At 60.6% G+C, this 114595-nt stretch carries 95 protein-coding genes and 1 tRNA gene (1 of these 96 cut by a window edge); 42 read left to right on the forward strand and 54 right to left on the reverse strand.

Annotated features, from left to right (window positions below; genetic code table 11):
* Together ACILSE_RS13220 and ACILSE_RS13225 are read left to right on the forward strand one after the other, a co-directional pair.
* Positions 1-1066, forward strand: a 1066-nt coding sequence (locus ACILSE_RS13220; protein ID WP_395717874.1) for a hypothetical protein, incomplete at its 5' end; no start/stop codon positions are given.
* Between the two features lie 144 nt (positions 1067-1210).
* Positions 1211-1831, forward strand: coding sequence for a hypothetical protein (locus tag ACILSE_RS13225; protein ID WP_395717875.1), 621 nt, complete (start codon positions 1211-1213; stop codon positions 1829-1831).
* Between the two features lie 8 nt (positions 1832-1839).
* Here ACILSE_RS13225 and ACILSE_RS13230 read toward each other — a convergent pair whose 3' ends face one another.
* Complete coding sequence (locus ACILSE_RS13230; protein ID WP_395717876.1) at positions 1840-3312, reverse strand: sulfatase; 1473 nt, start codon at positions 3310-3312, stop codon at positions 1840-1842.
* 77 nt (positions 3313-3389) lie between these two features.
* Between ACILSE_RS13230 and ACILSE_RS13235 the strand changes: the two genes are divergently transcribed.
* Positions 3390-4898, forward strand: a complete 1509-nt coding sequence (locus ACILSE_RS13235; RefSeq protein WP_395717877.1) for a Gfo/Idh/MocA family protein — start codon at positions 3390-3392, stop codon at positions 4896-4898.
* A gap of 7 nt (positions 4899-4905) precedes the next feature.
* Here the strand turns inward: ACILSE_RS13235 and ACILSE_RS13240 are convergent, their stop codons facing one another.
* Genes ACILSE_RS13240 through thiD form a run of 3 tightly spaced genes read right to left on the reverse strand, consistent with a single transcriptional unit; the run spans position 4906 to position 7024 of the window.
* Complete coding sequence (locus tag ACILSE_RS13240) at positions 4906-5118, reverse strand: hypothetical protein (RefSeq protein WP_395717878.1); 213 nt, start codon at positions 5116-5118, stop codon at positions 4906-4908.
* The gene (locus ACILSE_RS13245; RefSeq protein WP_395717879.1) at positions 5115-6212 is read right to left on the reverse strand and encodes a S41 family peptidase; all 1098 of its coding nucleotides are present in this window, start codon (positions 6210-6212) and stop codon (positions 5115-5117) included. Before ACILSE_RS13245 ends, ACILSE_RS13240 begins: the two co-directional genes overlap by 4 nt.
* The gene (gene thiD / locus ACILSE_RS13250; protein ID WP_395717880.1) at positions 6209-7024 is read right to left on the reverse strand and encodes a bifunctional hydroxymethylpyrimidine kinase/phosphomethylpyrimidine kinase; all 816 of its coding nucleotides are present in this window, start codon (positions 7022-7024) and stop codon (positions 6209-6211) included. The genes ACILSE_RS13245 and thiD overlap by 4 nt, the downstream gene beginning before the upstream one ends.
* A gap of 64 nt (positions 7025-7088) precedes the next feature.
* Here thiD and ACILSE_RS13255 point away from each other — a divergent pair, with 64 nt between their 5' ends.
* The gene (locus tag ACILSE_RS13255) at positions 7089-7469 is read left to right on the forward strand and encodes a Co(2+)/Mg(2+) efflux protein ApaG (protein ID WP_395717881.1); all 381 of its coding nucleotides are present in this window, start codon (positions 7089-7091) and stop codon (positions 7467-7469) included.
* A 1-nt stretch (position 7470) separates the two neighbouring features.
* Here the strand turns inward: ACILSE_RS13255 and ACILSE_RS13260 are convergent, their stop codons facing one another.
* From ACILSE_RS13260 to ACILSE_RS13285, 6 genes are all read right to left on the reverse strand, one after another.
* The gene (locus ACILSE_RS13260) at positions 7471-8226 is read right to left on the reverse strand and encodes a formylglycine-generating enzyme family protein (RefSeq protein ID WP_395717882.1); all 756 of its coding nucleotides are present in this window, start codon (positions 8224-8226) and stop codon (positions 7471-7473) included.
* A gap of 7 nt (positions 8227-8233) precedes the next feature.
* Positions 8234-10270: a prolyl oligopeptidase family serine peptidase gene (locus ACILSE_RS13265; RefSeq protein ID WP_395717883.1), complete on the reverse strand. Its 2037-nt coding sequence runs from the start codon at positions 10268-10270 to the stop codon at positions 8234-8236.
* A 30-nt stretch (positions 10271-10300) separates the two neighbouring features.
* Positions 10301-10903, reverse strand: a complete 603-nt coding sequence (locus ACILSE_RS13270) for an MFS transporter (RefSeq protein WP_395717884.1) — start codon at positions 10901-10903, stop codon at positions 10301-10303.
* Positions 10904-10931: 28 nt separating this feature from the next.
* Positions 10932-12584: a tRNA guanosine(34) transglycosylase Tgt gene (gene tgt / locus ACILSE_RS13275; protein WP_395717885.1), complete on the reverse strand. Its 1653-nt coding sequence runs from the start codon at positions 12582-12584 to the stop codon at positions 10932-10934.
* Between the two features lie 6 nt (positions 12585-12590).
* Complete coding sequence (locus ACILSE_RS13280) at positions 12591-13799, reverse strand: nucleoside monophosphate kinase (protein ID WP_395717886.1); 1209 nt, start codon at positions 13797-13799, stop codon at positions 12591-12593.
* Between the two features lie 223 nt (positions 13800-14022).
* A complete protein-coding gene (locus ACILSE_RS13285) occupies positions 14023-18219 on the reverse strand; it encodes a PVC-type heme-binding CxxCH protein (protein ID WP_395717887.1) in 4197 nt (1398 codons plus the stop codon).
* A gap of 111 nt (positions 18220-18330) precedes the next feature.
* Here ACILSE_RS13285 and ACILSE_RS13290 point away from each other — a divergent pair, with 111 nt between their 5' ends.
* Positions 18331-19170, forward strand: coding sequence for an AraC family transcriptional regulator (locus ACILSE_RS13290; RefSeq protein ID WP_395717888.1), 840 nt, complete (start codon positions 18331-18333; stop codon positions 19168-19170).
* 83 nt (positions 19171-19253) lie between these two features.
* On the opposite strand, the gene ACILSE_RS13295 is transcribed toward ACILSE_RS13290, so the two are convergent.
* Entirely contained in the window at positions 19254-22007 is a 2754-nt protein-coding gene (locus ACILSE_RS13295) for a phosphoenolpyruvate carboxylase (protein WP_395717889.1), read from the reverse strand.
* Between the two features lie 203 nt (positions 22008-22210).
* On the opposite strand from ACILSE_RS13295, the gene ACILSE_RS13300 reads away from it, so the two are divergent.
* A complete protein-coding gene (locus ACILSE_RS13300; RefSeq protein WP_395717890.1) occupies positions 22211-22786 on the forward strand; it encodes a DUF4256 domain-containing protein in 576 nt (191 codons plus the stop codon).
* Positions 22787-22944: 158 nt separating this feature from the next.
* Here ACILSE_RS13300 and prfA read toward each other — a convergent pair whose 3' ends face one another.
* Positions 22945-24024: a peptide chain release factor 1 gene (gene prfA, locus ACILSE_RS13305; protein WP_395717891.1), complete on the reverse strand. Its 1080-nt coding sequence runs from the start codon at positions 24022-24024 to the stop codon at positions 22945-22947.
* Between the two features lie 171 nt (positions 24025-24195).
* A complete protein-coding gene (gene rpmE / locus ACILSE_RS13310) occupies positions 24196-24441 on the reverse strand; it encodes a 50S ribosomal protein L31 (RefSeq protein WP_395717892.1) in 246 nt (81 codons plus the stop codon).
* Between the two features lie 193 nt (positions 24442-24634).
* On the opposite strand from rpmE, the gene ACILSE_RS13315 reads away from it, so the two are divergent.
* From ACILSE_RS13315 to ACILSE_RS13390, 16 genes are all read left to right on the forward strand, one after another.
* On the forward strand, positions 24635-26452 hold the full coding sequence (locus tag ACILSE_RS13315) for a sulfatase-like hydrolase/transferase (RefSeq protein ID WP_395717893.1): 1818 nt from the start codon (positions 24635-24637) through the stop codon (positions 26450-26452).
* A gap of 72 nt (positions 26453-26524) precedes the next feature.
* Entirely contained in the window at positions 26525-26941 is a 417-nt protein-coding gene (locus ACILSE_RS13320; protein WP_395717894.1) for a hypothetical protein, read from the forward strand.
* Between the two features lie 108 nt (positions 26942-27049).
* On the forward strand, positions 27050-28480 hold the full coding sequence (locus ACILSE_RS13325) for a hypothetical protein (RefSeq protein WP_395717895.1): 1431 nt from the start codon (positions 27050-27052) through the stop codon (positions 28478-28480).
* Positions 28481-28521: 41 nt separating this feature from the next.
* Positions 28522-28998 carry an NfeD family protein gene (locus ACILSE_RS13330; protein WP_395717896.1) on the forward strand — a complete coding sequence of 159 codons (477 nt, stop codon included), beginning with the start codon at positions 28522-28524 and terminating at the stop codon, positions 28996-28998.
* Positions 28999-29030: 32 nt separating this feature from the next.
* Positions 29031-30044 carry a flotillin-like protein FloA gene (gene floA / locus ACILSE_RS13335; RefSeq protein WP_395717897.1) on the forward strand — a complete coding sequence of 338 codons (1014 nt, stop codon included), beginning with the start codon at positions 29031-29033 and terminating at the stop codon, positions 30042-30044.
* 23 nt (positions 30045-30067) lie between these two features.
* Positions 30068-30643 (forward strand): hypothetical protein, encoded by a 576-nt coding sequence (locus tag ACILSE_RS13340; RefSeq protein ID WP_395717898.1) that lies wholly within the window; start codon positions 30068-30070, stop codon positions 30641-30643.
* A 25-nt stretch (positions 30644-30668) separates the two neighbouring features.
* Positions 30669-30751 (forward strand) — tRNA-Leu (locus ACILSE_RS13345).
* A gap of 719 nt (positions 30752-31470) precedes the next feature.
* Positions 31471-33831, forward strand: coding sequence for an EcoAI/FtnUII family type I restriction enzme subunit R (hsdR, locus tag ACILSE_RS13350; RefSeq protein ID WP_395717899.1), 2361 nt, complete (start codon positions 31471-31473; stop codon positions 33829-33831).
* Positions 33831-34889 (forward strand): PD-(D/E)XK nuclease family protein, encoded by a 1059-nt coding sequence (locus ACILSE_RS13355; RefSeq protein WP_395717900.1) that lies wholly within the window; start codon positions 33831-33833, stop codon positions 34887-34889. The genes hsdR and ACILSE_RS13355 overlap by 1 nt, the downstream gene beginning before the upstream one ends.
* Before the next feature lie 6 nt (positions 34890-34895).
* A complete protein-coding gene (locus tag ACILSE_RS13360) occupies positions 34896-35063 on the forward strand; it encodes a hypothetical protein (protein ID WP_395717901.1) in 168 nt (55 codons plus the stop codon).
* A gap of 62 nt (positions 35064-35125) precedes the next feature.
* Complete coding sequence (locus tag ACILSE_RS13365) at positions 35126-36601, forward strand: N-6 DNA methylase (RefSeq protein ID WP_395717902.1); 1476 nt, start codon at positions 35126-35128, stop codon at positions 36599-36601.
* Entirely contained in the window at positions 36598-38214 is a 1617-nt protein-coding gene (locus tag ACILSE_RS13370) for a restriction endonuclease subunit S (RefSeq protein ID WP_395717903.1), read from the forward strand. The genes ACILSE_RS13365 and ACILSE_RS13370 overlap by 4 nt, the downstream gene beginning before the upstream one ends.
* Complete coding sequence (locus ACILSE_RS13375) at positions 38211-39044, forward strand: hypothetical protein (RefSeq protein WP_395717904.1); 834 nt, start codon at positions 38211-38213, stop codon at positions 39042-39044. Before ACILSE_RS13370 ends, ACILSE_RS13375 begins: the two co-directional genes overlap by 4 nt.
* A 4-nt stretch (positions 39045-39048) precedes the next feature.
* Positions 39049-39207, forward strand: coding sequence for a hypothetical protein (locus ACILSE_RS13380; protein WP_395717905.1), 159 nt, complete (start codon positions 39049-39051; stop codon positions 39205-39207).
* 29 nt (positions 39208-39236) lie between these two features.
* Positions 39237-39773 (forward strand): hypothetical protein, encoded by a 537-nt coding sequence (locus ACILSE_RS13385; protein WP_395717906.1) that lies wholly within the window; start codon positions 39237-39239, stop codon positions 39771-39773.
* 91 nt (positions 39774-39864) lie between these two features.
* Positions 39865-40287: a sigma factor-like helix-turn-helix DNA-binding protein gene (locus ACILSE_RS13390; protein ID WP_395717907.1), complete on the forward strand. Its 423-nt coding sequence runs from the start codon at positions 39865-39867 to the stop codon at positions 40285-40287.
* 180 nt (positions 40288-40467) lie between these two features.
* On the opposite strand, the gene ACILSE_RS13395 is transcribed toward ACILSE_RS13390, so the two are convergent.
* The 3 genes from ACILSE_RS13395 to ACILSE_RS13405 all read right to left on the reverse strand — a co-directional run bounded on the left by ACILSE_RS13395 (position 40468) and on the right by ACILSE_RS13405 (position 41791).
* Positions 40468-40806: a hypothetical protein gene (locus ACILSE_RS13395; RefSeq protein WP_395717908.1), complete on the reverse strand. Its 339-nt coding sequence runs from the start codon at positions 40804-40806 to the stop codon at positions 40468-40470.
* Between the two features lie 7 nt (positions 40807-40813).
* On the reverse strand, positions 40814-41047 hold the full coding sequence (locus ACILSE_RS13400; protein WP_395717909.1) for a hypothetical protein: 234 nt from the start codon (positions 41045-41047) through the stop codon (positions 40814-40816).
* 69 nt (positions 41048-41116) lie between these two features.
* Positions 41117-41791, reverse strand: a complete 675-nt coding sequence (locus ACILSE_RS13405; RefSeq protein ID WP_395717910.1) for a VWA domain-containing protein — start codon at positions 41789-41791, stop codon at positions 41117-41119.
* A 75-nt stretch (positions 41792-41866) separates the two neighbouring features.
* On the opposite strand from ACILSE_RS13405, the gene ACILSE_RS13410 reads away from it, so the two are divergent.
* Positions 41867-42931 (forward strand): helix-turn-helix transcriptional regulator, encoded by a 1065-nt coding sequence (locus tag ACILSE_RS13410; RefSeq protein WP_395717911.1) that lies wholly within the window; start codon positions 41867-41869, stop codon positions 42929-42931.
* A 36-nt stretch (positions 42932-42967) separates the two neighbouring features.
* Here ACILSE_RS13410 and ACILSE_RS13415 read toward each other — a convergent pair whose 3' ends face one another.
* From ACILSE_RS13415 to ACILSE_RS13435, 5 genes are all read right to left on the reverse strand, one after another.
* Positions 42968-44182 (reverse strand): M20/M25/M40 family metallo-hydrolase, encoded by a 1215-nt coding sequence (locus ACILSE_RS13415; protein WP_395717912.1) that lies wholly within the window; start codon positions 44180-44182, stop codon positions 42968-42970.
* The gene (locus ACILSE_RS13420) at positions 44179-45246 is read right to left on the reverse strand and encodes an enolase C-terminal domain-like protein (protein WP_395717913.1); all 1068 of its coding nucleotides are present in this window, start codon (positions 45244-45246) and stop codon (positions 44179-44181) included. Before ACILSE_RS13420 ends, ACILSE_RS13415 begins: the two co-directional genes overlap by 4 nt.
* A gap of 152 nt (positions 45247-45398) precedes the next feature.
* Positions 45399-46814: a DNRLRE domain-containing protein gene (locus ACILSE_RS13425; RefSeq protein WP_395717914.1), complete on the reverse strand. Its 1416-nt coding sequence runs from the start codon at positions 46812-46814 to the stop codon at positions 45399-45401.
* Positions 46811-47344, reverse strand: a complete 534-nt coding sequence (locus ACILSE_RS13430) for a sigma-70 family RNA polymerase sigma factor (RefSeq protein ID WP_395717915.1) — start codon at positions 47342-47344, stop codon at positions 46811-46813. Before ACILSE_RS13430 ends, ACILSE_RS13425 begins: the two co-directional genes overlap by 4 nt.
* Before the next feature lie 73 nt (positions 47345-47417).
* Positions 47418-48350 (reverse strand): TlpA family protein disulfide reductase, encoded by a 933-nt coding sequence (locus tag ACILSE_RS13435; RefSeq protein WP_395717916.1) that lies wholly within the window; start codon positions 48348-48350, stop codon positions 47418-47420.
* Positions 48351-48460: 110 nt separating this feature from the next.
* On the opposite strand from ACILSE_RS13435, the gene ACILSE_RS13440 reads away from it, so the two are divergent.
* Positions 48461-49906 (forward strand): DUF1080 domain-containing protein, encoded by a 1446-nt coding sequence (locus ACILSE_RS13440; protein ID WP_395717917.1) that lies wholly within the window; start codon positions 48461-48463, stop codon positions 49904-49906.
* Between the two features lie 84 nt (positions 49907-49990).
* Here ACILSE_RS13440 and ACILSE_RS13445 read toward each other — a convergent pair whose 3' ends face one another.
* From ACILSE_RS13445 to ACILSE_RS13515, 15 genes are all read right to left on the reverse strand, one after another.
* Complete coding sequence (locus ACILSE_RS13445; RefSeq protein WP_395717918.1) at positions 49991-51949, reverse strand: DNA topoisomerase IV subunit B; 1959 nt, start codon at positions 51947-51949, stop codon at positions 49991-49993.
* A 138-nt stretch (positions 51950-52087) separates the two neighbouring features.
* Positions 52088-52975, reverse strand: a complete 888-nt coding sequence (locus ACILSE_RS13450; RefSeq protein WP_395717919.1) for a sugar phosphate isomerase/epimerase family protein — start codon at positions 52973-52975, stop codon at positions 52088-52090.
* Positions 52976-53027: 52 nt separating this feature from the next.
* Positions 53028-54461, reverse strand: a complete 1434-nt coding sequence (locus ACILSE_RS13455; protein ID WP_395717920.1) for a hypothetical protein — start codon at positions 54459-54461, stop codon at positions 53028-53030.
* Between the two features lie 26 nt (positions 54462-54487).
* The gene (locus ACILSE_RS13460; protein ID WP_395717921.1) at positions 54488-56326 is read right to left on the reverse strand and encodes a GreA/GreB family elongation factor; all 1839 of its coding nucleotides are present in this window, start codon (positions 56324-56326) and stop codon (positions 54488-54490) included.
* Between the two features lie 200 nt (positions 56327-56526).
* Positions 56527-59046, reverse strand: a complete 2520-nt coding sequence (locus tag ACILSE_RS13465; protein ID WP_395717922.1) for a secretin N-terminal domain-containing protein — start codon at positions 59044-59046, stop codon at positions 56527-56529.
* Positions 59047-59240: 194 nt separating this feature from the next.
* Positions 59241-59978, reverse strand: a complete 738-nt coding sequence (locus ACILSE_RS13470; protein WP_395717923.1) for a hypothetical protein — start codon at positions 59976-59978, stop codon at positions 59241-59243.
* A gap of 2 nt (positions 59979-59980) precedes the next feature.
* Entirely contained in the window at positions 59981-60544 is a 564-nt protein-coding gene (locus tag ACILSE_RS13475; RefSeq protein ID WP_395717924.1) for a GspMb/PilO family protein, read from the reverse strand.
* A 158-nt stretch (positions 60545-60702) separates the two neighbouring features.
* A complete protein-coding gene (locus ACILSE_RS13480; protein WP_395717925.1) occupies positions 60703-61920 on the reverse strand; it encodes a hypothetical protein in 1218 nt (405 codons plus the stop codon).
* Positions 61921-62044: 124 nt separating this feature from the next.
* Positions 62045-62929, reverse strand: coding sequence for a general secretion pathway protein GspK (locus tag ACILSE_RS13485; RefSeq protein WP_395717926.1), 885 nt, complete (start codon positions 62927-62929; stop codon positions 62045-62047).
* Positions 62930-62991: 62 nt separating this feature from the next.
* Complete coding sequence (locus ACILSE_RS13490; protein ID WP_395717927.1) at positions 62992-63981, reverse strand: type II secretion system protein; 990 nt, start codon at positions 63979-63981, stop codon at positions 62992-62994.
* Positions 63956-64357: a hypothetical protein gene (locus tag ACILSE_RS13495; protein WP_395717928.1), complete on the reverse strand. Its 402-nt coding sequence runs from the start codon at positions 64355-64357 to the stop codon at positions 63956-63958. The genes ACILSE_RS13490 and ACILSE_RS13495 overlap by 26 nt, the downstream gene beginning before the upstream one ends.
* Positions 64354-65067, reverse strand: coding sequence for a Tfp pilus assembly protein FimT/FimU (locus ACILSE_RS13500; RefSeq protein WP_395717929.1), 714 nt, complete (start codon positions 65065-65067; stop codon positions 64354-64356). Before ACILSE_RS13500 ends, ACILSE_RS13495 begins: the two co-directional genes overlap by 4 nt.
* Positions 65068-65094: 27 nt before the next feature.
* Complete coding sequence (gene gspG, locus ACILSE_RS13505) at positions 65095-65541, reverse strand: type II secretion system major pseudopilin GspG (RefSeq protein ID WP_395717930.1); 447 nt, start codon at positions 65539-65541, stop codon at positions 65095-65097.
* Between the two features lie 57 nt (positions 65542-65598).
* On the reverse strand, positions 65599-66825 hold the full coding sequence (locus tag ACILSE_RS13510) for a type II secretion system F family protein (RefSeq protein WP_395717931.1): 1227 nt from the start codon (positions 66823-66825) through the stop codon (positions 65599-65601).
* Between the two features lie 40 nt (positions 66826-66865).
* Positions 66866-68563, reverse strand: coding sequence for a GspE/PulE family protein (locus tag ACILSE_RS13515; RefSeq protein ID WP_395717932.1), 1698 nt, complete (start codon positions 68561-68563; stop codon positions 66866-66868).
* A gap of 114 nt (positions 68564-68677) precedes the next feature.
* On the opposite strand from ACILSE_RS13515, the gene ACILSE_RS13520 reads away from it, so the two are divergent.
* Genes ACILSE_RS13520 through ACILSE_RS13530 form a run of 3 tightly spaced genes read left to right on the forward strand, consistent with a single transcriptional unit; the run spans position 68678 to position 71005 of the window.
* Positions 68678-69301 carry a L,D-transpeptidase gene (locus tag ACILSE_RS13520; protein ID WP_395717933.1) on the forward strand — a complete coding sequence of 208 codons (624 nt, stop codon included), beginning with the start codon at positions 68678-68680 and terminating at the stop codon, positions 69299-69301.
* A 29-nt stretch (positions 69302-69330) separates the two neighbouring features.
* Entirely contained in the window at positions 69331-70575 is a 1245-nt protein-coding gene (locus tag ACILSE_RS13525; RefSeq protein WP_395717934.1) for a 4-hydroxy-3-methylbut-2-enyl diphosphate reductase, read from the forward strand.
* Position 70576: 1 nt separating this feature from the next.
* On the forward strand, positions 70577-71005 hold the full coding sequence (locus ACILSE_RS13530) for an acyl-CoA thioesterase (RefSeq protein WP_395717935.1): 429 nt from the start codon (positions 70577-70579) through the stop codon (positions 71003-71005).
* A gap of 7 nt (positions 71006-71012) precedes the next feature.
* Here the strand turns inward: ACILSE_RS13530 and ACILSE_RS13535 are convergent, their stop codons facing one another.
* The 5 genes from ACILSE_RS13535 to ACILSE_RS13555 all read right to left on the reverse strand — a co-directional run bounded on the left by ACILSE_RS13535 (position 71013) and on the right by ACILSE_RS13555 (position 77824).
* Positions 71013-73592: a DNA topoisomerase III gene (locus tag ACILSE_RS13535; protein WP_395717936.1), complete on the reverse strand. Its 2580-nt coding sequence runs from the start codon at positions 73590-73592 to the stop codon at positions 71013-71015.
* Positions 73593-73702: 110 nt separating this feature from the next.
* A complete protein-coding gene (gene surE / locus ACILSE_RS13540) occupies positions 73703-74392 on the reverse strand; it encodes a 5'/3'-nucleotidase SurE (RefSeq protein WP_395717937.1) in 690 nt (229 codons plus the stop codon).
* Between the two features lie 5 nt (positions 74393-74397).
* The gene (locus tag ACILSE_RS13545; protein WP_395717938.1) at positions 74398-75381 is read right to left on the reverse strand and encodes an MDR family NADPH-dependent oxidoreductase; all 984 of its coding nucleotides are present in this window, start codon (positions 75379-75381) and stop codon (positions 74398-74400) included.
* 176 nt (positions 75382-75557) lie between these two features.
* On the reverse strand, positions 75558-76040 hold the full coding sequence (locus ACILSE_RS13550) for a glycine cleavage system protein H (RefSeq protein WP_395717939.1): 483 nt from the start codon (positions 76038-76040) through the stop codon (positions 75558-75560).
* 32 nt (positions 76041-76072) lie between these two features.
* Positions 76073-77824 (reverse strand): ATP-binding cassette domain-containing protein, encoded by a 1752-nt coding sequence (locus ACILSE_RS13555; protein ID WP_395717940.1) that lies wholly within the window; start codon positions 77822-77824, stop codon positions 76073-76075.
* A 118-nt stretch (positions 77825-77942) separates the two neighbouring features.
* On the opposite strand from ACILSE_RS13555, the gene ACILSE_RS13560 reads away from it, so the two are divergent.
* The 3 genes from ACILSE_RS13560 to ACILSE_RS13570 all read left to right on the forward strand — a co-directional run bounded on the left by ACILSE_RS13560 (position 77943) and on the right by ACILSE_RS13570 (position 82223).
* Positions 77943-79592, forward strand: coding sequence for a UxaA family hydrolase (locus ACILSE_RS13560; protein ID WP_395717941.1), 1650 nt, complete (start codon positions 77943-77945; stop codon positions 79590-79592).
* Between the two features lie 1015 nt (positions 79593-80607).
* Positions 80608-81831: a polysaccharide lyase 6 family protein gene (locus tag ACILSE_RS13565; RefSeq protein ID WP_395717942.1), complete on the forward strand. Its 1224-nt coding sequence runs from the start codon at positions 80608-80610 to the stop codon at positions 81829-81831.
* Positions 81832-81836: 5 nt separating this feature from the next.
* A complete protein-coding gene (locus ACILSE_RS13570) occupies positions 81837-82223 on the forward strand; it encodes a DUF2237 family protein (protein WP_395717943.1) in 387 nt (128 codons plus the stop codon).
* On the opposite strand, the gene ACILSE_RS13575 is transcribed toward ACILSE_RS13570, so the two are convergent.
* The 4 genes from ACILSE_RS13575 to ACILSE_RS13590 form a co-directional block, all read right to left on the reverse strand.
* A complete protein-coding gene (locus tag ACILSE_RS13575; protein ID WP_395717944.1) occupies positions 82220-82846 on the reverse strand; it encodes a DUF4126 domain-containing protein in 627 nt (208 codons plus the stop codon). The two genes, ACILSE_RS13570 and ACILSE_RS13575, sit on opposite strands and share 4 nt — an antisense overlap.
* 80 nt (positions 82847-82926) lie before the next feature.
* Positions 82927-84498 (reverse strand): GIY-YIG nuclease family protein, encoded by a 1572-nt coding sequence (locus ACILSE_RS13580; RefSeq protein WP_395717945.1) that lies wholly within the window; start codon positions 84496-84498, stop codon positions 82927-82929.
* Between the two features lie 8 nt (positions 84499-84506).
* A complete protein-coding gene (locus ACILSE_RS13585) occupies positions 84507-86444 on the reverse strand; it encodes an adenylate/guanylate cyclase domain-containing protein (RefSeq protein WP_395717946.1) in 1938 nt (645 codons plus the stop codon).
* A 55-nt stretch (positions 86445-86499) separates the two neighbouring features.
* Positions 86500-86973, reverse strand: a complete 474-nt coding sequence (locus ACILSE_RS13590; RefSeq protein ID WP_395717947.1) for a hypothetical protein — start codon at positions 86971-86973, stop codon at positions 86500-86502.
* A gap of 129 nt (positions 86974-87102) precedes the next feature.
* On the opposite strand from ACILSE_RS13590, the gene ACILSE_RS13595 reads away from it, so the two are divergent.
* From ACILSE_RS13595 to ACILSE_RS13620, 6 genes are all read left to right on the forward strand, one after another.
* Positions 87103-87717 carry a superoxide dismutase gene (locus ACILSE_RS13595; protein WP_395717948.1) on the forward strand — a complete coding sequence of 205 codons (615 nt, stop codon included), beginning with the start codon at positions 87103-87105 and terminating at the stop codon, positions 87715-87717.
* Between the two features lie 72 nt (positions 87718-87789).
* Positions 87790-88107 (forward strand): hypothetical protein, encoded by a 318-nt coding sequence (locus ACILSE_RS13600; protein WP_395717949.1) that lies wholly within the window; start codon positions 87790-87792, stop codon positions 88105-88107.
* 197 nt (positions 88108-88304) lie between these two features.
* Positions 88305-89210, forward strand: a complete 906-nt coding sequence (locus tag ACILSE_RS13605) for a thiamine-monophosphate kinase (RefSeq protein ID WP_395717950.1) — start codon at positions 88305-88307, stop codon at positions 89208-89210.
* Positions 89207-89626 carry a tRNA (adenosine(37)-N6)-threonylcarbamoyltransferase complex ATPase subunit type 1 TsaE gene (gene tsaE / locus ACILSE_RS13610; RefSeq protein WP_395717951.1) on the forward strand — a complete coding sequence of 140 codons (420 nt, stop codon included), beginning with the start codon at positions 89207-89209 and terminating at the stop codon, positions 89624-89626. Before ACILSE_RS13605 ends, tsaE begins: the two co-directional genes overlap by 4 nt.
* Entirely contained in the window at positions 89623-90267 is a 645-nt protein-coding gene (gene tsaB / locus ACILSE_RS13615; protein ID WP_395717952.1) for a tRNA (adenosine(37)-N6)-threonylcarbamoyltransferase complex dimerization subunit type 1 TsaB, read from the forward strand. The genes tsaE and tsaB overlap by 4 nt, the downstream gene beginning before the upstream one ends.
* Positions 90268-90271: 4 nt before the next feature.
* A complete protein-coding gene (locus ACILSE_RS13620; RefSeq protein WP_395717953.1) occupies positions 90272-91120 on the forward strand; it encodes an SMP-30/gluconolactonase/LRE family protein in 849 nt (282 codons plus the stop codon).
* Here ACILSE_RS13620 and ACILSE_RS13625 read toward each other — a convergent pair whose 3' ends face one another.
* Both ACILSE_RS13625 and ACILSE_RS13630 read right to left on the reverse strand, forming a co-directional pair.
* The gene (locus tag ACILSE_RS13625; RefSeq protein WP_395717954.1) at positions 91121-92173 is read right to left on the reverse strand and encodes a PA0069 family radical SAM protein; all 1053 of its coding nucleotides are present in this window, start codon (positions 92171-92173) and stop codon (positions 91121-91123) included. It lies immediately after the preceding gene.
* Between the two features lie 16 nt (positions 92174-92189).
* Entirely contained in the window at positions 92190-92984 is a 795-nt protein-coding gene (locus ACILSE_RS13630) for a ParA family protein (protein ID WP_395717955.1), read from the reverse strand.
* Between ACILSE_RS13630 and ACILSE_RS13635 the strand changes: the two genes are divergently transcribed.
* Positions 92968-96129 (forward strand): SNF2-related protein, encoded by a 3162-nt coding sequence (locus ACILSE_RS13635; protein WP_395717956.1) that lies wholly within the window; start codon positions 92968-92970, stop codon positions 96127-96129. The two genes, ACILSE_RS13630 and ACILSE_RS13635, sit on opposite strands and share 17 nt — an antisense overlap.
* 99 nt (positions 96130-96228) lie before the next feature.
* Here the strand turns inward: ACILSE_RS13635 and ACILSE_RS13640 are convergent, their stop codons facing one another.
* The 3 genes from ACILSE_RS13640 to ACILSE_RS13650 form a co-directional block, all read right to left on the reverse strand.
* The gene (locus tag ACILSE_RS13640) at positions 96229-98127 is read right to left on the reverse strand and encodes a potassium transporter Kup (RefSeq protein ID WP_395717957.1); all 1899 of its coding nucleotides are present in this window, start codon (positions 98125-98127) and stop codon (positions 96229-96231) included.
* 124 nt (positions 98128-98251) lie between these two features.
* The gene (locus ACILSE_RS13645) at positions 98252-100351 is read right to left on the reverse strand and encodes a LamG-like jellyroll fold domain-containing protein (protein WP_395717958.1); all 2100 of its coding nucleotides are present in this window, start codon (positions 100349-100351) and stop codon (positions 98252-98254) included.
* 40 nt (positions 100352-100391) lie between these two features.
* On the reverse strand, positions 100392-101177 hold the full coding sequence (locus tag ACILSE_RS13650) for a sialate O-acetylesterase (protein WP_395717959.1): 786 nt from the start codon (positions 101175-101177) through the stop codon (positions 100392-100394).
* 546 nt (positions 101178-101723) lie between these two features.
* Here ACILSE_RS13650 and ACILSE_RS13655 point away from each other — a divergent pair.
* Positions 101724-102614 carry a lipocalin family protein gene (locus tag ACILSE_RS13655; protein WP_395717960.1) on the forward strand — a complete coding sequence of 297 codons (891 nt, stop codon included), beginning with the start codon at positions 101724-101726 and terminating at the stop codon, positions 102612-102614.
* Here the strand turns inward: ACILSE_RS13655 and ACILSE_RS13660 are convergent.
* The 4 genes from ACILSE_RS13660 to ACILSE_RS13675 form a co-directional block, all read right to left on the reverse strand.
* Entirely contained in the window at positions 102611-103327 is a 717-nt protein-coding gene (locus ACILSE_RS13660; RefSeq protein ID WP_395717961.1) for a hypothetical protein, read from the reverse strand. The genes ACILSE_RS13655 and ACILSE_RS13660 overlap by 4 nt on opposite strands.
* A 63-nt stretch (positions 103328-103390) precedes the next feature.
* The gene (gene ileS / locus ACILSE_RS13665; RefSeq protein WP_395717962.1) at positions 103391-106228 is read right to left on the reverse strand and encodes an isoleucine--tRNA ligase; all 2838 of its coding nucleotides are present in this window, start codon (positions 106226-106228) and stop codon (positions 103391-103393) included.
* A 137-nt stretch (positions 106229-106365) separates the two neighbouring features.
* Positions 106366-107805 (reverse strand): chromosomal replication initiator protein DnaA, encoded by a 1440-nt coding sequence (gene dnaA / locus ACILSE_RS13670; protein ID WP_395717963.1) that lies wholly within the window; start codon positions 107803-107805, stop codon positions 106366-106368.
* A 338-nt stretch (positions 107806-108143) separates the two neighbouring features.
* Positions 108144-109193, reverse strand: coding sequence for a DUF3500 domain-containing protein (locus tag ACILSE_RS13675; protein WP_395717964.1), 1050 nt, complete (start codon positions 109191-109193; stop codon positions 108144-108146).
* A gap of 191 nt (positions 109194-109384) precedes the next feature.
* Between ACILSE_RS13675 and ACILSE_RS13680 the strand changes: the two genes are divergently transcribed.
* The 4 genes from ACILSE_RS13680 to ACILSE_RS13695 form a co-directional block, all read left to right on the forward strand.
* Positions 109385-111043, forward strand: a complete 1659-nt coding sequence (locus tag ACILSE_RS13680) for a GspE/PulE family protein (RefSeq protein WP_395717965.1) — start codon at positions 109385-109387, stop codon at positions 111041-111043.
* Positions 111044-111090: 47 nt separating this feature from the next.
* Positions 111091-112755: a GspE/PulE family protein gene (locus ACILSE_RS13685; protein ID WP_395717966.1), complete on the forward strand. Its 1665-nt coding sequence runs from the start codon at positions 111091-111093 to the stop codon at positions 112753-112755.
* A 123-nt stretch (positions 112756-112878) separates the two neighbouring features.
* Positions 112879-114159 carry a type II secretion system F family protein gene (locus ACILSE_RS13690; RefSeq protein ID WP_395717967.1) on the forward strand — a complete coding sequence of 427 codons (1281 nt, stop codon included), beginning with the start codon at positions 112879-112881 and terminating at the stop codon, positions 114157-114159.
* 35 nt (positions 114160-114194) lie between these two features.
* Positions 114195-114595 carry the 5' portion of a type II secretion system protein gene (locus ACILSE_RS13695; protein WP_395717968.1) on the forward strand. 280 nt of this gene lie beyond the right edge of the window, so the window shows 401 of its 681 coding nt (coding positions 1-401); its start codon is at positions 114195-114197; its stop codon lies beyond the right edge, outside the window.

A 114595-nucleotide genomic window follows, 5' to 3' on the forward strand; every position in this document is an offset into this window, starting at 1 on the left:
GCCCCACGCCGGCACCGCGACGCCCGACATCCGCCAGGGCCGTGGCGCTGACGATGCAGTGACCGCGACGCCCGACATCCGCCAGGGCCGTGGCGCTGACGATGCAGTGACCGCGACGCCCGACATCCGCCAGGGCCGTGGCACTGACGATGCCGTGACCGCGACGCCCGACATCCGCCAAGGCCGTGGCGCTGACGATGCAGTCGCTGCATCAATGAATGTAAGCCAAGGGCAGCGTGCGGATGAAGTGGCAGTTATTGGTGCCGAGGACCGCGGCATTGTGGACACCGTCATCAACTTCGTGACCAGCGCCCTAGGTTTTGGAGACAGTACCCCAACTGCTTCTTTGGATGATCTACAAGGACAAGGTGCGGATGACGCAGCAGTTAACGCCGACGGCACGCCGCACATCCGCCAGTCACGCGGTGCGGATCCGTTGGTCCCCACTGCCTCCGGTTCAGCAGTGAGCACGGTGGCTGCCTTGTCACCAAATGCTGAGAACACAACACAGCTTCGTACCAGGGACATTCATGTGGTTTTTGGTGCCTCCCAACAGGCATCACAAACGCCAGGTCTCGCTCCAAAGGCAATCTATCGCACCAACGGCGAACGGCACAACTTGGATGTGATTGTCGCTGGTTACGTTTGGCATGAAGGCATCGGCACCGCTGACCTCGAGAATGGAGAAATCATCGGCAACCTCCCAAACAAGCAGCGGCTGCGCTTTGCCGTGTATGCGAACGCTCAACAGGCGCAGGCTGCCGCCAGTCTTTGGGCCGCTCAAGCCCCCGAGGCCACGCGTGCGGACAGCGCGCTGATTGCTGCGGAAACGGGAATCATCACCTGGGATGCCGAAACTGGCCGCCCAGATGATGATGGTTCCGATGGGATGGGCGGCATCAACGGCCTTTTCCTCACCAGCGAACGTATGCCTGAGTTCAACGATGCCTACCTGCGTGGCAAAGTCATCCAGATTTATGGGCCGCTGGTGACAGCACTCGATTATGCCGGCAATCCGATTTCTTGTTCTCGTCAGGTTTATTGGACTAGCTCCCCGCTTCCCTGAGCGACGCCCGTTTAAAAGGACCCGTTTTTCTGGAGGCCTCTGCCTCCCACGAAAGCGTCCTCCCCCAGCTGCAGGAGCCCGCGCCGAGGGCAATCGTGCGCTTGCTCCTGTGGCGCTAAAAACTCATTCGCGCTGTCCCCCACCATGAACCCTTCCTTAATGACTGATATCGCCATCAAATCATACATGGCTCCCGACTCCACTGTTAACGGGAAATGCACAGAGGCTGCAAAGATGCTCGAAGTCTCCTGTAACTTCGCGGGAGCTCGTAGGGCAGGCATTTTCAGCACCAGTGGTGATGGGGCATGTTTTGACGTCGGCTATCGGATGTCTGCTCAGCTTGGACTTGTTCTGATGCCTCAATTGGATTTGCAGGCAGGCTTCCCTTTACTGCAAAACGTTGTTTTGGGTCTTACGACTTATCAGTGTGTGGTGTTGCAGCTGGCCGGGCTCACTATCAATGGCAGGATCCTGGTGGTTTTGTTTGAAGCAGGCAGCCTGGTCACATCGCAGGCTGTGGGCAGACTTGAGGGCGTCATGCATGCCTGGTGGCATCGAGCAGGCTGGACATCCAGCGCTGCAAACCTGCTGCACGTTTGCAGCGCATGCCAGGACATCAAGATGGCGGACGGTGGCTGGGCGGGGTGGGAGACCATACTGCGCCGGAATCTGGGCCTGGAGATGAGCCACACCTTCTGTCCTTCCTGCTTCGATGAACTTTATGGGGGCTTGTCGCCTGTGAAAGAATCAGGAAGGTCCTTTTAATCGCTACTTCATCGAATCTTTGCGTCTGGCAGCTCGCTCTTTACGCCTTCGTCCAGGGGCATTCTGTCGGTCTTGTCGTCAAGGCCGGTGGCTAGCATGAGCCTGGCAAGTTCGGCTTTCAATTCAGGAATCTTCGGCGCGAACTTTGGATCGCTGATGAGGTTTTTTGTCTCGCCGGGATCGTCTTTGAGGTTGTAAAGCTCTGCCATGTGCTTGTCGGGGCTGCCGTCGCCGTGCGGATAGTGGATGTATTTCCATTCGTCGGTGCGGATGGAGCGGACATTTGGCGTGTAGGGGAACTGCTTCTCGTAGTTGTAGTGGTAGAACCAGCTCGTGCGCCACTCAGGATCGCCTTTTTGCACGAGCTTGACCCAGGACTTGCCGTGCGTTTTCGGCAGAGCCGGCGCGCCGCAGAGTTCAAGCAGGCTGGAAGCCATGTCCACGGTGAGCACCTGCTGTTCGATGGTCCTGGGTTCTTGGGTGAGCTGCGGTGAGCGCACGATGAGCGGAATGCGCAGGCTGGGTTCGTGCGCGGTGCGTTTGTCCACCATGCCGTGCTCGCCTTCGAGCAGGCCGTTGTCGCCCATGAAGACGATGATGGTGTTGTCGAGCTGCTTTGTCTCCTCCAGCCAGGCGCGCATGCGCGCCACGCTGTCATCCACGCTCAAGACGGTGCCCCAGTAGCCATGGACCATGTTCTCAAAGTCCTTCACGGCTTCGGGACGGTCATCGGGGAATTTTTTCCGCCACTCAAACAGCGGGCCGTAGATGCCGTGCCAGGTGTGCAGACGCTGTTTGATCCACGCGGGCTTGTCGTCGAGGTGAAACGCGGTGGAAGGGTAGGGGACGCGCACGTCATCGAAGGCATGCTCGTATTTGGGCTCCGGCGTGTAGAAGCTGTGCGGGGCCTTGTGGCCGATGAAGGCACACCACGGTTTGCCGGCGCTCTGCTGTTTGAGCCAGTCCATCGCCAGATCGGTGACGACGGTGGTGTAATAGCCTTTGATGACCTCACGCTTCCTGCCGTTGAGATTCCACTCGGTGTCGAAGTATTTACCCTGGCCCTTGTGCGTCACGAACACGTCGAAGCCGGGGCGCGGCTCGTCGTTGTCCTCGCCCATGTGGTATTTGCCGAAGTAGGCGGTGGCGTAGCCGTTGTCGTGAAGAACGGAAGGGAAGCTCGGCATCGAGGCCGGATACTCGGTGAAGTTGTTCGTCACACCGTGCGTGTGCGCGTACAGGCCGCTCAGAATCGATGCGCGGCTCGGTGAGCAGAGCGACGTGGTGCAGAAGGTGTTCGCGAATCGCACGCCTTCTTTGGCCAGGCGGTCGATGTTTGGCGTTTTGACGTGCTTCGACCCGTAGCAGCCGAGAGCATCCGGGCGGAGATCGTCGCAGAGGATAAAGAGAACGTTCGGCTTCGCCGACAATGACGAAATCAGAATGAGGAATGAGAAAAGCAGGATGGCGTGGCGAAGCATGGTTGTTGAATGGAGGAAAGGGCTTCTCGTTTGTCAAAAAGGAAAGTCTCCATGGCCGCCTGCGTTTGTTCAGCACCATGAACAACCGCCGCTCTTTCCTCAAACAGTCCGCCGCCGCTTCCGCCGGTGTTTTCTACATCGCCAAAACTTCCTGGGCGCAGAAGAGTCCGGGTGACACGATAAATGTGGCCGTCATTGGCTTTGGCGGGCGGGGCAAGGGGCATATCAGCGGCTACAAGGGCCTCAAGAACGAAGGAGTGCGCATCGCGGCACTGTGTGATGTGGACAGCAAAGTTTTGGGCAGGGAGGTCGATGCCTTCGGCAAGGAAAAACAAAAGGTCACCGGCTACACCGATCTGCGGAAGCTGCTGGAGAACAAGGACATCGACGCCGTGAGCATCGCCACGCCGAATCACTGGCATGCGCTGGCCTCCATCTGGGCGATCCAAGCGGGCAAGGATGTGTATGTCGAGAAGCCCGTCTCGCATTGCGTGTGGGAGGGGCGGCAGATCGTCAAAGCGGCGCGCAAGTATTCGAAGATCGTGCAGACCGGCACGCAGTCGCGTTCCAGCCGCAAAGGCATCGCCGAGGCGGTGAAATTTGTGCAGGAAGGCAATCTTGGCAAAATCCTGGTTTCACGCGGTCTCTGCTACAAGCGTCGTGGAAGCATCGGCAAAGCGGAGGGTGAGCAACCGGTGCCGGACACGATTGATTTCGATCTCTGGTGTGGTCCAGGCCCGAAAAAGCCGCTCACACGCAAAAAGCTGCACTATGACTGGCACTGGACCTGGGACTACGGCAACGGCGACCTCGGCAACCAGGGCATTCACCAGATGGACATCGCCCGCTGGTTTCTCGGCGAGATGGAACTCTCCCCCAGCGTGTGGAGCGTCGGCGGCCGACTCGGTTATGAGGACGACGGCGAGACGGCGAACACGCAGATCATCTACCACGGCTACGAGAAGGCTCCGCTCATCTTTGAAGTGCGCGGCCTGACGGAGAGCAAGGAAGGCAAGAACATGGACAAGCTCATGCAGACGAGCCAGGGCGTTAAGTTCAAGCCGAATCCGGGCAAGGACGGCAAGGAAGGCGTGACGGGCGCAGGTGTCGGCGTGATCGTCGAGTGCGAAGGCGGCACCGTGGTCGTGCCGAGTTATTCGGGCGCGGTCGTTTTCGACAAGGATGGCAAGGAAATGAAAAAATTCGAGGGCAGCGAAGACCACTTCAAAAACTTCATCAACGCCTGCCGCAGCCGCCGTGTGGACGATCTGCATGCCGACATTTTGGAAGGCCATCTCTCCAGCGCGCTCTGCCACACCGGCAACATCAGCCACCGTCTGGGTGCGAAAGAAGGTCCTGATGCCATCCTCGAGAAAATCAAAAGCGACAAACTCGGCGTCGAAAGCTTCGAGCGCATGAAGGAGCATCTGGCGAAAAACGAGATCGACCTCGGCAAGGACAAACTCACCCTCGGCGTGAGTTTGAAGATGGACGGCAAAACCGAGCGTTTCATCGACCACGATGCCGCGAACGCGATGCTTAAGGACAAGTATCGCGAGCCGTTTGTGGTGCCGGAGGAGGTCTGAGCGCTGCTCAGGCCTTTCGAATCATCTCGCCACGCGAAAAGTCGGCCACGTCCATCTGCACGATGACTTGCCCGCCTTCGTGCAGCGGCAGTGTCTCGATTTTCTTCGAGGTGAAGGCAAAGATCATCTTCCCGTTTGCCAGCATCGCATGGCAGGTGCGCGGGCTGATCACTTCGCGGATCGTGGCGCTGGTTTGAATTTTGTCCGGGATCTCTATCACTTGGTCACAGGAATGGCTTTTCTTACCGGGAGGTCGTCGGATGGCTTGTTGTTGCGCTTCCAGTCGATCTTTGCGGCTTCCAGCAGCGTACGCGTCGTGATGAGGTCCACGGCCCGCTGCACCACGGTGTCGATAGGTTTTGAGGCGTCCTCCGGCAGCGCTTCTCCGGCGGAACGTCGGATGTAGGCGTCGAGTTCAGGATTTTTTTCCGCCACGAGGGCCGCTTCATTGAACCGGGCTCGCGGATTGTCCGTGATCGTGCTCTTCACATCTTGCTCAAGCGCAGCCTCAAATGCCTGATGCTTGCGCGTGGCGCTGAGGGTGACTTCAAAGTCAGGCTTCAGCCCTTTTTTAAAAACAGAGGTGTCATCGGCCAGCAGCACCTCGGCGCGTGCGAAACGCAGCGACCACTCGGCATCCACCGGAACTGTCTCGTAACGCACCGCTCCACCGCGTGTGGCTGAACCGATCAGGAGCGCTTGTTTGCGCAGGCGCAGCACGGCGGCGATGGTTTCGCCGAGATTGTTTGTCTCTTCATCGACGAGGACGAGCAGCGGCTTCGTCCAAACGGGATCGCGTGAGCTCATCTCGGCCTCCGTCGTGCTCTGGCCCATCTGTTTCATTTTGAAGAGAACCTCGCCCTTCGGCACAAACAGGCTCAGCAGCGACGCCGCGTCGTCAAAATCTCCGGGTGGCGAGGGCGTACGGAGATCGAGGATGAGATGCGCGGCCTTCGCTTCGGCGAATTTGCGCAGATGCTGCTCCATCTCGGCGATTTCCTGATTCGTCATCGCCAGCGGGCGCAGATAGGCGGTTTGCGCGTTCAGCAGGTCGGCGCGCACGCCTTTGAGCGTGTTCGGCACGGATTCCAGCTTCCGGGGGATCAGCTCAGCGCCGAAATCGAGTCGCTGCAGCAGCCCGGCCAGCGCCGCGCGGTTTAGCTCGTCAAAGGTGAGGTCGTTGCTTCGGATATACTCCTTTTGCAGGATGCGGAACGCGGTCTGGATGCCCGCCTGGCTGATGTCCTTCGTCTCCGGGCCGCTGGCGGCGAACACGGAGCTGGTGAAGATCAAAAGGGCGGCGGTATGTCTCATGCGTCTGTTTGCTGGAGATGATTGAGAGCATGAACGACGCCCGCGCCAGCACTTTGCCACGCGAAATGCTGCGCGATGGCGCGGCTGACGAACTTTTTCGCCTCAGCCACCGCCTCGTTCAGCGCCATGCCATGCGCGAGACAGGTGGCAATGGACGCGGAGAAGGTGCAGCCCGTGCCGTGCGTGTGAACGCCCGCCGTCCGTGGCGCGGTGTGCCAGATGATTGCCTGCTCCTGACAAAGCACGTCGGCGGCTTCGCCATGAAGGTGTCCGCCTTTGACAAGCACAGCAGTGCCAAAGCGGGCGCTCAAATCGCGCGCGCAGGCCTCCATGTCCTCGATGCAGGCGACTTCGCGTTCCCACAGCACTCGAGCCTCGTCCATGTTGGGCGTGATCAAAGTGGCGAGCGGCAACAATTCATCGATCAGAGTGCGCACCGCTTCGTCTTCGAGCAGCTTGCCGCCGCTCGTGGCGACCATGACAGGATCGACCACCAGAGGAATGCGGCCGTGGGCGAGTGGCCGCCACGTTTTGACGACTGCCAGCACCTGATCCTTTCCGCCGACCATGCCCGTCTTCGCCGCCGCGATGGGGAAGCCGCTGAACAAGACGCGCATCTGGTCGGCGATGAAATCCGCGTCCAGCAACCGCACCTGCGACACAATGCCGGGCGTTTCAGACACGACGCTGGTCAGCGCATTCAGGCCGTAGCCGCCAAGGGCCGAGATCGCCTTCAAATCCGCCTGCACACCGGCACCGGCGGAGGAATCCGAGCCTGCGATGCTGAGAACGACGGGTGGGGAGGGGGGCATGTGACGCGAGCTTCAGGTTTCAGGTTTCAGGTTTCAAGTTTTCGTTTCGCGGATAATGTGCGCCATGCACTTCGAAACTCTGCCCGGACTGACCGTCACGGTGGACAACATTTCCTACGATCCGACGCGCCCGGCGCCACCCGACCGGCCGCATCCCTTCGTTTATCATCTTTCGATTCATAACGACTCTGAGGAGACGGTGCGCATCTTCGGCCGGAAGTGGATCGTCCGTGACACGGATGGTGACACGATGGTCGTCGAGGGCGATGGCGTTGTCGGCCAGTTCCCCAATCTCTCGCCGGGCGAAACGTTCAGCTACAACTCCTACCACGTCATCAAGACCGAAAGCACCGCCACCGGTTCCTTCTTTGGCACCACGCCGGACGGACGCCGCGTCTGCACTCGCATCCCCCCCTTCGAGATGCAGCCGCCGATGATGGCGTGAATCACTGCTTCTCGCACAAAATGCGGAAGCCCACGCTGTCGAGTCGCGCATTGTAGGGATCAGGCCCGCGAAACGACGCCAGCAGGCGCTTTTCGGCGCCGCAGCGGAAGGCGCCGCCACGCACGATGCGCAGGCTGTTCTTCGGCGGGTCGTACCAGCCATCGACCCACTCCCACACATTGCCTGCGAAGTCGAACAGGCCGTTCGCATCCACGGCATAGCTGCCCACGGGCGCGGTGTCCGCATGTCCGTCGTCGATGGCGAGCCACTTGCCATCGTAGCTGTTGCGATACTTTCGTCCGAAGGCCTCGTCGCAGAAATTGCCGACATCCTTTGCCAGCGGACGTGTTCCCCAGTGGAAGATGCCCACGCTCGGTGTCTGCTGGGTGGGCGGAATGCCCGCCTTCTCCTTCAATCCGGCCATCAGGCTCCATTCCTCATCGGTGGGGATGCGATATTTGCGCCCTTCCTTTTTTCCCAGCCATTCACAGAAGGCCAGCGCGTCCTGCATGCTGACATTCACCGCAGGATGATCCGGCGTCTGTGGAAAATCGGGCTTTTTCCAGTCGGCTCCCGTTTGGGTGGCGAACTGTTGGTAGTCCCTCACCCGCGTCTCAAACCTGCACACAAGCATGCCGATGCTTGCCACGCGAACAAACGGCATCTCCAGGCTATTCGTGAATGCGGTTTCGACTTTCGCCTGCTGGCCGCTGGCGGCCTGAGTGATCAGCAAGAGGGTGAAAAGGAGCGATTTCATCATGAGTTCAATTCGCGGGAGCAGGCTTCCATTCCCAGGTCTCGTTGAAGAATCCCGCGTCTGCGATACCTCCCGGTGCCTGGCTTGTCTTAGGCTTGCTGAGATCGATCACAGCCCAGTCCGGCAGCTTCGCCACCTGGCGGGCGTTGTTGAGATAATCGTATTCGCGGTAGGTGAAGCTGCTGTTGATCACGACATACTTCGCCGGATTGAGCGGGTTCGGGTAGATCAGCACGGGAGCATTCGTCGCCGCGTCGTAGGTTTTGCCATTGGCCACGAGTTTGTCCTTCGACCACTGGATCGGCAGCTTGTCGGCGATCTTGGCGAGGATCGCGTTGCTCTGCGGATCACCCCACAGCACGAGATTGTTCGCTGCGATGTCGGCGTCGGTGATCGCGGCGTCATCTTTGGTGGGTGCGTCGCCCCGAAACTGCCTGCGCCATTCAAACTGTGCGCGTTCGAGTTCCGCTTTGGCCCAGGCATCCACTTTCTCGCTCCAGCCTGCCTTCGTGGGTTTCACAAAGAGAAACTTGTTCATGAACGCGTCGTCGATCGGGCCTTGCAGGCCGTGCTTCTTGAAAAACTTCACCGGCGTGCCTTCCATCGGACTTTGCTCCAGGTCGATGCCGAGGGATTGCGACCATTTGCTGTTCTTGAGCTGGAAATGCACGCGCCAGGAGCGGTCAACCTTTGGCCGGGTGACTTCAAGCGTCTGGCCGTCGATGATCACCGTCGGTTTCACGAGCAGGGATAGCGGGCAATGGCCGCTGGGCATGTCGATGGTGAAGGCGGTGATGTTTTGCAGTTTGATCGTGACCTCGGAAGAGCCCGTGATGCGCGCATGGATGCGCCCGCGCTCCCAATGCTCCTGTAGCGAGTCAGCCACGATCCAGTGCATCCGGTTGTAGCGCAGAAACCAGGTGGAGAGATGCACCTCGCGCGGAGCGCGGTCACGTCCGATGGCGGCGATGCTGGCGAGGCGTTTTTCGATCTCGACCAGCGAATCGGGATGAATCTTGTGCGCGGTCTGCGGCCCGATGATGTGCAGCAGATCGACATGCTCGCCACGCAGGGCGTGCTCCATCGCGTCCGCAGCCTGCTTCTGTTTGTCGAGTTCGCCGCTGTAAGCCACTGTGGGGCAGTTTTCGAGGTTCAGCGCGTTGTCCGTGGCATTGTACCAATGCCAGAGCTTCTTCTGATACCACGGCGCGCCGCTGACATCCTCGTTCTGGAAACCGCCGAGGAATTCCGGTGTCTCGGAAAAGCCCGCGCCCGGATTCGCCGCACACCATTTGTCCGCGTAATTCACCGCAAACTGCCACGCCGCCGCTCCGCCCATGCTGAAGCCGCGCACGATGACGCGGTCCTCGTCGATGGCGTAGAACTTGTTCGCATGGTCGATGGCTTCGATAAGGTCGATTTCGCCCGCGAATTTGTTCGCGCAGCAGTAGCGGCCATATGGATGCAGCACGAGCGCTCCCTTGGGTGAAATCTGGCCGACTTGTTTGCGCCGTTGATCCACGAAAGTCAGCTCGCTCAACGTTTCACCGCGTCCGTGGCACCAGATGTCGAGCCGTGAAGGCGCGTCGACATAGCTTTCAGGAATCACCATGCCGTAGGGCTGCACGGAGCCGTCGATCTTTGAACGGTAACCGCGAACCACGAGGCCTTTCTGCTTTGTCCAAGGTGTCTGGCCGCCTTTGAAGGCCTCGGCACGTTGCAGACCTTCGGCGATCAATTCGTCCGCGCTCTTCAGCTCCGTGAGTTTGTGCACCTCGTTGTAGCGCAGCGCCCAATCGACGGCCTTGTGATAGATTTCTAGATCAGGCAGCAGATCAGCCAGCATCGAGTTCTTCGTCTGCGCTTTGGCGGCTTCATCAATGGCGGCGCGAAGCTTCGCCAGGCCTTCCGTCAAACGTGTGCGGTCCGCGTCAGGAATAGCCACGCCGGGAGGTGGCACCGGACGTACGTTGTCGGCTTGGTTGTCCTTGGGACCATCCGCAAAGACAGACGTGAGGGCGATGAGAGGAAGAAAACGCTTCATGATTGAGTCGAAGAAGAAAGACAAAGGAACTTATTTCTTGCGCTTGGTTTTCGGTTTCTCGGCAGAGATCAACGGCACATTGTGAATCTCGAAGGGTGCGCTGGTGGCGCTGTCGAACTCGGCGGCGGCTTCGAGGCCTGCGCGGGCGATTTCCTCCGCAGTCTTGCCTTTGTCATACGCTGCCTGCATCGCGCCAAGCGCGTAGTCGCGACCGGAGCCAGCGGCCCAGAACTTGTGAAACTGTTGTGCGGAGCGATACGAGTAGATCGCGAAGATGCCGTGCGGGTTCGCCATCAGGCCGTAGAACTGCGTCGTCTCATATTCCTCACCCTTGTCCGGCATCGCGGCCATGAAGTACTCGGCCTTCAGCCAATGGTGCGCGTGGCGAAATGTTTCGAAGATCATCTCGCAGGAGGAAAAATCACGCGGGCGCTCGGGATTGGCAAAGTAGCTGTTCATTACCACCAGACTCGCCGACGTGCCGGTAAGGCCGATGAAGGTGTCGCCGACCTTGGTGATCTTCGTCTTGTTCACGACATGTTGCGCTTTCTGCCGCAGCGAGCCAAGACAACTGAGTGTGTCAGCGCCGATGCAGGTGACGCCGTTTTTCTGGGTGACAACGATGGTGGACATGAGGACCGCATGACTAGCGGTGTCACCGCTAAGGCGCAAGCATGTCGATCACCGGTGCTTCATGCTCGTGAGTTCCCTGGAAGGTGCGCAGCACCAGATCAGGCTTGGGAAGCTCTTCATCCTTCGCGAGGCTCCAGCTCAAACCGGGGCAGAATCGCGATTTCCAAGCTCCGCGATGCAGGATCGTGTCCGCAGCACCATGCCGCAGCCAGGAGAAGATCTTCTTGTGATTCAAAGCCAGCCGCAGCGCATCCAGATCATCCGCCACGCTTACGATGTGCATCGGCCTCACGGCCTGCTTTTGAGCGAGGCCTTCATAGACCAATATGGCCGACAAAGCCGCCGCGCCAGCTCCCAGGCCCTCATCCAAGACAATGATGGGCGTCTCGTCTTTGGCCTTCAGCAGTTTCACCAGCTCTGGAATGTCCTCGCGGATCGTGGTGGGCACCACCGCACCCGTTTCGAGATGACGAATCGAGGAACCGTGAAGCTCGTAGCAGCCGATTTCACTCACCGTGGCGCTTTGACCGCGCTTCGGGGGCTTCACCGGATGATCGAGATCCTCCTCGGCGAGTATGGCCCGCTTCTCGTGGTAAAGCGGCAGGAAGCGATCCTCCAAGATGCTCGTGCGGATCTCACGCATGAGCTGGTGGTAGAAGTGGATGTTGTGCTGGCCGATGAGCGTCCAGCCGAGTGTCTCCTGCGTCTTCGTGAGATGATGCAGATAAGCGCGTGAGTGCGTGGCGCACACCGGGCAGGTGCAAGCGGCATCCAGCGGTGCATCAGCGAATTTATAAACACTGCGACGCAGTTCGACGATGCCACGTGAGGTGAAGGCGGTGCCGCGCTTTGCCACCTGCGTGGGGATGATGCAGTCAAACATGTCCATCCCGCGATGCACGGCCTCCAGCAGATCGATCGGCATGCCAACGCCCATCAAATAACGCGGCCGGTCCTCCGGCAGCAGCGCGGCGGTAAGTTCGCAGACGTCTTCGCGCTGATGTTTTTCCTCGCCCACGGCCAGTCCGCCGATGGCGAATCCATCAAACGGCATCGTCACCAGCCCGGCGGCGCTTTCCTTTCGTAGATGCGGATACAACGCGCCCTGAACGATGGCGAAAAGCGATTGCGGCGAGTCTTCGCGTGCGGCGAGACTGCGTGCGGCCCAGCGTTGCGTGACCTGCAGAGCCTTCCGTGCCGTCTTTTCATCGGCGGTGCTCGGAATGCACTGATCGAGCACCATTATGATGTCGCTGCCAATGCTGCGCTGCGTATGGATGCTCAGCTCTGGGCTTAGCAGGATGCGGCGGTTATCGACATAGCTTTGGAACACCGCGCCCTTCTCCGTCATCGACCGCGAATGCGGCAGCGAGAAGATCTGGTAGCCGCCCGAGTCCGTGAGCACGGAGCCAGGCCATTTCATGAAGCGATGAATGCCGCCCATCTTCTCAAACACCTCCGACCCCGGCCGCAGTAGCAGGTGGTAGGTGTTCGCGAGCAAAATCTGCGATCCCGACGCTGCCAGCGACTCCGGCGTCTGCGCCTTCACCGTCGCCTGCGTGCCCACCGGCATGAACAGCGGCGTTTGAATGACACCATGCAGCGTCCGAAACGTCGCCGCACGCGCCCGCGAGCCGCTGGCACGCGCTTGCAGTTGGAAATCGAGACGGGAGGGAAGCATGACGAATCACCCACGTCGGATCTCCGAGCCTTTGAACTGCACGGCGATGCGGAAGACTTTTTTCTTCCGGCACTCGATCTTGCCGGTTTGCAGGTCGAAGCGGTCGGGGATCTCGATGACGTGGAGGTCGGTCTTGGCGTGGAAGCCGCGTTCGGAGAAGATGTCGATGAGGATGGCGAGGGCCTCGGGATCGTGGAAGAGCTTGTCCTCGGTGTTGATGTCGGCACGGCCGGAGATGGCGTGGCGGACGATGATGGGCATCATCTTCGTCTCGATGAAGGCGACGACGGCTTCCATCAGCTCGGGCTTTTCGACCTTGTAGGCATCCAATCGGCGCACGAGGTCCTGCCGAGCATGGCGAATGATCTCGCTGGCGAGCGGCAGCTTGCGCAGGAGGTCAAACGTGCGCGGATCGAGCTCGAGGGAGCTTTGATACTCGAGCTCCTTCACGATGTTCTGCTGCACGATCTCCAGCGGTGCCTGCGCGTTGATGAAGTGGTAGTGGAAAAGCTCCTTCAGCGAGACGAGCGCGTCGTAGGTTTTCTCTTTGAAGACCTTGTAGCGATTCCGAGCCAGCGCGGGATCGAAGTCGGTGGCACGCTCTTCCCACAGCTCGCCGAGGCCAGAGCTGCGCACTTCCGCATTGTGGGCGAGCACTTCCTGGCCGCGCTTGAGCTGTCGCGCGATGCTTTCGGCCTCATCGACAAAGAGCACCATGATGTGGAAGATGGGCTGCTTGAAGTGCGCGGCGTCCGGTGTGTCGAGGAAGTCGCGGCGCAGGCGCACCATCTTGTCGAAGAGCATCTTGAGGCACTCCACCTGCACCTTCGTGCGCGGGAATCCGTCGAGGATGGCACCGTTTTGCTGCTCGGGCTCCAGCAGCTTGCGCATGAGGATGCCCACGACCTCGCGATCGCCCACCATGCCGCCGCGGGCTTTGATCTCACGAGCCTCCGGTGTGTCGAGCAAGGCGCTGACAACGATGGGCTGCGCATCAATGCCGCGCACTTGGCGGATGAAATCCGTATTCGTGCCTTTGCCAGCCCCTGGCGCACCGCCGAGCAGGATCAGCTCCTTCGGGAAACGCAGGTTCACCCGGCCGTAATCGGCTTCGAGCTGCTTCCACACATGGTTGAAGATGAGCTGAGCATCTTTGATCTCCAAGTCGGCTGGCACAGCGGGCTTGGAGGCGGTTTCGGGGTTGGTGGAAGACATGATTCGTGGAGGCTTATCGGCTCATAGCATCGCAGTCAAATAGGCATCCAATGGGCGCGGCAGCGTTTTGGAACCGAAGCGCAGCGGAGATAGACAGCCGTAGGCTGCCCGTAGGGGGAGCGCAGCGAATCAATGCTCCAGCCCTCTGGAGCTTTTCGTGCGCCTCACGTGTATCGAAAGCGCTGGAGGACCAGCGCACTCCAGGACGCTTTCGCGTGTCTTGCTAACCCTTCAGCGTCATCAGATAGGCGAGCAGATCGGCCACGCTCTGGTCCGGCAGCGCATCCAGCAGGCCTTCGGGCATGAGGGAGCGGCGGATGAATTTGGTGCTGCGGATGTCGGCTTTGGGGACGCGGCGGTCGGGGAGGCCGGCTTGGCGGATGACGACGGCGTCTTTGTCTTCGCTGACGAAGAAGGCGTCGATGAGGTCGCCGTTTTTCATTTCGACGCGGTAGATGCGGTAGCCGGGCTCCATGGCGGCGTTCGGCGTGAGGATGTTGCGCAACACGGCCTCCAAGCCCATCGCGCCGGCCCCGGAGAGGTTGGGGCCGATTTGACCGCCCGCGTTGCCGATCTGATGGCAGGCCATGCAGAGGGCGCTGAGGGCTTTGCCGTTCGCCGCATTGCCTTTGGGGGCCAGGGCGGTGAATTTGGCAAATTTGGTGTCGAGGGCTTTCGCGGCTTCTTCCGTGAGCAGCGGCGGGGTGTCGATGGTTTTGGCGATGCGGGCGCCTTTGCCCATTTTCTTCAGATCGGTCAGATGGGACGGATCAGTCCGATCAAAGCCGCTGCGCACTTCGGCGGCGGTTTTGGCGCGTTTGAGCACCCGAAACTCCATCATGGCTCCCTCGGTGCCTTTTTTGGGGCCGCTCCAGGCGATCTGGCAGTTTTCCCATTTGGCGGGCGCGGGCTTGGTGCCTTCGGCGTCGAGTTCGCCGTTTTGGTAGATGCGGAAGTGGCCTTTTTCATCGCGGGTGACGGCGAGGTGGGTCCAAAGGTCGGGCGTCATGGGTTTGTTGGCCACGCAGACATCGCGCAGTTCGGGGCCGGCATAGACGCGGAACTTGCCGCCGAAGAAGTTCATGTCCACACCGCCCTTCACACCGAGCAGGCTGTCCTCATTGCCGATGCCGGGCGCGAGACGCACCCAGGCCTCGACGGTGAAGGGACCGTCGAGAGTGATCTTCGAATCGACCCTCGCGGTGTCCTGGCCGTCGAGCAGCAAGACCTCGCGGAAGATGCCGCCGAGTTGCTGCTGGAGTTGGGTGATGGCAGGATCGTCGCCGAGCACGGTGGCGAGTCGTTCGACGGTGGGACCGTCGAGGTCGGCCTGTGGGAGCGTTTTGTCGAGCAAGGCGGTGACGATGGTCTTGGCTCCGGCTTTGCTGCTGGAGAGGGCGTTCAAGGCGCTGCGGCGCTGCGCGGGCTGAAGTGAAGGGTAGAGCGCGAGGAGCTTCGCTGCGGCATCCGGCGAGCGTGAGGCGGCGAGGGCTTCGAGCGCGGCATCGCGTGTGAGAGGATCGGGATCGGATTTCGCGAGGGAGGCGAAGAGATCAGCTTCACCGCTGCGGAGGTCGCGGAGGGTGGTGAGGATGTTGGTTTTGTCTTTGGCTTCCTTGACGAGCGACACCAAATCACCTTCGAGCGAAGCGAGCTGGAAGCCGCTGATAAGCTGAAGCGCCAAGGTGATGCGGGCACTCTTGCCCGCAGTTCCGGCGCTTTCATTGCGGGCAGGAGTGCCCGCATCACTTGCCAACAGCATCTGCTTCGCCGTTTCCGTCAGCAACGGCGCGATCTGCTTCGCATCCAGCTTCGTGCGCTGGGCCAACAGCTTCTCGGCGACGGCGGCGCGGGATTTTTCGTTCGTGAGGAGTGCTTGGAGAGCCTCGCCGACACCGGCTTCGGCGGGGAACTGGGCGAGGCGGAGGAGTTCCTCGTCATTCGGAGCGCGGTCGAGCTGCGGGAGCAGTTTCGCGACGCGGGAGGCGCTGGCCTTCGGCTCCAACGCGAGCGAGGCGAGCACGCGGGCCTCCACGGGCAGTTTCGCGGAGGCTTCGGAGTCAAGGAACTTCGCGACGACATCCGGATGACGCTCTAGGAACATGCGGACGAGGAAGCGCTCGAACTCGCGGTCGTAGGCCTCACGCACGGGGATTTGCTTGTTGCCGCGGGAGGATTGGATGGTGGGGCCGTTGGGGAGGCTGGGTTTGGCGAAGGAGAGGAGTGCGGCGATGTTTTGATCGGACAGATTCCGACCGATCTGACTGATCTGACCGAATTGACTGCTGGCGAAATACTCTTGAGCGGCGAAATGGGTCGCGGGGAGCTGCTTGCGGTCAAGAAGCTCCTGCCATGCGAGATGCGTCTTTCCCACAGGCTCTTTGCCAAGAGCCGCGACAAGCTCCTCGGTGCTCAGCTTGGTGAAATCAGCCACCTCGGTCTTCGCGCCCTTCGGCTTCACGCGCCAAATACGTCCCCGCGTCTTATCGCGATCCGGATGCGCTCTTGGCACCTCGTTGTGGGAAATGATCTTGTTGTACCAATCGACGATGTAGATGCAGCCGTCGGGGCCGTTGGTGAGGGCGACGGGGCGGAAGAAGGGATCGTCGCAGGTGATGAGGTCGGGGAGCTGGGCGAGCTTCCAATACGCACCATCGCGGTGCATGGCGATGGTTTGAATCTTCGAGGTGATGGGATTGGCGACGGCCATCACATGGGCGGGCTTGGGTGTTGTAGTCCCGGCTTTAGCCGGTTCTGAATTCCCTGAGCCGGCTGAAGCCGGGACTACAGAACTCTGAGCCACGGCAGATGGCGAAAGCGATCCTGACTCGATGAGCGCCAAGCCGCTCAAGCCGGTGCCGCCCATGCGGAAGTCGGCCTGCGGCGGGAAATCGGGCTGATAGCTCTTTTTGAGCGCCTCCATGCCGCCGGGGTAGTAGGCGTATTCGTGGAAGGGCATGACGGGGTAGCCGTAGTCGTTGGCTTCCTGGATGAAGGTCTCGCCTTCGCCGGTGATGACGAGGCCCCAGATGTTGTTCGGGCCGGTGCTGATGACCTCGAACTCGCTGCCATCGGGCCGCATGCGGGCCATGCTGCACTTGGGCCAATCGACGACGACATCGCTGCCGGGCTTGTGGACTTTGCTGTTGTTGAAGAGGCCCTGCGCCATCCAGATCCAGCCGCCGGGTGCCCGCGTGAACTGATGCGGAAACAAATGCGAGTCCTGCACGCCGAAGCCGGTGAGCACGACATCAAAGGTGTCCGCCTTGCCGTCGCCGTTGGTGTCTTTGTAGAGCTTTAAATCGTGGCCATGCTGGACGTAGCAGGTATCGCCCGCGCCCCAAGGCAGGATGCCGAGCGGAATGGCGAGGCCGTCGGCGAAGACGGTTCCGTTTGTGAGTCCACCCGCGGGAATCTTCGCGTTCAAAGACTCCCGCGGATAGACGAGCACCTTGTCCTTGCCCTTGCCCGCATACACGGCCTCAGCGGCAGCGGGGTTTTCATTTGAATCGACAGGATACTCCAGCGCGGTCTGCGTCCACAGGCGGCCGCGTTGATCGAAATAAACGCTGACGAATTTGCCGAGGCCTTCGCTCTCCTGCACGACGAGCTCGATTTCGTAGCCTTCGGGGAGGTGGAAGAGCTTTTGCTGCTCTTCGGCGGTTTTGGAGGTGCCTTGGACATCGTTGTAGCTGATGTCGCGCTTTGGCTTCGCGGCATCCGCCTGCGGTTTCGGCGGCAGTTTGGCCTTCATGCCTTCGATGCCGCCGATGCTCTGCCAAGTGGGCGCACCCGGCGTGGCGGGCAGTTCTTCGATGGTGACCTCTTTGACCTGCACGAGGCAAACACCGCCGCTGTGCACCTGCGGGGCGATGTGGCCGTCGAGGGCGATGTTCGGGTCGGTCTCGGTGTAGTCCATGCAGTGGACGCCGTTGATCCAGGTCTGGATGCGCGGCCCTTCGGCGCGGATGCGGTATTCGTTCCAGCCGAAGACATCGATGGCCTTGTCGAGCGCGGCCTGCTGCTCGGGCGTGGGTGCCCAGATGACCTTGTTGCGGCGGTGCTCGTCGTAGATTTTGCCGAACCAGCCCGCGCCGCAGTCCACCTGATAACCACTCATGGCGCTGCCCCCACGCACGCTGCGGATCTGGATGCCGCTATTGATGAGACCCGTCTTCGGATCGCCGCTGACTTTGATTTTGAGCTTCAGCTCGAAGTTTTGGTAACTCTTCTTCGTGCTGATGAAGTCGTTCTTTTTGATCTTCTCCGTCGTGGAGCCGCCGGTGATGACACCGTCCTCGACACGCCACATGGCGGGGTCAAAGTCCCAGCCATCGAGCGTTTTGCCGTCGAAGAGACTGACGGGCTCGGCGTGAAGGACAAAAGGGACGAGAAGGACAGAAAGGAGTGCGAGGCGCATGGTCGGGAGAATACGAGATGAAGCACGCAGGCTAGCAGGAACGCATGCACGGTGTCATGCCTGAAATGCACCTGTGCGTGACAGAACGGTGGAGCGGTCTTTAATGCGGGGATGCAAACCACGGGTGATCTGGCTGAAACCACCATCGACGGGCCCAAAACCCGCCGCTGGGTGATCGAGTCGTGCGATTGCGCGGAGATGAGCACGCACCGCATCGCGCGCCTGGGCATGGATGAGGCGCTGCCGCCGTATCGGCGGGTGAGGATGACGCCGGAGGGGAGCTTTGTGATGGCCTGTGTGAGTGGTGAAGGCTCGATCTTGCTCGATGGACGCTGGCAACGCGTCAAACCGGGCATGGTGTGCCTCGCTCCACCACGGGTGCTGAATGCGTTTGAGGCAAAAGGGCGTGAAAAGTGGTGTTTCGCCTGGGTGCGGTATGATGAGCCGAGTTTTGTCACGCCGGTGGTCGGCGCGGCGTCACCGGTCATGCCGGGAGCGCAGGCGGAGGAGATCGGGCGCATCGTGAACGGCCTGCGGAGCGAGTGGGAGGGCGAAAAGGAACCGCGCATGCTGCATCACTGGCTGGAACTGCTCCACGGCACGATCCGCCGCATCGCGCAGCCATGGCGGAGCCGCGAACCGCGTGTGGCGAAGCTGTGGGCCGATGTGGAGCAGGATTTGCGGCGCGATTGGACGCTGGCGGAGCTGGCGCACCGCAGTCATTGCAGCCCGGAGCATCTGCGTCGACTCTGCATGAAGGAACTGGGCCGCAGCCCGATGCAGCACCTCACCTGCCTGCGCATGGAGTTGGCCCGGAGGCTCCTCGAACGTGAAAACGACAAGCTGGAGGTCGTGGCGGCAAGTGTGGGCTACGCGAATGCGGCGATTTTCTCCCGCGTCTTCCGCCGCTGGGTGGGCGTGGCACCTGGGGAGTATCGGGGAAGGCAATGACGAAACCAGAATAGCGAATGACGAATCAATGACGAAGCCCGAAAAGGCGTGCATTCGTCATTCCTCATTCTGGTTTCTTCATTCTATCCCGTTGTCCTCAATCCAGACGCGATGGCATTCACGGAGATCAAAAGATCGGAGATCATCGCCTCGGCAGCCTCGGCTTTGCCGGAGTTTACGAGGGCGCGCCAGTCGCGCAGCAGGGCGATCTGCTGCTGATGGAGGACCTTGAGCGGTTCTTCGCGGATGTTCAGCGTGTAGGCGAGGCGGGGGCGGCGTTCTTCGAAGGTGCCTTGGAACAGCTCGTTGATGATGCTGCGGGTGGCTTCGAACTCGCTGAGGATGGTGTTGAGAAACCGGTCGCGCACGGCGCTGTCCTCCACGAGGTCGGCGTAGGCGCGCATGAGGTCGGTGTTGGCGCTGACGAGCGAGCTTTCGATGTTTGTGAGCACGTAGCGGAGGAAGGGCGAGCCGGGAACGGCCGCGGCGAGGGTGTCGTAGGCCTTGGGATCGTCACTTTTGAGTTTCGTCAAAGCACTGCCCGCCCCGAACCAGCCGGGCAGGTAAAAACGTGACTGGGTCCATGAAAACACCCACGGGATGGCACGCAGGTCATCCAGCGAAGCCTGGCCGGTGCGGCGTGCGGGACGCGAACCGATGCGCGAGTTCTCCAGCGCGTCGATCGGCGTGGCCTGGCGGTAGAACTTCATGAAATCCGGTGTGTGCAGGAAGGCGCGATAGGCATCGCGGCTGTCCGCGGCAAGCTTGTCAAAGAGCGGCTCGAGCGCTGGATGCGCTCGAGATTCAGTGCTGCGATGACGCGCGGTGGCCGCCGTGGCGGAGGCGATGAGCAGCTCGGCGTTGTAAACGGCAGAGCCGATGTGCGCGTATTTCTGCGCGATGGTTTCGCCCTGCTCGGTCATGCGCATGCCGCCGCTGAGGGAGCCATGCGGCAGCGCCTCCATGAACCAATGCGTGGGCCCCGCGCCACGACCAACCGTGCCGCCGCGGCCGTGGAAGAAGATGGGGCGCGCGCCATGCTTGTGGATCATGGCGGAAAGCTCACGCTGCGCGCGATGCAGCGCGCACTGGCTGGCGACGATGCCGCAGTCCTTGTTCGAGTCGGAGTAGCCGACCATCATCTGGAAGACGGGTGTGCCGCCCTTGCTTTGTGCCTTCAGGCTGCGCTGCGTGACAGGATGCGCCAGGAAGGCCTCCACGATGCCGGGGCCTGCCTCAAGATCCCCCATTGTTTCAAACAAGGGCACCACAGGCAACGGGCAGACGAGCCCTTCCGGCGTCCATTCCATCAATCCGGCCTCACGTGCGAGAATGTACACGATGAGCAGGTCTTCCACGCGGCGTGTCATCGAAACGATGAGCGAGCCTAGGCCGGCGTTGCCGAATTGTTTGCGATGCTCGGCCAGAACACGATGACAGGCGAGCACAGTGTCGGCTTCCGGCCCTGCGGAGATGCCGGGGGAGAGGAAGGGGCGCGGCGAGGCGAGTTCGCGGTCGAGCAACTCGCGCTTCTTTTCGACGCTCCAGTCAATGAAAGAACCTTCGTCGAGCAATCCTGCGGCGCGTAGGAGCTGATCGATGGCCTTCTCATGGAATGCGGAGTTCTGGCGGACATCGAGCGCGGCGCTGTGGAAACCAAAGGCGCTGAGATTGCGGCGGAAGGGCACGATCAGCTCTTCGACGACAGCCCTGGCGCCCACCTCGACCAAAGTCGTCGCGAGCGCGTCGATGTCGGCGCGCAATTCCGATGGATTCAGGTAAGCCGCCGGCGAGGCCGGTTTCTCGATGGCGAGCAGCACGCGTGCGCGCATGAGGTAAACAGCGGCGCGCCAGGGTTCCTCCTTGTTGCGATCCAGGATGTAAGCCGTGTCGATGTGCGGCTCGTTGTGGAGCTTTGCCTCGAGCGTTTTGATCAACTGCGTCAGGCGGTGCGGCGTGGTTTGGAACAGGGAGCTGAGCGGCAGGTGCCGAGCGAGAGATTCGAGGGCACGGCGCTGCACGCGCAGCGCGTTGTGGCGCATGGATTGCAGGGCACGGCGTGTGACATCCGCGGTGACGAAGGGGTGCCCGTCACGGTCGCCGCCGATCCATGAGCCAAAGCGCAGGAGCGGGGGCAGCGTGTCGATTTCCGCAGGATCGAACCCGTTCGCCTCCCATGCCTCGCGCAGATGGGTGTGCGCGCGTGCCAGCGCCTCGGGAAACACCTCGCGCAGGTAGTGCAGCGCGTTTTGCAGCTCCGCTTCGATGCTGGGGCGTGTGACCTGGATCTCGCCGGTGCGCCAGAGGTTTTCGAGCTGGGTTTGAAGCTGATGCTGGAGACGCTTCTGCTCGCGCGGCGTGTAGGCCGGGTTCTCATGACGGTTCATGAGGCTGTAAATCTCGCGATGCAGCTCACGCACTGTCTCGCGCTTCGCCTCGGTGGGATGCGCGGTGAGCACAGGCTCGACGCAGACCTCACGCAGCGCGGCAAGGATGTCCTTTGAGTTGAGCCCCAGCGACCGCAGTTGCTTCAGGTTGTCAGGCCAGAGCCCTTTCTCCGCCTCGGGGCCGAGTTTTTTTTCCCGCAGGCGACGGACTTGTGAAGAGGCGCGTTCTTCGACGATGTTGAGCAACTGGAAAGCGATCGAATAGGCCTGTCCGAGCGAGCGGGTGGCCTTTTTGGGTTCTCCGGTGCCGATCCACGGCAGGCAGGCGGCCAGTTCCGGCTCGCCGAGCTGCGTCAGCACGGCTGAGAACGCTTCCATGAGAAAGCGGAGATCGTCTTCGAGGATTTGGAAACCGTGCTGGCGGAGATTTTGCGGGGGAGTTTCGGACATGGCTGGGGTTACGACTGGCAAAGCAGGATTGGTGCCGGGTTGGGCTGCTGAACGGCCCAAGATGGCTTCCATGACATCCTTCGTCAGTTCTTCAAGGCCAGCCTGGTGAAGAGAGGCCGTCCCGGCGGCTTTTCGTACGGGGGGATGATCCGTGCAGAGCTGAAAGGTGCTGACAAATCGACGGCTTTGTGGATGATCCAGGCATGCAAGGCGCACCAGCAGCCAAGATAATACTGGCACCGAAAGTCCGAGAGCAGCTTCTGAATGACTTGGAAGAGCGCTTTGCCGGGCACATGAGCCGGCACAAGGGCGTCGTTTGGGCGAAGGTGCGCGCAAAGCTGGAGGCCAGCCCGGACAAGCTGGCGGCGCTGCGCGAGATGGAGCGCACGGGCGGCGAGCCGGATGTGGTAGGACACGACAAGAAACCGGACGTCTATGTGTTTGTGGATTGCTCCGCCGAGACCCCCGAAGGGCGCGTCAGTGTTTGCTACGACCGGAAAGGCTGGGAGTCACGGAAGGAGCACCGGCCGAAGACGAACGCCATGGACATGGCGGCGGCCATGGGCGTGGAGATGATGACGGAAGACGAGTATATGGAGTTGCAGAAGCTGGGGGAGTTTGACCGGAAGACGTCGAGCTGGCTGAAAACACCCGCGCAGGTGCGGGACCTCGGCGGGGCGCTCTATGGCGAACGCCGCTACGGCCGCGTTTTTGTGGGGCACAACGGCGCGCAGTCGTATTACGCGGTGCGTGGATTTCGCGGTGTGTTGAAGGTTTAGGGTGCAGGAGCGCACGCGTCTCGCGTGCTGCCTTCAGCGTCCCGCTGAAGGACGTTCCAAGACGGCGGTGCGTCGTAGAAACTCGAGTTAGGAGTCGCTGATCCTCGGACGATTTCCCGCGAGGATGCGGGAAATGGCACGCGGGACGCATGCGCTCTTCAATTGAGTCCCGCTTCAGCGAGGCGTTCCTTCAGATCGCTGGCGAGGAGAGCTTGCAGCATGTCGGTGATGCGGCCTTCGACGAATTGATCGAGGTTGTAGAGCGTCATCTCGATGCGGTGGTCGGTGACGCGATTCTGCGGGTAGTTGTAAGTGCGGATTTTTTCTTCGCGTCCGCCGCCACCGATGAGGTTGCGGCGATGCGCGGAGTATTTGGCGGCTTCTTCCTGCTGTTTCTTTTCCAAAAGGCGTGAGCGCAGGATGTTGAGTGCTTTTTCCTTGTTCTTGATCTGGCTGCGGCCGTCCTGGCAGCGGACGATGGTGCCGGTGGGAATGTGGAGCACCTGGACGGCGGAGTCGGTGGTGTTCACGCCCTGGCCGCCGGCGCCGGAGGAGCGGCAGACTTCGATGCGGACTTCGTCTGACTTGATTTCGAGATCGACCTCCTCGGCCTCTGGCAGGACGGCGACGGTGGCGGCGGAGGTGTGGATGCGGCCCTGCGCCTCGGTGGCGGGCACGCGCTGGACGCGGTGGACGCCGCTTTCGTATTTCATGACGCGGTAAACGTCCTCGCCGCTGATCTTGGCGATGACTTCCTTGTAACCGCCGACGTCGGAGGGGCTGGCATCGAGCTGCTCGACCTTCCAGCCCTTCGTTTCCGCGAAGCGGGTGTACATGCGGAGGAGGTCGGCGGCAAAGAGGGAGGCTTCGTCGCCACCGGTGCCGGCGCGGATTTCGAGGATGACGTCGCGGCCTTCGAGCGGATCAGGCGGCAGGATGGACTCCTGGATGGCCTTTTCGAGATCGACGATGCGCTGCTCGAGCACCGGAATCTCCGCGGCGGCCATTTCGGCGAGGTCTTTGTCTTCCTGGGACTTCGCCATGTCGCGGTTTTCGGCGAGTTCCTTCTGCGCCTTCTCATACGCGTCCCAGTCCGTGAGGAGCTTTTGCAGGGCGCGGTGCTCACGCAGCATCTCGCCGGCGCGTTTGGCATCGTCGTAGAAGTTCGGGCGGCCGATGATGTCCTCGAGGTCGGCGAAGCGGGTGCGTTTGCCGGCGATGACGGCGGAGTAGTCCATGACGGTGGGGGTTGGAAGGGGCCGGCAGGCCGTGGGCGGATAAAATGACGAAATCCGAATGGCGAATGACGAAACGGACGGAGGAACTGAAAATGAAGAACGGTAAAAAACAAAACGGTGCCCAGCACGAAGGCGTGGGCACCGTTTTGGCTAAAAGAGGGGGCTGAAAGGCTAGGCGCTGGCGGCTTCGCTCGGTTTCGGAGCGGTGCGGCGGGCGCGGGTGGAGCCGTAGCGCTGGGCGAACTTGTCCACGCGGCCGGCGGTGTCGATGAAGCGCTGCTCGCCGGTGAAATACGGGTGGCAGGCGGCGCAGATGCCGATACGCAGGTTCTGCACGGTGGAGATGGTGTTATAGACGGCGCCGCAGGTGCAGGTGATCGTCGTCTCGTAGGTTTTGGGGTGGCCTTCGGCTTTCATGGTGTTTGAGGTATCACGTTACCGGGCGAGGCGCGGAATGCTGCTTTCGCCGGGGCGTGGGGCGCGGATGGTAGTGGCTTTCAGGCAGGGGTCAAGAGAGGAAATCAATGTCGAAGCCTGACTAAGGAATGACGAATGGGGCAGGTGAAGGTAGTCGATAATTGGAAGGTGGGGCGGTCGTTTTAGCGCGACCATGATTTCCCGACTTTGTCTGCTGCTGGCTGGTTTTTTCGCGTTGAGCGCTCATTCGGCGTCGCCGCCGAATGTGGTGGTGTTTTTGGCGGATGATTCGGGGTGGGGGGATTACTCCATCAACGGGAACACGAACCTCAAAACGCCGAACATCGACTCGCTGGCGAAGGCGGGGGCGAGTTTTGACCGGTTTTTCGTGTGCGCGCTGTGCGCGCCGACACGGGCGGAGTTTCTGACGGGGCGCTATCATTCGCGTGGCGGCGTGCTGGGCGTCTCGACCGGCCAGGAGCGGCTGAACACGGATGTGAAGACGATCGCGGATCATTTTCTCAAAGCGGGGTACTCGACAGGCGCGTTCGGCAAATGGCACAACGGCAGCCAGTGGCCGTATCACCCGAACGCCCGTGGTTTTCAGGAGTATGTGGGCTACACGAGCGGTCACTGGGGCGAGTATTTTGATCCGCCGCTGGAGCGCAACGGGAGAATGTTCCGTGCGAAGGGATTCATCGTGGATGTGCTGGTGGGGAAGGCGGTCGAGTTCATCGAGACCAACCGCGAGAAGCCGTTTTTCTGCTACATCCCGCTGACGACGCCGCATTCGCCCTTCAGCGTGCCGGACGAGCACTGGAACAAATTCAAGGACTCGCCGGTGACGATGCGCGGCGCCGAGGGTGAAGCGGAGGACATCAATGTCACACGCACGGTGCTGGCGATGATGGACAACATCGACATGAACGTGGGCCGCGTTTTGAAGAAGCTCGACGACCTGAAACTGAGCGAGAACACCATCGTGGTCTATTTCAGCGACAACGGGCCCAACAGCGCGCGCTGGAACGGCGGGATGAAAGGCAAGAAGGGCGTGACGGACGAAGGTGGCGTGCGCAGCGTTTGTTTCGTGCGCTGGCCGGGCAAAATCCGCGAAGGCATGACTGTTCCGCACATCAGCGGGGCGATTGATCTGCTGCCGACCCTCACAGCTTTGGCCGGAGTGAAGCACGACGACGCGAAGCCGCTCGACGGGTGGGATTTCTCATCCCTTCTGCGCGGCGGAAAATGGCAGGCAACGGGGCGTGAACTGATGAACTACAACGGCGGCAGGCTGAGCGTGCGGTCACAGACGCATCGTCTCGACGCCTCGGGCGGCTTGTTTGACATGGTCGCCGATCCCAATCAGACCAAGGACATCGCCAAGGAGCAGCCCGAGGTCGCGGCGAAACTGGCCGCCGCAGGCTCGAAATGGCATGAGGATGTGTTTGGGAAACCGTACCAGGCAACTCCCGCCGAAGCCGGCAAAGGGAAGGGGAAGGCGAAGGCCAAGGGCGGAGTCAAACCGATGGACGACCGGCCTTATCCGGTCGGCTACACCGAATTTCCGATCACGATGCTGCCGGCACGCGACGGCGAGCCGCATGGCGGCGTGCGGCGCAGCTCGGGAGCTCCGAACTGCTCCTACTTTGTGAACTGGAAGACGAAAGAGGATTCGATGACCTGGGACATCGACGTTCACACGGCGGGCGAGTATGACGTCAGCATCGACTACGCCTGCCCGGAGGCGGATGCGGGATCGACGGTCGAGTTGAGCTTTGGTGAAGCCAAAACCACCGGCAAGGTCACGCCGGGCTGGTTTCCGCCGCTGATCGACGGGCAAGACCGCGCTTCGCGGAAATCGGAGAGCTTCATGCGCGATTTCCGCCCGCTGAGCCTGGGTACGATCAAACTGGCCACGGGGCGCGGTTTGCTGACGCTGCGGGCGCTGGAAATCCCCGGTCAGACGGTCATGGAGGTCCGGCGGGTGACGCTGACGCTCAAGACGGATTGATTTCTGGCACGGAACGTGATCCCCATACCAAGTGCTGCCTTTTGCAGACACCACCCACCTAACCAACAATCCATGAAGCTTTCTCATCTCATCTGCCTTGCCTGCGCGTCCATGCTGCTGGCCTCCTGCAGCTCGGTCGAACTGGCCGCCACGGACGCGCCGGGCGTCGTGCTCGCTTCCGAGGAAATCCGCGAGTGCGGGCAGGGGCGGATCGTGTTTCCCGCGGGTGAATACAAGGCGGAGGTCGTCTCTCCGACCGGCATTTACTACAAGGCGCCCAAACGCATCCGCACGCTGGGGGTTTTGATCGGCCGTTCGGAAGAAGGCGGGATCTTTGTCTCCAATTCGGCCGGAAACGCCCAGGCGGCCTGGTTTGGCGACCCCAAGGACAATGTGGACGAAAGCCCGGGCACCCTGTTTGGCGCCATCGGCTGGAGCGCGCCGAAGCTCTGGCCTTACAGCCCGCGGATTCCGTTGCAGCCGAAATAATAGCCGCTCTTTCCACCCATTAGGGGTGGGCGTGAGCATTCGTAAAGAGTTTGTCACTCTCACGGTTTTTGTTGCGTCCGTTTTTATAAAAACTATAATTTGAGGCGCATGAACAGCCGTCTCATCACTTGGTCCGTGGCCTCCGCCGTCCTGCTGGCGGGGGGGATGGCCGCCATGAAGGAAGGCTGGCTGAATGGATGGAAAATGCGTTTCAGCGAGTTGATCGCCAGCCCCGGCGCGCAATACAGCGCCGCGCGTTTTCGCGTCGACCTGGTTGATCAGTTCAACTACTCCCGCATGGCGTCGAAAACGCCGATGCTGCGGCTGGATCCGGAGATGGAGGCCTGGCTGGAGAAGGAGTTCCCCAAAATCGACACGAGCAATCTCAACCAGGTGACCGAGCTGGTACAGGAGGGCATGCCGCGCTACTACCGCGTCTCCGTTTGCACGGCGAGCAGTCCGAGCCTGAGGGAGTTACTGCATCGTTTTCACGAATACACCCACCGCGCCCAGCCGGAAATGACCCACATGGCCGTCGCCCTGCGCCCGCGAGCCAGCGGGCTGATGCATGAGGCGCTGCTGGTGCTGGGACAGCGTCTGCGGGACTTCACGCCCGAGGCTCTCTCCAAGTCCTCTGACGAGCCTTTCTTCAGCTCGTGCGTGCATTGCAAGCAGCCGCATTTCATGAAGCTCTCGGCCTCCCAGCGCAGCATGGCGCTGGAATGCCCGAAGTGCCGCCGCAAGTATGCGGTGATCGCCGCGGACAGCTCCGGCCACTTCCGCTATGTGAACGAGTTTCTCACCGGCTATGCCCCGCCGGCGACGTTCGCGAAAAACCAGTCCCGCGTGCAGCAGCTCTTCACAATCTGGTCGGCGGTGCATGCTAACTGCCGCTACGCCAACGATCCCGGCGCGAAACCAGGCTCCAGCTTTGCCCAAAAGGAGCAGATGGACAGCTGGCAGTTCGCCGACGAAACCCAGCGCCTGCAGCGAGGGGACTGCGAGGATTCCTCCATTTACCTGGCAGACTGGCTGATGTCGCGCGGGTTTCAGGTGCGTGTGGCGCTGGGGCGTTACGGCGATCTCGGCGGACATGCCTGGTGCGTCGTGAAAATCGACGACAAGGAGTATTTGATCGAGTCCACCGAAAGCCGGCCTGATCCGAACGATCCGCCGCTCGCCAGCCGTGTGGGCAGCCGCTATGTTCCGGAGGTGCTGTTCGACCGCTTTGCCATTTATGTGCCCAGCAGCCCGAACCGCACATGGAAGGGCGATTACTGGTCCGGGAACACCTGGACGCGCATCGAGCCGCGCACCGAGCTGGGAGGCGATCCCATCCTCGCCCGGGCGCCCGCGTCCACGGCCATGGCGAAATCAGGCGGCAAAAATCTCCTCGAAGCCACGGCGACGGCCGACGTCACGCGTCTGGCGCGCACCGCGTTTGCCAGCCCGGCGTCGCCTGCGCAGTTGAACCTCGGCGACATCCCCCCGGGAGCCAAGGAGTGGAGCCGTTCGCTGATTCCACCGCGCCGTCCGTGATCGTGTGTTGACGCTTTCGCGGTACGCGTTGAGCATGGCCCATGCTCGCCAGCATCGCCATCCTCACGCTGTTTGGCATCTTTCTCATCATGCTCGAAACGTTTCTGCCCGGCTGGGTGGCGGGCATTCTCGGCACGATCTCGATTCTGGCGGCCGTCACCCTTGCTCTGATCTCGGAGGACTTGGTGGGCTGGGGAACCGGATCACGCCTGGCGCTTGTGCTGGGCATTTTGACTTTCTCAGCGGCGGTGCTGCTGACCTGGCTGCACTTCTTCGCGGTGAAGTTTTTTCATCGTGCGCTCACGCTGACCGCCAGCGTGGCGGCGCCTGCGAGCACCGCTCCCGCCAATGGCGCGCAAGGCGTGGCCTTGACAGAGCTGCGACCGCTTGGCCGGGCTGAGATCGGCGGACGTCATTACGATGTACGCTGTCAAAGTGGAATTGCCAGCGCGGGCTCCCGCGTCGAGGTGATCGCCGCCGAGCCCGGCAATCTGCTTGTTCGTTCCATTCCATCCTGATCTCAAACCCCAAACCTCACCCCACCCCCACCATGCCTGACCCTCTCTGGCTCTTCGTTTACGGCGTCATCATCATCATCGGACTCGTCCTCTTCCTGCTGGTCGCGAAGTTTTTCAATCTCTGGCTTCGCGCCCGCATCGCCAACGCCCCGGTCAGCTTCCCCACGCTGCTGGCCATGTGGCTGCGGGGCGTGCCGAACGCGCTCATCGTCGATACGCGCATCACGGCGGCGAAAGCGGGCATTCCCATCAACACGGATGAGCTCGAAGCGCACTTCCTCGCCGGTGGTGATGTCACTCATGTCGTCCTCTCCCTCATCGCCGCGGACAAGGCAGGCATCCCGCTCGACTACAATCGCGCCTGCGCCATCGACCTCGCCTGCAAAGGCACCGGCAAGACGGTGCTCGAAGCCGTGCGCACCAGCATCAACCCGAAGGTCATCGACTGCCCGCATCCCGACATGGGCCGCGGCGGGAAGATCGACGCCGTCGCCAAAGACGGCATCTCCCTGCGCGTGCGTGCCCGCGTGACTGTGCGCACGAACCTCGACCGCTTCGTCGGCGGTGCCACGGAGGAAACCGTCGTCGCCCGCGTCGGTGAGGGTATCGTCACCTGCATCGGTTCTTCCATCTCGTACAAGGACGTGCTCGAAAACCCTGACAGCATCTCCAAGCTCGTCCTTCACAAGGGCGTCGATGCCGGAACCGCCTTTGAAATCCTCTCCATCGACATCGCAGACATCGACGTCGGCGAAAACGTCGGCGCGAAGCTGCAGACCGAGCAGGCCGAAGCCGACAAAAAGATCGCGCAGGCGAACGCCGAAATGCGCCGTGCCGCCGCCGTGGCCCTGGAGCAGGAAATGTCCGCCCGCACCCAGGAAATGCGCGCCCGTGTCGTCGAGGCCGAGGCGCAGGTGCCGCTCGCCATCGCCGAGGCCTTCCGCAACGGCCAGCTCGGCGTCATGGACTTTGCCAAGTACAAGAACGTCCTCGCCGACACCGAGATGCGTTCAAAGATCGCCGGAGACAGTTCCGCCGCCAAATAAGCCCCGCCAACCGGCATCGTCCCATGCTCGCCTTCACCCCCATCCTTCTGAGAGCTGACTTCGATCCGCTGCAGATCGCCATTGTGGTGCTGTTCCTCATCGGCAGCTTCATCAAATGGCTGTGGGAAAACTGGCAGGCGAAACGGAGCGGCATGCCGCCGGAACTGGAGGAAGAACCATTGGCTGAAAACAGGCGGCGGCCGCAGCCTTCCGGTCCGCCGCCGCTGACACCCGCCGCGCCCTCGCCCCTCGACGAATGGCGCAGAGCCTTGAAGGAACTGCAGGAGGCGGCGCGCCCGCCCGCTCCGCCACAACCGGCCCGTCGTTCCGCCGCTCCGCCGCCTCTCCGGCAGCAGAGCCGCGTCGAGGCCCCGGTTTCACGCGCTGTTGCAGCCCCTGCGCAGCCTGTCATCCAGCCGGCGGCTCCGCCTCCGCAGGTGGAGGCGGTTTCGCAGCCTGGAACGGCCGGCACCGCCACCCTGTTGAGCACGCTTCAGAGACTGCGTCGTGATCCGGCGCTCATGCGGCAGGCGATTTTGATGCGGGAGGTTCTCGGGCCGCCAAAAGCCTTGCAAACTTCCGCTGACCTCGCTATCTAACCGCCGCTTCTTCTGCGAGGCACACGCCGGTGTGGTGAAATTGGTAGACGCGCTAGACTCAAAATCTTGTGGGCATCCCCCGTGTCGGTTCGAGTCCGACCACCGGCACTTCCTTGAACTTCAGGGAAGCATTCCGTCCCTCCAGCAGGCAGGGTGACACCTCCCATGGCCGACGGCGCAACCCCCATGGCCGACGGCGCAAACCCCATGGCCGATAGCGCAAACCCCATGGCCGACGGCGCAACCCCCATGGCCGACGGCGCAATCCCCATGGCCGACGGCGCAATCCCCATGGCCGATAGCGCAAACCCCATGGCCGACGGCGCAAACCCCATGGCCGACGGCGCAAACCCCATGGCCGATTGCGCAAACCCCATGGCCGATTGCGCAAACCCCATGGCCGACGGCGCAACCCCCATGGCCGACGGCGCAAACCCATGGCCGATGGCGCAACCCCCATGGCCGATGGCGCAAACCCCATGGCCGACGGCGCAAACCCCATGGCCGACGGCGCAAACTCCATGGCGGAAGCCGCAACCGAATGGTCGGACGGCGCAACCCAATGATCGGATGGCGCTACCGAATGGTCGGATGGCGTGACCGAATGGTCGGAAGCTGTGATCGAATGATCGGATGCCGCAACCGAATGGTCGGATGGCGCGTCCCAAATGGCCGATGCATTCATTGCCAACCACTTGGGACCCAGCTTCCCCGCCTCCTCGTTGGTTTCGCCCGCGTCTCCCCGTCCCGTTGTCTCGCTTTCTCCCTGTCTTGCCTTTCTCGCCGTTCCCTGCTTGGATAGGTGAATTCCTTCCTCCACCTCCCGGATGAACAAAAAAGCCCTCACTGAGACGGACATCCGCACCAAGTTCATCACTCCGGCCATCACGGGACCGGATGGGGCCAAATGGAACGTCATGACCCAGGTGCGTGAGGAGGTCTTTTTCACCAAGGGGCGCGTTATTGTCCGTGGGAAGACGGTCAAACGCGGCGAGGCCAAAAAGGCGGACTACCTGCTCGACTATAAGCCCAAGCTCCCGCTCGCCGTGGTGGAAGCGAAGGACAACAACCACGCCGTCGGTGCAGGCATGCCGCAGGCGCTGGAGTATGCGGAGATTCTCGATCTGCCCTTTGCCTACAGCTCGAATGGCGATGCCTTTCTGGAGCATGACCGCACGGGAACGTCGGGCGTGGTGGAGCGGGAGATTCCGCTCGATCAATTCCCCTCGGCGGAGGAGCTCTGGCAGCGTTACTGCGCCGCGAAGGGAATTAAACCGGAGCAGATCAGCGTCATCGCCCAGGACTACTACGACGACGGCTCTGGAAAAGCTCCGCGCTACTACCAGCTCATTGCGATCAACCGCACCGTGGATGCCATCGCACGCGGGGAGAACCGTCTCCTGCTTGTCATGGCCACCGGCACAGGGAAGACCTACACCGCCTTCCAGATCATCTGGCGACTGTGGAAGTCGGGCGCGAAGAAGCGCATCCTCTTCCTCGTGGATCGGAACATTCTCGCGGATCAGACAAAGACGAATGACTTCAAGCCCTTCGGCACCGCCATGACGAAGGTCACGAACCGCACGGTGGACAAATCCTTCGAGATTTACCTCTGCCTCTACCAGGCCGTGACCGGCACCGAGGAGGAGGACAACATTTATAAGCAGTTCTCCAAGGACTTCTTCGACCTCGTCATCGTGGACGAGTGCCATCGCGGCAGCGCGGCGGACGATGCCCGCTGGCGGCAGGTGCTGGAGTATTTCTCCTCCGCCACACAGATCGGCCTTACCGCCACGCCGAAGGAAACGAAGGAGGTCTCGAACATCGAATACTTCGGCGAGCCCATCTACACCTACTCGCTCAAGCAGGGCATCAGCGATGGCTTCTTGGCTCCCTACAAGGTCGTCCGCATCGGGCTGGACAAGGATCTTGACGGCTGGCGGCCCGAGGACGGGCAGCGGGACAAACACGGCCAGCTCATCGAGGACCGGGAATACAACCTCCGCGACTTCGACCGGAATCTCATCCTCGAAAAGCGCACTGCCGTGGTCGCCGCAAAGGTCACGGAGTTCCTGAAGGCCACCAGCCGCTACTCGAAGACCATCATCTTCTGCGAGAACATCGAGCACGCCGAGCGCATGCGGCAGGCCATGGTGAATGCCAATCCCGACCTCGCTGCGGCGAATCCCAACTACGTCGTCCGCATTACGGGAGACAATCCCGCTGGCAAAGCCCAGCTCGATAACTTCATCGACCCCGAGAAGACCTATCCCGTCATCGCCACCACCTCGCAGCTCATGTCCACCGGCGTGGACGCGCAAACCTGCAAGCTCATCGTGCTCGACAAGCGCATCGGGTCCATGACCGAGTTCAAGCAGATCATCGGCCGCGGCACGCGGATCAATGAGGACTACAACAAGCTCTTCTTCACCATCATGGACTTCCGGCAGGCTACCGCCCTGTTTGCTGATCCGGACTTCGATGGTGATCCCGTCCAGATTTACGAGCCACCGGAAGGTGGCAGCGTTGTCCCACCCGCGGAGGACGAAGAGGGCAATCAGGTGAACGAGGGTGAAGGCGGCACTCCAGGCCCCTTTGAAGGCGGAGATGAGGGCGATCCTCCCACGAGATACTACGTCGATAGCGTCGAGGTCCGCGTCGCTACGGAGCGCGTGCAGTATCTGGATGCCGACGGCAAGCTCATCACCGAGTCTCTCAAAGACTACTCACGCAAAACCGTGCGGAAGGAATTCGCATCTCTGGATGACTTCCTCACCGTCTGGAATGACGCGGAGAAGAAGCAGGCCGTCATTGAGGAGCTGGCCACCAAAGGCGTCTTCCTCGATGAACTGGCCGATCAGGTCGGGAATGACCTGGATGCCTTTGATCTCGTCTGCCACATCGCCTTCGATGCCCCGCCGCTCACGCGGAAGGAGCGGGCGGAGAAGGTGAAGAAGCGGAACGTCTTCGCTAAGTATGGCGATCAAGCCCGCGCCGTGCTCGATGCCCTCCTCCAAAAGTATGCCGACAGCGGCATCACCAGCGTCGAGTCCCTGGAGATCCTCAAAGTCGATCCCTTCACCCAGCACGGCACCCCCGTCGAGATCGTGAAGCTCTTCGGTGGCAAGCCGGGCTACTTGAAGGCCATCCGCGAACTGGAAACGGAACTTTACCGGAAAGCAGCCTGATGCCTGACGACACTCAACTGCAAGCGGACTACGCCTCATTGAACGAGTTGATCGTCAATTGCGCGGACTTTGACCGGTTGGAAGCCTTGCTCGGCGGTTTCAATCTCTTTCAAGTGCTCAAATTTGAGCATGGGGAGATTCGCCATTCAAACGTCCTGGCTTGGATTCTTGATCCCACCGAGAATCACGGCTTGGGAGACTCATTTCTGAAAAAATGGCTCATGCGCACCATTCATGAATCGGTGACAGAGTGTGCCACCCCGCTCAATCCGGCTGACATTGATGGCTGGAGGATTCAAGACGTGGAGGTTCGTCGGGAATGGAAGAATATCGATGTCCTCGTGGTGGTGAACCTAGTCGGCGGCAGTCAGTGGGTGGTTTGCATTGAAAACAAGGTCAACTCCAGCCAGCACTCGCAGCAACTGACGCGTTATCGCACGATCGTGGAGCACGAGTTCTCCACCGCTGGCCGCATGTTTGTATTTCTCAGCAAGAACGAGGAAGAGCCTGAAGATGAGCACTATCTGCCGGCATCCTACACTCAGCTGCATCGCACGTTGCGGGAATGTGTTGAAGGCCGCAGCCACTCCATCGGAGCGGAACCTCGCGTCTTGATCGACAACTACCTGAGACTCCTGGAGGAGAAGTTTATGGACGAATCAGAAATCGCGCGCACCGCGTTGCGCATCTATCAACAGCACCGCAGGGCGCTGGATGTCATCTTTGAACACAAGCCTGACAGCATCCGGGACACCTCCGATGCGGTGCGGGAGAAGCTGGCAGCCATCGCGGACGAACTTGGAATCACTGCGCCGGTGTCCAACAAGTTCTATGTGCGATTCATGCCCAAGGCGTGGGACGTGGCGGGCAACCAACAAGGTAGGGCGTGGGCAGGAATCAACGCCACCGTGCTGTTTGAGATCAATATTTCCTCCACCAAGGCGCGCCTATATGTCATTTCAGGAAAGGCCCCTGACGCATGGATTGATCCTATGTGGGAGCGCTCCAGCAGCGTTCCGTTCAAGCGTTCGAGGCGGGCTGCCAGGCCACGGCATTAGTGCACGTTGCACACCTACGACGATGTGTCGCTCAACCTTGAGGAAGTGGGCGGTGATGATCCTGCGGACGCAGCGGACAAAATCGTTGCCAAAGTTCGCTCCGTATTTCGGGAGGAACGGACGAAGCAGGTTGTCGACGCGATTACACCGGAACTGCCCAAACTGCTTTTGTAGCTTGTCCAGTTCTTCAAATCTCCTCTTCTCCGAGTCTCCCCCCCTCTCCCAGTCTTCCGATAATGGCCAACGTCTCCAACCTCGTCAAAACCATCCAGGACATCATGCGCAAGGATGTCGGAACTTATGCTGATGTTCAGCGCTTGGAGCAGCTTGGATGGATGCTGTTCGTGAAGATCTTTGATGACCGGGAAAAGGAACGTGAACTGCTCGAAGATAACTACAAATCGCCTTTGCCAGAGGCCCTGCGCTGGCGGTCCTGGGCGGCGGATGATGAAGGCGTCACAGGAGATGGGCTGCTCGATTTTGTTAACAATAAACTGATCCCTGATCTCAAGAAACTTCCAGGCACTGGAGCCGGAGTTGCAGGATTGATCCGGATGGTGTTTCTAAGCACCACCAACTTCATGACAAAAGGCACGTTGATGCGTCAGGTCATCAACAAGATTAACGCCATTGACTTCAATGCCTCCGATGATCGCCACCTGTTCGGCGACATCTACGAAAAGCTCCTCAAGGACCTCCAGTCTGCGGGCAATGCTGGTGAATTCTACACACCGCGGGCCGTCACCCAGTTCATCGTCGATCAGGTCAATCCACAGCTTGGTGAAAGCGTGCTCGACCCGGCCTGCGGCACGGGCGGTTTCCTCACTTGCGTGATTGATCATCTCCGCAGACAGGCCAGGACTGATGCAGACGAACGATTGCTCCAGCAAAGCTTCACGGGAATTGAAAAGAAAAGATTGCCCCACGTCCTCTGCATGACCAACCTCATGCTCCACGGCATCGACGTCCCCTCCAACGTCCGCCACGACAACACCCTCGCCCGCCCGCTGCGGGATTGGGGTCCGAAGGAGCGTGTGGACTGCATCGTCACCAATCCGCCCTTCGGCGGCATGGAGGAGGACGGCATCGAGGCGAACTACCCCGCCGAGTTCCGCACCCGCGAGACCGCCGACCTCTTCCTCGTGCTCCTCATGAAGCTCCTCAAGCCCGGCGGACGCGCCGGACTCGTGCTGCCGGATGGCACTCTCTTTGGCGAAGGCGTCAAGACTCGCATCAAGGAAGCCCTCCTCACCGAGTGCAACCTCCACACCATCGTCCGCCTGCCGAATGGCGTCTTCAATCCCTACACCGGCATCCGCACGAACCTCCTCTTCTTCACCAAGGGAGCGCCCACGAAAGAAGTCTGGTATTACGAGCACCCCTATCCACCCGGCGCCAAGAGCTACAACAAGGGCAAACCCATCCGCATCGAAGAATTCGATCCCATCAAAGCCTGGTGGGGCGATGAGGCCGACGGCTTCAAATTCCGCATCGAAAACGAACGCGCCTGGCGTGTCTCCATCGACCAGATCAAAGCCAACGGCTTCAACCTCGACCTCAAGAACCCGTACAGCACCGAAGAAGGCCCCGGCGACGTGGACCACCTCCTGCCCGAATACGAAAAGCTCCTCGCCCAGATCGCCGCCACCCGCGCCGCGCTGAAACAGGAACTCCACCACGCCCTCACCGCCACCGCCGGGACTGCTGAATGAAGCTGGAAACCTTTTTCGACAAGTTCGACCTGTTCGCCGACGCACCTGATGCGGTGGAGAAAATGCGTGAGCTGGTGCTGGACTTGGCAGTTCAGGGAAAAGTCGCTGACCAAGACCCGAACGACCAACCTGCTGCGGAACTGCTCAACCGACTGATTCAATTCAAACTCGACAATCCGCTCACTGGACGCAGCGGTCGCAGCAAAGAAGGCCCGGTGGAAGTCGAAGCGAGCAGAGATGGCCTTCCCCAAAATTGGGTAAACACGACCATTGGCGAGGTGCTCTACGTGATTCGAGGCGCATCGCCTCGACCGAAGGGCGACCCGCAGTATTTCTCAGAGGCGCGGACGCCTTACCACTGGGTCAAAATCTCCGACATTCGAAAGCATGGCCAAAACGGGCTGCTGATGGACACCGACGAGTTCCTGACAGAAGCGGGGATGCGCAAATCGGTCCTGCTTCCAAAAGGGACGCTGGTTCTGACGAATAGCGCGACCATCGGCGTTCCAATCGTGCTCGGAATTGAAGGCTGCTGCATTCATGACGGATACCTCGCCTTCCCAAACTTCCCGCATGACCTCCTGAGCCAGAAGTTTCTCCTCTACCTCTTTCACACGCTGAAGAAACATGCAGAGCGCAACGCACGCGGGCTGGCTCAACTCAACCTGAACACTGATTTGGTGCGCTCATTCCCGTTCGGCCTCCCACCCCTCGCCGAGCAGAAGCGGATCGTGGCGAAGGTGGATGAGTTGATGGCGTTGTGTGATCGGCTGGAGGCGCAGCAGCAGGAACGGGAGGAGCAGGCCAGCCAGCTCGCCCGCGCGTCGCTGGCCCGCTTTGCCGACGCACCCTCCCCGGCCAACGTCGACTACCTCTTCCATTCATCCTACAGCATTTCTCCTTCAGACTTAAGAAAGTCCATCCTCACCCTCGCCGTCCAAGGCAAACTCGTCCCCCAAGACCCAAACGACGAACCGGCCGATGTTTTGCTAACGCGAATTCGACGAAAGAAGGGCGGTGTTGAGGATGACGACACCGGCACCGATGAGAAGCCAAGCCTGACAGGCGGATTTTCCCCACCGTTTGAGATTCCGAGCACCTGGGCCTGGGTGCGCTCGACCGAGCCGACTCAGAGCATTTCTGATCTCGGTAAGAAGATCAAAACGAAGGACGTGGCGGAAAAGGGACGGTTTCCTGTGGTTGATCAAGGCAAGCAATTTATTCGCGGTTATTGCGATGACGAGGAAAAAGTGATCCACCACGACACTCCCATCGTTTTGTTTGGAGACCACACGCGCGAGACGAAGCTGATCGATTTTGACTTCGTCGTCGGCGCCGACGGAGTCAAACTCCTGAAGCCCATTGAAATCAATCCGAGCTACTATCTCTTGGCTTTGCGCTGGTTGCCTTTGGATGATCGCGGCTATGGAAGGCATTTTAAGCTTCTCCGCGCAGCATCCATACCGATCCCACCCCTCGCCGAACAACGCCGGATCGTGGCCAAAGTGGAGCAACTGATGGCCTTGGTGGACGCGTTGGAAACGCAGCTCGCCGCCTCCCGCGCCACCGCCGCGAACCTCCTCTCCGCCCTCGTGGCCGAACTCACCGCATGAATCCCCTGCCATCACCACCCCGTGAATCACTCGAAGCTTATTTGTCTTTGAGTCTTCAACGACCAGGCCGTAGCCGCCTGTTCGCGGACGGTTTCGAGAATTACGGGACGACACTGGGAACGATAGGCAACTGCACAACTCCGCTTATGTTCGAGGACTCTTCCATTGAGGAAGAGTTTTATGGGATCGCCGGCACATGCTTTCTTGCACAATATCGCGACCGTCTCTTTGCAATCACGGCAAAGCACTGCCTCGCTCAAGAGAATGGCAATGACGTTCGTCTTGCACTGAATCAAGAAACCAGGTCCTTTCTTCCGTTGAAGAATCTTCACCGTGCAGTGAGCAATCCGCCCAATCAAGATTTCGCTGACATCGCCGTGTTTGAGGCGGCTCCCGAATTGCTGGAGGCGGAAGCTCGGAAATCGCTCCGTGCCCTCACGCTTGACCATTTCCATGTCACTTCGATGAAAATCAAGGCCAATGCCAAACTAGTCGTTCCCGGCTTCCCAAAGTTTCTCAATGCGGTGGACTACGACCGTTTTGTGATTCACACGCAGCGCTATTTGTCGGGTGGTAGCTATCGGGGGCAAACGGATAGGTCCGGCATTCACAATATGGAGTTCGATGAGCTTGAACAAATCGACTGGCCAGACGGCATGAGCGGTTCTCCGGTCTTTTTTGTTGAGCGCCACCCTGAGGCTCATTTCTTCGGGCTCTTGGGGTTGCTTATCAAAGCGGAACGATACGGAAAGAAAGCCGAGTTCATCGGCGCAGATGTTCTCTTTCGCCTTCTGGACAAAATATTGGCCACCAATCCAAAGCAGCACTAGCCGAATGCAAAGCCCACCCCTCGCCGAACAACGCCGGATCGTGGCCAAAGTGGAGCAACTGATGGCCTTGGTGGACGCGTTGGAAACGCAGCTCGCCGCCTCCCGCGCCACCGCCGCGAACCTCCTCTCCGCCCTCGTCGCCGAACTCACTCGTCCAAACTAAACTACCACCACCCACCTAAATCCTCCGCCATGCAACCTTCATCCGAATCCATCCCCCAGCACGAACCGCAAGTCCGCCTCATTGATGCGTCTGCGCCCACCACGGGCGGCGGTTCGATGGAGCTTACTCCCGAAGATGTCCTCGGCCTCATGGGTTTGCGCTATGCAAAATGTCAGATTGCGCCTGCCTCTCCCGGCCATCAATGGAGGATGCGCCTTGTGCTCGAGCGGCCGGGACACACTTCCCGTGACCTGATGGAATATGCCATGGGATCAAAACCTGATCCGTTTTTCCTGGCCTGCAAATGGCCGACGACCGGAACCACCAAGGTGGATTTCTACCACGCTTACAACTGGCAGGTTACCTTTCGCGAGGAACTCGACCATATTCCTACCACACACTTTGGCTTGCGGGGATCATACCCCGGCGTTCCCCTGAAGGCGGGAAGGTGGGTCGTATTGCTGTGGACGAACATCACCGGAAAATCGGGTTGGGACCCCGATGATCTGGACTTCGGGCAACGAATTATCATGGATTTGAGTGAACGGCCCATCCCGACCGAATGATTCCCGCGCCACCGCCGCGAACCTCCTCTCCGCCCTCGTGGCCGAACTGACCGGCCGTGCGACCTGCTGAATCCCTGCATGTAATATCGCGATGAACCTTCTTCCGCATCAGGACCCACTGAACACGCAGCAAAAGGAGGCGATGCGCCTACGAGAGGAGGAACGGCTCACTTACCGGGAGATCGCGGCGAGGATGGGGGTGACGCACCACCGGATCAGGCAAGTGCTGGCCGCTGTGAAGGTGCTGCGGCAGGATTGTGACGCCCACGGCAAGGAGGCGCTGTGCCTGGTGCCGAAGCGTGCGCGTGATTTCCTGGAGCGGACCCATCTAGCGAGCCCTGCGGCGCTGCGCACGGCCATCGAATCCAAACGACTGGTGTGGGACGAGTCACGGAAGCAGCTGATCTGGGACGGAAAGTCCCCGAGAAACCTTGGCTGGAAGACCTGGCAGGTGATGTGCGAGTGGGCTCGTCTGCCGAGGCCGGAATCTTCCATGAATACGATAGCAGGGTAGCTTTTGCCCAAACGTTATCGCCGCAAACCTCCTCTCCGCCCGAGTCGCCGCACTCACGCGGAAATCATGAACGAAGCCATCTCCAGTCAAACCATGACTCTTGGTTCAAGGCGCTCATCGCTGAGTCTCCCGAAGGAGTGACGGTGTATTTCCTGAGATGAGTCCCGGTTTCATTCGGGTTCATGCCGTGGGCTGCGCCTGCTGCCACTGGACCATGCGGTGGTGGAGGTCGTGGTAGGCGGCGGTTTTGCGCTTCTGCGCCGGGTGGCGGGCGATGGCGGATTTAAAATTGTCGTAGGTGATGCTGGCGGCCATCAGGGCGAAAAAGCGGGTGAGATCGCCGGAATCGCAGATGATGCGCCAGGGGTAGTCGGAGCCTTCAAAGGACGGCACGGGTTCGGGCAGGCCGATGGCCTCGGTGAGGGCATCGAGATCACCGAGACAGCGGGCACGGATGTGGAAGGTGTCCGGGGATTTGCGGACGATGCTGTAAAAACCAAGCTGGGTGCAGAGCCACATGAGGAGTTTAGCGAAGAGAGGGGGTGAAGGGTGAACGGGAAGTGGCGGGGAGGCCGGCGTGGCGTCGGCTCACGGCGACGGTGGCGGCTGCGGCGATGAGGCACAGCAGGCTGGTGAGGTGGCAGTGCTGGAGGGCGAGGTGCACGGCTCCAGCGAGGTAGAGGAGCGTGAGCAGGATCGTGGGCAGCAGATGGGGCATGCGGCGGCGGAGACGCTGGAGCAGGGGGCGGCGGTGGTTCATGGGAGGCGGCGGCACGTGGACAGGTTCTTGGTTCCTAGTTCTTGGTTTCGGGCGCATCAGGGGCGGCGGTCAGGCTTTGCCCTGCTCCTCCTCCTTGACGATTTGATCCATGGACTTGGCTTCGTCCGCCAGGGCCTGGGCATCCATCTTGCCGGCGCTTTTCATGCGCAGGGCCCTGACCTTCCGTGCCATGGCGCTGCCGGTAGATTTCACGCCACTGAAGCTGAAGCTGACGTTGGCGCTGAGATGCTGATCCAAGTGCATGGCCGCCGCGGTGGCAATGGCGTCCTGATTCGCGGCGAGGAAGAGGAACTCCCAGCCTTTTTGATCCCGGTAGAGGCGGATGAGGTCGCTGATGTGCTTCGCGGTGTATTCCTGCGATGCGTTTTCTTCGCCATCGGTGAAAATGGCGAGGATGACTTTGCCGGACTGTTCCGCCGCGGGCAGGGCGCTGATGCGGCGGTCGGTTTCCTTGATGGTGCGGCCGATGGCGTCGAGCAGGGCGGTGCTGCCGCGCGGTGTGTAGGTGGCGGCCGTGAGTTGGGGAACGTCCTGAATGGGTTTCGCGGCAACGGGGACTTCGTAGGCGTCATCAAACTGCACGAGCGTGAGACGGGCATCGCCAGGAACGTCGAGCTGCGCTTTGATGAAGTCGTTGAAGGCGGCGACGGCGGCCTCCTGCATGGGCTGCATGGAACCGGAGCGGTCGAGGATGTAGGCGATTTCGGTGAGGTGCGGATTCATAAGGCCGCGAGTCTCTCACAGGGGGTGGGACATTCGCGGGGTGACAGCCGTGGAATTCCGTCATTTATTCCGGCTATGCCTTCCGCCCCCCTTCGACGAAGCGCCAGCGCCCGCTCCCAAGTCCTGGCCGAATCTCCGCCACGTTCCGGCGTGAGCCGTCCGGCGATGTGGCGGGTGATTGAGATCCACAAGATCATCCGTGCCGGGCGATTCCCGAACTGCACCACGCTGGCGGCGGAGATCGAGGTGACGCCAAAGACGATCCAGCGGGACATCAGCTTCATGCGTGACCAGCTTTGCCTGCCACTGGAGTATCACGCGATCAAGCACGGCTACTTTTACACGCAGGAGGTGCATGAGTTCCCCATGCTGCAACTCTCGCGGAACGATCTCGTGGCGCTGTTCCTGGCGCGGCATGCGCTGGAGCCGCTGCGCGGCACGCGGCTGGAGCGGATGCTGACGGAGAGCTTCAGCAAGATCGCCGAGGCGTGCCCCGGAGAGGTGTCCATCGCCTGGCATGAGCTGGACGAGGCCTTCAGCGTGAAGGCGGCCGGTGTGCTGGCGGCTGACGTGACGCTGTTTGGTGATCTGCTTGATGCGGTGCGTGGCTGCCGGGAGGTGAGCTTTGACTACCGGAAGCTGACGGCGGATCAGCCGGAGCGACGCACGGTGCGGCCGCATCATGTCGGCCAGATCGAGCACGGCTGGTATTTGATCGCCTTTGACCCGGTCCGGGGTGCGATGCGGACCTTTGCGCTGCAGCGGATGTCGAACCTGCGGATGGAGCGGGCGAAGTTCACGCGGCAGGCCGGCTTCAATGCTCGCGACCACCTGGGCGGCGGCTTTGGTGTGTGGAGCTATGCCGGTGACGAGCGGAAGAAGCACGAGGTGCATGTCCGCTTCGAGGGCTATGCGGCCCGCGTGGTGGCGGAGCGGCAGTGGCATCCCACGCAGGCGATCCGCAAGCTGAAGGCGGACGGCAGCGTGATCGAATTCCAAGCCGACCTCTCCGGCCTGGAGGAGATCACCCGCTGGGTGCTGAGCTGGGGCCGCAAGGCGAAGGTCCTGGGGCCGGCGGAGCTGGTGCGGCGTGTGGCGGAGGAGGTCGAGGGCATGCGGCAAAGGCACGCCGCTCAATGAGAGGGAGATTCACGAGCGGCGGTGAGACAGGCGGCTTCAAGCCTCCGGTGAAAGCACTTTGAGCAGCGCCAGTGCGTTCATCACGGCTTTCGGAGCGAAGCTGCCCGGTTCGACGTATTCGGGCAGTTTGGTGCCGTCGGCGCTGCGTTCGGAGCAATGCGCATTGCCGCCGCAGGGGCCGAGGCCGTCGAGCGTGGGCGCAAGCTGCCAGAGGTGGTTCGCATCGCTCAAGCCGCCGCGGGGAACGGAGACGGCGTTGAGCTTCATGGCAGCGGCGGCCTCGTGCCAGAGATGAAAGAGGGCCTGCGATTCCACGCTCCCGGGCCAGGCGGCCGTGTGCCCCGTGCGGGTGGCGGCGAGTTTGGCGCCGTTGGGCGCGGTGCCGCTGAGATTGGTGAAGAAATCATCGGCGTGCTGCAACTCGGCGGGCGCGGTGGCGCGGCATTCCCACTCGGCGCAGGCCTCGTGCGGCACGCGGTTCACAACCGTGCCGCCATGAATCATGCCGATGTTCACGGTGCGCTCTTCGGCGGCGCTGGTGAGCGCGGCGATGTCCGGCAGGACGCGGACGAGCGCGTCGATGGCATTGATGCCTTCGTGATGCTTGCTGCCCGCATGCGCGGCTTTGCCCTCGGCGGTGAGCTTCCAGGTGCTGCGGCCTTTGCGGGAAGTGACGATGTGCCAGCCCCGTTCGTCCACCGGGCCGCCTTCAAAGACAAGCACGGCGCGCGCTTTGCCATGGCAGCGCGCATGAGTCACGCGGCCAAAGTCGTCGCTGGTCACTTCCTCGGCCGCGTTGGCGGCGACGAGGAAGTGGGCCTGGGAAAAGGCTTCCGGCGCGCAGTCGCGCAGGATGTGGAGCAGGAGCCAGATCAAGGCGGTGCCGCCTTTGTTATCGACGGTGCCCGGGCCGTAGATGCGGCCTTCATCGGGGCGTTCGTCCCATTGGAAATGGTTGCGCTGTTCCTCCTCGGGCGGAAAGACCGTGTCCGAGTGTGTGAAGAGCACGATGGGATCACCGCCCGCTCCTGGGTGGGTGAGAAACAGATGAGGCCCGGTGCCGGGATCGGAGCAGGGGACGAGTTGGGCGTCGAATCCGAGCGGCTTGAAGGCTTCGGCGGTGAGCCTGGCCACGGCCTCGACTCCGGCGGCATTCGCGGTGAAGCTGTTGATGGCGACAAGCCTGCGCAGGAACTCGAGCGCGGCTGGCAGATGCTTTTCAGCGGAGGATTGGAACAAGGAAGGGTTCATCGCGGGATGGCTCCGATGCCGGGACGGTCTGGCATGAGGAGCCTGCCGTGCGCGTCATACTCAATGCCGGTGAAATCATCATTGGTGATGTGTAAATGGCCGTCGAGATCAATCCAGTCAACCCAGGGCGCGAGGTGGGCGGCGGCGGTGATGCCGAGGCTGGTTTCGATCATGCAGCCGAGGAGAATTTGCAGGTTATGCGTTCGTGCGGTCTCGATCATGGTGATCGCGGCGTCGAAGCTGCTGCATTTGAGCAGTTTGACGTTCACGCCGTCGATGTAAGGCGCCAGAGCGGGCACGTCTGAGGCGGTTTGGACGCTTTCGTCAGCAAAGATGGGAGGTGGATTGCCGGGAAGACGCGAGCGGAGGTCCTCCCAGGCTTCAATGCCGTGGCGGTGATGAATGGGCTGTTCGATGAGCGCGGGTTCGTAGTGTGCGAGCTTTTCGATCATGAGCGGCGCTTCAACGAGGTCCCAGCCACCGTTCACATCGAGAATCAATCGGGCGTCGGGCGCGGCGTGGCGGGCGACAGAGACGGTGGCAAGATCGAGGCCGAGATCACCGGAGCCCAGTTTGAGCTTCAGGACGCTGAACTGCGTGGAGAGTTGACGGATCTTGTCTTCAAAGACGTCGAGATCGGCTGGAATGCCGATCGAATGGCAGCCGGGCGGTGTGGTCCCAAGCATGGAGGGGCCCAGCTTGGCAAGAGCGTGCTGCCTCAGGCTTTCGCCGGTGCTGCAGCCTAGCAGTTCGTGGTACATCAGGTTGAGCGCGAGAATCGCGGGACGCGACAGGCTGCAGGCCATGCGCGGCATCAGTGCCTGGACAAGGTCATGACGAAGAAAATTGACCGCAAGAGCCGTGGTGCCGGAAAGGTCCGCCGGCAGGATTACATCATTCAGCAGCGCCAGTGTCTGCTGCGGGTCCTCGCCGTGGTAGGGAACGAACGGAGCCTCGCTGGTGTGGCCTTCATGCGTGATGCGCAGCACCTGCCGCGTGGATGAAGTGCCGTGCGCGATGCGAAACGGATCGCGGAGATGGAGGGTCTTGAGGGAGGCTTGCACGCTGCGAAGTCAACGTTCAAGGATTCGGAAGGTCAAGCGGTGTGGATGGGTTTTGTCTTGTTTCGCTCCTCCCAATCAGCGTTTGCCAGGCGGTTTCTCTTCAAAGAGGAAACAGGAGGCTTCTCCACGGCTGATGTGTGGTTTTGAGCGCCTTACTTCAGCTTCACCCGGAGCATGGGCGCTGAGCGCGTTCCGTTTTCTTTTGTGGCAAAGGCGTGAACGAGACCGCTGTCGGCGGTTTCATCGGTTTCCCGGCAGAGGATGAGGGTGGCGACCTGATTCGTGTCGGTGGCGAGGAAATCCGCGAGGGCTTTGCCGCCCAGAGCGCGCGTGCCGCGGTTGATGCCCTGGGCGATTTCGAACCTGCCGAGCAGTCTCACCTTGGCGGCCACGGGCTGGTTGTACTCCGTCTGGTTTGCATCATGCGCGGGAGCATCAAGCCAGGAGAGGTCGTTTTCAGACCATGCGTCCTCTTTTTCATCGATCACTCCATAGAGGGCGAAGGTGCTGTCCGGCACAAAGCTGGCGAAGCCGAGTTCGCTGGGCTCGACTGTGAGCACGAGCTCGGCGTCCTCGATCTGACGGCCGCTGAACTGGCTCAGGTCAAAGGCGAAGTAGGCCTTGCGGTTCAGCTCGGGCTTTCGGGTGGTCCATTTCACGCGCATGAAGGGATGTTTGCCGAATTCCGGCGTCGGCTTCATGCTGGCCTGGATGTAGCTGTCTCTGCCGCGGCCAAACGCGGTGGTGATGGCCTGCCATCCGTTGCCGCTGTCGATCACTGTGGCAGGCTGCCAGCGGCTGGGCTCGGGCGTGTCGCTGACAGCGGGCTGGAGCTGGCTCTTTGACCAGCCACGATCCAGTCCCTGTCCTTTTTCGAGCTTCTTTGATCCCGGCATGCCTTTGTCCTCGACCTCGACGAGGCCTTCGAGCACGCGGACCATGTACTTTCCGTCGTCATCGGCGCTGAGGCCGAATTTTGTGCCCCAGTCGATCACCTTGGCGTCCTTCGTGTCGATGCTGAAACCCTTCGCCTCCGGGGGAACCTCGGCCACAAGCGTGCCGCGTCGCAGCTTGCAGTTCATCGCATCGAGCACTTCCACGGTGGCGGGCGCTTCGAGGACGAGCTCCGCGCCGCTGTCGAAGCGCAGCACGGCCAGGCCTTCGATCAAGTCGAGCATGCCGGGCCGTAAACGAGCGCCTTCGACCGTTGGCAGGCTGCTGCCGGCCCATTGGCACTGCTGGGAACGGATCAGGGTGGCCACGGTGCCGTCGCGGCTGCTTTGCAGCCACATGAGGCCAAACGTGATGCACGCCGCCACGGCTGCTGTGATGACATGACGCCACCACACCGGCTTCGCGGCCGGTCTGGTCTCCGCGGCGGCCTGCGAGTGCCAGGAGTCATCAAAAGCAAGCTCCGCGCGCTGGTGGAGCGCCTTCGCGAAAAAGGCACGCGCCCCGGCATTGTCGCGCAGTTCGGCCTCGAGCGCGGAAATTTCCCCGGCGTTCAGTTTTTGGTCCGCGTAACGCTCGGAAAGCTCCAGCAGTCGAAATTGATCGGCAGGTTTCATGCCCGGGCTCCTTCGAGTTTGAGTTCTTTTTCGACGCACGACATGAGATTCATGCGGATGCGGCTCAGCGCGCGATACACGGCTCCGGCGGTGCTGCGGATGCGCTCCGCCACACCGTCGATCTCCATGTCCTCGTAATAACGCAGCGTCACGAGCTGGCGGTGCGCGGCGGGCAGCTTTGCCACGCAGGAGCGCAGCGCGTCCCGACGGCGCTCGCTGCTGTCGCTGAGTTTCGAGACCTCGTCGTGCAGCAGTTCCAGGACTTCATCGCTCAGCGGCGTGGCTTCGCGCTTTTTCTGGCGCCGATGCGTCAGCACCTGGTGAAACGCTGTCTTTCGCGCCCAAGCGAGAAAGTTGGTGCCCGCCTCGAACTGGTCAAAGCAGCGCCACAGGATCATCTTTGTCTGCTGCAGGATGTCATCCGCGTCATGCGGATCCTGCACCATGCTGTAAACATAGACTCCCAGCGCACGATCATGGTGCGTGAGGAGCTCGAGGAATTCCTGGGTGCGGTCAGGGGTGGCGGGCATGAGGAGTCTTTTCAGTCAAAAGGCGTTTCTTATGACACTTTGGACAGAAAATCACGACTGCCGTGCATGCGACTCAATCCGCGCCGGCGTCGATGGCGGGATCGATTTTTTTCAACGCGGTCCAGAGCGCAGGGTCTTCCGGGTGGCCATTAAAGAGGACTTTCCCCTCTGGTGAGAGCAAGATCATGCGCGGGATGGAATCGATCTCGAACGTTTTCGTGTAGGGACGGTCGGCCGGTTCGACGAGCCAGGGCAGGGTGGCGTTCTGTTCCTTGCGGATGCGTTCGGCAATGGACTCGGCGTTTTCGTCGTCCTTGTTCATCGCTGCGACAACGACGCCGTGCGCGGCGAGTTTTTCGGCCTTCTTTTTGAGCGCGGGCATCAGATTCATGCACGGGCCGCACCACGAGGCCCAGAAGTCGAGCAGCAGGGCTTTTTTGCCGCCGAGCTGGTCGTTCAGTGTGGTGGCCTCGCCCATCGAGGTTGTGAGCGGGATTTTGAGATCGACGACGAGCGCCCCCATCTTCGATTCGCGGCGGTATTTCTCGATGGTTTGCAGAAAGACCGGCGCTTGCTTGGGATTGAGCCAGATGGCTTCGAGGATGTTCTGTTTGAACGCGGCCTCATCATGGGCATCACCCGCCTTGAGGGCCTTGATGTAGGAGACGAAGGAGGTGACGGCCTCAGCGTTTGGCAGCACGGCGGCGTTCGACGGATCGAAGCTGGCGGCGAGGATTTCGACCTCCGGCAGGATTTTCACGAGGAACTTCGTGTCCTGATTGCGCAGGCCCCAGACGAGCTTTGCCTCGATGACCTGCTGGCGCGGCACTCCGGCCTTGTTTGCTTCTTTGGCGAGGGCGAGCAGCTCATCCGCGCTCGTCTCCTGGGCGAAGAGGCGTTGCAAAACGGCCTTGGCTCCGGCGGCAGCTTCCTCCGCGGGAGTCGCCTGGGCATGCAGGGAAATTGGGCCGAGACCGAGGAGCAGAGCGCATAAGAGGGCTTTCATGGTGTCAAAACGTCTCGTTTTCATGGCGGGTGTCGAGTGGAAAGTCCGCTTCATCGCGATGGATGAAAGATGCAGCGCGTGTGGGGCGACTCCTTTGCCCTCACTCAACCATGAAACACATTCTCACCCTGACTTCGATGTTGGCCGCCGTTGCGCTGGCCGGCGCTGCGGAAAACATGCCACCGGAAGGCTTCACGGCGCTCTTCAACGGCAAGGATCTCTCCGGCTGGTATGGCTGGGGAACGCAAGATCCGAACGACCTGTGGAAGATGAGTCCGGAGGAACAGGCCGCCTACAAGAAGAAGTCCGTCGATGGCGGACTGACGGATGCGAAGGGCAACGACAAGGGCGATCACATCAACGCGCACTGGAAGGTGGAGAACGGCGAGCTCGTCAATGACGGCAAAGGACTGTACCTGACCACCGACAAGGACTACGGCGACTTCGAGCTGTGGGTGGACTACAAGATGCTTCCGCTGGGCGACAGCGGCATCTACCTGCGCGGCATCCCGCAGGTGCAGATCTGGGATTTCACCGAAAAGGACGAGAAAGCGGTTTCCCTGGGCAAGCCTTTTGGTTCCGGCGGCCTATGGAACAACAAAAATCCCGAGGGCAAGAACCCGCTCAAGCTGATGGACAAGCCGATCGGCGAGTGGAACCGCTTTCACATCAAAATGATCGGCGAACGCGTGACGGTGACCCTCAATGGTGAGGTGGTCGTGAAAAACGCGGTGCTGGAAAACTTCTTTGCCAACCGCAAGGCGGGTTATCTGGCCTACGGCAAAAAGGATGACAAGGCCAAGGACAAGCCTGCGGAGAAACTTCCGAACGGCTGGATGCCTGATCCCGCCTTTGCCAAAGGCCCGATCCAGCTCCAGACGCATGGCAGCGAGATCCGCTGGAAGAACGTGTTCATCCGTGAAATCCCCGCCGAGGAGGCGAACAAGGAGCTGCAAGGGCAATGGGCGGAGGATGGATTCAAGGAACACATCAACGGCAAGGACCTGAGCAACTGGCAGGGAGCGCTGGAGAGCTACGAGGTGAAGGATGGCGCGATCACCTGCAAGCCCGGAAAAGGCGGTGATCTGCTCACCAAGGAGGAGTTCGAGAACGGCATCATCCGCGTCGAGTTCAAGCTGCCGCCGGCAGGCAACAACGGAATCGCGCTGCGCACTCCGCTGGGCGGTCACTCAGCATCGGATGGGTTGGAACTCCAGGTCATCGACAGCGACGGCTACAACGCCAAACAGGCCGCCGCAGGCAAGAAGGGGCTCGAACCCTATCAGTATCATGGCTCGCTCTATCACTGCGTGGGTGCGAAGCACGGTTTCCTGCGTCCGGCGGGCGAGTGGAACTTCCAGGAGATCGAAGTCGATGGTCAGAAGATCAAAGTGACGCTCAACGGCACCAAGATTCTCGATGTGGACATCAGCACATTCGACCGCAGCCAGATCGCTCACCCGCCGAAGGGCCTCGACCACACCAAAGGCTTCATCGGCTTCGCCGGACACAGCGATCCTGTGATGTTCCGCAGCTTCAAGGTGAAGCAGAAGTGAACTTCAAGATTTGAAGGTTTCTGAGAAACACCCGGCTGGTCCTTGGATCTGCCGGGTGTTTGTTTTGAAGCTGGATGCCAGTGGTTACGCCGCCTCGGCGAGCTCGGCGGGCGCTTCAGTTTCTTGGAATTCGAGCTCCTTCTCGATGCGGAGGTTTTCCACGATGTGGGACTGGCGCTCAGGGGTGTTTTTGCCCATGTAGAAAGAGAGCATTTCCTTCACGCTCTTGTGCTTGTGCTCGCTGGCAATCGGATTTCCCTCGGCGTCGAGGCCAGCGTCGGCCACGTCGCGGATGGTGATGGGCTCGAGACGCATGTTCGGGCCGATGAAGTGCTTGAACTCATCTGGGCTGATCTCACCGAGGCCTTTGAAGCGGGTGATTTCGGCGTTCTTGCCGCAAATGTGGATGGCGCGCTGGCGTTCCTCGTCGCTGTAGCAGTAGAAGGTCTGCTTCTTGTTGCGCACGCGGAAGAGCGGCGTCTGCAGGATGTAGAGATGGCCTTTGCGCACCAGTTCGGGGAAGAACTGGAGGAAGTAGGTGATCATCAGCAGCCGGATGTGCATGCCGTCCACGTCGGCATCGGTGGCGAGGACGACGCGGTTGTAGCGCAGCTCTTCGAGGTCTTCCTCGATCTGCAGGGCGTTGGCGAGCAGGTAGAACTCCTCGTTCTCATACACGACCTTGCGGGTGAGCCCGTAGCAATTGAGCGGCTTTCCTCGAAGCGAGAAAACGGCCTGCGTTTCTACATCGCGGCTCTTGGTGATGCTGCCGGAGGCGCTGTCACCCTCAGTGATGAAGAGCGTGCTTTCGTCGCGGCGTTTGTCCTTCGTGTCGAAGTGGATTCGGCAGTCGCGGAGCTTCTTGTTGCAGACTTTGGCCTTGCGGGCGTTTTCTCGGGCGGCCTTCTGGATGCCGCTGATCTCTTTGCGTTCCTTTTCGTTGGCGCTGATTTTTTCCTGGAGGGCTTTCGCCACGTCGGCGTGCTTGTGGAGGAAGTTGTCGAGCTGGGAGACGACGGTGTTGAGGATGTGGGTGCGCAGGTTGCGGCCGTTTGGCTCCATGTGCGTGCTGCCGAGCTTTGTCTTCGTTTGCGACTCGAAGACTGGCTCCTGCACCTTCACACTGACGGCGGCGATGATGCTGCCGCGCACGTCGGCAGGGTCATACTGCTTTTTGAAGAACTCACGGCACTCTTGCACGATGGCCTCGCGGAAAGAGGCGATGTGGGTGCCGCCTTGCGTGGTGTTTTGCCCGTTCACGAAGCTGTAGTACTCCTCGCCGTAGCCGGTGCCGTGCGTGAAGGCGATTTCGACATCTTTCCCCTCGATGTGGATGATCGGGTACTGCGGTTCCTCGGTGAGCTTGGAGCGGATGAGGTCCATCAAGCCGTCCTTGGACTTGAACTTCTCCTCACCGGCCGGCGTGCGCAAAATGAGAGTGAGGCCCGGGTTGAGCCAGGCGTAGAAGCGCAGCATCTCACGGACGAAATCGACACGGAAGTGAGTGTCGTCGGCGAACATCTCGGCATCGGCGCGGAAGGCGATGCGTGTGCCGTTCGGCTCGTCGCAGGACTTGGGCTTGCCCATGTCATAAACCACGAGGCCCTGGCTGAACTCGATGGAGCGTGTCTGCTTCTCGCGCACGGCCTGGATTTCGAAGAACTCGGAGAGGGCGTTGACGGCCTTGATACCGACGCCGTTGAGGCCGACCGACCGCTTGAATGCCTCGCTGTCGTATTTGGCGCCCGTGTTGATTTGAGCGGCGCATTCCAAAAGCTTGCCAAGCGGGATGCCGCGACCGTAATCGCGAACGGTGACGGTCTGGTCCTCGGCTATGTCGATTTCGATCGTGTTGCCGAAGCCCATCACATGCTCATCGATGCAGTTGTCGATGACCTCCTTGAGCAGCACGTAAATGCCGTCCTCCGGCAGCGAACCGTCGCCAAGCTTGCCAATGTACATGCCCGGGCGGAGGCGGATGTGCTCGCGCCAGTCGAGGGATTTGATCGAGTCTTCGGTGTAGTTGTGGGCGGGGGTGGCCATGAAATGACGAAATCAGAATGAGGAATGATAAAACTGAGATGGCAGGAAAGGGCGGGGGAGTCAAGCGGCGCTCGGGCGCAAGGCCAATGTCTTGCTCCTTGACGGATGAGATGCAAACGCCCGGCCCATGGCCTGGGGTCAGTCTTTGACGGTCTTGCGCGCCTCGGTGACGAGGTTCATGAACAACTCGCGCTGTTCAGCCAACGCAGCGACGGGATCGCCATCGGGCATTTTGCCTGCTTCGAGGCAGACATGACCTTCGTAATCAATCTCAACGAGGAGTTTCGCAAGCTTGTCGAGCGGGTAAGCACTCAGATTGACGCCACGAATGTGGACGCTGTGCCCTAGGCGGTCTTTGACGAGGGCGAAGTTGGCCTCCAATCCGGCGCCGTTGAGGTCGGTGTCGTTGGAGTTCCAGCAAACACGAACGTTGTCACGATCGGCGGCGTCCATGATGGTTTTGATGTTCGGCAGCTCGGAGGTGTCCTTGCCGTGGACTTCGAGGCGGATTTCCTGGCCGAAACCAAGGGCGTAGTCTCCGAGTTCGGCGAGCGCCTTGCCGATTTGCACGAGCGTTTTCTCCGCAGGCACATCTTTCGGCAGCGCATTGGGCTTCACCTTCACTCCGGTGCCGCCGATGTCGTGGCTGAGTTTGATGAACGTCTTGGCGCCCAAGATGTTTTTCTTCACATCTTCCGCATTCGGTGAATGGAATTCGAAATTGGTGCCCATGCCGATCACATCGACAGGGGAGTCTTCAAAGCGCCGACGCACCTCCATGCGCTGCCCGGGTGTTAGCGATGGGTCGACTTTGTGCGCATGCTCGACACGCAATTCGACGCCGAGAACTTTGGCCGATTCGCAGTTCTTGATGAGCGTGGGCAGATCCCAATCCTTGCCCCACTGGTATGTCACGAGGCCAAACTGGATGTTTTCCCCCTTGTAAGAGAGCCGGGATTCGGCGGCGAGGGCTGAAGCGGCACCGGCTCCAAGCACGGTGTGAATGAAATGGCGGCGTGAGTTCATGGTGGATAGTACATTAACGCCATAAACATGGGGGCATTGCACCGCCATTCGGCTACTGCGACTTTTGGGCTGCCTTGGCCGCGGCGATGTCCTTGCGACGGAATCCCTGGACGCGGCCATTTCCCTTGTAGAGATAGACTTTTTTGACGTCCTCCAGACGCATGATCACCCAGGGTGAGAGAATGTTCCGGCCATTTTTTGTGTAGACGATGTTATCCGCGAGATAAACGCAGGAGTGGAAGGCGTCCCCGGTGTCGTTGTCGAGGAAGAAGAGCACGTCGCCAAACTGATAGGGGGGCTCCACAGGGATGAATTGCTCCAGGACCTGGCTGGTGGCGAGTCGTGCGTCGAGCAGGTATTCGTGCGGCTCGAATTTGAAGAAGTTCAGCGAGGTCCAATGACAGTCCGGCATGATGCCATGCTTGGCCATGTCGAGACCGGGATAGGTGTAAAGAAGCTTGCGGGCCAGCGCTGGCAGAATGTGTGAGATGCCGACGTCATCCACGCCATCAAGTTCGATGACCGATTGGATCAGGGGTTCCAGATCCTTGCGTCGAATCCCGACTCCAAAACTCCAGTATTTGATGATCTCCTCGGCATTGGAGGTCTTGTCGAGCTTGAGTCGGATCATGAGGTTTCGCGTCCGCGTGCACGCTTTGAAAATGCCGCGTGCTTCCGAATCTGACTGCGCATAGTTCAGTAAAAGCGGGATGTCGCTGAAGGCGGTGGTTTCTCCGCGCATGTAGCTGAGCTTTTTGATTTTGCCGATGAGTTCAGGCCTCAACTTGCTCCCTTTGTACCACTCCTCCACAGTAGTGCCGATGATCAGAACCGGATCCGCGTGGTACTCGTTCTCGGGATATTTGGCCAGTTCCGCGTAAATTATCGCACGCGACTCAGGCGATATGTTTTCCAGCTCCTCGGGAGGAGGGAGGACGTGCAGAAACTGGCCATTTGCCTCAACAACCAGGCGTTTATCTTCCATCAAGAGATCAACCAGGGATTGAGGCAGCCCTGCTTTTGAGAAGAACTCAGGAAGGTTTGATTTGAAACTGAGCGGGAAAGTCCAGCGCGGAGTCGGACTGGGCAGCGGGAACTCCTCGATAAGGCTTTGAGGAGCCTCCAGATAAACGTAAGCGCACAAAAGCTTTCCCCACGGGCCTGGATTGGCTTCGAAGACCTTGGCGGAAGAGGTGGGCACCTGCGGTGCTGTCGCAGGTGTGTCAGTCGTTTTGACGCTCCCACCCAGGAAGACACCAAGGTTTTCAGCGCTAGTTATCTGTGCCGAAGCCACGGAGGACAGCAGTAGAACGACCGCCAATGCTGCCTGCAATAATGATGGCAACGCTTGGGGGCGTTTACGTGGCATGGGCTGGTTGATAGAACAAATAAAAGTCCACATTGGGCGGTTTACATTCTGCATTCCACTGACTTGTCCGCCAGAGCATGTGCTTTGAGCAGTAGCATCTCGAGGACTTTTCATCATCGCGTACAGAAATGAAGCGTTTGCTTCTATTGCTTGAAAGCGCGGATTGCCATGATCTTTGCCCGACGGCTGCCATGATGGCTGTCTGTTGGCAGATCGGTTTCCTCGCCAACCGCTTTGCCGATGAGCGCCTTTGCTGACTCGGAGAGGTAACTGATGATGTTTTTCTCCAAATCGCCGTCCCAGGCGCCTAGAATGGTGAAAGTTTCCTTTTCACCCGAGGGGATGTCCTCCACATCGACGATGGTGCCGATGCCCACCTTGTCCGTGGGCACGTTGGCAAAGTCGGTGCCGCGCGCGTTACGCAGTTCGCGCTCGTACTTGCCCTGGAGGCGTAGAAGGACGGCCTGCTGGTCACGGGCGGCCTTGTAGCCGCCGTTTTCACGCAAGTCTCCTTCCGCTCGGGCGATCTGGATCTCGCGCTTGTTCTCCGGGATCTTGATATTCACGAGGTCCTCCAGTTCCTTCTTCTTTCTTTCCAGACTTTCCCAGGAAACGATGAGGGCATCTTCTTTCTGCACGGCGTTCTCAGCCATCATGGCTTCCATTTCCGGGCGGGCTTTGATGATGCGTGCCATCAGGGAACGGCGGGTCAGCTCGTCGAAAGATGCGCTGCCGAGGATGCGCTTGGCCAGCAGCCGGATGTCCTCCTCCTCGGCCTCGGCGACCATTTCCCCGAGCAGCGTGCGGTCGTCGGAGAGCAGGTCCTGAAGGCGTCCGGTGCGTTTGGGGCCGCCTTCCATGTGGTCGTTTTCGATGACGCCAAGAATGGCGTGTCCTAGGTCGATGTCGAAGACGGATTCAGCGAGGCCTTTGCGTTCGCGGGCCATCCAGATGAGCAAATCGGCTGAAAGCAGACGGTTGCGGAGCGCTTTTTTGAGCGAGTCAGCAAGCACGTCGAGTTCGTCGTTCGCATCCAGCACGATGGCGATTTCCTCAACGGCACGACCGCCGGTTTTGGTGAGGTGATGGAGGATTTCGGTCACCCAGCCGCGGTTGGGGAAGGCTTCGGGGAAGGCACGGTAAACACGGCCCAGCAAGCCGGCTGGCAGGCTCTTCACGGCGTCTGCCAGCACATGTTTCGTTTCGCACACAAGGTCGGAGACTTTCATGGAGCCCATCGGCACGCTGATGGCATGGGCTTCAGCCAGTTCGTCGCGCGCCAGCAGCAGTTGCAGGCATTCCTTGAGGTGCAGTTTCAATCCTTTGCGCGCCGTGTCGGATATGTCCTGGAAGACGGGAATGAGCTCGTTTTTGGCATCGCTGAAAAGGTCGATGTCCTTAACGATGCTGGCCAGCGCGGAGAGCTTGCCCTTCAAATCGCGCGCGGCGAGGAAGGACTTCACCATCTGTGCCCCGGCGCTCTCGCCCTGGTCGCGCAGCACGAGGTTATCCGTGCGTTTGGCGGGAACGACGATATGTCGGTGAGTTTTCAGAGCGCGCTTGGCGGCCTCCCACCACTTTTTGTAATCCGCCTCGGCCACGATGCGCGGTTTGATCAGTTTTTCGAGATCGTCGAGGTGCAGCGAGTTGCCGCTGCTCTTCAAGGCAAGTTCGACCAGTGCTGGAGCATTGTCCCTCGCCATCGTTTTGAGTGCTTCGAGGTCAGAGTGGCGGCGGGCAAGAAAATGGTCCGCCGGGATGATTTCCAGCGAGCCGATGGCAAAGGCCAGCTTCAGGGGGTGACCCGGTTTGCCCTCGAAATCGATCAAAATGCGGTCTCCCAGCAGATCCCACGAGGCGATCTTGCCAACCCCCCAGCTTTTGTGAACGACAAAAAGACCGGGTTCGAGTTTGGAAAGTTTTTCACCGTCTGCCGCGGTCATTTTGCCGACGGCCACTATGTTTTGTACCTCAGGATTCATGGGGATGGTCAGACTAGCCGTGCTGCGAGTTGTGGCAAAGGAAACCTCATCCCGGCCCGGTAAAGCATCCGGTTCTTCGGGTTCTGACGCGCTCTTGCCGGCCAAAATGATCATGATCTATCGAGACATGCGACATGGAGGGGCAAAAGTCTTGATCCGAAGCGCTTGCTTTCACTTATTTGCGCGAGTGCCGACGGATCTCACGGCTGGCCGGGCTTTTTGTCGCGCGAGAACATCCTTTGGAAGAAGTTTTTCTTCTTCACGGGCTCGGAGACGGGGGCGGCTTTCGGAGGCTCGACTTTTTGCGGGAAACGCTCGGCGGCCTGCCCGCCAACCTTCGTTCGCAGGTCCTCGGAATAGGAAGTCTGGCGGACGCTCATGTCGTCGGTGACGACCTGAGGCTGGATGAAGACGATGAGTTCCTTGCGAACTTTGTTCGTGGTGTCGGTGCGGAAGAGTTTGCCGAGGCCGGGGATTTTTCCAAGGATGGGCAGCCCTTGCTTGTCGATGGTGTTTTCCTCGGAGATGAGGCCGCCGAGAACGATGGTGTTGCGGTCAGGGATGGTGACGGAGGTGACGAGCTGCTCGGTACCGATGATGGGCACCTCGTTGGGCTGTACGAGCTGGGTGCCGACGACGGTGTCGTTGACCTGGGCGATGGTGAGTGTGACTTCGCCATCCGCGTTGATGAGGGGGACGACCTCGAGTTTCAGGACAACGTCACGGTATTCGATGGTGGTGGTGGTGTTTCCCTGGGCGGCGTTGTTGTTGGCAAATACGGTCTGCTGGGAGGGGACGGGTATCTGGCGGCCGGAGGTGATGACGGCTTTTTTGTTGTTGAGGGCAAAGACGGAGGGGCGGGAGAGTACTTTGAAGTTGTTGTTGGTCTGGAGGGCGGTGACGAAAACTTCGAGGCTGTCGCCGATGGCTCCGAAGAGGTTGAGACCGGTGGTGGGGCCGAACGGAGCTGTGATGGCGTTGTTGCGGAGGTCGTTGATGGCGCGGCCGACGCCGTTGGCGCCGCCAAGGGTGTCGGTGCGGTTGGTGAAGCCACTGGCGGTAAAATTGGTGCCGTCACCAGCACGACTGAGGCCGGAGACATAGTCGATGCCGGACATCATGCCGTCAGTAAGGGTGAGCTGGCCGATGACAGTGGCGAGATAGACCTGCGCGGGCTTGCGGTCGAGTTTGTCGAGGAGGGAGTTGGCCTTGTCGATGTCTTCCTTCCGGCCCATGACGAGGATCGAGTTCGACATGGGATCGGCGACGATGCGCGTTTTGCCGACCAGGACGGAGACGGGGGCGTTGTTTTCGGTGGGACCGGCGATGACATCCGCGCGGGACCCGACGCCTGTGGACGCGCTGGTGGTGGCGGTGTCGGACGCGGCAGTGGTGGCGGTGCTGCCGACGGTGCCGCCGCGGGTTCCCGTGGTGGTGCGGCCTCCGAGGAGCTGGGAGCTGTTCGTGGCGAGCGCCTGCTGGCGCTGTTGCTGAAGGGTGCCGCCACCTGGAAGTTGCGTGGTGCCGGTGTTGACCTCCTGCAGCAGATCGGTGATGGCGCTGAGCACGTCGAGGGCGGCAGCGTATTTGAGCTTGCGCTCGTAGGGTTCAGCAACTTCGAGCGGCTTGTCGAATTCCGCGATGAGACTGGCTATGTAAGTGTAGTCGCCGGGGGATGAGACGACGAGGATTTGATTGAGACGTGTGTCAGCGACGACCTGGGCGCTGGGCTGGGGGGCCTGGGCGTTGGGATTGACCTGAACACCATTGATGAAGATGGGCTGGGTCGGGGGGCGCTGCTGGTTGTTGTTATTGTTGTTATCGCGATTGTCCCGGCCGTCGCTGGCAGCACTGCCGCGGATGGTATTGACGCCCTTGGTCTCTTTTTCCTGGGCCTGCGCGGTAAGCGTGGCCTGGATGATCTGCGCGATGGTGGCGGCGTCGGCGTATTTCACGGGAATGAATTTCGTGACGAGCGATGAGCCGCTGTCGCCGATGTCGATGGTTTCGCGGATGCTGACGAGCTGTTTCACCACGGTGGCGCTTTCTGTGATGAGCAGGCCGGGCGGTGAGCTGACGGCGGTAATGCGGCCGTAGGCGCCGAGGCCGACATGGCCGGAGAACATGGTGGCGGCATCCTCAGGCGTGAGAAAGTCCAGCTTCATGAAGTAGGAGATGATGCTCTCATTGTCCGGGATATCCTTCGGACTCGTGTAGAACTTCACGCCATGGGAGAACTGCACGGCGTTGGCGCTTTGATTGCGCGCCGGGAGGATTTTGGCGCTCTTTCCGCCGGGTTCGGTGACGATGGCGTAGCCATTCGTGAGGAGGGAGGCCTCAATAAGCTTGATGGCCTCGTCCTTTGGCACGGGTTTCGGTGTCACAAGACTGATCTGCGCGCCTTCGAAGATATTGGTGTCCTTGATGAGCGTGAGACCGGTGAGTTTTTCGTAGATGGCGAGGATGTCGGCCACCGGGTTGGTGGCGAACTGCATCATGACCTGGTCGCCCGTAATCGTGAAGGTCTCCCCTTCGCCCGGAGTGGCTCCAAGAGCGCCACCCTCGCCGCCACGTCGTCCAAATCCACCGCGAAAGCCGCCTCCTGGGCCAAAACCGGCACCCGGAGCACCGGGGCCGAAAGCACCAGGCGCAGGCGGTGCTCCCGGAACTGCTGCTGCAGGTGCGGCTGGAGCAGCGCCATCATTGGCCGCTGGCGTCACGGCGGGGGCTGAAGGCTGGGCGGCTGGAGCCGGGGTGCTTGCGGGAGCAACAGGGGCGGCCGGAACCAGGGCGGGAGCATTCTGACCGCGAACGATACTGGCAAGTGTCAGTAAGGAGAGTGTTGAAGCGAGGAGACGACGATGCATGAAAAATGAGGGGGAGAACTGGATGCCTTGAGAAAGAACTGGCGCTCTTAACGTCCGCCTTTGTCCTCTTTCTCGATTTTCTCGAAGATGCTGCGGATGGCGTTGCGCCGGTCTTCTTCTGGAGCGTTGCGGAATTTTTCATCCGTGAACTTCTCACGCATGGCATCGCGAAACTTGTCTTTGGCCTTGTCGGAGAGAGATTCGTACTTTTTGCGGTCCTCCTCGCTTGGGCCTCGGCTGCTGCGGTTGTAACGCTCTCCGCCCCCCGGCGGCGGGCCGCCAGGAGGGCCGTCACGCTTCTCTCCTTTTTCGCGCCGCATGTCATCTTTGCTCAGCGATGTGTGACGGATGCTGAAGGTCTCCCCGCCAATCGAGATCTGTGCCTGCGCAAAGTCGATTTTTTCCGAAGGTTTGGCTCCCACAAGCTTCCAGCCTTTCAGATTCGGTTCGTCTGAGACGACGATGGACTGTTTGGCGTTCTTGTCGAAGATGGTGACGACTGGTTTGCCATCGACGTAGGCCATGCCTGTGAGCACGAGGGAATCGGAGATGCTGACGATGCGGGTGAAGGGCGAGTTTTCGACCACGGCGGCCAAGGTGTTCGGATCGAAGGGCTGCGGAAGGTCAGGATCTGCGTTGGGCGCAGGTGTCACAGGGACGGTTGGCTGAATGCTCAATTCGTCTCCGGGCAGAGGCACCAGATCGGCGGTTGTGAGCGGCACGTCCTGCGCGCACGGCAGGGAAACCGTCAGGATGAGCAGCAGGAGCGTGAGTGAGGTTTTCATGGTCAGAGGCCGTTATCTGGCTTGAACCAGCGTGCGAGGATGAGGTTGCAGAGCACCTGAGGTGTCTTCTCCTTGGCCCTGGAGTCGATTTCGAGTTCGAGGTGCTTGATGGCCTGGAATTTTTCCGGGGATTGCAGGGTGGCGAGCCAGCCGAGCAGCGTGGTCTGGTCTCCACGCAGGCGGACTTCGACGGCGACTTCGCGATACACCGCGGCGTTGGCTTTGGCGTCGGCGGAGTCGGGCAGGAGCTGCTGTTTCTGCACCTGGAGCTGGTAGTCGAGGGCCACGTTCTGAATTTCCTCCAGCAACTGGGCCTGCGCGGTGCCGAGGCTCTCGGTGACTGGCATGTTCTGCCGCAGCCAGTCCGCGCGCTTTTCCCAAAACTCGCGGTCGGCGAGGTAACCCTCGTTTTCACGCTTCTCGCCTTCGAGGGCGGTGATCTTCGCCAGCACGACCGTGCGGCGGTCGAGGAACTGCTTCAGGATGATGAACGTGGCCATGAGCACCAGCGCGCCGATGCAGGCGGCGAGGAGCTTTTTTTCACGTGGGGTGAGGGCGAGGGCCATAGGGCAAGGAAAATGATGAAATCAGAATGATGAAGGAGGAATGACGGAGATGGCTGTGTAAGATGGCTGGAAGACGACGCGTGGGCGGGCGGGCTTCGTGCTTGGGATTTTATTCATGATTCGTCATTCTGGTTTCCTCATTTCTGAGGTCGTGCAGCTCACTGTAGCTTGCCCTGGGCGCGGAAGGTGGCGGTGGTGCCCTTGACCTCGGGACGCGGGTTCGTCCACTCGTAGCGGCTGAGGATGCGGTTCTTCTTGAAGTCCTCGATGAACTGAAAGGCGAGCTGGGCGTCACGCGCCTCTCCCTTGATGTCGATCTCGGTGCCCTTCACCTCGAACTCGCGGATGACGATGCCGCTGCCGGGCATGATGCGGTTGATCTCCGCGAGCAGGAAGAGCGGGTAGCGCTTGCTCTCGATGGCGGGTGCGAGAGCCTTCCATTGCTCGCTGATCTTTCGCACGGCGGCGGCGGGCTCGCTGGTGGCCTCCACTTGCTCCTCCAGCCGCGCCACACGGGTTTCCTGAAAATGCAGGTAGGCGAAGGCCAGGAAAGCGAGTGAGAGGTACAGCATGCCGCCGAGCACGAGGGCGCGGGTGAGCTTGCTGCGGCGAATTTTCGCCGTTTGCGCGGTGCGGATGTCCGCAGGCAGCAGCTTGCTCCAGTGACTCGTGTCCAGCGCGGTGTTTGGCGGCAGGTCGGCGACAATGCGCACGGGCAGGTCCAGCGTGGCACCGAGACGCGTCGGCAGAGAGCGGTCAAAATTCGCCCCGACAAGCGCGACTCCGGTGACGCACTCCGAGCCGAGCTCTGACTCGACAGCCAGACGCGCGAGCGTGATCTCAAGGGCCAGCGCCTCCTCTGAGGCGGACGCCTGAGCGAAAATATGGCTGTGGTAGAGTTTTCCTTGGTGGCTGGCTGCAAGCACCAGATCGCCCTGCTCCTCGATGATGACAATGTGGCCGACAGGGAGCTGCACGAGGCGCAGAGCGGCGGTGTAGTCGCTCACCTGCTCGGCGGCGAGTGATTCCGGAAACGGATCGGCCAGCACGTCAACGCTGACGATGGTCTGGCCTCCCGCATGCCCGAGCGAGTGCCAGCGATAGTTTTTACCGGCGGAGTCCTGTTCCAGCTTGAAACCACGCCTCTCGAGCTGGGTGACGATGATCTGCTCCAGCAGATCGTTTTCAGTCTGCGGCAGGATCAGGCCGATGGTGCGGCATGCGGCGGCGGGCAGGCCGATTATGAGCGGTTTGGCCAGATGCGCGGCCTCGGAGGGGCTCTCCACGGCCTCGGTGCTGGTTCCTGCCCGCGGCTTCCACACTCGCCATGTGGCGTCAGGGGAGGGGAGGAGCAGGGTGGCGGCGGAAAGTGACATTCAGGTTATTTAGGGGGGGATTTGGAACGTGCGGCGGCGTGTGAAGTTGCGTGGGGAAACGACGAATGTGGAATGAACTCTCACGAGTCTGCGGTCGAAACGATTTTTGCCGTTTCGCGGCGGCTCATTCTTCCATCCGCCCCAAGTAGGTCACCGCACCGGTGTCACTATTCCTTCTTGTGACAACGATGATCTTGGCACGCTTGTCCCCAACCCAGCCGATGCTGGTGATGCGTCGCAGGGTGGTGTCGTCGTCATTCACGATGCCGCTGATGGAGGCGAGGCGGTCGCCGCTGAGGCCGAGGAGCTGGTAAGCCTCCTCATCTCGGATCCGGCGGTCATCCTCGGTGCCGGGGATGCCGTCGGCTCCGTCGCGTTCGGTGATGAATCGTGTCACATCACCCTCGGAAGCGCCGGTGACGGCCAGCAGGACATCTTTAAACACGGTACGCAGGTCGATCTGCCCTTCGCCGTAAACGCTGAAGTATTCACGCCACTCAGGTTTTTTGCGGTCCACCGCGTCCATGCCGCGAACGAGCAGCATTTCGTCCACGCGAGAGAAGCCCTGGTTGCGCGGAGCGTCATAGATGCCGAGCTGCTTGTAATACTCCGCCTCCGCCCCGTTGGCGCGCTGGTTGTTGTCGTTGTCCACCCAGTCGGCCAGCGAATCGGCGGCGATGCCGGCCTCGTCGGCGTTGAGCTGCCAGTAGATGAAAAGATTGTAGATCGCCTCCCGCAGGCGCTCGTCGGTGGCGTAGTTGATGGGGATGCGCGCGCCTTCGTAATTGATGACGACGTCAAAGCCGCTGTCCGGGCCGACCTTCTGCTTCAAAACGAGATCTCCGCGGCGTGTGTTCGGGTGCAGGCCCACGGCCAGTCCGCTTTCCGCCAGATGCAGCGCACGAAACTGATACGCGGCCATTTTCGACTCCTCGGCGCTGTAGGTGATGTACTCGACGACGCCCATGACCGTCACGGACATGAGCAAAATGGCCCAAATCATGAGCATGAGTGCCGAACCATGCTCACGGCGTGAGCGTGGCTGCCTGATTGCTGCGGAGGTGGGGATGTTCATGGCGCGCCACCTCCTCCGGGAGCACCACCACCTGCCGGAGGTGTGCCTCCGCCACCGGGCGGAACACCACGACCTGGGAATCCGCCACCGCCAGGAGGACCGAGTCCTCCGCCGGGACCACCACGCCCGCCACCAGGAGGGCCAAAACCTCCTCCTGGCCCCCCTCGTCCGCCTCCACCTCCACCAAATCCGCCCCCCGGACCACCTCCGCCACCCGTTGGTGTGCCTGTCACGGGCGCTGGCTGGGCGGGGCCGGAGCCGGATGAACCGCTTGTCGTGGGCGGTGTCCGGCCTGCGGTGATGGTGAGCACTGGCACGGTATAAACCATGCGGATCGGCAGCGTGCGGTCCTTGAGGACGAGCTGAGCCTCGATCAGGTCCGGCCACTGCGACTTGCTCCATTCCTCATACCACGTCTCCTCCTTCTCGACGTAAAAGCGCCACTTCAGGGAAACGACATCCGGCAGCAGCGGCATCCAGTAGCGGCCTTCCTCGTCAGGCGCATACAAGCCCGTGGTGGCCTCCCGGATGCCGGTCTCGCGGTCGTCCGTCTGTGGGATGATGTCCGCGCGCGACAGGCTGAGGTAATGCAGCGGCATGTCATTCGCATCCACCAGGCCGTCAGGATGCGGGCGGATGCGCAGCGTGGTGTCCTTCAGCGTGATGGGATTCATGCCAAAGGGAAAACAATCCGGCGAGCCAGCGATGGTAAGCTCTTGTATGACCGGTTCGGTATTCTGCACCAGCTTCAGGGTGAGCGTGGCCGTGCTCGGCAGCGTGGTGAAGGCCTTTCGGCTCAGCTCAATGAAGCGATTCACCGAATCACTCTCCCGCTGGATGTGCTCGATCTCTGCCGCGCCGCGCACCGAGCCGCGGATGATGGCGAACAGCGTGACTGTGATCATCGCGAGGATCGTGATGCCGATCACGACCTCGATCAGGGTGAAGGCGTCGCGCCGCTTACTTCTGGGCGGGTTTGTAAACATAGACGCTCAGGGTGTCCTCCTGGGGCACACCATCGAAGGACGACGTGGCCTTGATGGTCAGGTTGTGAATGTCGCTCAAAGTGCCGCCGTTGGTCGTTCTCAGCGCCACCGGCTCGGTGCTGCTCACATAGGTGATGCCATACGTTGTGTCCGTGCTGCTGGTGCTCATCTCGGTGAGCGGCTTGTTGCGGATCTCCTCCAAAAAGTTGCGCATGCCGATGCGGATGATGTGGTCGCGACGAAGCAGGTTCGCTGTGGAGAGTGCTTGGTCGAGGGATTTCGCCAACCCGAGCACCGCGATGGCGAAAATCGTCAGCGCGAGCACCAGCTCGAACAAGATGTAACCTGCGCGGCGCTTCTGGCGGATGGTTTTCATCGCAGTTCGACGCTCTCCTTCACGATGTCGGCGGTCAGCGCGCCGAACTCGACATCAAACGTGGCGCTCTCGCGTTCGATGTGGATCTTCAGCGGCGTGCAGATGCCGCTGGGCTGGAAGACCCATAGCCTGACCAGATCACCTTCGAGAAAGGTCGGCTCCGTGTCATACCAGTATTGGATGGAGTACTTCATGTCCTGCGGCATTTCGTACTTCTCGTTCCAATGCTCATCATACTTCGGCGCGGGCGGTGCCAGCGGCAGTTCCGTCGTCTTGGTCAGGCCTCCGCCATTGTCGAGGTCGGTTTTGTCCACGGTGTCGGTTTCCGGCGGCGGATTTTCCGCCGTGGCGACGAATTCCTCCAGTTCCGCGAGCTGGAGGTAGGGATTGAAGTAACGCGACGCGGTGAACCCGCCGCCATGAAACGCCACCTGATAAGGACGCTTCTCCGTCATCGCCCGCATGCGCGCCTCGCGTGCCAGTTGCACCAGTTTCGCCACCGGCTCACGCGCCAGCCGCTCGTCGCGGAAACCTTTGAGCATCGGCACCGTCGCCGCGGCCAGCACCGCCACGATGGTCAGCGCGATGATGATTTCGACGAGGGTGAAGGCCCGCTGCGCGGAATGATGAATGACGAATGATGAATGACGAATGGCGGCCGCTTCAGAGGCGGCTGGAAGACCATTCGAGCTTCGGCATTGGGGCTTCATTCGCCATTCCTCATTCTGGTTTCGTCATTACTTGGCCGCCGTCTTCTTCCAGTTCCCCATGTCGTCCTCGGTGCCGTCCTGGCCATCAGCTCCGACGGACCACACGTCGTAGGGTTTCTTCGATTTCTGGGCAGGGAAGCGATACTTGTATTCCTGCCCCCAGGGATCCTTCGGCATCTCTTCCATGAATGCGCGATAATTTTCAGGAATGGGCTCGATGGTGGGCTTTTCGACCAGCGCTTTCAATCCCTGTTCCGTCGTGGGCATGCGCAGTGCCCGTGACTCATAGGACTGGAGGGCGAGGCCGATGGCCTGCAGGTCACTGTCCACGCGGGTGTCCTTGGCGGAGTCGATCTGGCCTTTGAGCAGGTAAATCGAGCCGGAGGCCAGGATCGCGATGATGGTCAGCGTGATGACAATTTCGATCAGGGTGAAGCCAGGGCGGAATTTGGAGTGCGGTGTGCGGATTTTCATGGTGAGGCAGGTTTAACAGGGTTTGGGAGGGATTAACAAGATTTTTGGCCGCGGGTTTCAGCGCCCACGAATGCCAGTGACGCTCTGTGCGATGGCGGCGACGATGGAGTAAGCCACGGTGCCGACCATGACCGCCATGACGACGAGGATGATCGGAGTGATCATGGCTGTCATACGCTTGATGCGCTGGTCGAGCTCCTTGTCGTAACGGATGGCGCATTTTTCCATCGATCTGCCGAGTTGGCCGGTCTGCTCGCCCACGGCGATCATGTCCGCCAGCAGCAGCGGGAAGCTGCCGACCTTCCGCAGCGCGTTGGACAGCGGCGCGCCCTCGGAGACCAGCATGGTGACCTTCGCCAGCAGGTCCTGGATGAAAACATTGGCCGAAATCTTCGATACGAGGCGGATGCTGTTCAGCAGCGGCACGCCGTTGGTGATCAAATTGCCCAGCGAGTGCGCGAACTGCGCGTAGAAGCGCATGCTCATGATCGCGCCGAAGAGCGGCAGCTTCAGCCGCGTCTCGTCCCACCACATGCGGCCCGCCGGGCTGGAAATGTAACCGCGGAAGGTCAGCACGATGGCGGTGATGATGATGGCGATCACCCACCACCACGCGGCCATGAAATTGTTGAAGCTGATGAGCAACTGCGTCGCCGCCGGGAGTTGCTGGCCGTTTTTGGACATCAGGTCGGTGATCTGCGGCACCATGAAGGTCATGAACACCACCATGAGCACCACGCAGGCGCCGATGAGAAAGGCGGGATAAATCATCGCCGAGGTCACCTTCGACTGAAGCTCGGCCATGACGGTCAGATTCGAGGCGAGACGACGCAGAATGCTGGGCAGCGAGCCGCTGACCTCACCTGCGGCGGCCAGGTTGCAATACAGCTCGTCAAAACTCGGCGACGCTTTCTTCAGCGCCTTTGCCACCGTGGAGCCTTCACGCAGTTCATTGCGCATCGTGGAGGCAACACGCCGCAGCGACTCGGCCTCCTGACGCTCCTGCATCACGCGGAACGCCTGATCGATCTGCAGGCCGCCATCGAGCAAATCGGCAAGTTCTTCTGTGAAGAGGATCAACTGCGCCCGCTTTAGCTTCACCGGCCCCTCATCCGCGGCCGCCTTGGCCTTCGCGGATTCCGACTTTTCCTCCTGTGTGACCTTTACCGGCGTCAGCGCTTGCGCCTCGATCTTCCGAAACGCCTCGGCACGTGAGCCGACAGTGATCGAGCCTGAAACCGTCTGTCCGGTGGCGGTGAGGGCGGTGTAGGTAAATGCGGGCATGTGGTCGGCTCTCTAAAAGCGAACAAAGATCAATTCAAGACTACTCCGTTGCCGCTGTCACGGTCATGACTTCTTCGATCGTGGTGACGCCTTCCGAAGCTTTGCGGAAGCCATACTGGCGCATCGGCACCATGCCGTCTTTGAGCGCCTGGGCCTTCAACTCCATCGAGTTGGCCCGGTTGTTGATCTTGTCCTGCAGCGCCTCGGTCATGAGGCAGATTTCCATGATTGCGAGACGGCCGGTGAAGCCGGTGTTGCGGCAGGAGCGGCAGCCGACGGGCTTGAAGAGCTTGTGTTTCCATTCCAGCGGGAAGCCGATGGTGCGCAGGTGGCTTTCTTCGTGATGCGCGGGCTGCTTGCAGTTGCCGCACAGCGTGCGCACGAGGCGCTGGGCCTGGAAGGCGCGCACGGACGATGAGATCATGAAAGGCTCGATGCCCATGTCGAGCAGACGCGAGATGCCGCCGACAGCATCGTTCGTGTGAAGGGTGGAAAACACCAAGTGACCGGTCAAAGCGCCGCGGATGGCGATCTCGACGGTCTCCTGGTCACGCATTTCCCCCACCATGATGACGTTCGGGTCGCCGCGCAGGATGCTGCGCAGACCGGCGGCAAATGTCAGGTCGATCTCCGGCTTCACCGCGATCTGCACGATGCCATCGAGCTTGTTTTCGACCGGATCCTCGATCGTGACGATGCGGCGTTCCTTCGTGTTCAGCTCCTTGAGGAAGGTGTAAAGCGTGGATGACTTGCCGGAGCCGGTGGGGCCGGTGACGAGGATGATGCCGTTCGGTGCGGCGAGCAGCTTGCGGATGATGCCTTCGGTCTTGTCGTCGAGTCCGAGGGCCATGAGGTCGAATTTTTTGCGTGTGAGCAGGCGCAGCGCCACGGATTCGCCGTTCACGCTAGGAATCGTCGCCACACGCACGTCGATGGGTTCGCCGTCGAGCTCGAGGTTGATGCGGCCGTCCTGCGGCAGTCGGCGCTCGGCGATGTCGAGGTGCGCCATGATCTTGAGGCGCGAGATGAGCGAGTTCTGCAGCAGGCGCATGTTCGGCGGCACAGGCACTTCAAGGAGCTTTCCATCCACGCGGTAGCGGATGCGCAGGTCACGCTCCAGTGGCTCCACATGGATGTCCGTGGCGCGTTCTTTGAGCGCCTCGCGGAAGACCTGGTTCACGAAATTCATCACCGTGGCCTCCTCGTCGGCCTCGTCGAGCACGGTGGTCTCCTGCTTGAGGTCATCGGTGTCATCGCCAGCCTCGCGGCCTTCGAGCAGCTCCTCGAAGTTCTCCGCGCCGACGCCATAGCCCTGATGCAGCGCTTCGAGGATGCGATGCCGCGTTGCGATCTGCCAGTGGACGCGTTTGCGCAACTCCTGGCCGACGGCCTGCCGTGCGCTGAGATCGAAAGGGTTGTAGGTGAGGATGGTTACCTCGCCATTTGCGACCTGCGCCGGGCAGATGCGGTGCCGCAGCGCCAGTTTGGCCGGAAAACGTGAATGCAGCCCCTCGGCGGCGTCTGCGATCCCGTTTTCGGAATACGGCATGCCGAGTCCGGTGGCGAGCTGGGCAAAGAAGCGGTCCTCATCGACCATGTTCGCGTCCACCAGCGCCTCGATGAGCGGCTGGTGCTTGTCGGCGGCCAGTTCGAGCGCGTGGCGCAGTCGGGTGGGCTCCGAGCATCCGGCGCTGGCTGCGGTGCGGACGAGAACATCGATCAAGGTGGGGGAAGGCATGTGCGGCGATAGAACGCGGGCATGAGGGCAAAGTTTCTTCTTCCGCACAAGAGCTTCGGAGAAGAATAAAAATGGGTGGAGCAGGTGGAATCGTGTGCTAAACCGCAGGCCTGCATGAAAACAATCCTCCCCATCCTCTCCCGTTCTTTGAAAGCCTTCGCTTTCATCGGTCTCGCCCTCACGCTGAGTCAGTGCGCCGCGGTCAAGAAGGGCAACTACTCGGTTCATTTCGACCCGCCCGCCAAGCCGGTGAAGAATCCCTCGGCCGTGAAGGTCAAACTGAGCACCGGCGCCCAGCGTGTTTATGTGATGGAGGGGAATGAGGTGCTGCTCGCCACGCCGTGTTCCGTGGGCACCGCCAGCAGCCCCACGCCACTCGGCACTTACACGATTTACAGCAAGGTAGCCAACCGCCGCCGTGTCAGCTCTCCCGGAGCCGGCTATCCGATGACGTTCTGGATGGAGTTCAAGTCCGCCTACGGCATGCACTGGGGCTGGGTGAAGCCCTATCCCTGCACTCACGGCTGTGTGCGTCTGCCGATCAAATCCGCGCAGAAAATCTTCAGCATGGTCAGGACCGGCACGCCGCTGATCATCGCCACCTCGCACCCGGAAGACGCCACGATCGGCAAAACGCTTCCTGTGCTGGATGACAGCAAGCTCGCTGATCCGCCTGACTCTTATATGATGAGCAACAAGGTCTTTGAGGACGCCGCCAAGGGCAAGATGTACTACTGATCCGGCCGCCTCCGACCTTCTTCATCGCAATGTCAGCCCCAGCATCCGCTCCAGTCGCCCGTCGTGTGAATGTCCGCACGCCGGAGGTCATGGAGCGCGTGCAGGCGGAGGTCGAGACGCATTATCGCAGTGTTATTGTCGAACAAATCCGTGCCCGAGGCAGCGTGCTGACCGTGGGCACCACCACGGTCCGTCTCGCCCGTGATTTCGGTTTTTGCTACGGTGTCGAGCGCGCCATCGATCTGGCTTATGCTGCAAGGAAGGTTTTCTCGGATCGTCGTGTGTTTCTCCTTGGCGAGATCATTCACAACCAGGAGGTGAACCGCCAGCTCACCGAGATGGGTGTGGTCAGCATTCCCAATCACGAGCATGAGACCGTGGTGGCCACGCTGACGAACGAGGATGTGGTCATCGTGCCCGCGTTCGGTGCCGAAACACGGCTGATGAAGCTCATCAGCGAACGCGGCTGCCTTGTGGTGGACACAACCTGCGGCGATGTGATGAGCGTGTGGAAGCGTGTGCGCCAGTATGCAAAGACTGGCTTCACCTCGATCATCCACGGTAAGGCTTCGCATGAGGAAACCCGCGCCACCTCCTCGCGTGCGATGGGGGACGACGGCATGGGCAACTACTTGGTCGTTCTCACCTTGGCCGATGTGGATTACGTTTGCGACTACATCCGTCACGGCGGGGACAGGGAGGCGTTTCTGAGGCGCTTCCCGCCGGGGGCGCATTCCGATGGCTTTGATCCCGACCTTCACCTCACCCGCATCGGCGTGGCGAATCAGACCACGATGCTCAAATCGGAAACCGAGGAGGTGCAGCGACGTCTGCGGCAGGCCGTATTGGACCGCCACGGTCCGGAGGCGGGCGTGGCCAATTTCCAGGTCTTCGACACCATCTGCGGAGCCACACAGGAGCGGCAGGACTCGCTTTTCGGCCTTTTGCGGCAGCCGCTCGACGTTTTGCTCGTCGTCGGAGGCTACAACAGCTCCAACACCACCCACCTTGTGGAAATCGGAGAGCAGCAGCTTCCCACCTTCTTCATCCGCACCGCCGACTGTCTCAAGTCGCTGGAGCAGATCGTGCATTTCGACCTGCATCTGAAGGCGGAGAAGGAAAGCTACTCCACCAAGCTCGCCAGCGACGGTCCGGTCACCGTCGGCATCACCGCCGGGGCTTCCTGCCCGAACAATCTCATCGAGGACACCGTGCTCCGTGTCTTCAAGCTGCGCGGCGTGGATGAATCCGCCGTGCGCGCTGCCTTGAGCTGACATGCACCACACGCCGGCCATCGAAACCCGCGAGGAAGTCATGTTTTTTGACACTGACTGCGGTGGCGTCGTGCATAACATCGCCTACCTGCGCATGATCGAGACGAACCGCACCCGTCTTGCTGCGAAGCTCGGCATGAAGCTGCGCGAGATGTCACAGACGCAGCTTTTCCCGGTCGTTGTGCGCACGGAGATCGACTACAAGCGGCCTGCGAAGCTCGGTGACGAGCTCGTCATCCGCGGCCGCCTCGAAAGTGTTGAGCGCGTGCGTTTCTGGTGCGCGTTCGAGATGCGCCGGGCGGAGGATGATATGCTGCTCATCACCTGCCGCCAGTCACTCGCGCTCGTTCAGATGCCTGAGGGCAAGCCCGTGCGCCTTCCCGAGGATTGGAAGGAAAAATACTCCCACCTGATCAAGCCGAAGGAATGAGCCGCTCTCAGCCGCGGTTCCGCACGCCCGCCGGTTTTTTCGGCGCTTTCGGCTTCGGCTCGCGCGGCGGGAATTCCCATCCCATGATGCGCTTCTCGCCCGGTGTGCAGACGAGGAAGGTGCTGAACGGGCGGCCGCGTTTCGAGATCATGCCGGTGATGAGCGAGGTTTTGCCCCCCTCGAAGAACTCGCGGGCGTTCTCGGGCGTGATCTCCTTTTTGCAGAGCACCTTCGGCAGGCGCGCGTTGCATTTACCGGCCTCGGTTAGCGCGGTTTTGCAGACATAGCCGTCCGGCGTGTCATAGATCTGGCTTTCGCGCTTCTTGAGGGCGCAGACGGGGCATTTCGTGATGACGGGGCACTCGTCCCAGTTGATCGCGTCCGGATCGTTGCCTTCAAAGACAAAGGACAGCTTCATGTCGTCCTTGATCTGCAGTCCGGCGCTGAACTCCTTGCCCTTCTTGCTGCGAAAGCCGTCGAGCAGCCCGATGAAGCGTTTCTCGATGAGCGTGCGGATCTCGTCGTCGCTCAGCGGGCGGCTGGCGACCGTCTTGTAGACGCGCACCTTGCACTTCGGATTTTTGCAGCCGTAGAACTCCTCCGTCTGCTTGTAGCCTTCCTTGCTGCCGCAGACGCCGCAGACGGCGGGGAATTCGGGGTAAACCTTCTCCTTCGCTTCCTTCGAGTACGCCTTGGTCTTCTCCACGACCTGCTTCGTCACCCGGCGGATGTCCTTCATGAAGCTCTCGCGGTCGAGCTCGCGGTGCTCCATCTGGCGCAGCTTGTACTCCCACTGGCCGGTCATTTCCGGCGAGCTGAGCGCGTCGATGCCGATGGCGCTGATCTGGTCGATGAGAGCGAGGCCTTTCTGCGTCACATGCATGTCACGCTGCACGCGCTCGATGTAGCGGTCCATGATGAGGCCTTCGATGATGGCCGCGCGCGTCGCCGGCGTGCCGAGACCGCGTTCGCTCATCGCCTCGGCGAGTTCCTCGTCCTCCACGAGCTTTCCTGCGCCTTCCATCGTCGAGAGCAGGGTGGCTTCCGTGTAGCGGGGCGGCGGCTTCGTCTGAAGCTCGTTCACCTCCACATCCAGCGTGCTGGCGGTGTCGCCATCTTTGGCATCGACAAGCAGCTTCGCGGCGTCCTCGCCGCTCTCGGCGGTCTCCTCGGCGGCTTTCTTGCCATAGACGGCCAGCCAGCCCGGCATCTTGAGCACCTTGCCATCGCTTTTGAAGGCGTCCTTGCCGACACGCGTGATGCGGGTGGTCACCTCAAACTCCGCAGCGGGGAAAAACACCGCGACAAAGCGGCGCGCCACCATGTCGAACACCTTCTGCTCGGCCTCCGGCAGCTCCTTCGGCGGAATCTGCCCGGTGGGGATGATGGCAAAGTGGTCGCTCACCTTAGAGTTGTCGAAGATGCGTTTGTTCGGGCGAACCCACTGGTTGTCGAGCACCGTGGCCGCGTGCGTGCCGAGGTCATGCGGCAGCGCGTCATGCTTGCGGCTGTCATGGCTGGCGAAGGTCTTGAGCGTGTCCTTCACCGTGCCGATGTAATCCTCCGGCAGGTGGCGTGAGTCGGTTCGCGGATAGGTCAGCACCTTGAACTTTTCATACAAGGCCTGAGCGATCTGCAACGTGCGGCGGGCGGAGAAGCCAAACCGGTTGCTCGCTTCGCGCTGGAGGCTCGTCAGGTCGTAGAGCAGGGGGGCGGCCTGGCGCGCAGGCTTGGTCGTTTGCTCGATCTTGCCCGGCTTGCCGATGCAGCGCTCGGCGATGGCCTGCGCGGTCTTTTCATCCCAGATGCGCTCCGCCTTCTTGTGCTCGTCGTTCTCGTCCTTCTTGAACTCCTCGTCGATCCAGCGGCCCTGGTAACGGCCAGCGGCCACCTCAAAGAGCGCGATGGCCTCCCAGTAGGTGCGGGGTTCGAAGGCGGCGATTTCCCGCTCGCGCTTAGCCAAGATAGAAAGCGTCGGCGTCTGCACGCGGCCCACCGGCGTCAGGCGGAAGCCGCCGTGGCGGGAGTTCAGCGCTGTTAGTGCCCGCGTGCCGTTGATGCCGACGATCCAGTCGGACTCGCTGCGGCATTTCGCCGCGTCAGCGAGGGGCTGCATCTCCTCGTCGCTGCGCAGCTTCTTGAAAGCGTCCAAGATCGCGCCCTGCGTCATGGATTGCATCCAAAGGCGCTGGATTGGCTTCTTCGTCCCGGTGGCATCCACGATGTAGCGGAAGATCAACTCACCCTCGCGGCCGGCGTCGCATGCGTTGATCAGCAGGTCGATGTCCTTGCGCTTGATCAGCCGGGTCAGGACCTTGTAGCGATCTTCGCTACTCTCGATGGGGTTCAGTTCGAACTTCTCCGGCAGGATCGGCAGGCTGGTGAAGCCCCAGCCGATCTTCTTCCCGTTCACCATCGGCATGCCCAGCTCGAGCAGATGGCCGACGGCGGAGGAAATGACATGCGTCTCGTTCTCATACCAGTCCTTCTCCTTCGTGAAAGGCTTCATGCCGGGGGCTTTGGCGAGTGCACGGGCGAGATCGGCGGCGACGCTGGGCTTCTCGGCAATGATGAGGGCTTTGGGCATGTGGTGTTGGGCGGGCTGGCGGGAAAAAGGGGGCGCTACTTAGGGCCGTGATCCGACCGGATGTCAAGGCGGTGGCACTTGGGCGCCCCAAAGCGTCCCATCGTTCCCCTTTATACGTGCAGCAGGGAGACGGCGATGTTGCCGCTGAAGCAGGCGTCCACGTCCGAGCCGGGATCGCGCGGACGATCGGCGTAGGAGGCGGTGTAGGCGAAGCCGTGCTCGTTCCTGATGTAGGAGACGTTCAAAGGGGAGCGGGCGGGAGGGCAGGGGACGCGGGGCGGGAGCGTCTGCACGTCCGGCGGCAGATGCGGGAGGTTGACGTTCCAGAAGGTGCGGTGCGCCTGCTCCTGGGGGTGCGTTTCGCCGAGGATCTCGGCGATCCATGACGCGGTGCGCCGCCAATCGACCGCCAGGCCGCGAATCATGTAGTGGGAGAAAGCAAAGGAGCGCAGGCCGTGATACGCGGCCTCCCGAGCGGCGGCGACGGTGCCGGAGATGACGATGTCCTGGCCGAGATTGCCGCCGGCGTTCACGCCGGAGAGCACGAAGGCGGGTTTCACATCCAGCGCGAACAAGGCGATGCGGACGCAGTCGGCGGGCGTGCCATGCACGGCGTGCCGGTGCTCGGCATGCTGCTCGACCTTGAGCGGCTGATGGGTGGTGACGCGGTGGCCGCACATGCTCTGCTCGACGGCAGGCGCGACAACGACGGGCTGCCAGCCGAGTTGTGTCACAGCTTCCTCCAGGGCGCGCAGGCCGGGGGCGGTGATGCCGTCATCGTTGGTGAGGAGGACGCGCATCGGCTTCAGGCGAGATCGAGGATGACTTTTCCGTGACGGGAGCCTTGCTGGGCTCGCAGGATGGCTTGTTTGAAATCGGCCAGCGGGACGATCTGGTCGATGGCGGTGACGAGTTCGCCTTTTTCAATGAGCGCGGTGAGAGGGTCGAGCACCTCGCGAAGCTCGGGTGTGCTGGCCTTTTCGAACCATTTCGTGATCCACAGGCCGTGAAGTTGGAGGTTTTTGAAGATGAGGAACTTGTTGGGCACCTTGAGGCTGCGGCGGCTCATCGCGCCGTAAGTGACCATGACGCCCTCGGAACTGAGCGCATCCATGAGGTGGATGGCGCTGTCACCACCGACGGCGTTCGCCGCGAGGCGAACCGGCTCGTTTCCGAGGATCTTTTTTGCCTCGGCGACGCCTTCGTCGTTGTCGAGGACGACCGCGTCGGCACCGAGCGCCTTCAATTCATCAATGAGCTCGGGCCGGCGGACGAAGTTCAACGTGCGCAGGCCGAAGTGGTGCGCGATTTGGATCACGGCGCGGCCGACACCGGAGTTCGCGGCGTTTTGCACCACCCAGGCGCCTTCGTCGAGGCTCACGTAATGCTTGAGCAGCGCCCAGGCGGTGACGGGATTGATGCGCAGCATGCTGGCCTGCACGGGATCGATCTGCGGAGGCAGCTTGGCGAAATGATGCTCCGGCGCGGTCAGATGCTGCGTCCAGCAGCCGGTGCCGAGCAGCGGCGCGACGACATCGCCTTTCTCCAAGGAGGTGACCGCGCTGCCGACCTCCTCGACTTCGCCACAGCCCTCGTGGCCGGGAATGCACGGCGGATGCGCGGCGCGGCCGTAGGTGCCCTCGATGAAATTCAGGTCCGCCGGATTCACCGGCGCGTAGCGCATGCGCACGCGCACCTCATGCCCTTCCGGTGGCGTGAGCGTGCGTTCGCGAAGCTGAAGAACCTCGGCGGGATTGCCGGTTTGGTCGAATTGGAGGAAGGAGGACATGGGAAGATGAGGAAATGCCGGATCACCGAGGCTGCAACTCCGGTCATGCTGAATGTGTCTCATACGCCCTGGCGGTTGAGTCTGCGCGATCAAATTCGTCGCTTGCCGGTGGCCTGCGGGGCCAAAGGCGCTGCCTGGCGAAGGAAAACGCTCCTGCTAGGCGCTTTCGGCCTTCCTCATTCGTCATTCGTCATTTCTTCCTCGCCATGCCCTTCCTCCGCCATGCGCTGGATGGTGCCGCTGAGGAGCTCGATGTAGCCGTTCACATCGAGGGATTCGGCCTCGGGCTCGCCGCGCACGGCGTAGAGCCAGCCCTGCTCATAGGGATCGCTGCGCACGATGCAGGCGTCCACTTTGAGGCCCGGATTGCCTCCGGCGAAGGCACCGTTCATCACGCAATACACGTCGGACGCGGCCTTGAAGCCCTCCACCCAGCCGATGTTGTCGCCGGGGCGCACGAGGTCTCCCTCCTTCATCTTCCAGTCGCAGTCCACGAGCTCCCCGAGCATGCGTGTGGCGAATTTGGTGAAGCCGACACGCCACAGGCCGGGCTCGTCCTCCACCGGAGCCATCCAGTAATGCGAGCGGGAGTAACGAAACGTGTCAGGGAAGCGTGCGGAGAAACGGGCGTGCTTGAAGCGGACGAAATTCAGCGGCATGAGCGGTCAAATCGATAAATCCTCCTTAATCCTCACGCACGGCGGCGGAGGCCCACGAACGCCAGCACCAGGCCGACGAGGAAATGCACGCCGAGCATGATCATCGCGAGATTGGGAGTTGCGAACCACGTTTTCACAAACTGGTCGATGGGATGGAAGAACGGCGTCTTTTGCAGCGAGTCGATAATCCCCGACCAGCCGTAGTGCGCGGTGATGAAGGGGTGGACGACGTGACCGAGTGTCTGCGGGAATCCCAGCAGCGCCCCGCAAAGCAGCACGTTCGCGCACAGCAGCGTCAGCGAGACGCTGTGAGCGCGCTCCGGCGATCCCGAGTTCGCGGAGATGCCGAGGCAGAGGGAGGCGAAAGCCACACCTGAAAGAGCAGGCAGCAGAAGCTTCGCCAGACCTGTGCCCGGCAGGCCGCCGGAGATGATGTCGAGGAACATTTCCATCCAGAAGCCCTGCACCAGGATGATGGGCAGCATGAACAGCAGCGATCCCAGCAGCCAGGCTCCGGCTGACACACCGCCGATGCGCTCGCGCTCGTAAACCGCGCGGCGCGTGGCGATCTCGCGCGCGCCGAGCCGCAGCCCCATGAACATGACCAGCAGCACTTGCAGCAGGGTGATCATTGAGACGGTATGGCTCGCCGGCCACAGCACCTCGGCGCCCGCAGCACCTCCGGCCGCCTCCTTGAGCAGCTTTTTGTTCGGCAGCATGAGCAGCGCCACGATGACAGGCGCGCCAACGAGGAGCGCGGCATGCGCGATCCACTCCCGCGGAGTGCGACGCAGGAGCGACCAGCGGCGTTTCAGCAGATGCTGGGCCTGGCTGAAGGCGCCGGGCAGGGGAATGATCGGCCGCACCTCGGGTTCGGCGGGCTTTTTCTCCTCCTCCACCTCGTTTTGCTTCATCACGATGGTGCGGTCCTCGTCGCCGGGGTCCTCCTCGGCAGCGGAGAGTTTTTCCGCGCCACCGCCGAGCTTGAAGGCGGCATAATAAGAGTCGCGGTGCTTCATCCACGAGTCCCCCCAGCGCTGCGCGGGGCGTTTCGCGAGACGCGCATAGACCTCGTCGTAGGTCGGCACGGTGAAGTAATGCGGAATGGCCCGTGCCGGACCGTGGAAGGCCACATAGCCTTCATGCAGCACGACGACGGTGTCATACGCGGCTAGGTTGGCCAAAGCGTCTGTTGCATGGATAACGATGCGGTCCGGCCGGTCGCTGGCGACGAGCTTCAGCAGCGCCTCAAACTCGCGCTCGCTGCGCACATCCAGCCCCACGGTGAAATCATCGCAGAGAACAATCACGGGATCGGCCACCAGGGCCATCCCCAGCTTCAACCGCCGCCGCTGCGGCAGTGCCAGCATCGAGGTGCGCTCCGTGGCGATGTTTTCCAATCCTACCGTCACCAGCACATGCGAAACGCGGGAGAGCAGTTCGTCCTTCGTGCGGCCGGCACCGCGCAGCAGGGCAGCGCTGATCAGGTTTTCCCGCACGGTGAGATGTTCGATCAGGCTATCATCGCCGGAGGGCACCCAGCCGAGCTGAGTGGGATAAAGCGGCTGTTTGATCAGATCGCGGCTGCGCAGGGTGATGCTGCCAGCCTCCGGGTCCGTCAGGCCGGCAAGGATGCGGAGCAGCGTGGTCTTGCCGCTGCCGGAGGGCCCGATCACCGCCAGGACATGGCCACCCGGGGCCATGAAGCTGACCTGCTCCAGCACGCGGAGAGGTTCCTTGGTCTTGCCGGGGACAACGTGGGAGAGATTGTTGATTTCGAGCATGATCGTCGATCTAAGCCGCTCCCATGCCGGGAGCCAAGGTTAAAATTGCAGTTCGCGGTTCTCTGTTCTCTGTTCTCTGTTCTGAAAGCTGCAAACAGCGCACCGAGAACTGAAAATCATGTCCGCCATCCTCCAAGTTCATCCTTCCGACGACGCTTTCGTCGCCCTCCGCGATCTCGACGCAGGCGCGTCCTTCTCCGTGAATGGTCACACCGGCACGCTGCTCGAAAAGATCCCCGCGAAGCAGAAATTCGCCGCGCATGACTTCGCCGTGGGCGATCTCGTCACCATGTATGGCGTCATCGTCGGCAAAGCCACGCAGCCTATCGCCAAAGGCGCGCTCATTCATACCCACAACGTCGTCCACGCTACCTCAGCCTTCAGCGGCAAGCAGCGCGACTACACCTGGACACCGCCCGATGTCTCGAAGTGGCAGAACCGCACCTTCAACGGCTTCAAGCGCTCCCACGGCCCTGCGGGCACCGCGAATTACTGGATCGTCATCCCGCTCGTCTTCTGCGAGAACCGCAACCTCGCCTTCATGCGCGAGGCGCTCACCCGCAGCCTCGGCTACGGCAAAACCTCGCCGTATGAGCAGTTTGCGCATCGCCTCGTGCAGATGCAGCGAGAAGGCGCGTCCAAGGCGCAAATCGAAGCCGCCATGCTCGAGGCGGAAACCTCCGCCACCACCGCTCGTGTCTTCAAGAACATCGACGGCGTGAAATTTCTCGAACACGGCCTCGGCTGCGGCGGCACGCGGCAGGATGCGCAGGCGCTTTGCCGCTTGCTGGCAGGCTACATCAACAGTTCCAATGTCGCCGGAGCCACCGTCCTCAGCCTGGGTTGCCAACATGCGCAAGTGAGCCTCTTGGAGCAGGAACTCGCCGCGTTTTATCCGCAGATGAACAAGCCGCTGCTCATCTACGAGCAGCAGAAGAGCAAATCCGAGCGCGACATGATGGCGAATGCCATCCGCGACACCTTTCTCGGCCTCGCTGGTGCGAATGAGCAGACGCGCGAGCCTTGTTCCCTCAGCAATCTCATCATGGCCGTCGAATGCGGCGGCAGCGACGGCTTCTCCGGCATCTCCGCCAATCCCGCCATCGGTCACACTGCCGATCTCCTCGCCGCGCTCGGCGGTGCGCCGGTGTTGAGCGAGTTCCCCGAACTCTGCGGCGTCGAGCAGAGCCTGTGCGACCGCTGCGTCAGCGCCGACCTCGCTGACAAATTCGTCCACCTCATGCGTGCTTACGAGGGTGCCGCTCAGGCCTGCGGTTCCGGCTTCGATGCCAATCCCAGCCCCGGCAACATCCGCGACGGTCTCATCACCGACGGTATCAAGTCCGCCGGTGCGGCCAAAAAAGGCGGCACCAGCCCCATCGTCGATGTCCTCGACTACGCCGAGCCCATCCGCCAGCACGGCGGCCTCACGCTCTACTGCACCCCCGGCAACGACGTCGAAAGCACCACCGCGCTCGCCGGCGGCGGTTGCAACATGATGCTCTTCACCACCGGCCTAGGCACCCCCACCGGAAATCCCGTCTGCCCCACGCTCAAAATCTCCACAAACACCGCTTTGGCCCAACGCATGCCCGACATCATCGACTTCGATACCGGCCCCATCATCACCGGCGAAAAGACCGTCGAGCAAATGGGCGAGGAAATGCTCGAACTCGTCATCGCCACCGCCAGCGGCGACTACACGCCGAAGGCCGTCGCGCTAGGCCAAGATGACTTCCTGCCGTGGAAGCGGGGCGTGTCGCTGTAAGCATCAACGCTTCACTTTCACATCTTTTCAGGCACAAGTGAAAGTTGTAGCCGTCAAGGCGGGAATATTGCGACCAGCCCCCATTTACGATGGCTTGCCTGTTGAGTAAGAATTCTCCAGCCCTCCGTCATTTCTGTGTATCTCGGATGTAGACTGCCAAATTCTGTTCTTACGCCGTCTATCATGTCGTGGAAATACGAAGCACGCCCAGGCAAAGGAGGAGGAATTGAACGCAATGCAAGCGCTTCGTGCACCAGGCGACTGAATGAATAGTGATAGAAGAGTTCTCCCATTTTCTTGCAGCGTTCTGGTGAGAAAGCGAGGGACAATCCGCCAGCATTCAGACGCTACCTTAATCTGTTGGGAAGCTCAAAAACATCCTCAAAGTGTCCAAAGTTCTCAGTGATGGAACCAATGAACGGGAGGTACAGTTCGTCATAAATTTCCCGATCCTCCTCCATAAGGTAGCTTCGGATTTCAGAATAGGTTTCACAGAGTGCACACCAAAGGCCGTACCCGCCGGCATCAGAATGAAATCTTGTTATATCAGACAGCCCAACTGCAAACTCCGATTCATAAAGGCATTTTAGAAAGTCCGACGCTTTTTGAGCACGTTCATGATGCGTTAGTTTTTCCCAATCCGCGTCGAGAATACCTGAGATCGAGGATGTCTCGAAATGACTTTCGAAACGAATCCAGTCCACAATATGAAGGTTTGCTGCAATAGACATATCATTTTGAACATCTAACTAGTTCATGGCAGAATCCACACCGGCGTGCCAACGAGAACTTTCCTCTTAGAATTTGATCACCACGGCGTCCTACAGGCGGGATAGCCAAGCAGATAGCAGCGTTGCATGACGATTCTGTGATAGATGCGAATGAAGTAAACATCTTCGCATCCTTCTGCGCCAGTTTGGTATATGCAACCGTCCAGTTCACCAACCGGGATTCTTGGATGGGAGTGTGCTGAAAACCGCCTTGCCGTCAAGCTGACTGCCACCTCCTATGTGGAATGCGTTTATTTTTCCTGAGTCTCACCTTCTCCCTTCCCATTGCGGCCAAAGACATCTACGTTGCTGATGCCGCCGTATTTGCTGAGGCCGCCAAATCCGTCGCGGCTGGTGACACGATCATTCTACAAGACGGCACTTGGGCCGATGCGCGGCTGAAGATTCATGCGGAAGGCACGGCGGAGAAGCCGGTGAAGATCAAGGCGCAGACGCCGGGCAGGGTGGTGTTCACGGGCGACTCGCGGCTGTCGGTGGGTGGGGCGCACGTTGTGGTGGATGGCCTGTGGTTTCAGAACCCAACGGGTGAGCAGGTCATCGAGCTGCGCCTCGACTCCAAGCAACTCGCCAGCGACTGCCGCATCACGAACTGCGCGGTGACCAATGACACGCAGCTCACTTCGGAGGAGTCCTCCCAATTTGTCTCGATCTACGGTGCCCGGAACCGCGTGGACCACTGCTACATCGCCGGCAAGACGACGCAGGGCACCACGCTGGTCGTCTGGCTCTCGAACGAGGCGAAGGACCAGGGCAAACACCAGATCGACCACAACCACTTTGGGCCACGGCAGAAGCTGGGCAAGAACGGCGGCGAGACGATCCGCCTCGGCGACAGCAAGACCTCCATGCAAACTGCCGCCTGTATCGTGGAGCACAACCTCTTCGAGAAATGCGACGGGGAGGCCGAGTGCATCTCCAACAAGTCCTGCGGCAATCTTTACCGCTTCAACACCTTCAAGGGCGTGTCTGGCACGCTGACGCTGCGCCACGGCAACGCCTGTCGCGTGGAGAACAATGTCTTCTTCGGCAACCAAGCCAAAGGCAGCGGCGGAGTGCGTATCATCGGCGAGGATCACGTCGTCACCGGCAACCTCTTTGACAGCCTGACCGGCGATGACGAGCGCAGCGCGATGTGTTTCATGCTCGGCATCCCCAATTCCGTGCCGAATGGCTACTTTCAGGTCAAACGTGCCAAGGTGACGAACAACACCTTCGTGAACTGCGCGCATAACATCCTCATCGGCATGCAGGGCGAGAAAAAAGCCACTTTGCCGCCGCTGGAGACCGAGATCAGTGGTAATCACATTCAAACCAACCTTGGCGAGGCATTTGAGATCAAGAGCGCAGCCGATGGCGTGACGATGAAGGATAATGAAGCCAGCAGGGAATTGGCGGTGGATTTCAAACTACCCGCAGCCGAACCTGTCGGCCCTTCTTGGAGAAAGTAATCATCATGCGCACCAACGTCCTCGGAACTCCGCTTACTTGCTGCTGTCGCAAACCCATGACTGGGTTCTATCGCGATGGCTATTGCCGCACCGGTCCCGGTGATGTCGGCCTGCACACCGTCTGTGTCGAAGCCACCGCCGAATTCCTGCGCTTCTCCGCCGCACGTGGCAATGATCTGAGCACACCCGCGCCCGAATGGGATTTCCCCGGCCTGGAACCCGGCGACCGCTGGTGTCTTTGCGTCACCCGCTGGAAGGAAGCTCTCGACGCCGGATGTGCTCCGCCCGTCTGTCTCTCCGCCAGCCACGAATCTGCACTCGAATGGGTCGATCTCGACGACCTGAAGGCTCACGCCCTCGATGATGCGGGCGGCGTGATGGACGACGATTAAGCGTGCGCCTCCTGACGGAACAAGGCGCGCCCTTTGTCACGGATGATCTCAAACGAGCGGCGCACGACGCGCCAGATGCGCGGCAGCACGAGCCAGAGCACGAACAGGGCCGCAGTGAAAATGCAGAGAGCGATGACGGGCTTCAGCACCATGACCACGGTGCCCGCCGCCACGATGATGTCCTCGGTGATGCTCAGAGCGATGTTCGAGGCGGGCTCCGGCGAGTGATTGGCTAGGAGGCGGGTTCCGGCCTTCGCGCTGTGCGTGGTCAAGGCCGCGCCACTCGCTAGCAGGGCACCGAGCACCTCCATGTGCGCGGGCATTTCGCCCAGGGCCTGCATGGCCAGGATCGTGCCGCCGACCGGACGGATGATGGTATGCACGCTGTCCCACAGAGAATCCACCCAAGGCACCTTGTCGGCGATGAACTCGATGGCATACAGCACGCCGGCGGCAGCGAGCACCCAATCATGTCCAAGCACTTCGATCGTTTGATATTTCTCGGCGAGGTGCAGCACATCAAAGCGCACAAGCATGCCGGTGAGAAACACCGTGAGGTAGAGATTCAAGCCCGCGAGCGACGCCAGTCCAAGCCCCAGGCCGAGCTGTTCGAGGATTTGCATGCCGGGCCTATACCATGAGTCGTTCCATCGGTCGATGAACAAGTTTCAAAGCATTTTGGAACCTGCGGGCGCACGGGCGCTCACTTCCGGTGCTCCAAGAACTCCCGCACCTCCCGTGCCACGGCCTTGCCGATGCCCGCCACGGCGGCGATCTCCTCCTCGGTGGCTTTGCGGAGTCGGGTGACGGAGCCGAAGGCTTTCAAAAGCGCGGCTTTGCGGGCCTGGCTGACGCCGGGGCAGTCGTCGAGGATGCTTTCCTCCACGCGGCGACGCAGCAGCAGTTGATGGTAGCCGTTTGCCCAGCGGTGGGCTTCGTCGCGGATGCGTTGGAGCAGCTTCAAGGCACCGCGTTCGTGCGGAATGATGACCGGTTGGCTTTCTCCGGGCCGATAGACTTCCTCGTGCTCCTTCGCGAGGCCGATGATGGGAAGGTCGTGCAGGCCGAGCTTCTGCAATTCAGCCACCGCCATGCCGAGCTGGCCTTTGCCGCCATCCACGATGACCAAATCCGGCAGCGTGACGAATTTCGGATTCGCGGAGAGGCGTTTCAACGCGTCGGCGGGGGCTTCCTGCGAAAACTCGGCGTCATCCCCGGCGGTGGCCCTGCCTTCGAGCAAGATGCGCGAGAAACGACGGCGGATGACCTCGGCCATGCTGACAAAGTCGTTCTGGCCGCTGACGGCGCGGATGCGGTAGCGGCGGTAGTTCGCGTTGTCAGGCACGCCATTCTTGAAGCGCACCATGCTAGCCACACAATGCGCGGTGCCGATGTTGGCGATGTCGAAGCACTCCATGACGAGCGGCGGCTGCTCCAGGTGCAAAAGCTCCTGCAACTCGTTCACATCGGCCATCGGGTCGATGGTGCTGACGACCTTCGCACGCGCGCCGCGCTCGAAGGTGCGCGTGGGCACGAGCGTTTTGCGCATGTCCTCGACCATGTCACGAAGCTCGGCTGCTTTCTCGAAGTCGAGCCGTGCGGCGGCCTTTTTCATCTCATCCTCCAGCGCGGCTACGAGGTCTTTGTTTTTGCCATCAAGGAACTCGCAGGCCTGCTCGACGCGCTGCTTGTATTCCTCCGGCGAAACACGGCCGATGCAGGGCGCGGAGCAGTTTTTGATGATGTCGTTGGAGCAGTGCTTGTAATCCTGCTCGTCCGGCTTCAGCGGACGGCATGCGCGCAGGCCGAAGCGTTTGTTCAGCCAGTTCAGTGTTGTTTTCAGCGCGCCACCGTGGGGGAAGGGGCCGAAGTAACGCGCCCCGTCGTCCTTCTTGAGCCGCGTGAGCGACAAGCGGGGAAACGCGTCGCCAAAGTGGACGCGGACGAGGAAGAAGCGCTTGTCGTCGCGGAAGCTGATGTTGTAGCGCGGGCGGAAGTCCTTGATGAGCTGGCCTTCGAGCAGCAGCGCCTCGGTTTCATTGCGAACCTGATGCAGGTCGAAGTCCCAGATGCTCGCGATTAGCGCCCGCGTCTTGAGATCAGCCAGCTTTGAGCGGGCAGGCGTGAAGTAGTTGGAGAGCCGTTTGCGCAGGTCGCGCGCCTTGCCGACGTAGATCACGCGGTTCAGGCGGTCGCGCATGACATAGACGCCCGGTGTGTGCGGGACATCGCGGAGCTTGGCGACGAGGTCAGGTTTCTGGCGCGGGACGGACATGCGGGGAATTACGCGGCCACCACCCGCCACGGATGAACCGCCTCGGAGATGCCCTTGAGCTGCATGGGTGGCATCGCTTCCGCCTGAATCAACTCCCGGGCCTCCGCGTACGTCTCCTCGTCCATCACGATCTCGCCCGCCTGGGCAATGCTGCACAGCCGAGAGGCCAGGTTCACGCGATGTCCGAGCACCGTGTAGCTCAACCGCTGGTCCGAGCCCATGCAGCCGGCCACGACATGACCGGTGGCAAGACCGATGCCCACCTCCAGCGAGTGCTTTGAGGTCTGGTTCAGCGTTCTGCGCACTTGCAGCATGCTCAGCGCGCACTGCACGGCACTCAGCGCATCTGCGCCAGTGCTCACAGGAGCGCCAAATAGCACCATGATCAAATCGCCGACAAATTTATCGACGATGCCACCGTGCTTGTAGGCCACGTCGGTGAGCGCGGTCATGTGTTCGTTGAGCAGATCGATCACCTCGGCGGGCGGCATGTTCTCGGTGATGGCCGTGAAGCCGCGGATGTCGCAGAACAGCATCGTGACGTGCCGCGTCTCCCCCCCCAGCGCGCCGCTCTGCGAAATCAACTGCTCCGCCACGGTGCGGTCGGCCACGGCGTTGAGCACGCTGCGGTATTTTTCCTGCAGGGCGAGGCCGGCGGCCATTTCATTGAAGGAAGCGGCCAGCTTGCCGAGCTCGTCGTTTTTGCGCACGGGAACGCGCACATCGAAGTTGCCCTGCTCGATTTGTTGCGTGCCGCTGACGATGTCGCTGATCGGACCTGAGAGCCCGTGTGAAATCCACAGCACCACGAGCAGCGCGATGACCAACGCAACCAAGCCGAGGCCGCCTACATTCCGCCGCAGTTCGCCCAGTTCGCGGTCCATCGCCTCAAGCGAGTAAAGATTCACCTGCGCGGCGAGAGGGAAGGGGGAGCCAGGATTGAGCACGCGATAGTGGATCTGGTGCCGGACGCCGTCGATGGGCACGGTGACCTCACGCTGGCCTTTGCCATGCTGCTTCAACGATTCGGCCACTTTTTGCGCGATGTAGTCGCGTTGATCCTTCGGGATGGTGGAGCTGACCAGCGCGTCCTCCACCCAAACACCGCTCATGATCTCGCCGAACTCGGACTTCTTTGTTTGTTCGTAAAGCAGTCGCTCGGCCAGAACCTGTAAGGGCAGGCCGAATAAAAAAGCGCCCAGGAACTTTCCGCTGTCAGGATCGTGCAGTGGCGTCATGAACACCTCGCGCACCTGTTCCGTGCGTCCTTTGTCGTCTCCCTCGACACGGAGGTAACCGACCTCCTGCTCCTTGAGGACGTCCTCCAGTTTCCGGCCGCCGAGCCACTGCATTTTCGCGCCGCGCATACGCAATTCTCCCTGCTCGCCGGCTTCGGCCATGGGACGGGCGTTTGGGCCGCCCTGGGCGTTCTTTTTTGGCGCGGCGAGATAATTCCCATCCGCGTCGATGATCGCGATGAACGGTGCCTGGCCGGGAGGCAGACGGGAGGACTGCCGCGCTGCAAAGGGGCGCTCCTTGTCGTCCTCTCGTATGCGTTGGCCAAATGTGAACTGCGGACGCGTGCCGCCTCCGTCGGCATTCGGGCGGTTCATGCCCGGCAACTCGGTCTGGAGACGCTCAGTGGCCAGCGCCTCAAGCTGCGGGCGTAGAATCTGGCCTGCGGCAGGGAAATCCTTCATCGAAATGGCCTGCACGACCTCCGGTTGCCTCGCGATCTCCGCGAGTCGTGAGGAGAGAGCCTCGGTGCGCTTCTTTTTCGCTGTGGAATATGTGCTGATCTGCGACTCGAACTGCTCCTCGAACAAACGACGGTAAGCCGCCGTGAACTTCCACTCCGCCAGCAGCAGCGTGGCGATGGTGATGCCCGCGACGACGGGAAAGACTGTCAGGATCAGTCGGGCGCGAAAGCTGGAGAACCACTTCATGAATCGATGGGCGTGCGATGCGCGGAATGAACACCGCGCCGGGCAGGATGGTTGCTTAGCGCACGCGTTTCATCGTGAAAGTGCCGCGGTCAAGGCCGCTCTCGTAGCAGGCGTTGAATTCATCGCCCTTGATCGTGCCTTCGTAGTGATAGAGGCCGCCCACCCAGTTCGGCATCTTATGATCACCTTTGAAGGTGTGGGTGCTGTTGTTTTTCTTCACGACCAGATGGGTGGTTTTGAAGGCCGCGCTCAGGATGCCGCGCCAGGTGCAATGGTAGAAGAACTGGTGGGGAACCGCCTGCGGCTGTTGTTTCGAAGCGCAGCACAGCGGCGCAGGCTCGGAGATGACCGCGCGCAGCTTTCCGGTGTGCCCGCTGGCAGTGCTGAGCCAGGTTCCTTCCCATTTGCCGCTGACGCCGGCATTCGACGCCGGTTTTTTCCATGCCGAGCGAAACGAGAGCCCGCAGGACGGCACAACGGTCAAAACGAGGCCAAGGAGGGCAAAACGAAAAAGGCGGCGGGATTTCATGGTGGACTCTGGCATCGAACGCGTCCAGACGCGCCTGTTTTTCGTTCGTCATTCGTCATTTCCGCCCTTGCTCCATTCCGTCTCCGCTCTACCTAAAAACAGCTTTAACCCACTAACCACCCCAAAGCCATGGCCCACACCCTCCCCCCGCTCCCTTACGACAAGACCGCGCTCGAGCCGCACATCGACGCCACGACGATGGAGATCCATCACGGACGCCATCACAACGCGTATGTGACGAACCTCAACAACGCCATCGCCGGCAAGGCCGATCTTGAGGCGCTGTCCATCGAGGATCTGTGCAAAAACATCTCCAAGGTGCCCGCTGACATCCAGGGCGCGGTGCGCAATAACGGCGGTGGTCACTTCAATCACACGCTCTTCTGGAACATCATGGGCCCGAACGCTGGCGGTGCTCCCTCCGGCGCGCTTGGTGACGCGATCAACGCCGCCTTCGGCAGCTTCGATGCCTTCAAGGAAGCCTTCGCCAAGGCCGGTGTGACCCGCTTCGGCTCCGGCTGGGCCTGGCTCGTCGTTAAAGACGGCAAACTGGCCATCACCTCCACGCCGAACCAGGACAACCCGCTCATGGACGGCTCCGGCATACCGATCCTCGGCTGCGACGTCTGGGAGCACGCCTACTACCTCAAGTATCAGAACAAGCGCCCTGACTACATCGCCGCCTGGTGGAACACCGTGAACTGGTCCGCCGTCGCCGCGAACTACGCCAAGGCCCTCGGCTGATCCGCACTTTGTTTCTCACTGTCCAAAGCGCGGAACGGTCACCCCGTCCCGCGCTTTGTCGCTTTTAACCTCGTGGCACTCGTCCTCCATAAACTCCGCAGCGGCCTGATCTACTCGCAGGCCTTCGCTGACTATCTGGAATCGAGGCACAACATCGAGCACTTCGGCCATCCGGGCGACGTCCTGCACCTCGACTATGTGCGTTGCAGCCAGGGCGATCTCGCCGGGCAGGAATGGTGGCAGCTTCTGTGGATCAGCGGCATGAACGCACCCACCGAGCACAGGCATCAGATCGGCGATGTGGAGGTTTTTATCCCGAAACAGGCGATGCGAGGGCTGAAGAACCGCCTTTTGCATTTTGATGGTCAGAATGTGGTCGTCAAAAAATGACGAAACCAGAGCCGAACGAAGTGAGACAGACGACTGAAAGGAGCCCGAAGGGGAGCGTAGCGAATCAATTCCGAATGACGAATGAAGCCCGAAAGGTCGAATTCCGAGCCCCAATGATCGAATCTGCGCCGCGGGCTCCATCATTCCGGCTTCGACATTGATTCGTCATTCGCCATTCTGGTTTCGTCATTCACTTCATGCCCACTTTAGCCGACATCGGAGAAGACAAGCTCATCCGCCGCCTCATGCGCGGTGTGAAGCTGGATCGCGATGTCATTGCCGGTGCCGGTGACGACTGCGCCGTGGTCCGCAGCACGAAAAACGAGCACACGCTGCTGAAAACCGACGCGCTGGTGCAGGATGTGCATTTCACGCTCGAAACGCCGCCCAAGCTCATCGGCCGGAAGGCCATCGCACGCGTTGTCAGCGACTTCGCCGCCATGGGCGGCACGCCGCGGCACGCCATGATCACTTTGGTGGCTCCGCCGAGCATGGAGGTCGAATTCCTCACCGAGGTGTATCGCGGCATGCGGGCCATCGCGAAGGAGTATGGCATCAACATTGTCGGCGGGGAGACTTCGCGCGGTCTGGTGCTCATGCTGTCAGTTTCCATGAGCGGCACCGTGCCGTCGAAGCGCTGGATGTCGCGCAGCGAAGGCAAGGCGGGCGATGTGCTCCTGGTCACCGGCCGCCTCGGCGGTTCGATCAAAGGCAAGCATCTCAAATTCATACCGCGTCTCGAAGAAGGTCGCTGGCTCTCAGAAAACGCGCATCCGCACGCCATGATGGACATCAGCGACGGGCTCGCGAAAGACCTGCCGCGCCTGGCTTTGGCCAGCGGCACGCACTTCCAGGTCAATGTGGCCTCTCTGCCGTGCAATCCCGGCTGCACCTTCGATCAGGCCTGGGGCGATGGCGAGGACTACGAGTTGCTCCTCGCGGTAAATCCGCGCACGCTGCGTTCGTTGAAGGCTAAATGGAGTGAAGCTTTCCCAAATCTGCCGCTCACCGTCATCGGCAAGCTCGTTCCGCCCGGCGAAGGTCGGCCGCCGGATTTCGAAAGCACGGGCTGGGATCACTTCGCGCTCAGTGCTGACGCATGATCACCCTTCGCACCGCTGAAGACGCCCAATCCTGGGGCATGAAACTCGCGCCGACACTGGCGGCGGGCGATGTGATCGCACTGTGCGGCAATCTGGGGGCTGGCAAGACGCAGATCACGCGCGGCATCGTGGCGGGCATGGGATCGAAGGCCGATGTGACGAGTCCGACGTTCACGCTCGTTCACGAATACCTCGATGGTCGGCTTCCAGTCTTCCATTTTGACTTCTACCGCATGGAAAGCGCCGCCGAGGTTCTCGGCATCGGCTGGGATGAGTTTTTCGCCGAGCCCGGCGTCATCATCGTCGAGTGGGCGGATATGTTTCCCGAACTTTTGCCGCCGAACACGCGCTGGTTTCACATCGAAGTCTTGCCGGATGGCTCTCGACGTGTCACGGAAGGGCCGCTCGCAAAATGACTGGATCACTCCTCGCTCTTGATCTCTCCACCGCCCAAGGCAGCATCGCCGTCGTGCGAGGCGATGAAGTGTTGTATGAGTCGGTTTTTCAATCTGAGCGCTCGCACAACGCGCAGGTCTTCGCGCCTTTGCGAGAGGCGCTGGCTGCGGCAGGCGATGAACTGGCTGGAATCGTGATCGGCACCGGCCCGGGCTCTTACACGGGCGTTCGGATCGCGATCGCCGCTGCGCAAGGTGTCGCGCTGTCACGCGATGTATGGTGTGTCGGCTGCTCGTCGCTCACAGCGCCAGACATCGACGCGACGGCCGATTATTCGGTGGTAGGTGATGCCCGGCGGCAGAGCTTTTACCTGGCCCAGGTCAAAAATGGCCGCCTGGCCCCGGACATCGAGACGGTTTCGCCTGAAGTGGCCCGTGAACGCGTATCTGGCGGTATTTGGCTCACGTTTGATGCCAAAGCCCCCCTCGGCATGCAGGATGTCCGCGTGGCCAGGCCATGTGCGAAACGTCTGGCGATGAATGTTCGCCGATTGAGCGCCGACGAACTGTCCGCGCTTGCCGCGCAGCCGCTGATTCCGCATTATCTGGCCGAGGCCTTCATCACCCAGGCCAAACGTCCGTTTTCCACCACTCCACGCTGACCGCATGACTCCCGAACCCATCTCCAATCATGTTTCCGTCTGGGGCGAAGGCCCGATCTGGCACGACGGACGTTTGCTTTATGTCGATATCGAGGCGCACAAGATCATCGCGTTCAACCCGGCCACGGGAGAGGAAAAGGTCTGGGATGTCGGGCAGCGTGTTGGCACCGTGGTTCCGCGTGCAAAGGGCGGACTCGTCTGGGCGGGTGATGACGGCTTCTTCTTCCTTGATGAAGCGACCGGTGAAAGCACGCCGATCGGCGATCCTGAGCCAAACATGCCCGACAACCGCTTCAATGATGGCAAATGCGATCCTACGGGCCGTCTGTGGGCGGGAACGATCTGCTTGAAAAAACGTGCCGAGGCCGCGCTCTACTGCCTGCACACGGATCTGCGGATCGAAAAGAAGTTCGCGCCGGTGACGAACTCGAACGGCATCATCTGGAGCCGTGACACGCGCACGATGTATTACATCGACACACCGAGCAAAAAGGTGCGCGCCTTCGACTTCGACAATGCCGCAGGCGCGATCGGCAACGAGCGCGTGGTGTGGGACACAAGCGCTGACCCATCATCGCCCGATGGCATGACGATCGACAGTGAGGACCTGCTGTGGATTGCCTTCTGCCACGGTGCCAAGGTGGTGTGCTTCGATCCAAAGACACAAAAGGTCGAGGCGCAGATCGACTTTCCCTGCATTGAAACGACCGCCTGCGCCTTCGGTGGGCCGGAGTTGCGCGATCTCTACATCACCACCGGTTTGAAGCCAGGTCTGGAGGAGCCGCTGGCCGGGCGCTTGTTCGTCTGCCGCCCTGGTGCTCAGGGCGTGCCTGCGTTTGAGTTCGGGGGCTGATCATTCAAACAATTCCATCTGTCCGCCGGGATCGCGAGGACGGCGGAAGGCGTCCGCCCTGACCTGCGGGCGGCGGTGGAGCATGCCGGCGCGCTGGATGGAGACGCGGAAGAGCGAGGCGATTTGCTCGGACCAGACGCCGACGCCTTTGAGGCGTTTACCGAATTCGCCATGCGAGAGAGTTTTGCCCTGCGTTTCCTCGATGCGGCTGAGGATTTTGTCGCGCATCCCGGGAAAATGAAGGTCCAGCCATTCGCGGAAAACATCCTTCACCGCGAAGGGCAGCCTGACCACGGTGTAACCGGCAAATTGCGCTCCGGCGGCACGGGCGGCGTCGATCAGGGCGGGAATCTCCGAGTCGTTGAGTCCGGGGATGATCGGCGCGGTGGAGACGCCGACGGGCACGCCGGCCTCGTTCAGGACGCGGATGGCCTCCAGTCGCATTTTGGGCGATGATGCGCGGGGTTCGAGCTTGCGTGCGAGTTCGGGATCGAGCGTGGTGACAGAAATGTAAACAGCGGTGGCGTGATGCCGTGCGAGTTCGGCGAGCAGATCGACATCGCGGGTGATGAGATGGTTTTTGGTGATTAAAACGACCGGATGGCGTGCCTCAGCGAGCACTTCCAGGCAGCCACGGGTGACGCGGAGTTTTTTCTCGATCGGCTGATAGGGATCAGTGACGCCGCTAAGTGAGAGGTTGGCCGGCTTGTAGGACGGTTTGAGCAATTCGGCCCGGAGGAGGGCAGGGGCGTCCTCTTTGACCATGATGCGCGACTCGAAGTCCACGCCGGAGGAAAAGCCGAGGTATTCGTGGGTCGGCCGTGCGTAGCAGTAGGCACAGCCGTGCTCGCAGCCCCGGTAGGGGTTCAAACTGGCCTCGAACGGAAGGTCGGGGCTGTTGTGGCGGGTGATGACGGTGGAGGAGTGGTCGCGGAAAAACTTCGTCGCGACCTTCTCAGGCGATTCGCCGGGATTGTAGTCCACATGCAACTCCGCGAAACGCTGGCCTGGATTAAATCCAGCGCCGCGTCCACGAATGCCCGGGCTTTGCATGGGCCTGCTCCGCTTCTCAAGCTGCCGCGGTGGGCACAGCGGCTCCGCTGCGGCGGGCGAGGAATTCATCCGCCAAGGCCCGGTAGGACACCGCTCCACGGCCGGAAGGCTCGTATTCGATGATGCTTTTGCCAAAGCTGGGTGCCTCGCCGAGTCGGACGGTGCGCGGGATGATGGTCTGATAGACCGTCTCCGCGAAGTAGTTGCGCACGTCGTTGACGACCTGATTGGCGAGGTTGGCCCGGCTGTCGTACATGGTCATCACGATGCCTTCGAGCAGGAGATTCGGGTTGGCCCCGCAATCCCGGATCTGCTGGGTGATGCTGACGATCTTGGACAGACCTTCGAGACCGAAATACTCGCACTGGATCGGGACGATGAGTTCGTCGGCGGCGGCCAAGGCGCCGGTCATGAGGACGCCGAGGGACGGGGCGGTGTCCAGGATGGCGTAATCGAAGTGGCCGGAGGTCCGCAGCGGCTCCAGCACCTCGCGCAAGCGTGCCAGGTGGTTGCCGGCCTGGGCCAGCTCGATTTCACAACCCGCGAGCTCCTGGTGAGAACGAATGATGGAAAGGTTCGGGAGCCGGGTGCTGCGGATGGCCAGGCGTGGGTCGGTGCCATTCACCAGCGCCGAATAAAGGCTGCCGCCCTCTTCCTGGGCCAGACCAAGCCCGCTTGTGGCATTGGCCTGCGGGTCGAGGTCAATCAGCAACACGCGGACACCACGCTGGGTGAGGCACGCGGCGAGATTGACAGCGGTGGTGGTCTTTCCGACCCCGCCTTTTTGATTGGAGATGGCAACGATCCGCATAGGCACTTGGCGCTGGACTTTGGCGAGAAACGATGGGACACGCCAGAAAGAAATGGAGATCACAGAGAAATGGCTCGGTGAAATCGGCGGCTGGCAGGTCATGAAGGCCGCCCGTGGGCTCGCGGATGCCGGAATGGCATCGGTGACGAGTGCCGAGGCCGGTTTGGTTCGCGGTGTGGCCGGAGCGGGCAAGATGAAGTTCACCACCGGCCTGCGCATTCGCAGCAGCAGCGATGTCGAGAACCTCTGCACGTGCCCGCATGCCCGCCGGAGCGGGCAGATTTGCGAGCATGCGCTGGCAGTGGCTTTGATGCAGGTGAGGTCGAAGGCACTGCCGATTCGGACGGAGCCGAGACTGGGATCTGTCGTTCCGGCTTCAGTCGGAGGCTCAACAGACCCGGCTAAAGCGCGGACTCCAAACCCCACACTCGGGACTGCATCGGTGCCAGGACGGTTTTCGATCTTTCTGCCTGAAACGGTGCTCCAAGGCCAGGCACGGGAGCCATTGGGTGTCTTTGTGAAATTTGAGGCGGGTGGTGAAGCCGAGACTTCAGCTTTCGCAGCCTGGCTGGTCGGACAAGGCATCAAGCAGCCGCAGAGTCTCCCATTGTCGCTGCGGGGGGAGTCTCTGAGCGCGTTTTTGCACACGCTGGCCGAGCATCCCCGGGTTTTTGCCGGGAAGCCGAACGGTAAGGAACGTCCGCTTCAAGTCGCGGCCGAACCGGTGAGGCTGCCGTTGCTCATTGAATCGGCTCCTGGCCAAACGGTAAAGTTAGAACTGACTGGCAGGAGCCAGCTCCCGGTCTGGGGATCGTGGTGGATATGCCAGGAGACGGGGGCCTTGTTCCGGCACCCGTCTGAGCGACCTGAGCTCTTTACCTTGGCAGGCGAATTGGGGCGCAAAAGCGTTACAAAACCATTACGATGGCTGGCGGAGCACGGAGAGCGATTGGGCGAATGTTTTCAGGTCGAATTGCGTGGTGCTGATCTAGAGCATTTCCATGTTTCTCCGGTGCCTTGTGAGTTTGAAGTGCATCTTGAAGGTTCACTACAAAGCCTGGAGGCCAAGGTTTGGGCTCGATACGGATCGCAATGTTGGCAAGTGCCAAGTGGTGGTCAAAGCGATTCCATATTTCCCATTCAAGACCAGGTCTCTAGTTTTGTATTTTACGTTATGAACAGAGAGGGTGAGTCACGCGTTCTGCGTTTCTTGGAGCAGGCGGGTTTTAAATTTGTAACGATTGAGACGTTGCGTTTGGAAGGAGGTGATAATGTCCTCCGGTTCTATGCTTCGGATCTCAATCAACTGCGAAAAGTGGCGACCATCCTTGAGGGGGAACGATGGCGTTCAGTGACTCGCGGTGTCCAGCGAATCGCCCCGCAAACCCGCTTCATGCCAGCCGAAGGGCCGACCGGTGGAAACGACTGGCTGAGCATGGAATTCGCTTATGAATCGGCGGATGGTTTCCGGCTGCCACGTGCCGAGGTACTGCGGCTCGTCCGTTCCGGACAGCGTTCAGTGCAGGCCAATGGGAAGCGTTACATTTTGGATACGTCCGCCGTGGATGAACTCGAGGAATCGTTGCGGGACGTGCCGCTGCAACTGACGCCTGAGGGCGCCCGGGTGCATGGGGCACATGCCGCTTATTTTGGTGGTGACGACGAAAGCCACGAGGCGGTCTCGGAGGCTCAGATTCGCGACCAAATCGGTGATCTAGCCGCTCTGCTCCGGCCCTACCAGATGGACGGGGTCTGTTGGATGACCTCCCAGGTCTTGCGAGGGCGGGGCGGTGTCCTGGCCGATGAAATGGGCTTGGGCAAAACCGTTCAGAGCATCGCTCTGGCATTGTTCTTGAAGCAGCGGAAGGCGGAGAGCGGTCCGGTGCTGGTGGTCTGTCCCAAATCCCTGCTCGGGAACTGGCAGGCTGAATTTGAGCGGTTCGCTCCTCTCCTCAAAGTGCTTTTGGTGCAGGGAAGCGGGCGGGAAAAGGCCTTGGCGCAGATTGCCGCCCACGACGTGATATTAACCTCCTATCAATTGATTGTTAGAGATATTCAACATTATCAAAGTGTTCAGTTCGGCCTCATCCTGCTCGATGAAGCCAGTTTCATTCGCAACCCGGACACGGATGCCGCCAAAACACTGCGCAGCCTGAAAGCGGTCGGCCGGATGGCCCTCACGGGAACACCTTTGGAGAACGGAGTGCGGGATTTGTGGTCGATTTTCCAATTCGCCCTGCCTGGCTATCTTGGGAACCAGAAATCTTTCCAAGAGCGGTTCGAAAGTCCAATTCAGTCCGGCCTAGACCTGCCCGCAGGTCGGGCGGCGGCGCTGAGGTTGCAGAAACTGACTCACCCCTACTTCCTGCGCCGCACGAAACGGCAGGTTTTGAAAGACCTGCCCGAGAAAATTGAGCAGGTGCTTTGGTGCGCTCCCAGTGCCGCGCAGGCGGAGTTTTACCGCAAGATCTTAGAAGAGGGCCGTGAAGAGATCAAAGCCGCCCGCCGCCGCTCCGGCCAGAACGGGGCCAAGATGACCATGTTCACCGTTCTTTTGAGACTGCGGCAGGTCTGTTGCGATCTGAGACTGACTGGCATCCGTTCAGAAGCGCTGGCGGGACTGGAGCCGGACGATTTGTCGGGTAAGTGGGCTGCCTTGATGGATCAGGTGGAAACCGCGCTTGAATCGGGGGGAAAGGTGCTGGTCTTCAGTCAATTCGTTCAATTCCTGCGCCTGATGCGGGAACGTTTTCAGGAACAAAAACACGAACTGGCCTATCTTGACGGCAGCAGCCAGGACCGTGCGGCGCAGGTGGAACGCTTCCAGAAAGACCCGAAGTGCCGCATCTTCCTCATCAGCCTGAAGGCCGGCGGATACGGACTCAATCTGACCGCTGCGGACAGCGTCATTCTCGCCGACCCGTGGTGGAATCCGGCGGTGGAAGCCCAGGCCATTGACCGCGCCCACCGCATCGGACAGCAGAAGGTCGTCAACGCTTACAGGTTGGTCACGCGTGGCACGGTCGAGGAGCGCATTTTGAAGCTCCAGGCCCAGAAGCGCGGCCTGGTCGAGGCCACCTTGAACGATCAGGCACCGCTGATGGAAGGTCTGAGTGAGGCCGAACTCGAATCGCTGATCGAGTAATTGATGCCTCCGAATCAGCTTTGGGCTTTTCCGGGATGAATTGGGAAAAGGGCATGGCGCGATGAGCGTGCCGTGGCTGGGGATGATGGAAGCGGGGATTCAAACCTCGAGCTGAATGCCAAGCTCGATGACCTGCCGCGGCGGAAGGTCGAAGTAGCCGGTGGCGGGGCGGGAGATGCGGGAGAGGAGGACGAAGAGCTTTTTGCGCCATTCGGCCATCTTGCCGGGGCCATTGGTGAGGAGCACCTCGCGGCTTTGGTAGAAGGTGATGGCGTTGCGCTTGACCTTGCCCTTGGTTTCGAGCGCGTCGCAGAGGTCTTCAAACACATTCGGTGACTCGGAGAAGCCATAGCGCAGGACGACACGGAAAAAGTCGTCGTGGAACTCCTCGATCTCGAAGCGCTCGGCATCGGCGACGTGGGGTTTTTCCTCGAAGCGCACGGTGAGTAGCACCACCTGCTTGTGCAGGGCTTTGTTGTGCTTCAAATGATGCAGCAGGGCGAGCGGCAGTCCTTCGGCGGAGGCGGACATGAAGACCGCCGTGCCGGGAACACGGATGATGCGGTCTTTTTTGATCTCATCGACGAGGAAGCTCACTGGCAGGCGTCCGCGCAGCATGGCTTGATAGAGGATGCCGCGGCCATCCATCCAGGTCTTCATGATGATCCACATGCAAAGCCCGACCACGAGGGGGAACCATGCGCCGGCAAAGAATTTCAGCAGGCTGCCGGAGACATAGCCGAGCTCAAAGACTAGAAAGATGCAGACGGGCAGCGCGGCCTTCCACACCGGCCACTTCCACACATGGCTGGCCACGAGAAAGAATAGGATGCTGGTGAAGGTCATGTCCAGCGCCACGGACAGGCCGTAGGCGGCGGCGAGGTTGGTGGATGACTTGAAATTGAACACCAAGGCCAGGCAGGCGAACATGAGCAGGAAATTCACCTGCGGCATGTAGATCTGGCCGCGCACGTCGGGATTGGTGTGGATGATCTTCAGGCGCGGCAGGTAGCCAAGCTGCACCGCCTGCTGGGTGAGCGAGTAAACACCGGTGATCATGGCCTGCGATGCGATGATCGTGGCCGCCGTCGCCAGCAGGATGACCGGGATCAGCGCCGGCTTCGGCACGAGGCTGAAAAAGTGGTGATAGTCCGGCTTGAGAGAGGCATTCACGTCGGAAAGCACGAGCGCGCCCTGGCCGAGGTAGTTCAGCATCAGCGCGGGCAGGACGATGACGAACCAGCTCCGGACCAGCGGAGGCCGGCCGAAATGGCCGATGTCCGCATACATAGCCTCGCAGCCGGTCACGGCCAGCAGGACGAGGCCCATGAGCACGAAGCTTTCATGACCGTGATGCAGCAGAAAGTTCACGCCATGATGCGGCAGCAAGGCGGAGAAGACGCCCGGATACGCGCTGATGTTGATGACGCCGAGAATGGCCAGCGTGATGAACCACAGCACCATGATCGGTCCGAAGGCCACGCCGATGCGAGCCGTGCCGTTCTTCTGCACGAGAAACAGGCCGAAGATGATCGCGGCGGAGATCGGGACGACGTAGTTCGCCAGTCCGGTGCCGAGCTGGGCGTCCAGCAGCGCCAGACCTTCCACCGCTGAGAGCACCGAGATGGCCGGGGTGATCATCCCATCGCCATAGAGAAGGCAGGCGCCGAAAATGCCGCCCAGCACGACGCCAGCGGTTGTTTGCGGCGTGAATTTCTTCGCGGAGCGGAACAAGGTCAGCAGTGCAAACATCCCGCCCTCGCCCTGATTCGTCGCACGCGTGATGAAGCCCAGGTATTTGAAGCAAACCATCACGATGAGCGACCAGAACATCAGTGAAAGCGGTCCCAGCACGTCCAACGGCACGCCTGCATGCGGCTTGGCGTGATTGAGGCTTTCCCGCAGCGCGTAGAGCGGACTGGTGCCGATGTCCCCGAAAACCACACCCAAGGCCACGAGGGCCAGGGTCCAACTGTTTGAGTTCTTGTGTTCTGACATGAAGAGTCTTCGGGAGTTTCCCAAAGCCCTGTTTATTTGAGGGACTGACGCTGTTAGCCAGCGGGGAGGGGGATGCAAGGGACAGTTCGGCGCAACGGCCTGTGTGAATGAACAGCCTTTCAGCTCATTTCATCCCTAGTTGGGCGATCTCCGCCTCACTCAGGCTGCGCTCAAACAAAGCGACCTCATCCAGCCGCCCCTCCCAGTTCGAGTCGTTGTCACTGCGGCCGCCGAAGAAATATTCCCCTGACGGCTGGAAGGGATCGACAACACTCTCGGCCTGGAGTTCGAGGGAGCCGTTGAGGTAAACACGCACCTTGCTCCCGTCGCGGACGAGGACCACATGCTGCCACTGCCAGCGCGGAATCTCGGTTTTGCCCGCGACGATGCCTTGGGTGTTCGTGCCTGAGAAGAAGATCAATTTCCCGGTGTTCCCGCTCTTTCCGCCGATGCCGAGGTGATCGCCCTGACGGCTGAGGCCGTGGTCATGACCGTGGGAGAACAACCAGCCGCTCGTGTCACGGCCGTCATTGGGCATGCCGTTCCAGAACCAGAGTGAAATCGAGTAATGATCGGGGTAGCCGACGGAGCGCGACCGGATGCGCGCGCCGACGAGATGGGGAGCGCGGTTGACATTTCCGTTGGCGCAAAAGGCTTCCGATTTCGGCCCCTCAAGGTAGTAAGCCACATCGCGCTCATAAACGGCATCGCGCCCATGCCCGGTCGCATCCGCGGCCACAGGTCCGGTGAATTCGTTCAAGCGCCAGTAAGCGGCCGGTTTCAGCGCCAGCACAGCCTTCGCCGCTTCGCCGTCACTGAGTTTCCATTGCTGACGTGGCTTGTCGGCGACCTTTTCGAGCATCTCGATGGCTGCGGCGGTGATCTTCGGTTCCGCGTTCACCTCCAGGCCGGCGGAACGTGCCGTCCAGGTGTTGTAGCCGCCCCAGGCGTGCATTTCCGGCGGCGGGATGTAGCCGTCGCCGCCGTTGGCAAGTTCGATGACCATGTTGTGGGGCAGGGGACTGGCGGCTTTGATCTTCAGGCCGGTGATCGCATAGGTTTCGTTTGGCGTGGTGGCGATGCCGATGTCGCCGAGGCGCAGCGCCTGCACCACGATCTCCGTCTGCTGCCGCTCGTGCAGAATGATCTGCTCGCGCGCATACACCTCTGTCGGTGTTTTGGGCAGACGATCTCCCATCTCGGCGACGATGCGTTGCGCCCATTCGAGGCGCTGCTTGTCCGGCACGCGGTATTTCAAAGTCATGCGTTTCTCCGCCATCGCGATCACCGGCTCGTCGCTGTATTTGATGCCCGCATAGGCCTTCATGGCGATGTCCAGCAGTCCGTTCGTGTATTCGTCGATCGTCGGCTTCGGGCGGTCCTTCTCAGGAACCGTGTAATCCACACGATAAATGTCCCCGCTGCATCCATGCGACATGATGCCGACCATCTGGCCTTCCGGGTCGATGCGCTGCTTCAATCCTTCCGAGAACAGCCCGAAGTAGTCGGCACTGATGTCCTTGTCGCCGAAGTAGTGCATCGAGAAGTTCGCCAGCACCGCTAGTGGTTTGCCCTCCTTCGTTTGAATCGAGATCAGCGAGAGGTCCGGGTCTTCCGGCCCGGATTCGCCCACCGCTTCATCCCAGTTGCGACCGGCATGCATGTTCGCCCGAACGGACAGGTTGCCAAAGGGATCTTCCACCAGCTTGTCTGGTCGCCGAATCCACTGCCGCAGCGCGGTGAACTCCGCCGCGTTCGCTTTGGCAAAGCCGAGCCGTGCGGGCTTCATCGCCGCCTGCGCCGCCGCGATGGCCTCCACGAGCTTTTCCTTCAAGAACGGCACGTAATTCGGATCCGCGTCCGTTCCGAGGCATCCCATCGACGCCGGAGCCGAGTGCGCATGCGTGGCCGAGATCAGCATGTGATCCGTCGCGATGCCGGTCTTCGCCGCGGCAATCTTCTTTGCCTCGTCGAGCACCTCGCGGCTCATCATGCAACTGTCCGCCACCACGATGGCGACCTGCTCTTTCCCGTCCGTCGCCACGATGGCCCGTGCGTTCACCCGCGTGTTGATCTTGTCCACATAGCGGCTCAGCATCCCGCCGTTCACCAGCACCGGGAGTTTCGGCGGTGTGATGTCGATGACCGCCGCACCGGCTTTGAACTCCGCGTGCAGCGATGGAATGACGAGCAAAAAGGCGAGCGGGAGAAGCCGGTGAATCATGGTTCGTTTCATACGAGCCAAACTCGACCGCTTTTCCGCCTCACCTCGCCATCTTCCAATAAGCCTCGGCGTAGCGTTTGCCGAGTTCGCGGAACGAAGGCGAGTCGAAGTGAATCTTGTCGCCTTTGTGCTTGAGACCTTCGGCGCTGACAAAAGCGGTGTTCGGCACCTTCTTCACCAAGTCCTGATGCGCCTTGTCCACGATGATCATTTCAGGCTTCCACGGCACATCGTCGAATTTTCCCATCTGCCCGGCGATGAACGGGACCTGGGGCGCATCGACCAGTTCCCGCAGGCGTTTCACCAGATCGTGCAGCTTCGCCTCATAAGCCGTCGCCAGATTCGGCAGGCTGTCCGACTCGCCTTGATGCCACAGGATGCCTTTCAACGTGCCTGCGGGCAGGGCCGTCTTCGCACGCTTCACCATGTCGTCCCACGGATGGCTTTTCGTCGCCGGATAAAACACGCCGGGCTTCCAAGTGTCGATGGGCGATCCGCCGACCGCGCATGGAATCAGGCCGATCGTCACGCCTGGATTCGCATCCGCGATGATCTGGCCAAAAGTCTTGCCGAGCCCCACACCAGCCGAGGGTTTGTCGAAATGCATCGGATCCACCGCCGGCACCCACCGGGCCTCTTTGCTCAGCATGAGCACACGTGCATGCGGCGTCTTGTCCTGCGCCTCTACCACGCCGCGTCCCGCCATGTTCGATTGTCCGACGAGCAGGAAGAGCCAGAACTTGTCCTTCGCGGGCGGCGAAACCTCCTGCGCGGAGGTGAGGGTGGTCAGGAGAAGGGCGCTGAGGAGAAACAGAGGGCGAATCATGGCGGGAGATTGAAAAACGTGTGCTCGCCGCGGTTGTTGCCAGCAGGGCTGCGAATCCTTCAGCGCATGGCGCTTGCAATGGCTGGGCAATGGTTGCGCGCGCTTCATCGCCGCCCCTTCGAGTTGGAACCATCCTCCCAAAACTCGATCCAAGGGCAGACACGTTTGCTCCACCTTTGGGGTCACACCGGGGTCGGATTTGGCAAATCCGGTGCGGGCATGACGTCGCACCGGGCTGAAAACCTCGATCGACAGACCCATGGCTCGGATTGGAGGGGCCTACGGAACACGCGGAAGGCTCGGAAAGGCTCTCTGACGGCCCTCACTCGATCCGTGAGGCGATTCACAGGCGTGAGACTTCAGGCTTCCGTTTGTTCCGCGTGTTCCGTAGGCGGTCATCTGCGGCCATCGGGCGTCCGGGAACGCCGTGCGGGAAGAAGAGGCGCGAGCGATGGTGACTGGAGAGACGGGGATGAAGGCTCCTGAGTGCCCATGGCAAGGTGGGTGAGTTGTCAGCCAGCTGCCAGATGGCCTAGTTTCCCGTGGGTGGGCCTTGTCGCCTGCCTTCGCGGGTCATGGGTTTCGGAAGGGCTTGAGACCCGATTCGATGGCGGAAGCGGCTGTGCCAGCCAGTGCTCAATTTTCCTCGTTGAAAAGGGTTGTGGATTGCGAAGACTCCCCGAAACAAGAAATCTTAAAATGAATTTATTACGCACTATTACTGCACTGATTGCTTCACTTATCGTTACAGGTTGCGGAGGTGGTAGCGATGATATGGTGGGCACTTGGAGCCGTACAAGCATTATCAGAAATCAAGACAACCAAGCTGAGGCGGGCAAGTACGACGCCACACTCTCGATTTTCGGTGATGGCACTTTTGTGTCATCCGGCCGTGTATTTATAAACGGCCAATCGCCCGACCAAGGAGACATGACCCACGGGACTTGGGAGTTTAACGACGGGACATTGATTTTGGATTTTGCTAACGATGAGCCAACCACCAAACTGATTTACAATCCGAGTTCAAAGACTCTGATGAATAATCCTCACAGTAGTGATTTGGGTTCGTTTAGCCTTCAATCCGAACTCCATGAAAAAAATCTCGCTGCAATATCTGCTCTCACTGGAGAATGGGAGGGGGATGACAATGGACACAAATTGACCTTCGTGTTTGACGATCATAATCAGCTTAATCTGATTGAGGGAAATAAGCTGCTGGCGTTTTCATTCCACGCACATTTTTGCACACCTTTCGGTATGCTTGAAACAATCGGAAAGGATGAGCTCAAAAATCCAGGGAGGGATTTTTATCTCGCCGAATTCATAGCTCCTGACAGATTGAGGATCGGAAGACGGAATAGAGACCGCACGATCAAATACATATCATGGGATTATGTCGACAAGGCTCTGATTCTTAAAAAAGTGGTCAAGAATTAGGCGGGGAAACCTGATTGACTGTTTGCTTGCGGCACAATCTTGTTCGCAAGGCGTTCGTAGAGCTTAAAGAATGCTTCCACATACTCATCTTTGTGTGCAGCCGCGCCAAAATGACGAACAGCCTTCTGGCTGAGAAGCTCGCCCAGACGATAGCCCTGAGATAATTTCCCTGATGTTGGCATCAGGTATGAGATCGCGACTTCTTTGAAGTCTGCCTTGCATTTCTCTGAGTTGTGGGCAGCTCGGTTTCGTAGTTTTGCCGCTTCCAGCAATCGTGCCATGTTGGCGTGCAGACACTGATATGTGCCCGCGTTCACAAAGAAGAAACTCGCTTGTGACAAGGTCCACTTAGGATCTGCAAACTTCAGGTAATGCGAGCTACTGTCGTAATCAGGCTTCTGAGATATGATTTGATAGCTATGGCCGATGTTCTTGGCTTTTCCAGCAGACAAAACGACTGGCGCACCTGATGACGCTTGTGCTCCAGCCAAGTAGCGAACAAAAGTTTCTTCAAGAAATGACTCCCATTCTGACACAACCCCGAGGAATGCCAGTTCAACCACTCGATACACTTGTTTAATATGTAGCGATCGCTGTTGTTTGCTGGTGTCGATCGCTGCAAGCGGGCGCACAGCTTCCACCAGTTTTCGTGCACTCTGGATATCTTTTTTGAAGTTAGTAAGTATTTGGCTAAGTGTTATGGCCTTGGGCATGTCCTGGGAGGATCGAGTTTACCATTGAAAGCGGAGGTTATCTCCAGTCTAGGTTGTAGATAATCACCCCACCGCCTCCACGCAGCGGCCGCACAGCGTCGGGTGGGCGGCGTGGGTGCCGACGTCGGGGAGGAGGCGCCAGCAGCGTTCGCATTTGGGGTTGGTGCAGACTTCGACGGTCGCGGCGAGGGCGGGGCCGCGGGTGAGGTGGAGGTCGCTGAGAATGAAGAATTCCTGCAGCGCGGGCACATCGGCGAAGATGGTGTGGCCGAAGCCGACCTCGGGGAGGGTGAGCTTGACGGTGGCTTCGAGGTTGGAGCCGATTTGCTTGGCCTGACGCGCGGCCTCGATGGCCTGCTGGATGACGGCGCGGGCTTTGAGGAGGTCTTCGACGGCGGGGAGGGTGGAGGAGTCGGAGGAAGAGTCGGAGTCGGAGTCGGACACGCTAAAGCGTGAACAACGTACGTCGGGGAAGGCCTGTAGGTGGACGCTGTCGGTGTGGCCGAGGAATTCCCAGGTCTCGTCGGCGGTGTAGGCGAGGATCGGGGCGAGGAGCTTGACCAAGGTCTCGGTGACTTCGCGGATGGCGGCCTGGGTGGCGCGGCGGCGGGGGCTGTTGGCGGCGTCGCAGTAGAGGCGGTCCTTGGTGATGTCGATGTAGAGCGCGGAGAGATCGCCGGAGACGAACTGGGTGATGGTGCTGACGACCTTGCGGAAGTCGTAGGCGGCGTAACCGGCAAGGCACTCGGTGGTGACGGCGTGCAGACGCTCGAGGATCCAGCGGTCGATGAGGGTGTAGTCCGCAGATTTCACAGATTTCTCAGATTGGTTTTTTGAATCTGAATCTGCGGAATCTGCGCCATCTGTGGATTTGGGGGCATCGTGCAGGTTGCCCAGCAGGACGCGGAAGGTGTTGCGGATGCGGCGGTAGGATTCGCCGGTTTGTTGGAAGAGTTCTTCGCTGAAGGGGACGTCGTTTTGGTAATCGACGCTGGCGGCCCAGAGGCGGACCATGTCGCCGCCGTATTTGTTGTAGTAGTGGTCGGCGGTCATGGGCTTGGCGGCTTTGTCGCTGCCCTGGTCGCTCTTGCTGATCTTTTTGCCGCTGGTATCGACGACGAAGCCATTGGTGATGACGGTCTTATACGGCGCGGTGCCGCGCACGGCGACGCTGACCATGAGGCTGCTCTGGAACCAGCCGCGATGCTGATCGGTGCCCTCGATATAGACATCGGCGGGGCAGGACAGCTCGGGATGACGATCCAAAACGGCGACGGAGGAGCTGCCGGAGTCGATCCACACATCGAGCGTGTCTTTGCAGCGCTTGCTGCCTTCGGGGAGGCCCACGAGGTCGCTCCAGAAGGCGTCGTCTTTTTCAAACCAGAGGTTCGTGCCGTGCTTCTCGACGGCATCGGCGACCTTGTGCGCGATGGCGGGGTCCATGATGGCTTCGCCCTTGGCATCGTAGAAAACGGGAAGCGGCACGCCCCAGGTGCGCTGGCGGCTGATGCACCAGTCCGGGCGGCTCTCGACGGTGCCGTAAATGCGATTCCGGCCCCAGGCGGGCAGCCAGTTCACGGTGTCGATGGCCTTCAAGGCCTCGGCGCGGAAGTCGCTGATGCGGATGAAGAACTGCTCGACAGCGCGGAAGATGATGGGCGTCTTGGAGCGCCAGCAGTGCGGGTATTGATGCACATACTTCTCATTGCCGAGCAGGGCACCTTTGCCCTCGAGGATGGCGATGATGCCTTCGTTGCTCTTGAACACATGCTGGCCGACGAATTCGGGCAGTCCGCACTCGGCGGTGAAGCATCCGGCGTCATCGACGGGGCTGAGCACCTCGAGGCCGTTTTGCTTGCCCGCGACGTAGTCATCCGCGCCGTGGCCGGGGGCCATGTGGACGGCGCCGGTGCCAGTGTCGTCGGTGACGAAGAGCGCATTGATGATCTTTGACGTGCGCGGGAGGAAGGGATGCTGCGCTTCGGCACCATTGAGCAGGCTGCCTTTGAACTTCTCCGGCGCATGTACGGGATCGAGCACGTAGCCGGTTTCGTTCTGAAAGGCCTCGAGGCGCGAGGTGGCGATGATGAGCTTGAGGCTGTGGCCCTTGGCCGCGTTCGTGAACGTGCCGCTCACATAATCAAAGTTCGGGTGCAGGGCGATGCCGAGGTTCGCGGGCAGCGTCCATGGCGTGGTGGTCCAGATGACGAGGTTGGCACCTTCAAGGCCGGGCGGTGGATTTTTCAGTGCAAAGGCCACGTAGATCGCCGGAGAGGTCTTCTCCTTGTATTCGACTTCCGCCTCCGCGAGCGCGGTCTGAGCCCCGAAGCTCCACAAAACGGGGCGCTTGCTGCGATAGACGAGGCCTTTCTCGACGAACTTCGCGAATGTGCGCATGATGTCGGCCTCGTAAGCAGGCGCGAGGGTGAGATACGGATTCTCCCAGTCGCCGAAGACGCCGAGGCGCTTGAAGGACTGGCGCTGGATGTCGATGAACTTGCGGGCGTAGGCCTCCGAACGCGTGCGGATCTCCGCTGGAGCGAGGTCTTTGGCCTCTTTGACCACTTTGAACTCGATGGGCAGCCCGTGGCAGTCCCAGCCGGGGATGTAGGGCGCGTGAAAGCCCGCCATGGTCTTTGATTTGATGATGAGGTCCTTCAGCACCTTGTTCAGCGCGGTGCCCATGTGCACATCGCCATTCGCGAAGGGCGGGCCGTCATGCAGGATGAACTTCGGCTTGCCCGCCATCTGCTTCATGATGCGCTGGTAGAGGCCACCAGCCTCCCACTTCGCAAGACGCTGCGGCTCGCGGGCCACGAGATCGGCTTTCATTGGAAAGTCGGTCTTCGGGGTGCGGACGGTGTCTTTGTAGTTCTTCTTGGGGGCAGTGTCGGCGCTCATGGATGGGAAAAGGAGCGCGGAGGGTAGCCAGCACCCGACACGGGGCAAGGAGAGAGGGAAACATCCAAGCATGACATTCCCAGGCATCCCTGCCCATAGCCTTCACCGAGAAACTGCCCTGACCCGAGGTCTGGAAATCAACCCTCGCGGATTTTTCCGGCAAGGTTATCGAGCGTGCGTTTGAAGTCGTTCGAACCGTTGACGAGGTTGGTGATGACCTTGCAGGCGTGAATGACGGTGCCGTGGTCGCGGCCGCCGAACTCGTCGCCGATCTGGACCAGCGGCAGCTTGGTGAGCGTGCGCGTGAGGAACATGGCGACCTGACGGGCCTCGGCGATGTTTTTGGGGCGACGCGGACCGGTGAGATCGCTCACGCGGAGGTCGTAGTGCGTGGCGACGATGCGCTGCACACGGTCCACGGTGACGGCCTTCGACTGGTCCTCGTCGATCACGTCGTGCAGGAGGGTGGCGAGCGCTGACTCGGTCGTCACCGCGCCTTCGAGCGAGACATGGGCGGCGACGCGCATGAGCGCGCCTTCGAGCTTGCGAACGTTGGCGCGGATGCGCTGGGCCATGAATTCCAGGATCCAGGCGTCGAGGGAGACGTTGAAGTCGTTTTGCTTGCGCCGCAGGATGGCGATGCGGGTTTCAAAGTCCGGAACCTGGATTTGAGTGGCAAGCCCCCACTCGAAGCGTGAGACGAGGCGGCTTTCGAGATTCTTGATCTCGCTCGGCGGACGGTCGCTGGCGAGGACGATCTGCTTCGCGTTGTTGAAGAGCTCGTTGAAGGTGTGGAAGAACTCCTCCTGCGTGCTGTCCTTCCCCTCGAAGAAATGCACGTCGTCGATCAGCAGGACATCGACCTTGCGGTATTTCTGGCGGAACTGGGTAAAGGTCTGCTTCTTGATGGCATCCACGAACTCGTTTGTGAACTGCTCGGAGGTGACGTAGCGCACGTTCGCGCGCGGTTTGCGTGCCAGCACCTCCTGGCCGATGGCCTGCATGAGGTGTGTCTTGCCCAAACCGGTGGCACCGTAAAAGAACAGAGGATTGTAGATGCGGCCCGGCTTTTCCGCCACCGCACGGGCGACAGCGACGGAATAGCTGCTGTTCGTTCCGGCCACGTAGCTGTCGAAGTTGAACTTGGCGTTCAATCCGGCGTCACTGAAGTAACGAATGGGCTCCTGGCTGCCGGCATTCACGCGCGCGGCCTTGATTTCAGGCACGGGGGCAAAAGATGGCGGAGTGGGAGCGGGTTCGGAAGCGACGTGATACTCGATGACAGCGGGGGCACCCGTGACCTCGGCCACGGCGTCGGCGACAGCGCCGCTGTGATTGCTCTCGATCCAGAGCTGATGAATCGGATTCGGCACGGTGATGACAAACCTGCCATCATCCGCAAGGCGCGCGGAGGTTCCGCTGAAACAGCGTTGAAAATTGTCCGCGCCAAGACGCTTCACCAAAACTTCGCACACGCGGTCCCAGATCGTGGGCGCGAGCGTGAGAAGTCCGTCATGCGCATGCTGAGTTGATCCATTGAGAGAGCTGTGATTCGTGTGTTCATCGTTACGCGCCATGATGAGTTTCTCCGGGAAAATGAAGTCGAAAAAGGGTTGGGAAGCTGTGTCAAAAAGAGCATCCGACGTGTTGTTGAGGCAGCGTTGATTCTCTTTTTAAAATGACGGTGCTTTGTATGTCGAAATCGTCACGAGTCACAAGCTCTTCTTCGATATATTTTTTGAATTTTTCACGCAATGCGTAAAAAAATTTGAAATGAGTTTGCGCGCCTCAGTGGAAGATGCTCACAAGCAAGCGTGAACAAGCTGTGAACAGATTGCGAAGAGCTGTGCGCAATGTTTTTCAGGCATGCCAATTGCTCATGCCGTTCTGGCAGATCAATGCTGTTGCAAGCTGATCAGTGCGCCTGCTTCAAATGCTCGCCGAGCAGGTCACGACCAAAATCACCGTCGAAACTGCGCCAGACGCTGTGGACGTGGTTGGCGTCATTCTGGGTGTTGTCATACTCGATGAGAAAGGTTTTGCCCTGCACTCTATAATAGTGTGGTTCGCCGCGCTCCTTGCCGCCCGCCCAGGCAAAATGCACAGGGCCGCTCTTTTGAATTTCCGCGCGCGCCTCGTCGGCGATTTCAGGACGAAGCCGGGTGAGGTATTCATCAATCAAGCGCGCCAGCATGGCCTTCTGCTTGTCATTGAGCTCGGAATCCGCGAGTCCGGCGGGCGAGAGGGGGCTGACCTTGCGTTCGGCGGCGGTGATCATCTCCTTCGGTGCTTCCGCGGCGACGAGCGCGGTCTTGAACTGCTCCGGCGTGAGGGATTTGACCAGTTCACGGCCCAGTTCTTCCTCAACCGCGAGCACGCGCAAGCCGGTGAGCGGTCCTTGGCGGATCTCGCCGGGATTGGTGCCCATGAAAGCTGGCGTGGCCCGCAGAAGCTGGCCGTCCTTGATCGTGAAATTCAACGCGAGGTGGTGTCCTTCCACGCGCCAGCCCCAGGCGCCCTTGTCCGCCGGCTCGCCAAAGATGGAGAAGTAATACTTTTCCGGGTCGCGCTTTTCACGCGTGGCGGCGCGCTTGGATTCGTCCGCCCCTTCGATCTGATACAGCACCTCTTCGAGACTCATGATGGTGACAGCCTTGGCGGAACCACGGAAGCTCAGCCCCGTGTTCAGCAAGGCATGGGCGAGCAGTCGTTGCTGAGGCGTCATCTCCTTCATGGGCAGGCCCTTCCGCTCACGCGGGATGAAATGCCAGTTTTCACGCTCCTCCGCGCTGAATTCAAAGCTGGCCTTCGCCTTCTGCGCGGGATCAAGCGCGGCGAGGAAGACTTTGGCGATGGCCGACATCTGCGTGCCCGCATCATGGGCCGCTGCGTGGCGAGGTAAGGAAATGGCGCAAATGATGCTGATGCAGGCGAGAAGGGCGGAAAGGCGTGGGGAGGAGTTCATGAAGGTCAATTCGATGCGATTGGGCGGCGGGACAAGTCGAACGCGGCACATGGATGAAGTTTGTCATCGAGCATCATCATTTTTCATCCGGCTAACGCCGGGACATTGACACTTTCCTGCGTGCAGTTGTAGTCTGGATATTATCGAAAAAAATATCTCGCCAATTTCACCCGCCTAGCAGACACGCTTTCATGTACTCGAATGAAACATACCTCCTTGAACAGCTCCAGGAATCCGGGCTGCTGACCGAACGCGATATAGCGCAGGCCAAAAACGGGGCCAAACCCGGCGAAAGCGTTGTGGAGGCATTGATCAAGACCGGCGTTGTGTCCGACGAGCAGGTCGCGCAGACCGTGGCGGTGAATTCCGGCATGGAATATGTGGATTTGCACGGATTCGAGCCGCATCACGGGCTCAAGACGCTGGTGAGCCTGGAGGTGGCTCTGAAGTACAAAATCGCACCACTGGGGACGAATGGAACGGCGCTGCAGATCGTTGTCTCCGATCCTTTTGATTTCGAAACCCTCGACGCGCTGCCGCATGTGCTGCAACCTGAGATCGAGTTTTACTGCTCCACTCCCTCCCTCATCAAGACGCTCCAGGCGAACATTTACGGCAACGAGGCGGTCATGGGAACGCCCAAGCCCAAAAACACCGACGGCAGCACCTCGGACGATGACGCGCCAATCATCAAGCTGGTGACAAACATGCTGATGGAAGCCTTTAAGAACAAGGTTTCGGACATTCATGTGGAGCCGCTGGAGAAGGACATACGCATCCGCTACCGCATGGATGGCGTCCTTGTCGATGTGGAACACCATCCGAAGCGCCTGCACGCTGCCATCATCGGCCGCATCAAGATCATGACCGGCTCGATGCAGCTCGACGAAAAGCGTGTGCCGCAGGACGGTCGCATCCAGATGTCCTACAATGAGAAGGAGATCGACATGCGCGTGTCGATCATCCCTACGAATCACGGTGAGAGCGTTGTCATGCGCGTGCTGGACAAGAGCAGCCTGCGCCTCGGCCTTTCCGATCTTGGCTTTCTCACGGACGACCAGGCTGCCTTTGAGCGTCTCATCACGCTCCCCGACGGCATCATTCTGGTCACAGGGCCGACTGGCTCAGGCAAAACGACCACGCTCTATGCCTGCCTTAATTTTATCAATCGTCCCGACCGGAAGATCATCACTGTCGAGGATCCGGTCGAATACGAGCTCGCAGGCATCAACCAGGTCATGGTGAAAGAGGACGTGGGCATGACATTCGCGGCGGCTTTGCGCGCCATGCTCCGCCAGGCGCCAAACATCATCATGCTGGGGGAAATCCGCGACCTGGAGACCGCCTCCATCGCGATTCAGGCATCGCTGACAGGACACCTTGTCTTTTCCACGCTTCATACCAACGACGCCCCGAGCGCCGTGGCGCGTCTGGCTGACATCGGTGTGAAGCCTTTCCTGATCGCCTCCGCCGTACGCGCGATTGAGGCCCAGCGCCTGGTGCGCAAACTTTGCGCGGACTGCAAAACGCCAACCTCTCTCAGCGACCGCGAACTGCGGGCGCTCGGTCTCGAAGTCGCGCAACTGAGCGAGGCCACGCTCTTCGGCCCCGGCGGCTGCGGCAAGTGCCGCCAGAACGGCTACCGCGGACGCATGTCCCTCGTGGAAATTTTCACCATCGATGACGAGGTGCGTAACATGATCAATCAGCAGCTCACGACTCCCCAGCTTCGCAAGCGGGCCCGCGAGCTTGGCATGCGCACCATGCGCGAAGACGGCATCCGCAAGGTGCTCTCCGGCTCGACCACGGCGGAAGAAGTCATCGAGGCGACGATGGCGGACGCCGATTAACTTTCACCTGCCGTTCTCTAAAGAATTTCAATCCTTCCAAGACGACTATGACACCCCAGAACGTGGTAGAGATGCTCGAAAACCGCGGCGTGATCGACAAAGGTCTCGCCTATGACATTGAGCAGGACGCCGTGGCCAACGGCAAGGACATCGTGCAGGTGCTCCTGGATTATAGCATTTACACCAACGAAGACGAGTTCTGGGCGCAAGTGGCTGACGAACTCGGCGCGGACCACTTCGACCTCGATAACTTCGAGCCGCCGCCATCGGTCGTGGGCTTGATTCCACCGGGAATGGCCCGTCTCTATGGCGCGTTTCCCATCACGCTGGATGGACAAGGCCTGCACGTGGCCTTCACCGATCCGCTCAATCCGCAACTCGTCGAGGATCTCCGCTTTGGTCTCGAAAAAACCATTGTTCCGGTCGTCGCGCGACGCAGCCAGGTGCAGGCTTTGATAGAAAAGCACTATGGCAGCGGCGCTCCCAGCATTGAGGAGATTTTCGGCAACCTGGGCAAAAGCAGCAAGGAAGGAGTCTCTGCGGAGGCGGAGGCGAATTCGGCTCCCATTGTGAAGTTTGTCGATCTCGTGCTCCAGCAGGCTGTCAAAGAGCGCGCAAGTGACATTCATTTCGAGCCCTTCGAGCGTGAATTCAAAATCCGGTATCGCGTGGACGGCGCCCTCTATGAAATGGCCCCGCCACCCGTGCATCTGGCCAACTCCGTTCTCTCCCGCGTCAAAGTCATGGCGAACATGAACATCGCCGAACGACGCATCCCGCAGGATGGGCGCATCATGACCACCGTGGCCGGAAAACCGGTGGACATGCGTGTCAACTCCCTGCCGACGCAGCACGGGGAGTCAGTCGTTCTCCGTGTGCTCGACCGTTCGTCGGTCAACCTTGACCTTGAGGTGCTGGGCATGCAGCCCTTTCTCTACGACTACATCGTCGAAACCATCCACAAGCCCAACGGCATCTTTATTGTCACAGGTCCGACGGGTGCGGGCAAGACCACCACGCTTTACGCCTGCCTCCGCAAGATCAACACGGTGGACGCCAAGCTCCTAACCGCAGAAGACCCGGTCGAATACGAACTCGACGGCGTCATGCAGGTGCCGGTGAACGATGCCGTCGGCCTTACCTTTGCCAAAGCCTTGCGCGCCTTCCTGCGTCAAGATCCTGATCGTATTATGGTGGGGGAGATGCGTGACCTCGAGACGGCGCAGATCGCCATTCAGGCCTCGCTCACAGGCCACTTGGTGCTCAGCACTCTGCACACGAACGACTCCGCCGGTGCCGTGACCCGTCTGGTGGACATGGGGGTCGAGCCCTTCCTGGTTTCAGCCACGCTGGAAGGCGTGCTCGCACAGCGTCTTCTGCGCACGATTTGCAAAAGCTGCCGGGCTCCTTACGAGCCAAGCCTGCACATCCTCAATCAGCTTAATCTCACGCCGGAGGACATCGGCGGAAAACATTTCTACACTGGCGCCGGTTGCTCCACCTGCGGCAGCAGCGGCTACAAAGGCCGCAAAGGGATTTACGAATTGCTCGACGTCACCGATCCCATCCGCGAACTCATCACCGGCCGCGCCCCCTCGCTTGTTCTGCGCCAGAAGGCCATCGAACTCGGCATGGTCACGCTGCGCGAGGACGGCCTGCGCAGCATTTATGATGGTGAGACCACCATCGAAGAAGTGCTCAAATACACCTGATCCCAAAAAGCACCGCAGCATACCTCTGTCCGGGTGCTTGCGATCATGATTATTTGATGGACAGAACGCCAGCCTTCCCGGTATTCTCAATTTCATCGAACCAAAGCCTCCCCGAAAAGCCTTATGCCCAAGTTTCATTACATCGCCCTGGATCAGAACGGACAGGAAACCGCCGGAGATCTCGATGCATCCTCCGAGGCCGATGCCATCAATCAACTGCGCCAGTCCGGCCTCTATCCGACCAGTGTTGCCGCCGAGGGCGCAGGACAGGCCGCTGCGATCAAAAAGCGGGCCAAATCGACGACCAAAGGCAAGGCCAAGGTCATCAAAGTTGGTGCCAACGCTAAGGTGAAGAGCAAGACACTGATGATCTTCACCCGTCAGCTTGCAACGCTGATCGACTCCGGCCTGCCCTTGTTGCGCGGCCTCACCGTTCTTGGCCGCCAGGAGCCGAATATCGTGATGAAGGGCACCATCAACACGCTGGCCGACAACGTGCAGACCGGCAGCACCTTCTCCGAAAGCCTTCAGCAGTATCCGCGCATCTTCAACAAGCTCTACATCAACATGGTGAAGGCGGGCGAGCTCGGCGGTGTGCTCGAACTCGTGCTCAACCGTCTCGCGGAATACCAGGAAAAGGCCCAGAAGCTCAAAAACAAGATCGTCGCGGCGATGGTTTACCCGATCATCGTCATGTGCATCGCGGCCGCGATCATGGTCTTCCTCATGATGGTCATCGTGCCCCGCTTTGAAACCATTTTCGAGGACATGCTTGGCAGCAAGGACAAGCTCCCTGAACTCACCAAATGGGTCATTGGCTTCAGCCGAAACATGTTTGAATACAAGTGGTATCTGCTCGGCGGCCTTGTCGGCAGCATTACCGCCTGGCGTGCTCTCGCCGCCACCAAAGGCGGGAGGCGCTGGATTGACCGCACCAAGCTCAAGCTGCCGCTTTTCGGTGATGTGCAGCGCAAGACTGCCATTTCACGCTTCACACGCACTCTCGGCACGTTGGTGACCTCCGGCGTTCCCATCCTCCAAGCGCTGAACATCACACGTGACACAGCGGGCAACACGATTGTCTCCGACGCCATCAGCAAGGTGCATGACGCCGTGAAGGAAGGTGAGTCCATGGTCGCCCCGCTCGAATCCAGTGGGGTGTTCCCCCCCATGGTGATCTCCATGGTGGACGTGGGCGAGGAAACCGGCCAGTTGCCCGAGATGCTCCTCAAAATCGCCGACGTTTACGAGGACGAGGTGGACAATTCTGTGTCCGCGCTCACATCCATGCTCGAACCGCTCATGATCGTGGTCCTAGCGCTTGTCGTCGGTGTCATCGTCATGGCTCTCTTCCTCCCGCTCATCGACGTGATCAAAAACCTCAGCGGCGGCGGTGGGGGCTAGTCGCTATTTGACACAGCAATCCAAGTTCAAAAAACATGAGACTCATTCAATCTGGTAAACGTGTCATCAGGGGCTTTACCCTTGTTGAGATGTTGATTGTGCTATCCATCATCGCATTGCTGGCAGGGCTTACGATGGGGGGGTATACCTACGCCATGCGTTCTTCAAAGAGACGTCTCACGACGGGCACTTTCGAGGCGGTCAAATCCGCGCTGGAGAACTACCGCACTGAGTTCGGTGAATATCCGGAGCCGGCCACCGAGGGAACCAAGGTGGAATTTCTCCCCAACAAAGCCTATGACATCAGCGGAGCTGCGTGCCTCTACCAGGCGCTTTCCGGTGACGGCTTTGATCAGATCAAGGGGGTGACGGCGGGGGACAGCCAGACATCAGGAACATCAGACGGCAAAACCGAGGGTGAGGAAATCAAAAACAT

The sequence above is a fragment of the Prosthecobacter sp. genome, from assembly GCF_044236155.1.
Classification (GTDB): Bacteria; Verrucomicrobiota; Verrucomicrobiia; order Verrucomicrobiales; family Verrucomicrobiaceae; genus Prosthecobacter.

What these genes read in the sequence shown, in the direction of transcription:
- ACILSE_RS13225 (WP_395717875.1), top strand. Translation starts at nt 1,211, where the DNA reads ATGAACCCTTCCTTAATGACTGATATCGCCATCAAATCATACATGGCT.
- ACILSE_RS13230 (WP_395717876.1), bottom strand. Translation starts at nt 3,312, where the DNA reads ATGCTTCGCCACGCCATCCTGCTTTTCTCATTCCTCATTCTGATTTCG.
- ACILSE_RS13235 (WP_395717877.1), top strand. Translation starts at nt 3,390, where the DNA reads ATGAACAACCGCCGCTCTTTCCTCAAACAGTCCGCCGCCGCTTCCGCC.
- ACILSE_RS13245 (WP_395717879.1), bottom strand. Translation starts at nt 6,212, where the DNA reads ATGAGACATACCGCCGCCCTTTTGATCTTCACCAGCTCCGTGTTCGCC.
- thiD (WP_395717880.1), bottom strand. Translation starts at nt 7,024, where the DNA reads ATGCCCCCCTCCCCACCCGTCGTTCTCAGCATCGCAGGCTCGGATTCC.
- ACILSE_RS13255 (WP_395717881.1), top strand. Translation starts at nt 7,089, where the DNA reads ATGCACTTCGAAACTCTGCCCGGACTGACCGTCACGGTGGACAACATT.
- ACILSE_RS13260 (WP_395717882.1), bottom strand. Translation starts at nt 8,226, where the DNA reads ATGAAATCGCTCCTTTTCACCCTCTTGCTGATCACTCAGGCCGCCAGC.
- ACILSE_RS13265 (WP_395717883.1), bottom strand. Translation starts at nt 10,270, where the DNA reads ATGAAGCGTTTTCTTCCTCTCATCGCCCTCACGTCTGTCTTTGCGGAT.
- ACILSE_RS13270 (WP_395717884.1), bottom strand. Translation starts at nt 10,903, where the DNA reads ATGTCCACCATCGTTGTCACCCAGAAAAACGGCGTCACCTGCATCGGC.
- tgt (WP_395717885.1), bottom strand. Translation starts at nt 12,584, where the DNA reads ATGCTTCCCTCCCGTCTCGATTTCCAACTGCAAGCGCGTGCCAGCGGC.
- ACILSE_RS13280 (WP_395717886.1), bottom strand. Translation starts at nt 13,799, where the DNA reads ATGTCTTCCACCAACCCCGAAACCGCCTCCAAGCCCGCTGTGCCAGCC.
- ACILSE_RS13285 (WP_395717887.1), bottom strand. Translation starts at nt 18,219, where the DNA reads ATGCGCCTCGCACTCCTTTCTGTCCTTCTCGTCCCTTTTGTCCTTCAC.
- ACILSE_RS13290 (WP_395717888.1), top strand. Translation starts at nt 18,331, where the DNA reads ATGCAAACCACGGGTGATCTGGCTGAAACCACCATCGACGGGCCCAAA.
- ACILSE_RS13295 (WP_395717889.1), bottom strand. Translation starts at nt 22,007, where the DNA reads ATGTCCGAAACTCCCCCGCAAAATCTCCGCCAGCACGGTTTCCAAATC.
- ACILSE_RS13300 (WP_395717890.1), top strand. Translation starts at nt 22,211, where the DNA reads ATGCAAGGCGCACCAGCAGCCAAGATAATACTGGCACCGAAAGTCCGA.
- prfA (WP_395717891.1), bottom strand. Translation starts at nt 24,024, where the DNA reads ATGGACTACTCCGCCGTCATCGCCGGCAAACGCACCCGCTTCGCCGAC.
- rpmE (WP_395717892.1), bottom strand. Translation starts at nt 24,441, where the DNA reads ATGAAAGCCGAAGGCCACCCCAAAACCTACGAGACGACGATCACCTGC.
- ACILSE_RS13315 (WP_395717893.1), top strand. Translation starts at nt 24,635, where the DNA reads ATGATTTCCCGACTTTGTCTGCTGCTGGCTGGTTTTTTCGCGTTGAGC.
- ACILSE_RS13320 (WP_395717894.1), top strand. Translation starts at nt 26,525, where the DNA reads ATGAAGCTTTCTCATCTCATCTGCCTTGCCTGCGCGTCCATGCTGCTG.
- ACILSE_RS13325 (WP_395717895.1), top strand. Translation starts at nt 27,050, where the DNA reads ATGAACAGCCGTCTCATCACTTGGTCCGTGGCCTCCGCCGTCCTGCTG.
- ACILSE_RS13330 (WP_395717896.1), top strand. Translation starts at nt 28,522, where the DNA reads ATGCTCGCCAGCATCGCCATCCTCACGCTGTTTGGCATCTTTCTCATC.
- floA (WP_395717897.1), top strand. Translation starts at nt 29,031, where the DNA reads ATGCCTGACCCTCTCTGGCTCTTCGTTTACGGCGTCATCATCATCATC.
- ACILSE_RS13340 (WP_395717898.1), top strand. Translation starts at nt 30,068, where the DNA reads ATGCTCGCCTTCACCCCCATCCTTCTGAGAGCTGACTTCGATCCGCTG.
- hsdR (WP_395717899.1), top strand. Translation starts at nt 31,471, where the DNA reads ATGAACAAAAAAGCCCTCACTGAGACGGACATCCGCACCAAGTTCATC.
- ACILSE_RS13355 (WP_395717900.1), top strand. Translation starts at nt 33,831, where the DNA reads ATGCCTGACGACACTCAACTGCAAGCGGACTACGCCTCATTGAACGAG.
- ACILSE_RS13365 (WP_395717902.1), top strand. Translation starts at nt 35,126, where the DNA reads ATGGCCAACGTCTCCAACCTCGTCAAAACCATCCAGGACATCATGCGC.
- ACILSE_RS13370 (WP_395717903.1), top strand. Translation starts at nt 36,598, where the DNA reads ATGAAGCTGGAAACCTTTTTCGACAAGTTCGACCTGTTCGCCGACGCA.
- ACILSE_RS13375 (WP_395717904.1), top strand. Translation starts at nt 38,211, where the DNA reads ATGAATCCCCTGCCATCACCACCCCGTGAATCACTCGAAGCTTATTTG.
- ACILSE_RS13380 (WP_395717905.1), top strand. Translation starts at nt 39,049, where the DNA reads ATGCAAAGCCCACCCCTCGCCGAACAACGCCGGATCGTGGCCAAAGTG.
- ACILSE_RS13385 (WP_395717906.1), top strand. Translation starts at nt 39,237, where the DNA reads ATGCAACCTTCATCCGAATCCATCCCCCAGCACGAACCGCAAGTCCGC.
- ACILSE_RS13390 (WP_395717907.1), top strand. Translation starts at nt 39,865, where the DNA reads ATGAACCTTCTTCCGCATCAGGACCCACTGAACACGCAGCAAAAGGAG.
- ACILSE_RS13395 (WP_395717908.1), bottom strand. Translation starts at nt 40,806, where the DNA reads ATGTGGCTCTGCACCCAGCTTGGTTTTTACAGCATCGTCCGCAAATCC.
- ACILSE_RS13400 (WP_395717909.1), bottom strand. Translation starts at nt 41,047, where the DNA reads ATGAACCACCGCCGCCCCCTGCTCCAGCGTCTCCGCCGCCGCATGCCC.
- ACILSE_RS13405 (WP_395717910.1), bottom strand. Translation starts at nt 41,791, where the DNA reads ATGAATCCGCACCTCACCGAAATCGCCTACATCCTCGACCGCTCCGGT.
- ACILSE_RS13410 (WP_395717911.1), top strand. Translation starts at nt 41,867, where the DNA reads ATGCCTTCCGCCCCCCTTCGACGAAGCGCCAGCGCCCGCTCCCAAGTC.
- ACILSE_RS13415 (WP_395717912.1), bottom strand. Translation starts at nt 44,182, where the DNA reads ATGAACCCTTCCTTGTTCCAATCCTCCGCTGAAAAGCATCTGCCAGCC.
- ACILSE_RS13425 (WP_395717914.1), bottom strand. Translation starts at nt 46,814, where the DNA reads ATGAAACCTGCCGATCAATTTCGACTGCTGGAGCTTTCCGAGCGTTAC.
- ACILSE_RS13430 (WP_395717915.1), bottom strand. Translation starts at nt 47,344, where the DNA reads ATGCCCGCCACCCCTGACCGCACCCAGGAATTCCTCGAGCTCCTCACG.
- ACILSE_RS13435 (WP_395717916.1), bottom strand. Translation starts at nt 48,350, where the DNA reads ATGAAAGCCCTCTTATGCGCTCTGCTCCTCGGTCTCGGCCCAATTTCC.
- ACILSE_RS13440 (WP_395717917.1), top strand. Translation starts at nt 48,461, where the DNA reads ATGAAACACATTCTCACCCTGACTTCGATGTTGGCCGCCGTTGCGCTG.
- ACILSE_RS13445 (WP_395717918.1), bottom strand. Translation starts at nt 51,949, where the DNA reads ATGGCCACCCCCGCCCACAACTACACCGAAGACTCGATCAAATCCCTC.
- ACILSE_RS13450 (WP_395717919.1), bottom strand. Translation starts at nt 52,975, where the DNA reads ATGAACTCACGCCGCCATTTCATTCACACCGTGCTTGGAGCCGGTGCC.
- ACILSE_RS13455 (WP_395717920.1), bottom strand. Translation starts at nt 54,461, where the DNA reads ATGATGAAAAGTCCTCGAGATGCTACTGCTCAAAGCACATGCTCTGGC.
- ACILSE_RS13460 (WP_395717921.1), bottom strand. Translation starts at nt 56,326, where the DNA reads ATGAATCCTGAGGTACAAAACATAGTGGCCGTCGGCAAAATGACCGCG.
- ACILSE_RS13470 (WP_395717923.1), bottom strand. Translation starts at nt 59,978, where the DNA reads ATGAAAACCTCACTCACGCTCCTGCTGCTCATCCTGACGGTTTCCCTG.
- ACILSE_RS13475 (WP_395717924.1), bottom strand. Translation starts at nt 60,544, where the DNA reads ATGGCCCTCGCCCTCACCCCACGTGAAAAAAAGCTCCTCGCCGCCTGC.
- ACILSE_RS13480 (WP_395717925.1), bottom strand. Translation starts at nt 61,920, where the DNA reads ATGTCACTTTCCGCCGCCACCCTGCTCCTCCCCTCCCCTGACGCCACA.
- ACILSE_RS13485 (WP_395717926.1), bottom strand. Translation starts at nt 62,929, where the DNA reads ATGCTCATGATTTGGGCCATTTTGCTCATGTCCGTGACGGTCATGGGC.
- ACILSE_RS13490 (WP_395717927.1), bottom strand. Translation starts at nt 63,981, where the DNA reads ATGTTTACAAACCCGCCCAGAAGTAAGCGGCGCGACGCCTTCACCCTG.
- ACILSE_RS13495 (WP_395717928.1), bottom strand. Translation starts at nt 64,357, where the DNA reads ATGAAAACCATCCGCCAGAAGCGCCGCGCAGGTTACATCTTGTTCGAG.
- ACILSE_RS13500 (WP_395717929.1), bottom strand. Translation starts at nt 65,067, where the DNA reads ATGAAGCCCCAATGCCGAAGCTCGAATGGTCTTCCAGCCGCCTCTGAA.
- gspG (WP_395717930.1), bottom strand. Translation starts at nt 65,541, where the DNA reads ATGAAAATCCGCACACCGCACTCCAAATTCCGCCCTGGCTTCACCCTG.
- ACILSE_RS13510 (WP_395717931.1), bottom strand. Translation starts at nt 66,825, where the DNA reads ATGCCCGCATTTACCTACACCGCCCTCACCGCCACCGGACAGACGGTT.
- ACILSE_RS13515 (WP_395717932.1), bottom strand. Translation starts at nt 68,563, where the DNA reads ATGCCTTCCCCCACCTTGATCGATGTTCTCGTCCGCACCGCAGCCAGC.
- ACILSE_RS13520 (WP_395717933.1), top strand. Translation starts at nt 68,678, where the DNA reads ATGAAAACAATCCTCCCCATCCTCTCCCGTTCTTTGAAAGCCTTCGCT.
- ACILSE_RS13525 (WP_395717934.1), top strand. Translation starts at nt 69,331, where the DNA reads ATGTCAGCCCCAGCATCCGCTCCAGTCGCCCGTCGTGTGAATGTCCGC.
- ACILSE_RS13530 (WP_395717935.1), top strand. Translation starts at nt 70,577, where the DNA reads ATGCACCACACGCCGGCCATCGAAACCCGCGAGGAAGTCATGTTTTTT.
- ACILSE_RS13535 (WP_395717936.1), bottom strand. Translation starts at nt 73,592, where the DNA reads ATGCCCAAAGCCCTCATCATTGCCGAGAAGCCCAGCGTCGCCGCCGAT.
- surE (WP_395717937.1), bottom strand. Translation starts at nt 74,392, where the DNA reads ATGCGCGTCCTCCTCACCAACGATGACGGCATCACCGCCCCCGGCCTG.
- ACILSE_RS13545 (WP_395717938.1), bottom strand. Translation starts at nt 75,381, where the DNA reads ATGTCCTCCTTCCTCCAATTCGACCAAACCGGCAATCCCGCCGAGGTT.
- ACILSE_RS13550 (WP_395717939.1), bottom strand. Translation starts at nt 76,040, where the DNA reads ATGCCGCTGAATTTCGTCCGCTTCAAGCACGCCCGTTTCTCCGCACGC.
- ACILSE_RS13555 (WP_395717940.1), bottom strand. Translation starts at nt 77,824, where the DNA reads ATGCTCGAAATCAACAATCTCTCCCACGTTGTCCCCGGCAAGACCAAG.
- ACILSE_RS13560 (WP_395717941.1), top strand. Translation starts at nt 77,943, where the DNA reads ATGTCCGCCATCCTCCAAGTTCATCCTTCCGACGACGCTTTCGTCGCC.
- ACILSE_RS13565 (WP_395717942.1), top strand. Translation starts at nt 80,608, where the DNA reads ATGCGTTTATTTTTCCTGAGTCTCACCTTCTCCCTTCCCATTGCGGCC.
- ACILSE_RS13570 (WP_395717943.1), top strand. Translation starts at nt 81,837, where the DNA reads ATGCGCACCAACGTCCTCGGAACTCCGCTTACTTGCTGCTGTCGCAAA.
- ACILSE_RS13575 (WP_395717944.1), bottom strand. Translation starts at nt 82,846, where the DNA reads ATGCAAATCCTCGAACAGCTCGGCCTGGGGCTTGGACTGGCGTCGCTC.
- ACILSE_RS13580 (WP_395717945.1), bottom strand. Translation starts at nt 84,498, where the DNA reads ATGTCCGTCCCGCGCCAGAAACCTGACCTCGTCGCCAAGCTCCGCGAT.
- ACILSE_RS13585 (WP_395717946.1), bottom strand. Translation starts at nt 86,444, where the DNA reads ATGAAGTGGTTCTCCAGCTTTCGCGCCCGACTGATCCTGACAGTCTTT.
- ACILSE_RS13590 (WP_395717947.1), bottom strand. Translation starts at nt 86,973, where the DNA reads ATGAAATCCCGCCGCCTTTTTCGTTTTGCCCTCCTTGGCCTCGTTTTG.
- ACILSE_RS13595 (WP_395717948.1), top strand. Translation starts at nt 87,103, where the DNA reads ATGGCCCACACCCTCCCCCCGCTCCCTTACGACAAGACCGCGCTCGAG.
- ACILSE_RS13605 (WP_395717950.1), top strand. Translation starts at nt 88,305, where the DNA reads ATGCCCACTTTAGCCGACATCGGAGAAGACAAGCTCATCCGCCGCCTC.
- tsaE (WP_395717951.1), top strand. Translation starts at nt 89,207, where the DNA reads ATGATCACCCTTCGCACCGCTGAAGACGCCCAATCCTGGGGCATGAAA.
- tsaB (WP_395717952.1), top strand. Translation starts at nt 89,623, where the DNA reads ATGACTGGATCACTCCTCGCTCTTGATCTCTCCACCGCCCAAGGCAGC.
- ACILSE_RS13620 (WP_395717953.1), top strand. Translation starts at nt 90,272, where the DNA reads ATGACTCCCGAACCCATCTCCAATCATGTTTCCGTCTGGGGCGAAGGC.
- ACILSE_RS13625 (WP_395717954.1), bottom strand. Translation starts at nt 92,173, where the DNA reads ATGCAAAGCCCGGGCATTCGTGGACGCGGCGCTGGATTTAATCCAGGC.
- ACILSE_RS13635 (WP_395717956.1), top strand. Translation starts at nt 92,968, where the DNA reads ATGGCAACGATCCGCATAGGCACTTGGCGCTGGACTTTGGCGAGAAAC.
- ACILSE_RS13630 (WP_395717955.1), bottom strand. Translation starts at nt 92,984, where the DNA reads ATGCGGATCGTTGCCATCTCCAATCAAAAAGGCGGGGTCGGAAAGACC.
- ACILSE_RS13640 (WP_395717957.1), bottom strand. Translation starts at nt 98,127, where the DNA reads ATGTCAGAACACAAGAACTCAAACAGTTGGACCCTGGCCCTCGTGGCC.
- ACILSE_RS13645 (WP_395717958.1), bottom strand. Translation starts at nt 100,351, where the DNA reads ATGATTCACCGGCTTCTCCCGCTCGCCTTTTTGCTCGTCATTCCATCG.
- ACILSE_RS13650 (WP_395717959.1), bottom strand. Translation starts at nt 101,177, where the DNA reads ATGATTCGCCCTCTGTTTCTCCTCAGCGCCCTTCTCCTGACCACCCTC.
- ACILSE_RS13660 (WP_395717961.1), bottom strand. Translation starts at nt 103,327, where the DNA reads ATGCCCAAGGCCATAACACTTAGCCAAATACTTACTAACTTCAAAAAA.
- ileS (WP_395717962.1), bottom strand. Translation starts at nt 106,228, where the DNA reads ATGAGCGCCGACACTGCCCCCAAGAAGAACTACAAAGACACCGTCCGC.
- dnaA (WP_395717963.1), bottom strand. Translation starts at nt 107,805, where the DNA reads ATGGCGCGTAACGATGAACACACGAATCACAGCTCTCTCAATGGATCA.
- ACILSE_RS13675 (WP_395717964.1), bottom strand. Translation starts at nt 109,193, where the DNA reads ATGAACTCCTCCCCACGCCTTTCCGCCCTTCTCGCCTGCATCAGCATC.
- ACILSE_RS13680 (WP_395717965.1), top strand. Translation starts at nt 109,385, where the DNA reads ATGTACTCGAATGAAACATACCTCCTTGAACAGCTCCAGGAATCCGGG.
- ACILSE_RS13685 (WP_395717966.1), top strand. Translation starts at nt 111,091, where the DNA reads ATGACACCCCAGAACGTGGTAGAGATGCTCGAAAACCGCGGCGTGATC.
- ACILSE_RS13690 (WP_395717967.1), top strand. Translation starts at nt 112,879, where the DNA reads ATGCCCAAGTTTCATTACATCGCCCTGGATCAGAACGGACAGGAAACC.